The following is a 111,575-nucleotide window of genomic DNA, read 5'->3' on the forward strand; positions in this document are numbered from 1 at the left end:
CTACGCGGCCTATGAGCGTGGCATGAAGGAGGGCGATGTTCATCCCATGATGAAGGGCATGAACCTGCTCGACTACGCTTGCTCGACGCTCGGCAATCACGAGTTCAACTACGGTCTGTCCTTCCTGGACAAGGTTCTGGCCGGCGCCAATTTTCCGTTCGTCTGCGCCAATCTCATCCGCGGCACCGAACTCGGCTCCAGCCCGCGTGCCGACAAGCTCTATCTCGAACCGTATGTCATCCTCGACCGCAAGATAAAGGACGGGTCCGGCGCGGAGCATCCAATCCGCATCGGCATCATCGGCTTCGTGCCACCGCAGATCATGGTCTGGGACGCCAAGAACCTCGAAGGCAATGTCAGAACACGCGACATCGTCGAGGCGGCCAAGGCCTGGGTGCCGCAGATGAAGGAGGAGGGGGCCGATATCGTCATCGCGCTCTCCCATTCCGGCATCGACATCAAGCAAGGCGACATGATGGAGAACGCCTCCTTCTTCGTCGCCGGGGTTGAGGGCATCGACGCCGTTTTCACCGGCCATCAGCACCTTGTCTTCCCGGGCAAGAAGGATTTCCAGAAACTCGCCGGCGTCGATGCCGACAAAGGCACCTTGCAGGGCAAGCCGGCGGTGATGGCCGGGTTCTGGGGCTCGCATATGGGCCTGGTCGACCTTTTGTTGGAGCGCGACGGCAATAAATGGCGTGTCGTGTCGGCAACCTCCGAGGCGCGGCCGATCTACGAACGCGTCGACAACAAGAACAAGGCGACCGTCGGCGACGATCAGCGCATCACCGAGGCGCTGAAGGCCGACCACGAGGCGACCCTTGCCTATGTCCGCCGCCCGGTCGGCAAGACCTCGGCGCCGCTCTATTCCTATTTTTCGCTGGTCGCCGATGACCCGTCGGTGCAGATCGTCAGCCAGGCGCAGAGCTGGTATCTGAAGGACATCCTCAAGAACACGAAATGGAAGGATGTGCCGCTGCTGTCGGCGGCGGCACCGTTCAAGGCGGGCGGCCGTGGCGGCGCCGACTACTATACCGACGTGCCGGCCGGCGATATCGCCATCAGGAATGTCGCCGACCTCTACCTCTATCCGAACACGGTGCGCGCGGTGGAGATCACAGGTGCCGAGGTGAAGGAATGGCTGGAAATGTCGGCCGGCATCTTCAAAGAGGTCGAACCGGGCAAGGCCGACCAGCCGCTGATCAACACCGATTTCCCGTCATACAATTTCGACGTCATCGACGGGGTGGCCTACAGGATTGATCTGTCCAAGCCGCCGAAATACGATGCCAAGGGCAATGTCATCAATGCCGGCTCCAGCCGCATCGTCGACTTGATGTTCGGAGGAAAGCCTATTGATCCGGCCGGGAAATTCGTGGTTGCCACCAACAACTATCGGGCGGGCGGCGGCGGCAATTTCCCCGGCATCAACGAAAGCAAGATCATCTACCAGGCGCCTGATACCAACCGCGACGTGATCGTGCGCTACATTGTGGCCGAGGGCACCATTAACCCGTCCGCCGACGGCAACTGGTCGTTTGCGCCGCTGCCGGGCACCAGCGTCATCTTCGAGACGGGGCAAAAGGCCAAGGACTTCATTGCCCAGGTGAAGACCCTGAAGATCGAGCCGGCAGGTGACGGCGAAGGCGGCTTCGCCAGATACCGCATTCTGCTGTGAGGCCGGCTGTCCATCGGCCTTGAAGGGACGACCAGAGGCCGGATGGCCGCCGGTCAGGCCTTGTAGACGACCTGGCGCACGTCGATGTAGCTGGCGCGGAAACCCGCTTCGCAATAGTGGAGATAGAACTCCCAGAGCTTCTTGAAGCGGTCGTCGAAGCCCAGCGGCACGATCCGTTCCCATGAACCCCAGAAGCGCTGGCGCCATTCCGCCAGCGTGCGGGCATAGTCCTGCGCGAAGACGCGTTCGCGCAGATAAGCGAGACCGTGATCCGCACCCAGCGACTTCAGGATGGTCGGCGTCGGCAGCATGCCGCCGGGAAACACATAGCGCTGGATGAAGTCCGGCCGTTGCCGGTAGGTCGAATAAGCCGCTTCGTTGATGGTGATGATCTGGAACCCCGCCGTACCGCCGGGTTTCAGGCACTCCTTCACTTTGCCGAAGAAGGTCGCCCAGTATTTTTCGCCGACCGCCTCGAACATTTCGATCGAGGCGATGCGGTCATATTTGCCGGTCTCGTCGCGATAATCCTGCAGTTTGATATCGACCTTTTCGGCGAGGCCGGCTTTCTGGATGCGGGCCTTGGCGAAATCGTGCTGCTCGCGGCTGATCGTCAGGCCGGTGACCCGGCAGCCGATCTCGCGCGCCACGAATTCGGCGAAACCGCCCCAGCCGCAACCGATTTCGAGCACATGATCCTTGGCGCCGATACCGGTATCCTTGGCCAGCGCGCGGTACTTGGCGGCCTGCGCGCTCTCAAGATCGTTGGCGCCGGTGGAATAGAGCGCCGAGGAATAGGTCATGCTCGGGTCGAGCCATTTCTGGTAGAAGGCGTTGCCGAGATCGTAATGCGCCGAGATGTTGCGCTTGGAGCCGGTGCGTGTGTTCTCGTTCAACCAATGGCGAATGCGCTGCACGGTGTTGATGAACCAGCTGGCGCCGCCGGCGACTTTTTCGCCCGCCTCGGTGTTGACCACGAACAGTTCGAGGAAGGAGGTGACGTCCGGGCTTTCCCAGTCGCCATCCATGTAGGATTCGGCCACGCCGATGGTGCCGCCGGCGAAAGCGCGGCCGGGCAGGCGCCAGTTCTTCAGCACCAATTCCGCGTCCGGGCCGGGTGCCTTGCCGCCAACCAGCAACGCGCGGCCGTCCGGCAAGCGCACCTTGAGCGAACCGCGCGGCAAACTCATCGCGGCATTGAGCACCATGCGCGCCTTGGCCGGAAGTCCTCTGACGATATCGGCGAAATTGCGCTCGTCGAGGCGGATGGCTTCCGGCAACGCACCTCCGCTCTGTTCCTTTTGAACCATCTCATCCCCCTGGCTGTCTGCAAGCGGGCCTCTCTCCCGCTTCCGACCGGGTCCATCGGTCGTTCGGCCGCCTCTTTCATTGGGTGGCGCGGCGTATTCGCCTCGAAACGATTCGGCGGTCAGCGCAATCGCTCGCCCGCCTGCCAATGAATCCTCGGGTGATTTTCCATGCACCAGCCTTGGCTGGCAAGAGGCAAGCGATAAGCCAGACGCGACGAGCGATATGCCGGCGAAGCTTTTCGGCCAATGGAAGCTGCATGTTAGAACTGTGGTAATCCAAATATTTTAGCTTTGGCTCATGCGCCTCGTCATCGCCATAACCGCGATCGCGTTCTTCCTGATCTGGGACGGCCTCTACAATCAGGGCCGTTTCATCGATGCAGGGGTAAGAAGCGCGAAACACGCGGTCGCTTATGTGACCGGTTGAAGGGCAGCGCCCGCGCCGGTTCGCCGCGACAACCTGCCGGTTGACGCCAGTCGGCGGCTGGCCCAGAAGCTTGCTCCCAGGCATATAAGGGTATCGGCGCATCGCCGATATTTCCGCGTCGCGCCAAGGAGACTGGATTGATCCGGCACATCGTTTTCTTCAGCGCGCGGCCCGGCGAGGATGTCGAGAAGGTTCGCGACGGCCTGTTGGCGCTGAGTGGCATCCCGCATTCGAAACGGTTCGAGGTAGGGCTCAACACCAAGGTCGATCCGCTGTCGGACGAAATCGACATCGTCGTCTATGCCGAGTTCGAGGACAACGCCGCGCTTAGCGCCTTCAAGGCGCATCCGATCTACGCCGAAACGACGCGCACGGTGCGCCCGATGCGCGAATTGCGCTTCTCGGCCGATATCGTTTCGGCCGGATAATTTTCAGAACAGCTTAGAGACTCAGAGCACTTCAGAGCCTTTGCGGGGAGGAGTTGAGCCTCCGCGCCCGCCGACTGTTGACGCCGGCAGTCCGCCCCGGTGACGCATGAAATCGCCACACGCTCTGCGCTGGCGGACTACGCTACCATCTTTGGAAAAATGGCTCCCCGGGCCGGATTCGAACCAGCGACCAACCGGTTAACAGCCGGTTGCTCTACCACTGAGCTACCGGGGAACAGGGCTCTCGTGTGAACGGGGGAGGCTATAGCCGCCCTTTCCGGCTTTGCAAAGCGGCAATTCGCATTTTTTCGAAGGTTTTTGTGCGACGCTTTCTCGCAATCCCGGTCCTGCACCATCATATCAGGCGGCGACATCGGCAAAAGTGCTGCAAAACGGCCGCGAGAGGCCGGTCAGAGGAGCAAAAGTGGGTCAATCGCTGCAAAGCGTGAACGGTGCGGCCGGGACGCGCCGCAAGAAGCACAAGATATCCGCCTTCGGGCGCGAGTTCGCGCTGCCGCAATCGCGCGCGCTGCGCATCGCCATCGGTGTCGTCTTCATTGTGTTCGGCCTGTTGGGGTTCTTGCCGATTCTCGGCTTCTGGATGATCCCGGTCGGCTTGCTCGTGCTGTCTTACGAATTCGCGATGATTCGCCGCCACCGCCGCCGCTTCGTGATCTGGTGGGAACGCCGCCGTCGCCCGTCGTGAGGTAGAGAGAGAGCTCTCGCCAACGGGGAGAAGGCCCAAGGTTCAATGCGGGGTCGTTGGGTGGTTCGATGCGATTTCAGAGGAGCGTCTCGCTAATTCTCATTCAGAATGAAGCGAGGATATTATTCAGAATGGCCGTTCCACGCTTGACGCAAAATAACCCGCAACCTATTGAAGCGCCGTGGAACGCCGGGAGCGATGAGGCCTCGTGGCGGAGTGGTTACGCAGAGGACTGCAAATCCTTGCACCCCGGTTCGATTCCGGGCGAGGCCTCCAGCACCCGATAGCCGGCTGTTCGTGCCGGAGGGCGTTCCCGTTGACTGTAGGCGCTAAACTGGCGCCGGAAGCGGGACGGCTGGGACATGAGCGCTGATTTCTCCGAACGCCGCGTAAAGATGGTCGATGGCCAGATTCGCACCACCGACGTGACCAGCGCGCCGCTGCTCGAGGCTTTCCTCACCGTGCCGCGCGAGGCGTTCCTGCCCGCGAGCCAGAGCGATCTCGCTTATATTGATGGGGATATCCGCATCTCAGGCGTTTCCGGCGAGCCGCGCTACCTGATGGAAGCGTCGCCGCTGGCCAAGCTGCTGCAACTGGCCGAGATCGATGCCGGCGACACCGTGCTCGATATCGGCTGCGCCACCGGTTATTCCTCCGCCATCCTGTCGCGCGTCGCCAAATCCGTCATTGCCCTGGAAAGCGATTCGAGCCTTGCCGATGCGGCACGTTCGACGCTGGCATCGCTGGGCTACGACAATGTCACCGTCACCACGGGCGCAATGCGCGACGGTCATGCGCAGAAAGCGCCATACAATGTGATTCTTATCGGCGGCAGCGTCGACGACGTGCCCCAGGGGCTGCTCGACCAGCTTGCGGAAGGCGGGCGCCTTGTTGCCGTCCAGGGCCACGGCAATGCCGGCGTGGCGCGTCTGTTTTTGAAGACTACTGGAATTGCGACTGGGCGGCGTGCATTTAATGCGGCAATTAAGCCACTACCCGGATTCGAACGTGTGCAAGTTTTCGAATTCTAACGGTTTTGCTCTTGCGGCAGGCGTCCGGTCATGGTGGCTTGTGTTAACAGATCGTTGCCGCCAATCCTGATTTGGGGAGATGGATCAGTGGCATGGAACGTAGACACGCGATGACGGGTGCCGAATAAGGGGCAGGCGTCATGGCGTGGTTTCCGATGAAGAATGAGGATTTACCGTGCCGTCTGTAACCAAGAGTCTCCTCGCCGCATTGCTCGTCAGCGCAACCGCGCTGACCCCCTTTCAGGCGTCCGCCGAGACGATCCTGGGAGCCTTGTCCAAGGCTTATCAGAACAACTCGACCCTGAACGCCGGCCGCGCCGGCACCCGCGCCACCGACGAAGGCGTGGCCATCGCCAAGTCCGGCTATCGCCCCACCATCAACGGTTCCGCGGGCATCAACTATTCGAACACGCGCGGCGGCACCCAGCCTGGGCGCCTGACCACCGGCAATTTCGGCGTGCAGATCAACCAGACCCTGTTTGACGGTTTCCAGACCAAGAACAACGTCGCTGCCGCCGAAGCACAGGTGCGTGCCTCCGTGGCTGGCCTCAGCAACACCGAGCAGGGCATCCTGTTCACCGCTGCCCAGGCCTATATGAACGTGATTCACGATCGGCAGGTCGCCAAGCTGACCGAGCAGAACCTGAAGGCCATCACCGAGCAGTTGCGTGCCGCCCGCTCTCGCTTCGAGGTCGGCGAGGGCACCCGGACGGATGTTGCCCAGGCCGATGCGTCGCGTGCCACCGCGCAGGCTCAGGTCAGCGCCGCCAAGGCGCAGGCGCTGGCCAGCGCCGGCATCTACCATCAGATCGTGGGCGAGGAGCCCGGCAAGCTCAAGGCGCCAGGCGCCCTGGCGAAGCTGCTGCCTTCCGGGCTCGAGTCGGCGATCGCCTCGGCGAACAACGAAAATCCGGCCATCATTGCCAATCAGCATCTGGTCGACGCCGCCGGCTTTTCGGTGAAATCCGCGCAAGGCCAGTTGCTGCCGCAGCTTTCCGCTTCCGCCGGCATCTCGCAGAATTACCGAAGCGCGTCTCCGAGTTTTGCCGGCGAGGATCCTGATTCGACCTCCGCCAGTGTCGGTGCGACGCTCACCATTCCGATCTACGAGGGCGGTCGCGTCGCCGCGACGGTGCGGCAGCAGAAGGAGAAGCTCGGCCAGGCCCGGATCGAGGTCGATGTCGCACGCGATCAGGTTCGCAACAATGTGGTTGCCGCCTGGACCTCTTACACGGCCGCCCGCCAGAACGTCGATGCGAATCGCCAGTCGGTCGCGGCAGCACAGCTGGCGCTCAACGGCGTCATCGAAGAGCGCAATGTCGGCCAGCAGACGACGCTGGACGTGTTGAATGCCCAGAACGCCGTCGTCAACGCGCAGATCAACCTCGCCGGCTCGGAGCGTGACGTGGTGATCGCCAGCTACGGCATCCTTCAGGCCATGGGCCGGCTGACGGTCGAACGCCTTGGTCTCCAGGTCACCAAGTACAAGCCTGAAGAGCATTACAAGGCTGTCAAGGACAAGTGGTACGGCTTGCGTACGCCGGACGGCCGCTGAGGCTTGGCTATCGAGCGATCTGCGTCGAGAGCGCGCTCATCTTCTAATCTGTTGAAATCGCACGAGTCCCCAGTTTGGGGATTCTCCGATGGCGGCCGGTCGGTTACGCTTACGTCATGATTCGAGTCCGGCGTCATCGCCGGATGGGAACGCACTCGGTCACAAGGGCGGCGGATGTGACAATGGCCACGGCAAGCAGCGCGCAGCGCGAACCTTCGATGGAAGAGATCCTGGCTTCCATCCGCAGGATCATCGAAGACAGCGATACCGGCCGCAAGCCGGCGCAGGATCTGTCGGAAATCCAGCTGGCGAGCGAAGCGGACGTCTCTCCGGTCGCTGTTGTCGAGACGACGTCGCCGGAAGTGGCCGCGTTCCGCTCCGAGTTGCGCGCCGAGCCGCAAGCCCCGAAGCCGATTACATTGGCCGATGTACAGGCGCAGCTGGTAACGGCCGTCGCTGAACCGGAACGTCCTGCCGCGCCGGTGATTACGCTTGCCGAAGTCGGCGCGCGTACCATCACCGAACGTCCGCAAGCCGACGAATCGCCAGCGGCGGAAGCCGAGGTAGCGGAAACCGTACCGGCGTCCTGGCTGCGCGAGGTCGAGCACGAACCGGTTGGTGAGCCAGCCCGTGTCGAGACGTTTGCTGTGCGAGGCGGCGAGGATGATGTCGCGCGCGAACCTGCCCGTATTGCTGCGGCGCGGCAACATGTTGAGCATCTGTCGTCGGTCGAGACCGCGCCGCTGCGCCCGTCGTTGATTTCCGAACAGGCAAGCCGCCAGGTCGCGGCCTCCTTCGAGGAATTGTCGGAGGCTTTTGCCAGCCGCGGCAAGAAATCGTTCGACGATATGGCCGCCGAAATGCTGCAGCCCATGCTTCAGGATTGGCTCGATAACAATCTGCCGATCTTGGTCGAACGTCTGGTGCGCGAGGAAATCGAGCGCATTGCGCGCGGTGCCTGACCTTCTTGGAAATTGCAGGCGATTGGACGCTTCGCGCGGTTCATGAGTCTGAAAACACAAAAGCCGCCCCGGAAGGGCGGCTTTTGTGTGTCAGGTATCGATCCTACACCCGCCGCATCAACGCCATGGCGCCGAATGGCGCGCGCACCTTGCCTTCGGTGATGAAGTAGACAAACACGTCGCGCGGTTTGACCGGCGCATCCGTGCTGGGGTCGGCGCGCGGCAGATCCTTCGGTACGCCGCCGCCCGACCAAACCTTGGCCCGTTCGGCCCATTGGTCGAGCGCTTCGGGCGTATAACAGTCAGGGTTATCGTCCTTGCCGGTCTGCAGGCGGGCATAGACGAAATCGCCCGTGACATCGGCAATGGCCGGGTAGGTCGCATGGTCGGCATAGACGATTGCCGCCTTGTATTTGCGCGCCAGCGCGACGAATTCCGGAACGACGAAGGATGGATTGCGCACTTCGAGCGCGTGCCGCAGGACGACGCCATCCTGTTTCTCCGGCAGCAATTTCAGGAAGGCCTCGAAATCGGCGGGATCGAATTTCTTGGTCGGCGCGAACTGCCACAGGAGCGGTCCGAGTTTTTCGCCGAGCGCCGCCACGCCGGATTCGATGAACCTCATCATCGATTCGCCTGCCTCGCCCAGCACCCGTCGGTTGGTCACGAACCGGTTGCCCTTCAGGGAGAAGACGAAACCGTCCGGGGCATCTCCCGCCCATTTGAGAAAGGTCGGCTCCTTGAAGCTGGAATAGTAGGTACCGTTGACCTCGATGCTCGGCACCTGGCGCGAAGCGAAATGCAGCTGCTTCGTCTTGGCGAGCTTTTCCGGATAGAACGACACGTCCCACGGTTCGAAGGTCCAGCCGCCCATGCCCGACCGGATCTTGCCTGCTGCGCTCATCGTTCGTCCTCCGTTGTATCGTTGCGGGATGTCGGCCCGTGCAACGCCATCAAGTCAAATCACGGCGGTGCCGTCCACGCCATCCGAAATCGGCGGGCGAGGGCAGGCTCCTGCCATCAACGTCCACCGCTTGATCGTTCGCCGAGCATTATGTACCAAAGTATAAGACGCTCTGCCTGTCCGGTCGGCAGCCGTCTGATCGATATTCCGGCGCGAAACCGCGGTTTTGTGCCAGTTCCCCGGAACGCGACCCGGTTGCTTCCGGTGAAACTGGGCTCTGTACCTTGGATCACGATCCGCTAAAATAAATCAGACCGTTAAGACCGTTCTCCCGGTTCTTTGGCTCGGGGGTAGCGCGTGGTGCCAACGGCCGCGTCGCTGCCAAACGCTGGGGGTGAGCAGGCGAATTTCCTATTCGTCTGCTTTTTTTTGTCCGGCGGTTAAGAAACTCCCTGCAGTCGATCGTCGGTTTCAGGGACGCAGCAGTGCCGTGACCGTTACTCTTCGCGACCGGTTGCCAGGCCCACAACCTTGCTCATGCCACCGGCTATCGCTTGAACCGCTGCATTGCTGGCGTCGCCCAAATGATGTCGCACGGCGATCCATTCGGCGGTGTTGTAGGAGAGCCATACTTTGCCGGCTTCATCTTCCCAGGCCAGCGCCTTTACCGGCAGGTCGATACCGGCGATCTGCCTGTCCTGCATGAGCGGCGTGCCGCCCTTCGGATTGCCGAAGATGAGAAGTTCCGTTGGGCGAAGCGCCATGCCAACATCGCGCGCGCCCGCCGCATGATCGATGCGGGCAAAGACGTTGAGGCCAAGCTTGGTAACGACTTCGACCAGCCGGTCGATGGTTTCCGTTACCGTCAAGCGGCTTTCGATGGTGACGATGCCATCGCCACCCGTCATTCAGCCGCCTCGCGCTTCCCCTTCGGTCGCCGCTCCAGAAGCTCCTTGAGGTATTGGCCGGTATAGGATCGCGGCTCGGCGACGACGTCTTCCGGCGTGCCCGACGCCACGAGTTCGCCGCCGCCGTCGCCACCCTCGGGGCCAAGGTCGAGCACCCAGTCGGCGGTCTTGATGACTTCCAGATTGTGCTCGATGACGATCACGGTGTTGCCCTGGTCGACCAGTTCGTGCAGCACTTCGAGCAGTTTTGCCACGTCGTGGAAATGCAGGCCGGTAGTCGGCTCGTCGAGAATATAGAGCGTCTTGCCGGTCGCCTTGCGCGACAGTTCCTTGGCCAGCTTGATGCGCTGCGCCTCACCGCCGGACAAGGTCGTCGCCTGCTGGCCGATATGGATGTAGCCGAGGCCGACCTGGTTGAGCGTGACGAGCTTGTCGCGCACGCCCGGCACTGCGGCGAAGAAGTCGACGCCTTCCTCGACCGTCATGTCGAGAACGTCGGCGATCGATTTGCCCTTGAAGGTGACGTCCAGCGTCTCGCGGTTGTAGCGCTTGCCGTGGCAGACGTCGCAGGTCACGTAGACGTCGGGCAGGAAGTGCATCTCGATCTTGATGACGCCGTCGCCCTGGCAGGCCTCGCAACGGCCACCCTTGACGTTGAACGAGAAACGGCCCGGCTGATATCCGCGCGCCTTGGCTTCCGGCAAGCCGGCGAACCAGTCCCGGATCGGGGTGAAGGCGCCCGTATAGGTGGCCGGGTTCGATCGCGGTGTGCGGCCGATCGGCGACTGGTCGATGTCAATGACCTTGTCGAGGAATTCGAGGCCCTCGATACGGTCATGCTCGGCCGGATGCTCGCGCGAACCCATGATGCGGCGGGACGCGGCCTTGAACAGCGTCTCGATCAGGAAGGTCGACTTGCCGCCGCCCGATACGCCGGTGACGGCGGTGAAGGTACCGAGCGGAAACTCGGCGGTGACATTCTTCAGATTGTTGCCACGCGCGCCGACGACCTTGATGCGCTTGCCCTTCTTGCCGGGCCGTCGCTCGGCCGGTGTCGCGATCTCGAGCTCGCCCGACAGATATTTGCCCGTAATCGAAGCCGGGTTGGCCATCACCTCGCGCGGTGTGCCCTGGGCGATGATGTGGCCGCCATGGATGCCCGCCGCCGGGCCGATGTCGACGACATAGTCGGCGGTCAGGATGGCGTCTTCGTCATGTTCGACGACAATGACGGTGTTGCCGATGTCGCGCAGATGTTTCAGCGTCTCGATCAAGCGTGCATTGTCGCGTTGATGCAGGCCGATCGACGGCTCGTCCAGCACGTAGAGCACGCCGGTAAGACCGGAGCCGATCTGCGATGCGAGGCGGATGCGCTGGCTCTCGCCACCCGACAGCGTGCCCGAATTGCGCGACAGCGTCAGATAGTCGAGGCCGACATCGTTGAGGAAGCGCAGTCTTTCGCGGATTTCCTTCAGCACACGGACGGCGATCTCGTTCTGCTTTTCGTTGAGCTGCTCCGGCAATTCGTTGAACCAGCGGTCGGCCTTGCGGATCGACTGTTCCGTCACTTCGCCGATATGCTTGCCGGCGATCTTCACCGCCAGGGCTTCCGGTTTCAGTCGGTAGCCGTTGCAGGCCGGGCAGGGGGTGGCCGACATGAAGCGCTCGATCTCCTCGCGCATCCAGGCCGATTCCGTTTCCTTCCAGCGCCGCTCGAGATTGGGGATCACGCCCTCGAAGGTCTTGGTCGTCTTGTAGGAGCGCAGGCCGTCATCATAGTTGAAGGTGATCTCGCGTTCGCCGGTGCCGCGAAGAATGGCCTGCTGGGCCTCCTCGCTCAGATCCTTGAACTTGTCGCCGAGCTTGAAGCCGTAGACCTTTCCCAGCGCTTCCAGGGTCTGCGAATAATAGGGGGAGGTGGATTTTGCCCACGGACTGACGGCGCCGTCGCGCAGTGTCGCATTGTCGTCCGGCACCACGAGGTTTTCGTCGATCGCGCGCTGGCTGCCCAGCCCGTCGCAGGTCGGGCAGGCGCCGAACGGATTGTTGAACGAGAACAGCCGGGGCTCGATCTCTGGAATGGTGAAGCCGGACACCGGGCAGGCGAACTTTTCCGAGAACAGGATGCGCTCATGCGTCTCGTTCTTGGATTTGTAGGCGGATTCTTCGGATGTTTCGCTGGCCGGCAGCGGGCGGTCGGCGAATTCTGCGACAACCAGACCTTCAGCAAGCTTGAGCGCGGTCTCCATCGAATCCGCCAGGCGCGTGGCGAGGTCGCCGCGCACGACGACGCGATCGACCACGACGTCGATGTCGTGTTTGTATTTCTTGTCCAGCGCCGGCACGTCTCCAACTTCATAGAAGACGCCGTCGACCTTGACGCGCTGAAAACCCTTCTTCTGGAGTTCCAGCAATTCCTTCTTGTATTCGCCCTTACGGCCGCGAACCATCGGCGCCATGATGTAAAGGCGCGTGCCTTCCTCGATCGCCAGAACGCGGTCGACCATCTGGCTCACCGTCTGGCTTTCGATGGGCAGGCCGGTGGCCGGCGAATAGGGTACGCCGACGCGCGCGAACAACAGCCGCATGTAGTCGTAGATTTCGGTGACGGTTCCGACCGTCGAGCGCGGGTTCTTGGAAGTCGTCTTCTGCTCGATGGAAATGGCGGGTGACAGGCCGTCGATCTGGTCGACGTCCGGCTTCTGCATCATCTCCAGGAACTGCCGGGCGTAGGCCGACAGGCTTTCCACGTATCGACGCTGGCCCTCGGCGTAGATCGTGTCGAACGCAAGCGACGATTTGCCGGAGCCCGACAGGCCCGTCATCACGACCAGGCTGTCCCGCGGCAGGTCCAGGTCGACATTTTTGAGATTGTGCTCGCGTGCGCCGCGAATGGAAATGTACTTATGGTCGGCCATGCCGGTCCGCCGCCTCGGTTTTGCAATGTCTGGGCAGGACGGATCTGCCCGGCCGCCCGTTAATGTAGGTATTGTTGCCGCAAGATCGAGTGGACCCCGCAACGTGTCGGGTTTAACCGTCTTTCGCGCGGGCGGGCAAGCAAAAAAGAACAAAGATCGAACGCGCTCCTGACAGAGCGATGTCAGGAGAACGTGACGTTCCGGATCGTTCCGATCACATTTTCCGCAATCGACTAAGCAAAGGTTGACGCATGGGGAGGGGAGGCGCACAGTCCAAGGGTCAACCGAGCCGATCGCCAAGGGGCGATCTTCGTGCCAGCAGGTGATCCGCGAGGCGCCGCGGACGAACGAATAAGTGCTCTGGGAAGACGGCAAGAGCAACCAAGAGAAGGAGCGAGGTATGACCCCACCGGACAGTATCTTCGGGCTCCATCTGTCGTTGGAGCCGCGGCGGGCATAGGTGTCAGGGCAGGCGAACGCCTGTTCGCGCAAACCGTGACCTGCCGACCCCCTTTACAACCAGAGACCACTAGTCGGGTCGACGGCTGAATGCCGCGAAGCACCCGAAACCCAAAGCCGGTGAAACGCTCCCGGTAATATCGGGTAAACCCCCAAAAGGCCCCGTCCGCTTTGCCACAGGCAGCGGCGGGGCCAATGGTTTTTAGGGGCCATTGAATCTCCAAACCGCGGGAAACATCCACCGTCGCGAAAGCCGCGACGGCAACAGCCGTCGCGTGGACGCTACCCGGGTACTCCCGTTCCCGTCGGTCAGAAGCAGGATGGCTGGCTGGTTATCGAATAGCGCAGATTGCGCGTCGCCCAGCGTGCCTGGACGAAATGGACGATGGTGTTGTTGGTGTGCGAGGTGACGACGAAGTTCTCATTGTAGCTGAACTCGACCCGCGCCACGCCCTGGCTGTCATCATAGAGCGTGAAGGCGGCCGAGCAGTTCCAGCTTCTGTTCTCCGGATTCCAGGCGGTGATGTAGAAAGTGGTGTCCTTGGTGCCGTAGCCGAACATCGGCTGGCTGAGCGCAGGAACAGGGGTAAGGGCAGCAAGGGCCGAAGCGACGTATGGAAGAAACCGCATGGCGTCCTCTCATCGTTGTGCCCCAGTCCTTGATAACGCAGCCCGGCGCTGGTCGCGATAGCACAGATGAACTGGTCGGCCGACGGCGAGTGCCTGCGGGCAGTGCCTTTCACATCGCCGTGAAACGTGAAGACATTCACGTTCCATTCACCCAGCGGTCAATACCGTCGTGCGTGCAGGGGGGCATCGCTCGGAGGAATACGTGATGTATTCTGCAAAACTTGTCGCCGCCCTGGTGCTTCTCGGCGGTCTTTTCTCGTTCGCCGCGCCTGCCTTCTCTTATCCGATCGCGCCCGCGCAATCTTCCCAGTTCTCATCGAACGCAATCGAGCAGGTCGGCTGGCGCTGCGGGCCGGGCCGTCACATGGATCGTTGGGGCCGCTGCGTTCCAAACAGGATGCGCGCTTATTGCGGCCCGGGCCGCCATTTGAACCGCTATGGCGAATGCGTCCGCAATCGGCCCGCCTACCGCGCATGCCCGCGCGGCACCCATCTGACACCGCGCGGCTATTGCGTCCGCAACTGGTAAGACGCCCAGCGATGTCCTGACGAGCGGCCGACGCAGCCGTGTCGGTCGCTTGCCGTTTGGTCTCCAGCCGAGAGATCCGTTGGTTTGATCCGGCGGCGCAGAGCCGCGACTTTGATTTTTCGGGCTGTTGTTAGCGGCGTGGTGCCGACACCGCGCCGGCGCCGACATCGACGATCACCGAGCCGGAAATGCGCACGTCCATGTCGCCGATCTTGAATTGCCGGTTCGCACCGTTGCTAGTGTCGTCGGGCTCCGGCTGCGGGGCGGCCGGCTGGACGATGCGGTAGCCGCCATCGACACCAGGCAGGCTGCCTTTTGATGGCTTTGCCGGCTCGCCGGCAACAGCGGTCGCCGCCTGCGGCAACACTGCCAGCAAGCCCAAAAACCCGATTGCGAGGGGAGCGGAAATGCGGATCATGCCCCTAACATAGGCGCATGATGCCGCCGCGACCAGTCCCTGCCATCCGACCGCGCTGTCATCGATCGCGCTGACATACCGGTCAGGCGGCGTGTTTGCGCGTATCGTAGACGTGGTCGACCAGCCCCCAGGCCTTGGCTTCCTCGGCGGTCATGAAATGGTCGCGGTCAAGCGTGCGCTCGACTTCATCGAGCGTGCGGCCGCAATGTTCCGCATAGAGGCCAATCATGCGCTTTTTGACGCGACTGATATTCTCCGCGTGACGCTGGATGTCGGATGCCTGGCCCTGGAAGCCGCCCAGCGGCTGGTGCAGGACGATGCTGCTGTTGGGCAGCGCGATGCGTCGGCCGGGCGTGCCGGCCATCAGGAGGAATGAACCCATCGAGGCGGCAAAGCCCATGCATACCGTCGAAATCGGACAACTGACGTAACGCATGGTGTCGTAGATGGCGAAACCGGCGGTCACCACGCCGCCGGGCGAATTGATGTAGAGCGATATCTCCTTGTCGGGATTGTCGGATTCCAGGGACAGCAACTGGGCGCAGACCAGGGCCGACATGGTGTCGTTGACCTCGCCGTTGACGAAGATGATGCGCTCGCGCAGCAGCCGCGAGAAGATGTCGAATGTGCGTTCGCCGCGGCTCGACTGCTCGATGACCATGGGCACAAGATTGGCAATGGCGGACATTGTCTTGTTCCTTCGTGGGTTCAGGCGATCAACCGCCATTGCGGCGCGTTGGCCGCACGGACGGTTTTGGTTGGGGATGTCGTGGCGACGTGGAGCCTCATGCTGCACGATGCCACGCCGCTCATGACGGTCGCGCCGGCGACGGCGGCGAACCCATCATGGACAATCCGCAGATGCGTACCGCCAGTCGTGGTGCGGGCGAGCACGAAGGTCACGACGCTGTCGAAACCGGCCTCGCCGGAGACGGGCCGTTCGCGCCATGAATAGCGCAACAGCTGTTCCGGTTCGGCCTCGATAACCGCGCAGTCGATATGACCTTCCTCGCCCAGCTTGAAGCGATGGCCGGCTTCCGGCTTGATGTCGTTCGGCATCAGCCAGGCAGCGACAATTTCGGGTTGCGTGATAGCGCGCCAGACCTTTTCCGGAGGCTCCGGCAGATCGCATTCGACGACGATATCCTTATGGTCCCGCGGTTCGTCGCTGGTCATTGATCCATCTCCTTGAGCACGGCTTTCAGTTTCTCGATGCGGTCGGGCCAGAAGGCGCGGTAGCGTTCGATCCAGCCGAGCAGCGGACCCAGTCCGTCCGGCGCGGCGCGGTAATAGGCGTTGCGGCCCTCGCGGCGCTCGCTCACCAGCCCGGCGCCGCGCAGCACGGAGAGATGCTGCGAGACCGCCGGCTGCGAAATCGGCGTGCCGGTCCGCAATTCGGAAACCGTCATCTCGCCTGCGGCGAGGCGTTCGAAGAGCGCGCGCCGGGTTGGATCGGCGAGTGCCCGGAAGATTTCGGATTCGATCATGCTAAAAGCATAAGTGAGTACTTATTCATTTGGCAAGGCCTGTTCTGTTCCGTTGGCCGAAAGAGGCTTGCAAGCCCCGCATTTGCTGACATTCCTTGACAAGCGTTGGCGATAAAGACTAGAACGGAAGTAGAACAAAAACCTTGTGGGAAAGGCCTGCGGAGGCAGGCACTGAAAACCCTCAGCCTATATGGTGCGGCGAGAAATTTGGTTTCGGATGAGCGCGGAGAAGTGTGATGGCGGGCAGCGTCAATAAGGTCATTCTGGTTGGTAATTTGGGCGCGGACCCGGAAGTCCGTCGGCTGAATTCGGGTGATGCGGTCGTCAACATCCGCGTCGCCACCTCGGAATCCTGGCGCGACAAGAACTCGGGCGAACGCAAGGAAAAGACCGAGTGGCATAACGTCGTCATCTTCAACGATCAGCTCGCCAAGGTCGCCGAGCAATATCTGAAGAAGGGCATGAAGGTTTATGTCGAGGGTCAGCTGCAGACCCGCAAATGGCAGGACCAGCAGGGCCAGGATCGCTACACGACCGAGATCGTGCTGCAGAAATTCCGTGGCGAATTGCAGATGCTCGACGCGCGTGGACAGGGCGAGGGCGGCCAGGTTGGTTACTCCGGCGGCGGTCGCGACAGCTTCGGCCAGTCCGGCCCTACTGACGGCGGTGGTCGCGGCGGCTCCGGCGGTGGTTTCGGTGGCGGCCGCGACAGCGGTGGCAACCGTGGCGGCGGCGGTGGTGCGTCCCGCGAACTGGATGATGAAATCCCGTTCTGATTGCTATTGGCCGGCTTTTACCGCTCCGCCGGTCGGGTAGGGCGGTTCTTCCCGCAGGAGAACTGGTGATGCGCGCTTTCGCCCGTCTCGCGGCCCTTGGTCTGCTGCTTTTGGCCATGTTCGAGCCGGCTGCCTCGGCAGCCGAGCGCCTGGACGAAAAGCAGCGCATCGCGGTCGTTTCCGCCTTTCCGCCCGAATGGGTGGCGTTGCAAGCGGATCTGTCCGACCGCGCCGAACATGAGATCAACGGGCGCAAATTCATCACCGGCAAGCTTGCCGGCAAGGACGTCGTTCTGTTCCTGAGCGGGGTCAGCATGGTCAATGCGGCGATGACCACGCAATCCGCGCTCGATCAGTTCGTCGTCACTTCAGTGGTCTTTTCGGGCATTGCCGGTGGTGTCGATCCGGCGCTGAGCATCGGCGACGTCGTCATTGCCGACCAATGGGGCCAGTATCTCGAGGCGGTGTTTGCCCGCAAGACCGACAGCGGTTTTGAGATCCCGGCCTTCCTGCCGAAGGACAAATTCGCCGGCTATGGCATGATCGTGCCGCGCTCGGTCGGCATTGCCCGCAAGGGCGGTGCTGATGAGGAGACGAAATTCTGGTTCCCTTCCGACCCGGCGCTGCTCGATGCGGCGCGCAAGGTGGCGGCGAAACTCGACCTTCTGGCCTGCGCGTCCGACAACAGCTGTCTCGCCAAGCCGCCCAAAATCGTCGTCGGCGGCAATGGCGTGTCCGGGCAGGCTTTCGTCGACAACGCCGAATTCCGCGACTATGTGCACAAGACCTTCGATGCCAAGGTGCTTGACATGGAAAGTGCCGCGGTCGCTCACGTCACCTACAGCAACGGCGTGCCGTTCCTGGCGGTCCGCAGTCTTTCCGATCTGGCTGGCGGCGGCGAAGGCGCCAATCAGATGGCGACGTTCATGGCGCTCGCCTCGACAAACTCGGCTCATGTGGTCAAGGCGCTTCTGGCCGAGATGCCCTGAGCCGCTGGCTTTCGCTGAAAAGAGGAAATGGCATGAAGGCGCGTATCAAATGGGTTGAAGGCCGCACATTCGTGGGAGAATCCCAGAGCGGCCACAAACTGGTTCTGGGCACGGCGCATGGCGAAGGCGGCAAGTCACCCGGGCCAAGCCCGATGGAACTGCTTCTGATCGGCACGGGCGGCTGTTCGGCCATCGATGTCGTGCATATCCTCGAAAAGGGCCGCGAGGCGGTCGAGGATTGTGTCGTCGAGCTGGATTCCGATCGCGCCGAAACCGATCCGAAGGTCTTCACCCGCATCCACATGCATTTCATCGTCAAGGGCAGGGGCCTGTCGCGCGACAAGGTCGAGCGGGCGGTGCAGTTGTCGGCCGAAAAATACTGCTCGGCCTCGATCATGATGGGCAAGACCGCGAAGGTGACGCACGACTTCGAAGTGGTCGATACGGCTGCCGACGTGCTCTGATCCGTTCGGGCCTGGCAACCCGACCCTCCCCACCGCGGTCGAGCGGGAAATTTGCGCTCCAACCGCGAAGTCTTCATGCTGCGACTGGCATGGCGTCGCCTGGCGTCAGGCCATGCATTGCCGGCCGGAACGGAAGCAAAGCAGTCGTGGCTTGGCCACGGCAGGCTGCCGACACTCCTCGCTTCGGTTGAAAAAGCGGGAGCGTCCCGCATGCGGGGAGGCACACGGGACGCTCCCGAGAACGCGCAACCCTCGTTGGACAGTCATGATTGCGCGAGACGGCGACAGCGTAGCTGTCGCGTCGGTTCCCGATCTGTGATCTTCTTCACATATGCCGTTTTCCGATCGAGATCGGGCCTTCCTGGGCCGGTCCGGATGCTCGCTCATGAAGGAATGACCGGCCGTGGCCGGATCGGCGTAAGGTGGGAGTTGTCAGCTTCCGGCCAGCGCCTTGATGCCGTCGGCGACGAATTGCACGGCGAGCGCGGCCAGGATGACGCCGAGCAGCCGGGTCAGGATCGAGCGCCCGGTCTGGCCGAGGATACGGTCGATGCGTTCGGCCAGAATGAACACCACATAGGTGATCAGCAGGCAGGCCAGGATGATGGCGAGCAGCGACAGTTGGCCCGCAACGCCATGGTATGAACTGGACAGCAGCACCGTCGCGGAGATGGCGCCGGGGCCAGCAATCAGCGGTATGGCCAGCGGGAAGGCGGCGATGTTGTGGATGTGGTCCTTGGTGATTGCCACGTCCGCGCTCTTTTCCTTACGGTCCTGCCGGCGCTCGAACACCATTTCGAAGGCGATGAAGAACAGGAGGAAGCCGCCGGCGACGCGAAACGCCGGAAGGGTAATGCCGAACACCGAAAGGATCGAGGCGCCGGCCACAGCGAAGAGTGCAATCACCAGGAAGCCGATGATCGAAGCGCGCACCGACACCTGCTGGCGCTGTTCGCGGTTCATGCCGCGCGTCACCGCCAGGAAGAGCGGCGCCAGGCCTGGCGGGTCGATGGTCACGAGCAGCGTCACGAAGGCGTTGAACAGGCTTTCGTAAGTGGGCATGCCGTTCCCCTTCCGCGCGTGACCGCGTCATTGGTAGCGCGAATGCGATCACCTTGTCACCGGTCGTTCGCGCAATGGCTGCGGTCGGCAACGCTTCCAGTGTCAGCTATCGCCGGCCGTTTGGATTTGCTCGTTTTTCCGGATCCTGGCGGTGGCGTTTCATGCGATTTCCGCTGCTGCTGTGACGGTATTTTCGGGTGCAAATTCACGAGCTTGCCACATTGTGGCGGCCCGTATGGAGGCGCCTTTCGGCGGCTTCTCTTATCTCGTTGAAATAACAGGGGAAATAAGCACTGGAAAACATCGGTGCGGCGACGAAAAACCGCGCTCCGGGATTGGAGAATGGCGCCGCTTTCCTATATAAGATTTGAACGATTCCCTAAAGATTGCGATCTGTTTTGACCGACCAGAAGACACCGCGCGGGCCGGACGGCCCTTCAGGCATCGAGCCGATTTCTATTATCGAGGAGATGCAGCGCTCCTATCTCGATTACGCCATGAGCGTGATCGTCAGCCGCGCGCTCCCCGATGTGCGCGACGGCATGAAGCCGGTGCACCGGCGCATCCTCTATGCCTCGCATGAGAGCGGCTATCATTGGAACCGCAAATATGTGAAGTCGGCGCGCCCGGTCGCCGACGTGATGGGTAAATATCACCCGCACGGCGACGCCTCGATCTACGATGCCTTGGTGCGCATGGCGCAGGATTGGTCGATGCGTGTGCCGCTCATCGACGGGCAGGGCAATTTCGGTTCGATCGACGGCGATCCGCCGGCAGCGATGCGCTACACGGAATCGCGCCTGACCAAGGTCGCGCACGAGCTGCTCGAGGACATCGACAAGGATACGGTCGACTTCCAGGACACCTATGACGCGTCTGGCCAGGAGCCGAAGGTTCTGCCGGCGCGCTTCCCGGCGCTGCTGGTCAATGGCGCGGGTGGCATCGCGGTGGGCATGGCCACCAACATCCCGCCGCATAACCTTGTGGAAGTCTGTAACGGCGCCATCGCCGTCATCGACAATCCGGCCATCGATCTTGCCGCGATGATGGAGATCATTCCCGGTCCGGATTTCCCGACCGGCGGTCTGATCCTTGGGCGTTCCGGTATCTACAACGCCTATTCGACCGGCCGCGGTTCGGTCGTCATGCGCGGCAAGGTGCATGTCGAGGAGATGCGCGGCGAGCGCGAGGCCATCGTCATCACCGAGGTTCCCTATCAGGTGAACAAGGCCTCGATGATCGAGAAGATGGCCGAACTGGTGCGCGAAAAGCGCATCGAGGGCATTTCCGACATTCGCGACGAAAGCGATCGTCAGGGCTACCGCGTGGTGATCGAGCTGAAGCGCGACGCCAATGCCGAGGTGATCCTCAACCAGCTCTACCGCTTCACGCCGCTGCAGACGTCGTTCGGCGCCAATATGGTGGCTTTGAACGGCGGCAAGCCGGAAGTGCTGACCCTGCTCGACATGCTGAGGGCCTTCGTCGCTTTCCGTGAGGAAGTGATCAGCCGGCGCACCAAGTTCCTGCTGCGCAAGGCGCGTGAACGCGCTCACGTCCTGGTCGGTCTGGCGATCGCGGTCGCCAACATCGACGAGGTCATCAAGCTGATCCGCAACGCGCCGGACCCGCAGACGGCGCGCGAGCAGCTGATGACGCGCCGCTGGCCGGCCGCCGATGTTGAGGCGCTGATCCGCCTGATCGACGATCCGCGCCACCGCATCAACGAGGACGGCACCTACAATCTGTCGGAAGAGCAGGCCCGCGCCATTCTCGAATTGCGCCTGCAGCGCCTGACCGCGCTCGGTCGCGACGAAATCGCCGACGAACTGAACAAGATCGGCACCGAAATTGCTGATTTCCTTGATATTCTGGCTTCCCGTGCCCGTATCCAGCAGATCGTCAAGGACGAACTGATTGCCGTGCGCGATGAGTTCGGTACGCCGCGCCGCACCGAGATCACCGATGCTGGCGCCGACATGGAAGACGAGGACCTGATCCCGCGTGAGGACATGGTCGTCACCGTCAGCCATTCCGGCTACATCAAGCGCGTGCCGCTGTCGCTCTACCGGGCGCAGCGTCGTGGCGGCAAGGGCCGCTCGGGCATGTCGACCAAGGACGAGGATTTCGTCACCCGGCTATTCGTGGTCAACACCCATACGCCGGTGTTGTTTTTCTCCTCGCGTGGCATCGTCTACAAGGAAAAGGTCTGGCGCCTGCCAATCGGCAATCCGCAGTCGCGCGGCAAGGCGCTGATCAACATGCTGCCGCTCGAACAGGGCGAACGCATCACCACGATCATGCCGCTGCCGGAGGACGAGGCAAGCTGGGGCGAACTCGACGTGATGTTCGCGACGACGCGCGGCACCGTCCGCCGCAACAAGCTCAGCGATTTCGTCCAGGTCAATCGCAACGGCAAGATCGCCATGAAGCTGGAGGAAGAAGGCGACGAGATCCTCGGCGTCGAAACCTGCACCGACAATGACGACGTGCTTCTGACCGCCAATTCGGGCCAGTGCATCCGTTTCCGTGTCGATGACGTGCGCGTGTTCCAGAGCCGCAATTCGGTCGGCGTGCGCGGTATCTCGATGGGCGAAGGCGACCGCGTCATCTCGATGGCGATCATCGAACATGTCGACGCCGATCCGGCGGAACGCGCAGCCTATCTCAAGCGCTCGGTTGCCGAGCGGCGGCTGGCCGGCGCCGGCGAAGAGGAAGATGTCGCGCTGACCAACGAGGAGGTCTCCGAGGAAGCGCAGCTTTCCGACGAGCGCTATGAACTGCTGAGGCAGCACGAGCAGTTCGTGCTCACCGTCACCGAATATGGTTACGGCAAGCGTTCCTCGTCCTATGACTTCCGCCTGACCAACCGCGGCGGCAAGGGTATTCGCGCCACCGACGTGTCGAAGGTGGGTGAAATCGGTCCGCTGGTAGCGGCCTTCCCGATCGGCAATGACGACCAGATCATGCTCGTCTCCGACGGCGGCCAGGTCATTCGCGTGCCGGTGCACGATATCCGCTTCGCCAGCCGCGCCACCAAGGGCGTCACCATCTTCAACACCGCCGAGGGCGAAAAGGTGGTGTCCGTCGAGCGCATTTCCGAGCCGGAAGGCGACGATGCGGATGGCGAGGAGACGGCCGAAGACGGTGCCGGCGAAGGCGGCGCTGATCCGGCGCAGGCCTGACGGCCGGGACGATGCTGGACGAAACGCCGGTATTTCGCCTCGCCACCGCCTCGGATGTCGAGGCGGTCACGGCGCTGACCGAGCAGGCTTATGAGCCTTATACGCAGGCGTTTGGCGCGCCGCCGATCCCTGTCACCGAGGACTACGCTCCTCGCATCGAAGCGGGGCAGGTCTGGCTGCTGGAAGTCTCAGGCGCGCTCGCCGGGCTGATCGTGCTGGAACGGCACGCCGATCACATCCTGATCTTTTCCGTTGCGGTGGCGCCGGCCTTCCAGGGCCGGAAGCTGGGCATCCGGCTGCTTGACTGGGCCGAGCAAAAAGCGCGGGCCGCTCAGTTCGATCTGGTCAAGCTCTACACCAACGCGCGAATGGAGCGGAACATCGCGCTCTATTCGGCCTATGGCTATCGCGAAACCGGCAGGCGGGCCAATCCGAAACGGCCGGGCTGGATCGTGGTGGATATGGAGAAGCGGCTGGCCGACGAGGCGTAAGCGCCTGTCGGCAGGGGTTGGTTCGGGATTGGGCCTTAGCGGCGGCGGCCGAAACGGTTGCGGCGGTCGAAATCGTCGAGGCGCACGCGCTCGGCTTCCTGGTGTAGGCCGAAAACGGTCGCAATCAACATCGCTACGGTCATTGCAGTGGCGAGCATGAGGATCATCATGGCTGGTTCTCCTGTCACCTAAACGAGCGGCGGGTGAAAAGGTTTCACTCCGCATCATCATCTATCTGTACGTGAACAGAATTTAACCGTGTCTGACTGCGCCGTTCATCTGCTGTTCATGGTTGACGAAGGGTTCACGCGCCGCGTGGCAAGGCCATTTGCGTTCCAGCCGCGCGCCCGCTAGAAGCAGCAACATGACCGAACGCATCGCGCTCTATGCCGGCTCCTTCGACCCGTTGACCAACGGTCACCTCGACGTGCTGAAGGCGTCGCTGGCGATTGCCGATACGGTGTATGCCGCGATCGGCATCCAGGCGTCGAAGACGGCGCTCTTTTCATTCGAGGAACGGGCCGAACTGATTGAGAGGGCCGCCGCCACTGAATTCGGGGCTGAAAGCCGGCGCATCCGCGTCGTTTCCTTTACCGGGCTGGTGATCGACGCCGCCCGCAAGCAAGGTGCCTCGATCATGATCCGCGGCCTCCGCGACGGTACCGATCTCGACTATGAAATGCAGATGGCGGGCATGAACGAGACCATGGCGCCCGAACTGCAGACCGTGTTCCTGCCGGCCAGCCCCTCGGTGCGCACGATTACCGCCACATTGGTCCGCCAGATAGCCTCGATGGGGGGCGATATCCGCCCGTTCGTGCCGGTGGCGGTCGCCGGTGCGCTTAAAGCCAAATTCGCGAAATAGACTTTTCGGAGATTTTTCCAATGCAGCTCAAGAAGCTCGCCGCTTTCCTCGTCGTGCTTGCCGGCCTGTTCGGCGGCGCGTCGCAGGCTTTCGCGGCAGACCCCGAGAACACCATGGTCATCACGCTGAAGGACGGTGACGTCGTCGTCGCCCTGCGCCCCGATTTGGCGCCGAAGCATGTTGCCCAGATCAAGAAGCTGGTGCGCGAAGGCGCCTATGACAATGTCGTCTTCCATCGCGTGATCGACGGCTTCATGGCCCAGACCGGAGACGTGCAGTACGGCAACGCCAAGAAGGGTTATGATGCCAGCCTCGCCGGAACCGGCGGCTCGAAGGAGCCGGACCTGCCGGCCGAATTCTCCAAGGAGAAATATGTGCGCGGCGTCGTCGGCATGGCCCGCTCCCAGAACCCGAACTCGGCGAACTCGCAGTTCTTCATCATGTTCGCCCCGGCGCCGTCGCTGAACGGCCAGTACACCATTGTCGGCACCGTCGAGAAGGGCATGGAACTCGTCGACAAGATCAAGAAGGGCGATGCCGCCGACAACGGCGCGGTCACCGATCCCGACCGCATGGTCAAGGTCCGCATCGCCGCTGACAAGAACTGATTTTTCAAGAGGATACAGAAAATGGCTGAAATCAAGGACCGCGAAAACGCGCTCATCATGGAAACGACCAAGGGTAAGGTCGTCATCGAACTGTTCCCCGATCTGGCCCCTGGCCATGTCGGCCGCATCAAGGAACTGGCCCGCGAAGGCGCTTATGACGGCGTCGTCTTCCATCGCGTCATCGACGGCTTCATGGCCCAGACCGGCGACGTCAAGTTCGGCAAGTCGGGCGGCAAGGACTTCAACCCGGGCCGCGCCGGCATGGGCGGCTCCGACAGGCCGGACCTGAAGGCCGAATTCTCCAACATGAACCACGGCCGCGGCACCTGCTCGATGGCGCGCGCGCAGAACCCGAACTCGGCCAATTCGCAGTTCTTCATCTGCTTCGAGGATGCCGGCTTCCTCAACCGCCAGTACACGGTCTGGGGCCAGGTCATCGAAGGCATGGACAATGTCGACAAGATCAAGCGCGGCGAGCCGGTGCAGGATCCCGACAAGATCGTGTCGCTGAAGGTCGCCGCGGACGTGCAGGCCTAAGCTCGATGGTCGGCGCTCTCTGGTCGCTTCTCGGCGTCCTGGCGGGCGCCTTCATCGCGATCCAGGCTCCCATCAATGCCCAACTCGCACGCGGATTGGGCGTGCCCGTGGCTGCCGCCGCGATTTCGTTCCTGGCCGGCGCTGTCGTGCTGGGCGTTGTCACCTTCTTCACCACCAGAACGCAGGGGCTCGTCATCGACTGGCGAACCCCCGCACCATGGCTGTTCGTGGCTGGCGGTGCCCTTGGTGCCGTTTATGTGACGAGCTCGGTGCTGTTGACGCCGCGGATCGGCGCCGCGGCGCTGATGGCATTCCTGGTCGCCGGCCAGCTTCTGGCCGGCATGATGGTCGATCGCGTTGGCTTTCTTGGCGTCGCGGTTCGCGAAATCTCCACCGGCCGCATCGTGGGCGCCGTGCTCTTGCTCGCCGGCGCCCTGATGATCAGGCTTTATTGAAGCGTGTCGTCCCCACCGGGGACGGCGCTTCAACGTTTCTCCAGCACGACATGCGTGGCTAGGTCCGTTGTCTCGCGGGCCGTGACCTGATAGCCGAGAGCCGGCAGGTCAAGACCGGCGAAAAGCGCTTCGCCCTTGCCGAGCAGCACCGGCGAAATCGCCAGATGCATGTCATCGATCGCCCCGGTGCGCAGATAGTGCCGCACCGTCTCGACACCGCCACCGATCTTGACGTCGAGCTTGCCCGCCGCCGCCTTTGCCCGCTTCAACGCCTCGTCGGCGCCTTCGGTGACGAAATGGAAGGTCGTTCCGCCCTCCATCTCGATCGACGGCCGCGCGTGATGCGTAAGCACGAACACCGGCGTGTGATAGGGCGGGTTGTCGCCCCACCAGCCTTTCCAGTTCTCGTCCGGCCATTCACCACGTAGCGGACCGAACATGTTGCGGCCGATAATGAAGGCGCCGAAGCCTTGCAGCGAGGCCGCCGCATAGCGGTCGTCCACGCCGGTCGAACCGCCTTGTTCGCCGATCATCGTGTTGAATGTCTTCGTTCCCATCAGCCATTGCGGCAATTCCATGCCGCCCTTGCCGAACGGGTGTTCGAGGCTCTGTTCCGGCCCGGCGCCGTAGCCGTCGAGCGAAACCGAGAAACCCAATACTCTAACCTTACTCATGACACGCGTCCTGCTTTGGGAGTGTTTTTCCAGGGTACGCGAAGATAGGTATACTGATTGCAAAATGCAATCAGTTATGAGTAGCGACTCCATCGTCGCATTGCCCTTGTGTGACCGGCCGCGAGGCGCGGTGGCGCAAAAGCAGGTGACGGCCGGGTCCAGATCAGGCTATTGCCGCAGCCATGAAAGTGGATTTGTTCGATTTCGACCTGCCCGAGGAGCGCATTGCGCTACGCCCGGCCGAACCGCGCGACGCGGCACGACTCCTGGTGGTGAGGCCCGGCGAGGGGCTGGCCGACAAGGTCGTGCGCGACCTGCCGTCATTGCTCGAACCCGGCGATGTGCTCGTCTTCAACGACACTAAGGTCATCCCGGCGCAGCTGCGCGGCATCCGCCGGCGTGGCGACGCGACCGCTCAGGTCGAGGCGACGCTGCATATGCGCACCGGGGCCGACCGCTGGCTGGCCTTCATGCGGCCCGGCAAGCGCATCGCCACCGGCGACCGCATCCATTTCGGCCATGACGGCAATTCCTGTTTTCTCGGCCAGCTCGACGCCACCGTGCTCGAAAAGCGCGAGGGCGGCGAAGTCCTGCTCGGCTTTGACCTCTCGGGTGCATTCCTCGATGAAGCGCTGCATGCCGTCGGCCACATTCCGCTGCCGCCCTATATCGCCTCCAAGCGCGACGACGACGCGCGCGATCTTTCCGACTACCAGACGATCTATGCGCGGGAAGAGGGGGCCGTGGCGGCCCCCACCGCCGGCCTGCATTTCACGCCGGACCTGTTTGCCGCACTCGATGCCAAAGGCATTGAGCGGCGGTTCGTGACGCTGCATGTCGGCGCCGGCACCTTTCTGCCGGTCAAAGCCGACGATACGGCCGACCACAAAATGCATGCCGAGACCGGTTATGTGTCACAGGAGACCGCCGATGCGCTGAATGCCGCCAAGGCGCGCGGCAACCGCATCGTTTGCGTCGGCACCACCTCGCTCAGGCTTCTGGAGAGTGCCGCGCGCCCGGACGGCACGCTCGCCGCCTGGTCAGGCGCGACCGACATCTTCATCACGCCCGGCTATCGCTTCCGCACCGCCGATGCGCTGATGACCAATTTCCACCTGCCGCGCTCGACGCTGTTCATGCTGGTGTCGGCCTTTGCCGGATTGGAAACCATGCGCTTGGCCTATGGCCATGCCATTAAGAGCGGCTATCGTTTCTATTCCTACGGCGACGGCAGTCTGCTGTTCAGGGCGTGAGGCGCGCCGGTGCATGACAGGGAATTAGGCGAATAGCGACTTCGCTGGTATTCAGAACCAGTAGTCCGCCACGCAGCGGCCATCGCGCGGCAAGTCGGTAAAAGTGTCCAGCCCGTCGAAATGGTCGATGGGCAGGGCGGCGACGACCTCCGGCTCGGCCAGCCGTACGTTCACGGCCATGCGCCGGCGGCCTTCCTTGTTCAGCCGCGTGCCGCGCCACCAGGCCACGCAGCCGCATTTCGGGCAGAAGTTGAAGGTGAGGTGGCTTTCGCTGCCGTGGCGCGCATAGGCGTGCGCCTCGCCCGACACCTCGATCTCCTCGCCCTCATGACCATAGATCCACAGGGTTCCGTGGCGGCGGCAGACCGTGCAGTTGCACGCCGTCGCGCCTTCCGGTGTTCCGTTGAAGCGCCAGCGGACCGCGCCGCAATGGCATGCACCTTCGATCGTCGTCATCGGGTCGACCCCGGTTTGCCGTCATACAGGGTAGAAGGGCCGCCTTGATCGAACAAGGTAGGTCCGGCGATTGTCATGCAGCGCGGCGGCGGCTAAAGGCAGCGCATGACCGAGAGCTTTTCCTTTTCTGTACTCGCCACCGACGGCAAGGCGCGGCGCGGCGAAATCTCCATGCCGCGCGGCAAGATCCGCACGCCGGCCTTCATGCCGGTCGGCACGGGCGGCACCGTCAAGGCCATGTATATGGACCAGGTGCGCGGCGTCGGCGCCGACATCATCCTGGGCAACACCTATCACCTGATGCTGCGCCCGGGCGCCGAGCGTGTCGCGCGATTGGGCGGCCTGCACGAATTCGCCCGCTGGCCGCATCCGATCCTGACCGATTCCGGCGGTTTCCAGGTGATGTCGCTGTCGAAGCTCAGGAAGCTGACCGAGCAGGGCGTCACCTTCCGCTCGCATATCGACGGTTCGCCCTATGAAATGTCGCCGGAGCGCTCGATCGAAATCCAGGGCCTGCTCGATTCCGACATCCAGATGCAGCTCGACGAATGCACCGCGCTGCCGGCGGACGAGAACGAAATCGAGCGGGCGATGGAGCTGTCGCTGCGCTGGGCCGAGCGCTGCAAGACGGCTTTTGGCGACCAGCCCGGCAAGGCGATGTTCGGCATCGTGCAAGGCGGCGACAATGAAAAGCTGCGCGTGCGTTCCGCGCAGGCGCTGTCCGCCATGGGGCTCAAAGGCTACGCAGTCGGCGGTCTCGCGGTCGGCGAGCCGCAGGCTGTGATGCTGGAGATGCTCGACATCACCTGTCCGGAACTGCCGGCGGAAAAGCCGCGCTACCTGATGGGCGTCGGCACGCCCGACGACATCGTGAAGTCGGTGGCGCGCGGCATCGACATGTTCGATTGCGTGATGCCGACAAGGGCGGGGCGCCACGGGCTTGCCTATACACGGCGCGGCAAGATCAACCTGCGCAACGCCCGCCACGCCGACGATCCACGCCCGTTGGACGAAGAGAGCGACTGCCCGGCCGCGCGCGACTATTCCCGCGCCTATCTGCACCACCTTGTGCGCTCGCAGGAAGCGCTCGGTGCCATGCTGCTGACCTGGAACAACCTGTCCTACTATCAGAAGCTGATGCAGGACATTCGCAATGCGATCGAGGCCGGCCAGTTTGAGACCCGAACGGCGGCGATCTCGGAAGGCTGGGCGAGGGGCGATCTACCGGCTCTGTAGCGCTTGATCCTGCGGGTCTGGATCGATCTTCGGAAAGCTCAGGCATCGGATCAAAAGTATTACAGCGCGTTGGCGATCGCCTGGAAGGCATCGATCGTCGCGTACTCCATGGCGTTGCCGCTGTTGTTGTAGTCGACATAGGCCGAGGTTTTGGCGATGACGACCTTGCGCGCCGGGTTGACGTAGATGAACTGGCCATAGATGCCGATGGCCGAGAAGTCGCCCTGCGGCTTGCCGGGTATCCACCATTGGTAGCCATAGCCGAACGGCACGCCGGCGGCTGCGTCTTCGCGGCCCGGCATCAGATAGGGCGCGTCGGGTGTCACCGAGGCATGCACCCACACTGCCGGCACGATCTGCTCGCCCTTCCAGTTGCGCCCCTCGTTCAGATAAAGCAGCCCGAAGCGGGCATAGTCGCGCAGCACCGCATTGAGCCCGCCGGCGGCGATCGTTTCTTTCTTCTGATCGACCAGCCAGTAGGCATCGGCCTCGGGACCGAGACGCGACCACAGCCGCTCCTTGAAATAGTCGGGCAGGGGCTTTCCGGTGGCACCCTCCAGCACCATGCCCAGCACCTGCGTATCGGCCGAGACATAGCGGTTGACCGTACCTTGCGGGCGCTCGTTCTTCAGATGGGCGGTGAAATCGTCCACCGAGCCGGTCAGGATCTGGATGATGTAGCGCACGACGTCGGAGTTGAGGTCGCCATAATCCTCGTTGAATCCAACGCCGGACGCCATCTGCAGCACGTTCTTGACCTTGACGCCCTTGTAGCCGCCCTCGGCCAGCAGCGGCGCGTATTTCTCCACCGGGTCGTCCAGCTTGATGAGACCGTCGGCAACCGCGTTGCCAATCAGGAACGAGATGGTCGACTTCGAAACCGACATGGCGATCGATTGCGTTTGTGCGCTGTTGCCGCGCCGGTATTCCTCATGGACGATCACGCCGTCCTTGATGACCAGCAGGCCGGTGGTCTGGGATTGTTCGATCCAGTCGGCGATCGTACGGGTCTCGCCGCCCGACACATATGTTTCCGGAAGCGGCCGTTCGGCTTTTGGAAGGTCGCTCACCTCGGCGCCACGCTCGATGCGGACGGAAGGATAGGTCTTGTAGAACGAGCGGAAATTCTCGTCGATCACATCCGGCTTGAACAGGTTCGCATAGATATAGACCGCATGCAGTTCCTTGATCTTCTGGCGGAAGACGAAGCCACCGACGAGCGCAACGACGACAGTGAGCACAACGACGCGCAATGCCCAACGCCAGAATGTCCGCATGAAAATCCTCCCCAAAACCGCTCTGACGGCGGCTCTCATGACTATGCCGATTTTGAAGCCGTCAAAGGAAGATGTGTCAATCTCGGCGCCACTGTCGGCCCTTCCGCCTTTAAGCCGTGGTTAAGGCGCGCCAGACATGCTTTCGGCGGGAGGATTCGCGCGGATCTCGGAGTGGACGATGTTGTGTCAGCCAATCGACCGTCGTTTGTTTTTGACCGGTGCGGTCGCCGCTCTGGCGCTGCCTTGCCTGCTGGCCAATGCGGCAGCCATGCCGACCATGGATGAAGTGGCTGCCGATCCGGCCATTCCCGCGCTTGGCAACCCGCAAGGCGACGTCACCATCGCCGAATATGTCGATTTTCAATGCCCGGTCTGCAAACTGGCCTTCATCGAGCTCAAGAAACTGCTCGCGGAAGACGCAGGCATCCGTCTGGTCATGAAGGACTGGCCGATCTTTGGAGACGCGTCGCGCTACGCGGCCAAAATGGCGCTCGCCACCAGCGATAGCGGCCACTATGGGCAGGCGGTGGATGCCCTGATGACGGCCGAGGGCCGGCTGTCGGAGCGCCGCACGGATACGATCCTGGCCGATGCCGGCATCGACCTTGCCAGGACGCGTGCAAATCTGGCCGAGCGCGGTGCCGGGATCGACGCGCTGCTTGTCCGCAACGAGAGCCAGGCCAGTGCCTTCAAGCTGCGTGGCACACCGGCACTGGTGGTGGGCGGCCGCCTGTTCCGTCACGGTCTGTCGCTGGACGAACTCAGGACGGCGGTTCGTCAAGCCAGGTCCTGACCCTACCCAAGGCGGCGCTTGAAACGCCGCCGCCAGTCTGCCAGAACGACCGCATCAGCAAGGGCACCAGCGAGGCGGAGCCGTGAAGACTTTTTTCGTTCAGTTCAAATGCGAGCTCGGCAAGGCCTATGACGTGGCAAGCGCGCTGGCCGACGCCGAGATCGCTTCCGAAATCTATTCGACCGCCGGTCACTACGACCTGATGGCGAAGTTCTACATCGATGACGATCAGGATGTCGGCCATTTCGTCAACGAGAAGGTGCAGGTCATTCCCGGCATCAAGGATACGTTCACGACCGTCACCTTCCGGGCGTTCTGACGCTCGCCTTCCGGGTGACCGTTTTTTCGGCATGCGGCTGCCCATAACAGTGCTTTGCCGCCTTGCCATTGTGCAACCAGCCGACATTGTTGGCTAGGCCTGATGCAAATCACCGATTGCGCTTGATTTTCTTCCCCGACGCCAGTTCAAATGGCTTCAGAGGGGAGTACGCGATTGGCAGCTTTCGACGAGATGCTTCCGGAAACTACCGGGCTGAGAAGACCATACTCGGCTTATGATCGTTGGCTAAAAGAACAAGACCCGGCCAGACTGGCCCAGAAGATGGAGGATGCGGAGCGCGTCTTCCGGAAAACCGGCATCACCTTCGCCGTTTACGGCGAGCAGGAGGCCTCCGAGCGCCTCATCCCCTTTGACATCGTGCCCCGCATCATTGCCGGCCAGGAATGGCGCCGGCTGGCGCTCGGCATCGAGCAGCGCGTGCAGGCGTTGAACGCGTTTCTGGATGACATCTATCATCGCCAGGAAATCCTGCGCGCCGGACGCGTGCCCCGGCAGCTGATCGCCGACAACGAGGCCTTCCTGCCCGAGATGATCGGGGTTCGTCCGCCGGCAGGCGTCTACACCCACATCATCGGGGTCGACATCGTCCGCATCAGTGAGAACGAGTTCTACGTTCTGGAGGACAATGCGCGCACGCCGTCGGGCGTCTCCTACATGCTGGAGAACCGCGAGACGATGATGCAGCTCTTTCCGGAGTTGTTCCAGCAGATCAAGGTGCGGCCGGTGGAGAACTATCCGGCGCTGCTCCGGCAATCGCTGGCGGCGGTCAGGCCGAAGGGCGTCGACGGCACGCCGACCATCGCGGTGCTGACCCCGGGCATCTACAACTCCGCCTATTACGAACACGCCTTTCTTGCCGACCAGATGGGCGTGCAACTGGTGGAGGGTTCGGACCTGCGCGTCGTCGACGGCCATGTCGCGATGCGCACGACCGAAGGCTACAAGCAGATCGACGTGCTCTACCGCCGCGTCGACGATGCCTATCTGGACCCGCTGACCTTCAAGCCCGATTCAGCGCTCGGCGTGCCAGGCATCATGGACGTCTACCGCGCCGGCAACATCACCATCGCCAATGCGCCGGGCACCGGCATTTCCGACGACAAGGCGATCTATTCCTACATGCCGGAAATCGTCGAATTCTACACCGGCCGCAAGCCGATCCTCGGCAACATCCCGACCTGGCGCTGCTCGGAGCCGGACAGCCTGAAATATGTGCTGGAGCATCTGTCCGAGCTGGTCATCAAGGAGGTTCACGGGTCGGGCGGCTACGGCATGCTGGTCGGTCCGGCCGCGACCAGAAAGGAATGCGAGGAGTTCGGCAAGAAACTCGCCGCCAAGCCGTCGAACTATATCGCCCAGCCGACCCTTGCGCTCTCGACGTGCCCGATCATGACCGAAAAGGGTCTGGCGCCGAGGCACGTCGACCTCAGGCCCTATGTGCTCGTCTCCGACCGCATCCAGCTGGTGCCCGGCGGCCTGACCCGTGTCGCGCTGAAGGAAGGCTCGCTCGTGGTGAATTCGTCTCAGGGCGGCGGGACGAAGGATACGTGGGTGTTGGATGACTAGCGGCTGGTCGGCAATCGGCAGTCGGCAGTCGGTCTCAGATCACGAGCCGCCGCTCGGTTCTGAAAACAGCAAGATCGGCTCATATCGCGATCTAAGAGTGTGGAACCTGGCTATTGAATTGGCTGTCGACTGTTACGAACAGACCAGAGCTTTTCCGCAATCTGAATTGTATGGACTTACATCTCAGTTGAGACGAGCAGCCACTTCCGTGGCGGCCAATATCGCGGAAGGATATGGTCGGGAAAATACCGGTTCTTACGTCCAGTTCCTTCGCATCGCTCAAGGTTCGCTGAAGGAATTCGAGACGCACATCATAATTTCTACCCGCGTTGGCTTTCTCGAGGCGGAAGCACAACGACGCTTTTTGGCTCAGGCAAACGATATCGGTCGGATGCTTCGGGCCTTGATACGCAGTCTCCAACGGGCAAGCTGATGGCGCTGATACGCATACCCTTCCGATCTGCCGACTGCCGACTGCCGATTGCCGCCGGGAGGCCCAGCTAATGCTTCTCGGACGCACCGCCAACGGCCTTTACTGGATGAACCGCTATATCGAGCGGGCTGAGAACATGGCGCGCCTGGTCGATGCCGGTCTGCGCATGGCGCTGACACGTACGCAGGATGCTTCCGAGGAATGGCACTCCGTTGTCATCAGTGCCGGTTCCGATGTCGCCTTCGCGCAGAAATATTCCGAGTTCACCGCTGCCAATGTCGCAGATTTCCTGCTGCGCGACACGTCGAACCCGTCCAGCGTGATGTCGTCCATCGAAACCGCGCGCAACAACGCCCGCATGGTGCGCACGGCGCTGACACGCGAGACGTGGGAAAGCACCAACGAGGCCTGGATGGCCCTGAAGCGCATTCTGGCCAAGCCGATCGACCAGCGCGAACTGCCGACCGTGCTCGACGCCGTCAAACGCGAGACGGCGCTGATCCGCGGCGCCTTCTACGGCACCATGCTGCGCAACGAGATCTTCGATTTCTCGCAGCTCGGCACCTATCTCGAACGCGCCGACAACACGGCGCGCATCCTCGACGTGAAGTATTACGTGCTTCTGCCGTCGATTTCCTGGGTCGGTTCGACGCTCGACAACTACCAGTGGGAATCGATCCTGCGCTCGGTGTCGGCGCACCGCTCCTACCGCTGGGTGTATGAGGCCGAATACAAACCGACGAACATCGCCGACTATCTGATCGTCAATGCGCGCATGCCGCGCTCGCTGACGTTCTGCTACCGCTTCATCCTCGAACATCTGAATTTCCTTGGCAGCGACTATGGCGCGCGCCATGCCTGTCACACCACCGCCGAGCGTATCCACGCAATGCTGAAAGTCGGCTCGATCAAGGACGTCTTCGACGCCGGCTTGCACGAATTCCTCGGCAATTTCATCGCCGAGAACACGCGGCTCGGCGACGAGATCGCCGAGGACTACCGGTTCTACTAGGATCACCATGCGCCTCAGGATCACGCACCGGACCGAATACAGTTACGACGCGCCGGTCAGCTATGCGCTGCAGCGCATAAGGCTGGTGCCAAGCTCCGGCCCGACCCAGACGGTGCGTTCATGGGCGCTGCGGATCGAGGGCGCCAGGGAAGAAGTCCATTTCAGCGACCAGTTCGCCAACGATACGCGGCTGGTCAGCGTCGAAGGCGCGCCGCAGATGATCGCGATCGAGGCCAGCGGCGAGGTCGAGACGCTCGACAAGGCCGGTGTCTACGGCAAGCATTATGGTTTCGCGCCGCTCTGGCTGTTCCTGCGCGAAACGCCGCTGACGGCGCCGGGCGAGGGCATCCGCGCGCTGATCCGGACGCTCGGCGAGGGAACCGAGATCGAGCGGCTGCACAGATTGATGGAAACGGTGCGTGACAGGATCGACTACCGGCCGGGCTCCACCAGCGCCGAAACGGTTGCCGAGGAGGCGCTGAGCTTGGGCACCGGCGTCTGCCAGGACCACAGCCACGTCTTCATCGCGGCGTCCAGGCTGCTGGGGCTGCCGGCGCGTTATGTCAGTGGCTATCTGATGATGGACGGCGTCTCCGAGCAGGCCGCGAGCCACGCCTGGGCGGAGGCGCATGTCGCGGGCCTGGGCTGGGTGTCGTTCGACGCCGCCAACGGCATTTCCCCGGATGAGCGCTACGTGCGGGTGGCGACCGGCCGCGACTATCGCGATGCCATGCCGGTCTCCGGAATTCGTGTGGGGCAGGGGCAGGAACAGCTCGCCGTTTCCATTACCGTGACACAACAATAGGATCGCGCGGTGCGAAGGGTAGCCTGCGAGGCTTGCCTTTTGCGGTTCTGCAATATAATACACATGTTAATTAATTAAACGATTGCCGAGGGAAGAGGCGTGATGGACAGCAATGAGTTTCGCGATTGGTCGCGGCGCGCGGCGGACTGGGGCGCCGACTACCGGGACACCGTGCGCGACCGGCCGGTGCGCCCGCGGGTGACGCCGGGCTCCATCCAGCACAGCGTCGAGGCATCGCCGCCCGAACAGGCGGAGCCGATGGAGGCGATCTTCGCCGATTTCGAGGCCAAGATCATGCCCGGCATGACCCATTGGCAGCATCCGCGGTTCTTTGCCTATTTCCCCGCCAATGCCGCGCGCGTGTCGGTGATCGCCGAATATCTGGTCACTGCGGTCGCCGCCCAATGCATGCTGTGGCAGACCTCTCCGGCCGCCACTGAACTCGAAACCAAGATGATCGACTGGCTGCGCCAGGCGCTCGGCCTGCCGGAAGGTTTTTCGGGCGTGATCCAGGATTCGGCGTCCTCGGCGACCTTGGCGGCGGTGCTGACTATGCGCGAGCGCGCGCTCGGCTGGGAAGGCAACAGCAAGGGCCTGTCCGGCCAGAAGCGGCTGCGCGTCTACTGCTCGAACCAGGTCCACACCTCCATCGACCGTGCCATCTGGGTGGCCGGCATCGGCGACGAGAACCTCGTGCGCATCCCGACGGCAGGCGCGTTGCGCAGCATGGACATGGCCGCGCTCGAAGCCGCCATCCGCGCCGACAAGGAAGCGGGCATGCAGCCGGCCGGTATCATCGCCTGCGTCGGCGGCACCAGCACCGGTGGCACCGACGACATCGCCGCCGTCGCCGACATCGCGCGCCGTCACGGCCTTTACCTGCATGTCGACGCGGCCTGGGCCGGTTCGGCGATGATTTGCCCGGAGTACCGGCACTTCTGGGCCGGGATCGAAAAGGCCGATTCCATCGTCTTCAACCCGCACAAATGGCTGGGCGCCAGTTTCGACTGCTCGATCCAGTTCGTGCGCGATCCCGAGAGCCATGTGCGGACCCTGGCGATCAAGCCGGAATATCTGAAGACGCACGGCCATGACGGCATCATCAACTACTCCGAATGGACGGTGACGCTGGGCCGGCGGTTCCGGGCGCTCAAATTGTGGTTCCTGATGCGCGCGCACGGGCTCGAAGGGCTGCGCACGATGATCCGCAACCACGTTGCCTGGAGTGTTGCCCTTGCCGAGCGCCTGCGCAACGAGCCGGACTTCGAGATCGTCACCGAGCCGATGCTGTCGCTGTTTTCCTTCCGCCATCGCGCGCCGCAGGGCGTCGATGCCGACGAGCACAATCTGAGGCTGGTCAACGCCATCAACGACGATGGTTTCATCTACTTGACCCAGACGCGCGTCGAGGACCGCGTGGCGATCCGCTTCCAGGTCGGTCAGTTCGACGCCACCAGGGAAGACGTCGAGGCGGCATTCGACGCGATCGTGCAGACGGCCCGCCGCCTGGCTTAGCGCGGACATCGATAGCCGGCGAAATGCAGTGGCGCCTCCGGCGCCGCTTTCCTGTTGCATGCTGGCGGCTTTCCCGTGCTTTCGTTTTCGGCTATGGGTAAGAAAAACGAAAATGGGAAGGGCCGCCATGTATCTGTCGCCGCGTCACGCCGAGATCATCCAGATGGCGAAGGAGGCGGGGCGCGTGCTGGTCGACGACCTCGCCGCGCATTTCGAAGTGACGCCGCAGACCATCCGCAAGGATCTCAACGACTTGTGCGATCAGCGGCTGCTGACGCGCATCCACGGCGGCGCGCTGTTTCCATCCGGCATCGAAAACATGGAGTATGAGGCGCGGCGCAAGATCGCCGCTGACGAGAAGGAAGCGATCGGCCGCGCCGCCGCCCGCCTCATCCCCGACAACGCCTCCCTCTTCATCAATATCGGCACCACGACGGAATCCGTCAGCAAGGCGCTTCTGGATCACACCGGTTTGATGGTGATCACCAATAACATCAATGTTGCCAACAGGATGCGCGTCTATCCTTCGATAGAGGTGGTGATTGCCGGCGGCGTCGTGCGCGGATCGGACGGCGGTATCGTCGGCGAAGCGGCGGTCGATTTCATCAAGCAGTTCAAGGTCGACTACGCGGTGATCGGTGCCTCGGCCATCGACCATGATGGCGCGCTGCTCGATTTCGATTTTCGCGAAGTGAAAGTGGCGCAGGCCATCATCGCCAACACGCGCCACGTCATCCTGGTTTCGGATCGCACCAAATTCGAACGCACGGCACCCGTGCGCATCGGTCATCTCTCGCAGGTCAACACCTTCATTACGGACCGCTGCGATATTCCTTCTATCCGCAGGATCTGCGAGGAATCCGAGGTGCAGCTCATCGAAACATCGCGCCCCTGACGTGCGGAGGTTGTGGGCGGTAACAAGTCCGTGAATTTCGTTTGACATTCGTTCTGTTTTCGAAATAATCCTAATCTGCTTTCGGAATGTGGCTCTGCATGCTGCAACGCGAAAAGGCGGGAGGGCATTTTGGACGCAGCTCCGGTCCACGACATTTTCGTCATTGGCGGCGGCATCAATGGCTGCGGCATCGCGCGTGACGCGGTCGGTCGCGGTTATTCCGTGTTCCTGGCCGAAATGAACGATCTGGCCAGCGGCACGTCCTCCGGCTCGACCAAGCTGATCCATGGCGGCCTGCGCTACCTCGAATTCTACGAGTTTCGGCTTGTCCGCGAGGCGCTGATGGAGCGCGAGGTGCTGTGGCGCAACGCGCCCCACATCATCTGGCCGATGCGCTTCGTGCTGCCTTATTTCGCCGGCGGCCCGCGCCCGGCCTGGATGTTGCGCCTCGGCCTGTTCCTCTACGATCATATCGGCGGCCGCAAGGCGCTGCCGGCAACCCGTACGCTCGACATGAAGCGCGACGTCGCCGGCAAGCCGTTGAAGCCGATCTTCTCCAAGGCGTTCGAATATTCAGACGGCTGGGTCAACGATGCCCGTCTCGTCGTGCTCAACGCCCGCGATGCCGCCGACCGTGGCGCCGTTATCCGCACGCGCACCCGGGTGGTGGCCGCGCGGCGCGACAACGATATATGGACGATCACCATCGAGGATTTGCGCAGCCGCGCCATCGAAACCGTGCAAGCGAGGCTGCTCGTCAATGCGGCCGGCCCGTGGGTTGACCATGTCCTGTCCGAAACCGTCGGCAAGAACGATGTCCACAATGTACGTCTCGTGCAGGGCAGCCATATCGTCGTGCGCAAGAAGTTCGACGATCCGCGCGCCTATTTCTTCCAGAACAAGGATGGCCGCATCATCTTCGCCATCCCCTACGAGGACGAATTCACGCTGATCGGCACCACGGATCGCGACTTTACCGGCGATCCCCACGATGTGAAGATCAGCGACGGCGAGATCGACTATCTTTGCGATGCGGCAAGCGAATATTTTGCCCAGCCGGTGCTGCGCGACGACATCGTCTGGACCTATTCCGCCGTGCGCCCGCTCTATGACGACGGCGCCTCCAAGGCCCAGGAAGCGACGCGCGACTATGTGCTGAAGGCCGAGGGCGGTGCAGGGCTCGCGCCGCTCGTCAACGCCTTTGGCGGCAAGATCACCACCTACCGCCGGCTGGCTGAATCCATGATCGAGAAGATCGAGGAGTTCCTTGGCAAGCGCGGCCCTTCCTGGACGGTTAGTGCCCCGCTTCCCGGCGGCGATTTCCCGGCCACCGGCTACGAGGCCGAGGTGACCAGACTGAAACAGGCCTACGCCTTCCTCGATCCGCGCCTGGCGCGGCGCCTTGTGCGCCTCTACGGCACGCGGGCGCATGCCTTGCTCGGCCCAGCCAGGTCCATCGCCGATCTCGGCCAGGATTTCGGCGGCGATCTGTACGAGGCCGAGGTTCGCTATCTGGTCGAGCACGAGTGGGCTGAGACCGCGCAGGACATCCTTTGGCGCAGGACCAAGCGAGGCCTGCATTTCGACCGTAAACAGACCGCGGAACTGGAGGCATTCCTGCGCCGCATCTGCGGGCCGCACATAGCCGCGGCCGAATAAGCGCAGCAGAGGGGGGAGGAACCGGATGCTGGAACTTAGGAACGTCGCGAAGGTCGTTGGCGGCCTGTCGCACATCAACGACGTGTCGTTGACGCTGCAGCACGGCTCGCTGAACGTGCTTCTGGGGCCGACGCTGTCGGGCAAGACCAGCCTGATGCGGCTGATGGCCGGGCTCGACCGGCCGACCTCCGGTTCGATCTGGTTCGACGGCGCTGACGTCACCGGCATGCCGGTGCAGAAGCGCAACGTCGCCATGGTCTACCAGCAGTTCATCAACTATCCGGCGATGACCGTCTATGAGAACATCGCCTCGCCGCTGCGCGTCGCCGGCGTCGATCGTGCCACCATCGATCGCGAGGTGCGGCAGGCCGCCGACCTTTTGAAGCTCACGCCCTACCTGCAACGCACGCCGCTCAACCTGTCCGGTGGCCAACAGCAGCGCACCGCCTTGGCGCGCGCCATCGTCAAGAATGCCAGGCTGGTCCTGCTCGACGAGCCGCTCGCCAATCTGGATTACAAGCTGCGCGAGGAACTGCGCGCCGAACTGCCGAAGATATTCGCCGAGGCCGGCACCATCTTCGTCTATGCGACGACCGAGCCACATGAGGCGTTGCTGCTTGGCGGCAACACTGCCACCTTGTCCGAGGGCAGGGTCACCCAGTTCGGGCCGACCATCGATGTCTTCCGCAAGCCGGACGACCTGATCACTGCGCGCACCTTCGCCGATCCGCCGCTCAACGCCATCGTGCTGCGCAAGGCGGGCGCGAAGTTCCTGCTCGACGGCGGCGTCGGCATTCCCGTTCCGGCCGATCTCGCGGGCATCGCCGATGCCAGTTACACGATCGGCTTCCAGCCGCACCATCTGTCGCTGCAGCGGCCGAACGAGCAGGCCGTGCCGGTGCGCGCCAAGGTGTCGATCACCGAAATCACCGGCTCGGAAAGTTTCGTCCATCTCGATTTCGCCGACGTGCGCTGGGTGATGCTGAGCCACGGCATTCTCGACCTCAAGCCCGACGAGGAGGTCGAGGTGTTCATCGATCCGCGCCACATCATGGTGTTCGACGCTTCAGGCCGCTCGGTCGGCGCGCGCCGGCTGGCGGCATAGGAGCGCGATATGGCACGCATCGACCTCAACCACATTCGCCACTCCTATCTGCCAAACCCGCAGAAAGAGAGCGATTTCGCGCTGAAGGAGGTGCACCACACCTTCCAGGATGGCGGTGCCTACGCGCTGCTCGGACCGTCCGGCTGCGGCAAGACCACGCTGCTCAACATCATCTCCGGCCTGCTGCACCCTTCGCATGGCGAGCTTTTGTTCAACGGCCGCGATGTCACCCACCTGTCGACGCAGGAGCGCAACATCGCCCAGGTGTTCCAATTCCCGGTCATCTACGACACCATGACCGTCTACGACAATCTGGCCTTCCCGCTGCGCAACCGCGCCGTGCCGGAAGCCGATGTCGACCGCAAGGTCCGCGAGACGCTCGACATGATCGGCCTCGCCGACTGGGCCAAGCGCAAGGCGAGGGGGCTGACCGCCGACCAGAAGCAGAAGATTTCGCTCGGTCGCGGCCTGGTGCGCTCCGATGTCAACGCAATCCTGTTCGACGAGCCGCTGACCGTCATCGACCCGCACATGAAGTGGGTCCTGCGCTCGCAGCTCAAGCAACTCCATCGCCGCTTCGGCTACACCATGGTCTACGTCACCCACGACCAGACCGAGGCACTGACCTTCGCTGACCAGGTCGTCGTCATGTATGACGGCGGCATCGTCCAGATCGGCACGCCGGCGGAGTTGTTCGAACGCCCCAGCCATACCTTCGTTGGCTATTTCATCGGCTCGCCCGGCATGAACGTGCTGCCGGTGGAGATCGACGGCAAGACGGCCAAATTCGGTTCGCTGGCCGTGGTGCTGCCGGGTGCACCCGAGAAGACGGGCGGCACGATGGAACTCGGCATCCGGCCCGAACATGTGCGGCTCGGCCGCGTCGGCATCGCCGTCTCGATTACCAAGGTCGAGGATGTCGGCCGCCACAAGGTGGTGCGCGCTAGGCTCGAGGGCCACGAGATCGCGGCCATTATCGGCGAGGACGAGGAAATCCCTGCCGAGCCGAAACTGCGCTTCGACCCTGCCGGCATCAATGTCTACGCCAATTCCTGGCGCGTCGAGATGGGGGCCTGACCGTGGAAAAAACCTGGAACAACAAGGCCTGGTTCCTCGTCCTGCCGGTGCTGGTGCTGGTGGCGTTCTCTGCGGTGATCCCGCTGATGACCGTCGTCAACTATTCGGTCCAGGACACGTTCGGCAACAACCAGTTCTTCTGGGCCGGCACGGAGTGGTTCCAGGAGTTGCTCACCTCGTCGCGCTTCTGGCAGTCGATGGGCCGCAATCTGGTCTTTTCGGGCATCATCCTTGCCATCGAGGTGCCGCTCGGCATCCTGATCGCGCTCAACATGCCGAAAAAGGGCTGGGGCGTGCCGGTCTGCCTGGTGTTGATGGCGTTGCCGCTGCTCATTCCGTGGAACGTCGTTGGCACGATCTGGCAGGTGTTCGGCCGCAACGACATCGGCCTGTTCGGCTATTACCTCAACCAGATCGGCATCGACTACAACTACGTCCAGGATCCGTTCGATGCCTGGGTCACCGTCATCATCATGGATATCTGGCATTGGACGAGCCTCGTCGTTCTCCTGTGCTACGCCGGCCTCGTCTCCATCCCGGACGCCTTCTACCAGGCAGCCAAGATCGACGGCGCCTCGCGCTGGGCAGTGTTCCGCTACATCCAGCTGCCGAAGATGCAGCGCGTGCTCCTGATCGCCGTGCTGTTGCGATTCATGGACAGTTTCATGATCTACACCGAGCCCTTCGTGGTCACCGGCGGCGGCCCCGGCAATTCCACCACCTTCCTCTCCATCGACCTCGTCAAGATGGCGCTCGGCCAGTTCGACCTCGGGCCGGCGGCGGCGATGTCGCTGGTCTACTTCCTCATCATCCTGCTGCTGTCATGGGTGTTCTACACCGTCATGACCAACTACGACGCGGAGCGCTGACATGACGGGCGCCAACGAACGTTTGTCTGGCCCGCTGGATGCAGCTGTTGCCGCCGGCGCGCTGGCCAGCGGCCTGTCGCAGGAGGATCTGGCGCGGCGCATGCGCAAGCGCGGCGAGGAATCGCGCTTCTGGTGGATGGTGCCCACCCTCTACATCGTCTTCCTGCTCCTGCCGATCTACTGGCTCGTCAATATGAGCTTCAAGACCAACACGGAGATCATCTCCGGGCTGACGCTCTATCCGCACGAGCCGACGCTCAGGAACTACGCCATCATCTTCACCGATCCGTCCTGGTATCGCGGCTACATCAACTCCATCACCTATGTCGTTATGAACATGGTGATTTCCATCGCGGTCGCCTTGCCGGCTGCTTATGCCTTCTCGCGCTACCGCTTCCTCGGCGACAAGCATCTGTTCTTCTGGCTGCTCACCAACCGCATGGCGCCGCCGGCGGTGTTCGCGCTGCCCTTCTTCCAGCTCTATTCGGCCTTCGGTCTCATCGACACGCACATCGCCGTAGCGCTCGCCCACTGCCTGTTCAACGTTCCGCTGGCGGTGTGGATACTCGAAGGTTTCATGTCGGGCGTGCCGAAGGAGATCGACGAGACGGCCTATATCGACGGCTATTCGTTCCCGCGCTTCTTCTTCAAGATATTCATGCCGCTGATCGCCTCGGGCATCGGCGTCGCCGCCTTCTTCTGCTTCATGTTCTCTTGGGTGGAACTGCTGATCGCCCGCACCCTGACCACCACCGACGCCAAGCCGATCGCTGCCGTCATGACGCGCACGGTTTCGGCCGCCGGCATGGACTGGGGCCTGCTGGCGGCGGCCGGCGTGCTGACGCTGATCCCGGGCGCCGTCGTGATCTGGTTCGTGCGCAACTACATCGCCAAGGGTTTCGCGCTGGGGAGGGTGTGACATGAACATCGATTTTTCATGGATGGCATGGACCTGGCAGACCGCCACCTTCTTCGCCACCATCGCGCTTCTGCTCTTCGGCATGGCGGCGTGGGAATATGTCTCGCCGGGTGGAAACCCGCGTGTCGGCGTGCTGCGCTTCGAGACGACGCGCGGCGACCGCCTCTTCATTTCGCTGCTCGGCAGCGCCTTCATCCATCTCGCTTGGCTGGGTCTTGTCGGACCCAGCCTGTGGTGGGCTCTCGCTCTCTCCGTGGTCTACGCCATCGCGGTGTTCCGCTACGCATAGAGGGAGAAAAGGCTGGAGCGGCCGCGTGCCGGCGACCGCTCCAAATCGCACCTGTAACCTTGCAACTGGAGGAAACGAAATGCGACGGCAAATATTAGCATCGACGAGTGCGCTTGCACTTCTCTTCTGCGTGAACCAGGCCTTTGCGGGCATGGACGAGGCCAAGGCGTTCCTGGACAAGGAGATCGGCGATGTTTCGACGCTCTCTCGCGCCGACCAGGAAAAGGAAATGCAGTGGTTCATCGACGCCGCCAAGCCGTTCGCCGGCATGGAAATCAAGGTCGTGTCGGAAACCATCACCACGCACAGCTACGAATCGCAGGTGCTGGCACCCGCTTTCACCGCCATCACCGGCATCAAGCTGACGCACGACACCATCCAGGAAGGTGACGTGGTCGAGAAGATCCAGACCCAGATGCAAACCGGGCAGAACCTTTACGACGGCTGGGTCAACGATTCCGACCTGATCGGCACGCACTGGCGCTACAAGCAGGTGCGCAACCTCAGCGACTGGATGGCCAACGAAGGCAAGGACGTCACCAATCCGAACCTCGATCTGGCCGACTTCATCGGCACCTCGTTCACCTCGGCGCCCGACAAGAAGCTTTACCAGCTTCCCGACCAGCAGTTCGCGAACCTCTACTGGTTCCGCTACGACTGGTTCAACGACGAGAAGAACAAGACCGAATTCAAGGCCAAATACGGCTATGACCTCGGCGTTCCGGTCAACTGGTCGGCCTATGAGGACATCGCCGCCTTCTTCACCGGGCGCGAGATCGAAGGCAAGAAGGTCTTCGGCCACATGGACTACGGCAAGAAGGACCCGTCGCTGGGCTGGCGCTTCACCGACGCCTGGCTGTCGATGGCCGGCAATGGCGACAAGGGCATTCCGAACGGCAAGCCGGTCGACGAATGGGGCATCAGGGTCGATGTCGGCGATCGCCCGGTCGGTTCCTGCGTGGCGCGCGGCGGCGACACCAATGGTCCGGCTTCGGTCTATGCCATCCAGAAATATCTCGACTGGCTGAAGGCCTATGCACCGGCCGAGGCGCAGGGCATGACCTTCTCCGAATCCGGTCCGGTTCCGGCGCAGGGCGGCGTGGCGCAGCAGATGTTCTGGTACACCGCCTTCACCGCCGACATGGTCAAGGACGGACTGCCGGTGATGAATGCCGACGGCACGCCGAAGTGGCGCATGGCGCCGAGCCCGCATGGCGTCTACTGGAAGGACGGCATGAAGCTCGGCTACCAGGATGTCGGTTCCTGGACGCTGATGAAGTCGACGCCGGACGACCGCGCCAAGGCCGCCTGGCTCTACGCGCAGTTCGTCACGTCGAAGACGATCGACGTCAAGAAGAGCCATGTCGGACTGACCTTCATCCGCGAGAGCACGATCCACCACAAGAGCTTCACCGACCGTGCGCCGAAGCTCGGCGGCCTGATCGAGTTCTACCGCTCGCCCGCCCGCGTACAGTGGTCGCCGACCGGCACCAACGTGCCGGACTATCCGAAGCTCGCACAGCTCTGGTGGCAGAATGTCGGCGATGCATCGTCCGGCGCCAAGACGGCTCAGGAGGCGATGGATTCGCTCTGCGCCGAACAGGAAAAGGTGCTTGGCCGCCTCGAGAAGGCAGGCGTGCAGGGCGAGATCGGTCCGAAGCTCGCCGAGGAGCACGATCTCGAATATTGGAACAAGGAAGCCGTCGCCAGCGGCAACATCGCACCTCAGCTCAAGATCGAGCCCGAGAAGGACAAGCCGATCACCATCAACTATGACGAACTGGTGAAGAGCTGGCAGAAGTAAGAACGTTCCGGCGTTCTGTCTGTGAAATCGAGGGGAGGCGGTTTGCACCGGCTCCCTTCTTCATATCGCAGCCGAGGGAGGCATCATGTCCGGTTATGTTTTGGCCATCGATCAGGGCACCACGTCGTCGCGGGCCATCGTGTTCGACGGCGCGATGAAGCCGGTCGGGACCGGGCAGCAGGAATTCACCCAGCATTTTCCGGCCTCCGGCTGGGTAGAGCATGACCCCGAGGAAATCTGGGCAAGCGTTGTCGCCACGGTCAAGACGGCGCTGAAGAAGGCCGGCCGCCAGGCCGCCGAGATTGCCGCCATCGGCATCACCAACCAGCGCGAGACGGTCGTCATCTGGGACAAGGCGACGGGCAAGCCCATCCACAACGCCATCGTCTGGCAGGACCGCCGCACCGCGCCGCTCTGCGCCAGGCTGCGCAAGCGGGGGCTGGAACCCAAATTCACCAAGAAGACCGGCCTGCTGCTCGATCCCTATTTCTCGGGCACCAAGATTGCCTGGATGCTGGACAAGGTGAAGGGTGCCAGAAAACGCGCCGAACGCGGCGAACTCCTCGCCGGCACCATCGACAGTTTCCTGATCTGGCGCCTGACCGGCGGCAAGGTCCACGCGACCGACGCCACCAACGCCTCGCGCACGCTGGTCTACAACATCGCCACCAATGAATGGGACGCGGAATTGCTCGGCATCCTCGGCATCCCGGCGCGTATGCTTCCCGAGGTTAAGAACTGCGCCGATGATTTTGGAGCAACCGACAAAAACCTCTTCGGCGCCGAAATCCGCATTCTCGGCGTTGCCGGCGACCAGCAGGCCGCGACCATTGGCCAGGCCTGTTTCGAACCCGGCATGATGAAGTCGACTTATGGCACCGGCTGCTTCGCGCTGCTCAACACCGGCACCGACATGGTGCGGTCGAAGAACCGGCTGTTGACGACCATTGCCTACCGGCTTGGCGGCAAGACCACCTACGCGCTGGAGGGCTCGATCTTTGTCGCCGGTGCCGCCGTGCAGTGGCTGCGCGATGGCATCAAGGTGATCGGCAAGGCCGAGCACAGCGGCGAACTCGCCGCCCAGGCCGACGAGGCGCAAAGCGTCTATCTGGTGCCGGCCTTTGTCGGGCTTGGCGCGCCGCATTGGGACGCCGATGCGCGTGGCGCCATCTATGGGCTGACGCGCAATTCGGGGCCGGCGGAATTCGCCCGCGCGGCTTTGGAATCGGTCGCCTTCCAGACGCGCGACCTGCTCGATGCGATGAAGAAGGACTGGAAGACCAACAATGGCAAGACGGTGCTGCGCGTCGATGGCGGCATGGTGGCATCGACCTGGACGATGCAGCGCCTGGCCGACATCCTCGATGCGCCCGTCGACCGGCCCACCATCCTCGAGACGACCGCGCTCGGTGCTGCCTGGCTGGCCGGTTCGCGGGCAGGGGTATGGCCGAAGATGAAGGATTTTGCCAAGGCCTGGGCGCTCGACCGCCGCTTTGCCCCGCAGATGGACGACAAGGTCCGCGCGGCCAAGCTCAAGGGCTGGCGCGATGCGGTCAGGCGCACATTGACGACCTGACGCGCCGGACGGCCGTCTTTATGGCACTAGGTTCTGCCGCTTTCACGCCTCAGTAGGGGCCGTAGCATTGCCGGCGCGGACCGTAGTTCGGCTGGAACGTGTTGTCCCAGGCGCGATACGACCGGTAGTGGGCATAACACCACTGCGTGTGCGCATCGGCGCTGCGATAGACGCGATAGGCTGGCGGTGCGTAGTACCGGTACATGGGTGGTCCGTAGTAGTCGTAGTTGGGCGCATAATAATCGTCAGCGAACGCGCCGCCGAGCAGGGCGCCGGCCGCAAAGGCCCCGAACGGAACCCAGCCGCCATGATGGCCGCCCCAATGATGGCCGCCATGCCAGTGACCGCCGCCCCAGCGCACGAAGTGGCCGCCGCCGCCATGCCAATGACCGCCGCCGCCCCAGCGCGCAAAGTGGCCACCGCCACCGTGCCAGTGACCGCCGCCATGCGGCCATTGCCGGAAAGCAATGTCCTGCACCTTGGCGTCGGTGGCTTGCTTGATCGGAACGTAGATCGGTTGGGCGATGGCAGCCGTCGGCACTGCGAATGCCGCGGCGAGGGCGGTTGCCAGAGCGCCCGAAATGAGCTTGTTCATGGTCGTCTCCTTCGAAGGACAGACCCCTCTACAAACAAACGAATGGACGCTTGCCATTGTTCCGGCGGCCGTGTCGGTTGCGAAAATGTGATCGAAGGTTTTCGGTGGGATCCGGCCTTCCGTTACGTCGCGTGAAGGCAGCCTCGGTCGCCGGTGTCATCCCATCGCGGCGCCATCGATTCCATGGCCGAAGACTATGCTTTCAAAAGGCGTTTTTTCCGGTTGACCGGCTGGGGCACTCTCCCTATGTTCCGCCCACTTTCGGGGCGGGCCGACTTGTCGGAAACGCCTTCGCCTGTGCCGGGCACTGTCCGGCGCCATGGCCACGTCAGGATGGGCCGGTAGCTCAGCGGTAGAGCACGTGACTTTTAATCATGTGGTCGAGGGTTCGATCCCCTCCCGGCTCACCATCCTGACCGTCTGCAAGATGTGATTCCGGCAGATACCGTCGTCCCTGATCCGGCTCCGCGAAGCCGGGTCACAAACCCGCCATTGTCGACGAACTAAATTAGGCGGCGCGCAGGCTGTGCATAACATGCTTGGCCCAATTGCCTGTTTTCAAACGCTCTTCACAGATGAGACATGGCGGCGGAGTTGGATACGGTCCTGTTCGATATGGCGGTGCGCACCGCCAGTGCGCTGCCGTCCGGATTTTCGGAGAAAGTCGTCGACGTCGCCCGCCGCACCGCGGGCCAGATCGTCTTCGATGTCCGGGTCGAGGGCGACTATCGCTTTCAGCGGCTGGCCGGCATTCGCTACCCGACCGGCGAGGTCGGCATCCTGGCGCTGACCAAGAACGGCCAGTCGCTGGAGACCTGCCGGGTCAACGGCACATTGGCCAGTTTCATCGAGCCGCTGGAGACCTGGAGCTATCTGCCGCTGCAGACGCAAGCTTCCGTCGACATTCTGGGGCATACCAGCCTGCTGGTCGCCGCCCTCAGGAATGCCGGCAGTTTTTCCCGCTAGGCGGCGCGACCGAGGCCGACGCCGCCGCTTGCCTCCGCTCTGGCCCTCAAGCCGACGCCGCTGCCGCAAGCCCGGCGGTCAGGTCCGCCTTGATGTCGGCGACATCCTCGAGGCCGATCTGCAGGCGGATCAGCGGGCCTTCATAGCGGGTGGAAACGGTGCGGTCGCCAAGGAAGACCGGAACCGCCAGGCTCTCGAAGCCGCCCCAGGAATAGCCAAGGCCGAAAATCTTCAGCGCGTCGAGGAAGGCATGCGCCTGTTTCTGGCCGCCGCCGGCCAGCACGATCGAGAAGACACCGCTCGAACCGGAAAAATCCCGCTTCCACAGCGCATGGTCAGGGTGGCTGGGTAGCGCCGGGTGCAGCACGCGCGCAACGCCGGGCTGACCTTCCAGCCATCGTGCGATATCGAGCGCGCTCTTGCTGTGATGTTCCAGCCGCACGCCCATCGTACGCAGGCCGCGCAGCACCTGATAGACATCGTCTGGCGCGGCGCAGCAGCCCAGCGCGTCGAATGCTTCGCGCAAGCGCGGCCAGCAGGCCTCGTTGGCGGAAACCGTACCCAACAGCACGTCGGAATGGCCGGCCGGATATTTGGTGGCGGCATGGATCGAGATGTCGACGCCGTGGTCGAGCGGCTTGAAGTAGAGCGGGGTCGCCCAGGTGTTGTCCATCATCACGACGGCGCCGGCGGCGCGCGCCACCTTGGCGATGGCGGGAATGTCCTGCATCTCGAACGTGTTCGAGGCCGGCGATTCGGTGAAGACGATCTTGGTGTTGGGGCGCAGCAGCGCCTTGATGCCGGCGCCGACATGCGGGGCGTAATATTCGACATCGATGCCCAGTCGCTTCAGCATATTATCGGCGAAATGGCGGGTCGGGTGATAGACGCTGTCGACGATCAGCACATGGTCGCCCGCCGAGGCGAAAGCCAGCAGCGGCACGGTCACCGCGGCGAGGCCCGACGGCACCAGGATGGTGCCGGCCGATCCCTCGAGTTCGTCGATGGCGGCTTCCAGTGCGTCCGTCGTCGGCGTGCCACGCGTGCCATAGGTGTATTTCTGGCCGCGCGCCGCCATGGTGCCGGCGTCCGGGTAGAGCACGGTCGAGCCGTGCACCACGGGCGGGTTCACGAAACCGAAGAAGTCGCGCGGGTTGTTGCCGCTATGGGCAAGCCGCGTGTTGATGCCCCACTTGTCGTTCTTCTTCGTCATGATCCTGCCGCCAGTTGAAGTCCCGAAGGGATAGTTCGCCAGCGACGGCTGCGCAACTGCCTGGACACCGCCAGTTTCACGCTTCGGATGGACCAAGCACGGTCAGGTCTTTGCTATGATTTTGCACAGTTTTCGACCCGGAATTTCATCAAGCTGCCGAACTGTTCGGCGGTGCGACAGCATCTGTGCCGGACGCCCGATCTTATTTGCTTGCCGACCGCCACCTTTCGGTCATTTTCCTTGACCTCACGGGAATTATCGCCTTCGATGCCTTTCGTGAACGGGAGCAGCTCGTGCGCCGGCTTTTGAAGCCGCGTTCCTGAAGTGGGCTGGAACGGCCGGCTGTGTTCGCACAAACAATCGGGGAATGCGCCCGATCAACAGAAAAGGGTCTGTGGGTCATGAAACATATTGCAATCGGCATTCTGGCAGCAGCGACCGTCGGTCTGATGGCTTCCGCGGCTTCTGCTGCCACCACGCTGGAAGCCGTCAAGGCGAAGGGCTTTCTGCAATGCGGCGTCTCGACCGGCCTGGCCGGTTTCTCGGCGCCGGACGACAAGGGCGAATGGAAGGGGCTCGATGCCGATTTCTGCCGCGCCGTGGCGGCCGCTGTCTTCGGTGACGGCACCAAGGTCAAGTTCACGCCGCTGTCGGCCAAGGAGCGTTTCACCGCGCTGCAGTCGGGCGAAATCGACCTCCTGTCGCGCAACACCACATGGACGATCAACCGCGACACCGCGCTCGGCCTGAATTTCGTCGGCGCCACCTATTATGACGGCCAGGGCTTCATGGTGAACGCCAAGAAGCTGCCGGGCGTCAATTCCGCGCTGCAGCTGTCGGGCGCCGCGGTGTGCGTGCAGTCCGGCACCACCACGGAGCTCAACCTCGCCGACTACTTCAAGGCGAACAAGATGGAGTACAACCCGGTCGTCTTCGAGAAGCTCGAAGAGGTCAACGCCGCCTATGATGCCGGCCGCTGCGACGCTTACACGACCGACCAGTCCGGCCTCTACGGCATTCGCCTGACGCTGTCGTCGCCGGCCGACCACGTCGTGCTGCCGGAGATCATCTCCAAGGAGCCGCTCGGCCCGGCCGTTCGCCAGGGCGACGACCAGTGGTACCACATCGTCAAGTGGACCTATTTCGCCATGTTGCAGGCCGAGGAACTCGGCATCACCCAGGCCAATGTCGAGGAGATGAAGGCCTCGGGCGGTCCGGAAATCAAGCGCGTGCTCGGCCAGGAAGCCGACACCAAGCTGGGTACCGACCTTGGCGTGACCAACGACTGGGTCGTCAACATCGTCAAGGCTGTCGGCAATTACGGCGAAATGTTCGACCGCAATGTCGGCGCCGGCAGCCCGCTCAAGATCGCGCGCGGCCTGAATGCGCTGTGGACCAAGGGTGGCCTGCAATACGCACCGCCGATCCGCTGATCGTGAATCCCGTCCGGAAGGTGGCTCGTCCACCTTCCGGTAATTCACCCAGAGGATGATCCAATGGCATCGCAGGAAGTCCTTAGCGAGGCGCCCAGCCGGGGCTCCTTGATCAATGACCCGAAGGTTCGCGCCATCTTCGTCCAGGTCGTCGTCGCCCTGGCGCTGATACTTGGGGTCTGGTGGATCGTCGGCAACATGATCGACAATCTCCAGCGTCTGCGCATTGCGTCGGGCTTCGCCTTTCTCAACGGGCGCGCCGGTTTCGACATTTCCGACAGTGCCATCGCCTATACGTCGGATTCGACCTATGGCCGCGCCATCATCGTTGGCCTGATCAACACGGCCATCGTCGCCGCGGCCGGCATCGTCACCGCGACCCTCATCGGTTTCATCGTCGGCATTGGCCGGCTCTCGAAAAACTGGCTGATCGCCAAGATCTGCACGGTCTATGTCGAGCTGTTCCGCAACATCCCGCCGCTGCTGGTCATCTTCTTCTGGTATTTCGGCGTCTTGTCGGTACTGCCGCTGCCGCGCGACAGCATCGGATTGCCGTTCGGATCGTTCCTCAACAGTCGCGGCTTCTATTTCCCGCGCGCCGTATGGGGCGAGGGCTCGTGGCTGATCCTGCTCGCCTTGGTGCTGGGCATCGCCATGTCCTGGTTCGTGGCGCACCGCGCCCGCCAGCGCCAGATGGTGACCGGCCAGCAGTTCCCGGTGTTCTGGACATCCGTTGCGCTGATTGTCGGCCTGCCCTTGCTCGCCTTTGTCGCCAGCGGTTTCCCGCTGTCGTTCGACATGCCGAAGAAGTCGACCTTCAACCTGACGGGTGGCTTCCAGGTGAAGCCGGAGTTCCTGTCGCTCTATCTGGCGCTGTCCTTCTATACGGCGGCCTTCATCGCCGAGATCGTGCGCGCCGGCATCAAGGGTGTCAGCCGCGGCCAGACGGAAGCGGCCGGCGCGCTGGGATTGCGGTCGGGGCCGATCCTGCGGCTGGTCGTCGTTCCACAGGCCATGCGCATCGTCATCCCGCCGCTGACCAGCCAGTACCTCAACCTGACCAAGAATTCGTCGCTGGCCATCGCCATCGGTTATCCGGACCTGACGGCAACGACCGGCACGGTGCTCAACCAGACCGGCCAGGCGGTCGAATGCGTGCTCATCATGATGGCGGTCTATCTCGGCCTCAGCCTGATCACCTCCGCGGTGATGAACTGGGTCAACGCCAAGATGGCGCTGGTGGAGAGGTAGGCCCATGGCACAGAGCGATCTTTCCTGGGTTCGCACCGAGATGGCGCAGCCAATGCCGGCGCCGGCCGGCGAATATGGTCTCGGCGCCTGGGTGCGCAAGAACCTGTTCGCCTCGGTCGGCGATTCGATCCTGACCGTGATCGGCCTTTTTCTGGTCGCCATGATCCTGCCGCCGCTCATCAATTGGGCCTTCATCCACGCGGTCTGGTCCGGCGCCGACCGCACGGCCTGCGCCACGGTCGCGCAAGGCGGCGTGCAGCCGGACGGCTGGTCCGGCGCCTGCTGGGCGTTCGTCAACGCCAAATTCGGCCAGTTCATGTTCGGCCGCTATCCGTTCGAGGAGCGCTGGCGTCCCATCCTTGCCGCCGTTCTGTTCGTGGCGCTTTTGGTGCCGCTGCTGATCCCGCGCGTGCCACGCAAGGGCCTGAACGCGGTTCTGCTCTTCTTCGTGCTGCCGATCGTCGCCTTCGTCCTTCTGGTCGGCAACATGTTCGGCCTGCCGCATGTCGAGACGCCGCTGTGGGGCGGTCTGCTGGTCACGCTGACGCTGTCTTTCGTCGGCATCGCCGTTTCGCTGCCGATCGGCATTCTTCTGGCGCTCGGGCGGCGCTCGAAGATGCCGGTGGTCAAGATGCTGTGCGTGATCTTCATCGAGACGATCCGCGGCGTGCCGCTCATCACCGTGCTGTTCATGGCCAGCGTTATGCTGCCCCTGTTCCTGCCGGCGGGCGTCACCTTCGACAAGTTCCTGAGAGCCTTGATCGGCGTGTCGCTGTTTGCCGCCGCCTATATGGCGGAAGTGGTGCGCGGTGGCCTCCAGGCCATCCCCAAGGGACAATACGAGGGCGCCGATTCGCTCGGGCTGCGCTACTGGCAGAAGATGTACTTCATCGTCCTGCCGCAGGCGCTGAAGCTGGTCATTCCCGGCATCGTCAACACCTTCATCGGCATGTTCAAGGACACCAGCCTGGTCTACATCATCTCGATGTTCGACCTGCTCGGCGTCGTGCGCCAGAACTTCTCCGACGCCAACTGGGCCACGCCGCAGACGCCGGCTTCCGGCCTAATTTTCGCGGCGGCGGTATTCTGGCTGTTCTGCTTTGGCATGTCCCGCTATTCTATCTTCATGGAACGCCGGCTCGATACCGGTTACAAACGCTGACCGCCTGCCGGTCACCGTCAGGAATCAATCAAGGGGAACTCGGCTTATGGCCACAGAAAATACAGTCAGCGCGGAAGAGCTGAAGGTCAACACCAACAAGATGCATATCTCCGACACCGATGTCGCCATCGAGATCGTCGGCATGCACAAATGGTATGGCGAGTTCCATGTGCTGAAGGACATCAATCTAAAGGTGATGCGCGGCGAGCGCATCGTCATCTGCGGTCCGTCGGGCTCGGGCAAGTCGACCATGATCCGCTGCATCAACCGGCTGGAGGAACACCAGAAGGGCAAGATCATCGTCGACGGCAAGGAGCTGACCAACGATCTGAAGAAGATCGACGAGGTGCGCCGCGAGGTCGGCATGGTGTTCCAGCACTTCAACCTGTTCCCGCATCTGACGATTTTGGAGAACTGCACGCTGGCGCCGATCTGGGTGCGCAAGATCCCGAAGAAGCAGGCGGAAGAGACCGCCATGCATTTCTTGAAGCGCGTCAAGATCCCGGAGCAGGCGCACAAATATCCGGGCCAGCTGTCGGGCGGCCAGCAGCAGCGTGTGGCGATCGCGCGCTCGCTGTGCATGAACCCGCGCATCATGCTGTTCGACGAGCCGACCTCGGCGCTCGATCCCGAAATGATCAAGGAAGTGCTGGAGACGATGGTCGGTCTTGCCGAGGAAGGCATGACGATGCTGTGCGTGACCCACGAGATGGGTTTTGCGCGCAAGGTCGCGAACCGTGTGATCTTCATGGACCAGGGCCAGATCGTCGAACAGAACACGCCGGTCGAGTTCTTCGACCACCCGCGCCACGAGCGCACCAAGCTCTTCCTCAGCCAGATCCTGCACTGATCGCCTTGGTGCTTTTCAGATCGGGCCCCGCCGCTTGCCGGCGGGGCCTTTTTGTTGGCCGCCGGTCGGCCGAGCCGTCATGTCGGACAGGATCATGATGAAGGTGCAACGGTGAGAACGGCTGTTCGCTGGATCGTCCGGCTTCTGGCGCTGGTTGCCGTTGCAGCCGCGCTCGGCACGCTGCTCCCGCGCCCGCTTTGGCGTACCGACGACGGCGGTGGCCAGGCGACGCGCCGCATTTATGTCCTCTCAAATCCGATCCACACCGACATCGCCATCCCGGTCGATGCCGCGCTGCTGGAGCGGTTTCGGTTCTTGTCCGGGGACGGCATTCCGATAGGCGGCGAGGGCGTCCGCTATCTGGTCTTCGGCTGGGGCGGTCGTGCCTTTTATCTGGAAACGCCAACCTGGTCGCAGCTGAAACCAGCGCCGGTCCTGAAAGCTCTGACCATGGATGCCTCGGTCATGCATGTCGACGTCGCCGGCACCATTCCCGAACCGCATCCGGCCGTCGCCGGCTACGATATCTCCGAGCCGCGTTTTTCCGCTCTGCTCGATTTCATCGAGGCGAGTTTCGCGCGCGGACAGGGTGGCCCGGTTTTCATTCCGGGTGCTGGCTATGCGGCCACGGATGGGTTTTATGAAGCCAATGGCGCCTTCAACGCGCTTGTCGGCTGCAACACCTGGACCGCCAAAGCGTTGCGCATCGCCGGTCTCAGGACCGGCTGGTGGAACCCGCTGCCATGGTCGCTTGGTCTCTCGATGCAGCTCTACAACCACGATCAGGCCCGGACAGCACGCCCATAGGGCAGTTTCCGCGTGTGGATACCTGACTTACGGCGCCTGCCAGCCATAGAGCCAGTCGAGATCGGCGGCCAGGCGCTCGCCCGAGCGCAATTTGAGCACCATATTGCGCGCCAGCGCGACCGGCCCCGCCGCGTTCCAGGCCATATGGTTGAGCGCGCCGCGCCGGGTCACCTTGGCGACGCGCGGCTTGCGCTGCAGTTCCCAGCGGGCCAGCGCCTCGCCCATCGCACCTGGCGTTTCGGCAACGCTCGCGGCCAGCGTCGCTGCGTCCTCGATCGCCATGCCGGCGCCTTGCGCGGCGAAGGGCGTCATCGCATGCGCGGCGTCGCCGATCAGCGCGATCCCGGCCGGGTCGGTCCAGGCGGCGCGCTGGTCGACCGCATGGAGCGGCCAGGCGAGCCACGGCCCGGCGGCGTCGATGAGTTGCCTCAAGCCGGGCGCCGCGCCGTTCATCGCTTTCGCCAGGATCGACGGATCGCCTCGACCCGACCAGCCTTCGGCTATCCTCTCGCCTTTGGTGAAGGCGACGAGATTGATCGCCGCACCGGCGCTGACCGGATAGGCGATCAGATGGAAATGCGGATTGAGGAAGGCGTTGACGCAGCCGTCGGTGCTGAGTGTCGCAAACAACCGGCCGGCCGCGCTCTCCACCTTCACGGTGGTGCGCCAGGCAAGCTCACCGGTGAAGCGGCTGTTGCCGGCAAGGCCGTCGCGCCGGCGCATCGCCGACCAGACGCCGTCGGCACCGACCGCGAGGTCTGCCTGCGCCGTGTCCGTTTTGCCATCGCGCTCGATCCGCGCGGTCACGCCATCATTGCCGGTCTCGACCGAGGTGATGCGCGCGCCGGTCACCAGCCGGATGCCGGCGGTAGCGCCGGCTTGGGCGACTAGCGCGTCTTGCAGGTCGGCGCGATGGGCGGTCAGGTAAGGCGCCTGCCAGCGTTGTTCGGCGGAGGAGCCAAGCGGCACGCGCGCCAGTTCCTTCAACGCGGCGGCATCCCTGAGCACCACAGCCTCTGGCCGCACCGCCGACGGCAGCAGGCGCTCGAGCACGCCGAGCCTGACCAGGATGCGGGTGGCATTGGGGGAGAGCTGGAGGCCGGCGCCGACCGCCTCGATGCGTTCGGCCTGTTCGAATATGTCGACCGCGAAACCGCGCTGCGCGAAAGCCAGAGCGGCCGTCAGCCCGGCAATGCCGCCGCCGGCGATCACGATGCGGCGGCGTGCCTCCATCATCGGGCTCGGGCTGGAAGCCGCCTCAGGCGGCGCGGTCGATATAGAGGCAGCCGGCCGGAACGGTTTCGGTTGCCTTCAGCTTGGCCGAATAGCGATAGAGCGTCGAGCAGTAGGGGCAGACCTTCTCGTCGTCGCTGCCGAGGTCGAGGAAAACGTGCGGATGGTCGAAGGGCGGGTTGGCGCCGACGCACATGAATTCCCGCACGCCGATCTCGATTGCCGCGTGCCCCGCGTCGTTCTGGAAGTGGGGGATGGAACCGCCGGCCATTTTCGTCTCCTTCAGCGCGTACGACATGCGTTTGAAGCATATCCGTGCTCTTTGCAAGTTCGATGAAATGAAACTGTCGCAAAAGGATGGCACACGCTAAATTGAGCCGGTTAAGCGGCGCGCGCCTCGGGAGAGAACAAGAGACATGAACGAACTCAAGCCGGTCCAGGCCGACTTCATCAACGTCGAGACGGTAAGCGTCGAGGGTGGCAATCCCGACCGCTTCGTCAACCGGGAGTTCTCCTGGCTGCAGTTCAACCGCCGCGTTCTGGAAGAATCGTTCAATCCGCATCACCCGCTGCTGGAGCGGGTCCGCTTCCTGTCGATCTCGGCCGCCAACCTCGACGAGTTCTTCATGGTGCGCGTCGCCGGCCTCGCCGGCCAAGTGCGCGAGGGCATCGTGCTGAAAAGCCCAGACGGACGCACGCCCGAGCAGCAGCTGGAGCAATTGCTGCGCGAAGTGGAGCGGTTGCAGGAAGACCAGCAGAAGAGCCTTTCGGCGCTGATGGAGCTGCTCAACAAGCAGGGCATCGAGACGATCGCCGGCGACGCGCTGACCAAGGACGAGCGGATCTGGCTGGAAGACCATTTCCAGGAGCAGGTGTTTCCGGTGCTGACGCCGCTGTCGATCGACCCGGCGCACCCGTTCCCGTTCATTCCCAATCTCGGCTTCTCCATCGCGCTGCAGCTCAGGCACCGCAAGAACGGCGAGGCGATGAGCGCGCTTTTGCGTCTGCCGCAGGCGCTGCGGCGTTATGTTCGCCTGCCGGACCGCAAGGGCCATGTCCGCTTCATTTCGCTGGAGCAGGTGGTCGGCCTCTATATCGGCAAGCTTTTCCCGGGCTACGAGGTCAAGGGATCGGGCACCTTCCGCATCATCCGCGATAGCGATATCGAGGTCGAGGAAGAGTCCGAGGATCTGGTGCGCCTGTTCGAGACAGCGCTGAAGCGCCGGCGCCGGGGCTCCGTCATCCGCATCGAATTCGACAATTCCATGCCCGAGGAATTGCGCGATTTCGTCGCCGGCGAACTCGGCGTCTCGTCCGGCCGCATCAGCGTGCTGACCGGCCCGCTGGCGCTCAGCCAGATTTCAGAAATCGTCTCTGTGGCGCGCGACGATCTGAAATTCGTGCCCTACAATCCGCGTTTTCCCGAGCGCATTCGCGAGCATGGCGGCGATTGCTTCGCGGCGATCCGCGAGAAGGACATCGTCGTCCATCACCCTTACGAATCCTTCGACGTGGTCGTGCAGTTCCTGCGCCAGGCGACGGCCGACCCGGAAGTGGTGGCGATCAAGCAGACGCTTTACCGCACCTCCAACGACAGCCCGATCGTGCGAGCCCTGGTCGATGCCGCCGAGGCCGGCAAGTCTGTCACCGCGCTGGTCGAATTGAAGGCGCGTTTCGACGAGGAGGCCAACATCCGCTGGGCGCGCGACCTTGAGCGCGCCGGCGTGCAGGTGGTGTTCGGCTTCCTGGAACTGAAGACACACGCCAAGATGTCGCTGGTGGTGCGGCGCGAGGACGGGCGGTTGCGCAACTATGTGCATCTCGGCACCGGCAACTATCACCCGATCACCGCGCGCATCTATACGGACCTGTCCTTCTTCACCACCGATCCAGGCATCGCGCGCGACGTGGCGCAGATCTTCAATTTCATCACCGGTTATGCCGAGCCGACTGGCGAAATGCGCCTTGCCTTGTCGCCCTACACGCTGCGCAGCCGCATCCTCGGCCATATCGGCGAGGAGATCGAACATGCCCGCAACGGCCACCCGGCGCGCATCTGGATGAAGATGAACGCATTGGTCGATCCGACCATCATCGACGCGCTCTACGATGCCAGCCGTGCTGGCGTCGAGATCGACCTGGTCGTGCGCGGCATCTGCTGCCTGCGGCCACAGGTGCCGGGGCTTTCGGAGAACATCCGTGTCAAATCGATCATCGGCCGCTTCCTCGAACACAGCCGCATCTACTGCTTCGGCAACGGCCACGGGCTACCGTCCGACGACGCCATCGTCTACATTTCCTCCGCTGACCTGATGCCGCGCAATCTCGACCGGCGCGTCGAATGCATGGTGCCGATCACCAATCCAACTGTGCATGAACAGATCCTCGGCCAGATCATGCTGGGCAACATCATGGACAACCAGCAAAGTTTCGAAGTATTGGCCGATGGTACCTCGCGGCGCGTCGTGCCCGACGAGGGCGAGGAACCGTTCAACGCGCAGGAATATTTCATGACGAATCCGAGCCTGTCGGGACGCGGTGATGCCTTGAAATCGCACGCGCCCAAGCGAATCGCGCAGTTCAAGCGCCGCAAGAAGGACATGGCCGGCTGATGATGGCCGTGTCCCAGGGACGGCTGCAGGACCGCCGCCCGCTGTCGATCATCGATATCGGTTCCAACTCGATCCGCCTCGTCGTCTATGAGGGGCTGGCGCGCTCGCCGACCGTGCTGTTCAACGAGAAGATGCTGGCCGGCCTCGGTCGCGGCATCGTCTCTACCGGCAAGCTGGACCCGGAGGCGGTCACCCGCTCGATGGAGGAATTCCGCCGCTTCCGCGCGCTGTCAGAGCAGGCCGGCGCCGAGCGCATGTATGTGCTGGCAACAGCCGCCGCGCGCGAGGCCGTCAACGGGCCGGACTTCATCCACCGCGCCGAACAGGTGCTGGGCACCGAGGTCCATGTGCTGAGTGGCCGCCAGGAGGCCTATTATTCGGCGCTCGGCGTCATTTCCGGCTTCCATCCCGCCAACGGCATCGCTGGCGACCTTGGCGGCGGCAGCCTGGAACTGGTCGACATCGATGGCGAGGTGATCGGCGAGGGCATCACGCTGCCGCTCGGCGGCCTGCGCCTCCAGGACATGGCCAGGAATTCGCTCGCCCAGGCGGCCCGCATCGCCAAGATCGAACTGGCCAAGGCGAAGCTTCTGAAGGGCGGACAGGGCAGGGCTTTCTACGCCGTTGGCGGCACCTGGCGAAATCTGGCGCGCCTCCACATGGAGATGAACAACTATCCGCTCGGCGTGATGCATCACTACGAGATCGAGATCGACAGCGCCATCGCCTTCCTCAAGCAGGTCGCCCGGGGCGATGTCGAGAAGGTCAAGGGCATCGAGGGCGTGTCGAAGAACCGCCGTTCGCTGCTGCCCTATGGCGCCGTCGTGCTGCAGGAAATCCTCACCGACATGCAGCCGTCGAAGATTATCGTTTCAGCGATCGGCGTGCGCGAAGGCTATCTCTATTCGCTGCTCGACGAGACCGAGCGCAAGGCCGACCCGTTGATTTCGGCGGCCGAGGAACTGGCCAAGCTGCGCTCGCGTTCGGTCACCCACGCGCATGAACTGGTCGACTGGACCTGCAAGGCCTTCGAGACCTTTGGCATTGACGAGACGGCGGACGAGGCACGCTACCGGCGCGCGGCCTGCCTGCTTGCCGATATCGGCTGGCGTGCGCATCCCGAATATCGCGGGCGGCAATCGCTCAACATCATCGCGCATGCCTCCTTCATCGGCGTCGACCACCCCGGCCGCGCCTTCCTGGCGCTGGCCAATGCCTATCGCCATGAAGGTGTCTTCAACGAAAACATCGCGCCTGAGATCAAGGCGCTGGCGACGCCGCGCTATCTGGAGCGGGCGCGCATCCTGGCGGCGATGATGCGGGTGGTCTATCTGCTCACCGCTTCGATGCCGGGCGTCATGCCCCGGTTGTGTTGGGAAAGTCGTGGCAACGGTGCCTTGGCGCTGATCATCCCGGCCGATCTTGCCGACCTTTACGGCGAACGCCCGGCCGGGCGTCTCGCCCAACTCGCCAAGATCACCAACCGCCGCCTTATCCTCGCCGTCGAGGGCGGCCCCAGCGTGGTGGCCAAGTAGCGCTGCTTCAGCCGCGCCTGCCGTCAATCGAGAATGCACCGGCACCGACCGCCGCCAGGGCGAGGAAGCCGCCGGCAATGGCGATATCCTTCATCAGCATCTGCGTGTGCAGGAAGGTGAGCGTCGGGTCGCCGTCGCCATGGCCGTAGTGGCCGAGAAAACCGGCAACGATGCAGAACACCGAAAACAGCGCCGCAGCAAACCGCGTTTGCAGGCCGAGAAGGATGGCGAGCCCGCCAATCAGTTCGAACAGGCCGACACCCCAAGCGGCGAGCGCCGGCATCGGCAGGCCAAGCCCGGCGAAATAGCCGGTCGAACCCGGGATGTTGGTGAGCGTCTGCAGTCCGGCGGGAACGAAGAGGGCGGCCAGAAGCAGCCTGGATAACAAAAGCGGAATAGCGCTGGGCATTTCGTCCTCCCTTCGGTGCGGCCTTCCCGATGCCGGCCATGGTCCGAATGTAGCATCGGCTGCGAAGGCATGGATAAAGCGACAACGAAAAAGGGCGCGGAAATCATCCGCGCCCTTCGTCTCGTCAGGTCTGGGAGGACCGTTTGGTTCAGCCGCGACGACCGTCGATCGAGTAGGCGCCGGCGCCGAGGATGGCGAGCAGCAGGAAGCCGCCGGTGATCGCGAGGTTCTTCTGCAGCATCAGCGGGTTGAGCGCCTGCGAGAAGTCGAGATGGGCGACAGCGGTGGCGCCCAGCGTGAACAGCGCCAGCACGATCGCGGCGATGCGGGTCTTGAAGCCGACCAGGATCGACAGGCCGCCGAGCAGCTCGATGAGACCGACGATAACAGCGGTGACCGTCGGTGCCGGCAGGCCGAGGCTGCCGAAGAAGCCGGCGGTGCCGGCAATGGCGGTCAGCTTGCCGAAGCCGGCGAGGATGAACAGGATGGACAGGAGAATGCGGCCGACGAGGATGACGCCGGAAGCATTCGAGGCTACGCCGGAAGCGGCGGAAGTGTTGACGGACAAGGTACTACCCTCCATGGCAAGCGTTCGTCAGGAACGCGATGATGGAAAGATAGCGAAACTTCAGCGTTCACTGAAGAGGGCTGACCGGCAACACATCGTTCACAGATGCGCTACACCGCCCATCATCCGGGATGCGTCATGTCCTCCGGCTTCACCAGGCGGTCGAAATCGGCGTCGCTGACATAGCCGCCGCCGACGGCTTCCTGGCGCAGCGTGGTGCCGTTCTTGTGCGCGGTCTTGGCGATCTTGGCGGCGTTGTCGTAGCCGATCGTCGGCGCCAGCGCCGTCACCAGCATCAGTGAGCGATTCAGCGCGTCCTTGATGTTGTCCTCGCGGGCTTCGATGCCGACCACGCAATTGTCGGTGAAGGAGATAGCCGCATCCGACAGCAACTGCACCGATTGCAGGAAGTTATAGGCCATCAGCGGGTTGTAGACGTTGAGCTCGAAATGGCCCTGACTGCCGGCGAAGGTCAGCGCGGCATTGTTGCCGAACACCTGCACGCAAACCTGGGTCAGCGCCTCGCACTGCGTCGGATTGACCTTGCCTGGCATGATCGAGGAGCCCGGCTCGTTTTCCGGCAGCGACAGTTCACCGAGGCCCGAGCGCGGGCCGGAGCCGAGGAAGCGGATGTCGTTGGCGATCTTGAACAGGGCGGCGGCGGCGGCGTTGATGGCGCCGTGCGAGAACACCATGGAATCATGCGCGGCCAGCGCCTCGAATTTGTTCGGCGCCGAGGTGAAGGCGATGCCGGTGATCCTGGCGATGTTCTCGGCGACCTTTTCGGCGAAGCCAATCGGCGCGTTCAGCCCGGTGCCGACGGCGGTGCCGCCCTGCGCCAGTTCCTGCAGGCCCGGCAGCGTCAGTTCGATGCGCTTGATCGAGGAGGCGACCTGCGCGGCATAACCGCCGAATTCCTGGCCGAGCGTCAGCGGCGTTGCATCCTGCGTGTGGGTGCGGCCGATCTTGACGATGTGGTCGAAGGCCTTCGCCTTGGCATCGAGCGCGGCATGGAGATGCTTCAGTGCCGGCAAAAGGTCGTGCACGATGCGCTCGGCGCAGGCGATGTGCATGGCCGTCGGATAGGTGTCGTTCGAAGACTGGCTCATATTGACGTGGTCGTTCGGATGCACCGGCTTCTTGGAGCCCATGACACCGCCGAGCATTTCGATCGCCCGGTTGGAGATCACTTCGTTGGCGTTCATATTGGATTGCGTGCCCGAACCGGTCTGCCACACCACCAGCGGGAAATGTTCGTTCAGCTTGCCGTCGATGACTTCCTGGGCGGCCTCGACGATGACCTTGCCGAGCGCCGGGTCGAGGCGGCCGAGCGCCATATTGGTTTCCGCCGCCGCGCGCTTGACGATGCCGAGCGCCCGCACCACCGAAAGCGGCTGCTTTTCCCAGCCGATCTTGAAATTGCCCAGCGAACGCTGCGCCTGCGCACCCCAATAGCGATCGGCGGCAACCTCGATCGGGCCGAACGTATCGGTTTCGGTTCTGGTCTTCTGCGCGCTCACTGCTTCTCTCCGGTTTGCTGAGATGGCAAGGGCGTATCGCGTTGCACAATGGGCTTCAAGCGAAGAATGCGCGGTGCGGCAAACCAAATCGGTTGAAGCCGCAAGGGGCGTCGAAGCCCTATTCCGGGCGCCCGCCGCATGCGTCAGCGCAGAAGCGACCGAGACGTAGGCGTCAGCCGCAAATGCTCTGCCGGCTTCGTTTCGTATGGTTGAACAGAGCCAAGGAAATCCCGCCATGACGGCGCGGCTGCTGCGCGCGCGTGGGCGTCGATGCTCTCGAAGCGGCTGAGATGCACGAAGACGGTTTCGCCGATGCGCACCGGCAGGCGCGGGAAACTGTTCTCGGCCGGCTCGATGACAAAAGCGGCGAGGGGCGTTGCACCCTGTTCCGCGAGGAGGGATGCGGCCTCATTCCTGAAGCGCGCAACGAACGCGGCTACGCTTTCAGGGTTCAAATAATGAATCGTCGCCGCAACGAGCGGGGATATCTCGTTGTTTCTGTTCGATTTCAACGAAGTCTCAAGCGGATACAACGCTGCTCGTTCGCAGAAGGCCGGGGCGAAACCGGCGCCCGGCCAGGCCGGCCGCAGCAGCAGCACATTGTCGGAATCGATCATTGTCGCATTGGCGGCATCGCGGTGCGCCGCCCACACCGGGCCGTCATAGAAAGCGGCCAGCGCCTGTCTGCGCCTGTCCATCGACGCGAAACCGCGCAGCCACACGAACATGTCCGGACGGTCGAGATCACGGAACTGGCCGATGACGGTCATGCCGGCCGCGTCCTGCGGCTCGACGAAATTGCCGTCGAAAATATCGATCAGCGTTTCGCGCTGGCCGGGCACCAGCGTGTACTGCCGCAACTCGATGACAGGCAGAAGGTCGGCCGGTACGGCGCTGGTCGCTGAATGGCTGGTGTTCACGATATTCCTCCGGAATTGCAAAACAGGGCGGTTGCCCTGTTTGATAAACAAACCGGTTGCCCTGTTTTGTCAACATGGTAGTTTCCTCGCGAGGATGCCTGCTGACATTCGGCCTGAGATGGCCGCCAATGCGTCCCTGGGCCTCGACCGATTCTCGAAAGCAACGCCGACGATGCCGACAGCCCGCCAGAAACGCACCAATGACCCGGAAGGCATGCGCCGGCGCATGCTCGACATGGCCGAGGAATCCTTCCAGGCGCGCGGTTTCCACGCCACCAGCCTTGGCGACGTGATGGCAGCGGCAGGCGTGACCGGCGGTGCGCTGCACCATCATTTCCCGACCAAGAAGGCGCTTGCGCTGGCGGTGATCGAGGAGCGTGTCGCCGCGGCCGTGCGGGTCACCTGGATCGAGCCGGTCGGTTCCGCCGTCTCCGCGCGCTCGGGTGTGCAGCAGGTCTTCGTGGCAATCGCGGATGAGCTGGAACGCCAGGGTTTCGTGCGCGGTTGCCCGCTGAACAATCTCGCCCACGAATTGTCATTGGCCGATCCGGATTTCCGCGCCGCGCTGGCAACGGTGTTTGACGACTGGCGCAAGGCGATCGCCGACAAGGTTCGCGCCGATCAGCGGGCGGGCTTGGAGAGTGGGACAGACCCGGAGCGTTTCGCGGCGGCTGCGGTGGCGCTTTACTCCGGCGCCATGTCCATGGCCAAAACGGCGCAGGATTCCAGCCTGTTGCGGCTCTGCGCCAAGGAACTGGACGAGGCCGGCGGTGGTATGCAGAAGTAAGCCGGCATGACCAAGATTTTCACTTCCAAACTTTCCCGCCGTCGCCTGCTCTCCGGCATGGCAATGGCTGCCGCCGGCGCGACCCTGCCTCGACCTGCTTTCGCCCAGGCCGCCAAGGCGCCGCCCGTCGATGCCACCTTCCTGTTCATTGCCGATATCCATGCCTGCCGCATGGCCTCGGGCCTCAGCCCGAATTGCCAGGCGGAGGGCAAGACCGACATGGCATTGTTGCGTCACGTCACCGCGCTGAACGGCATAACCGACAAGGTCTGGCCAGCCGAGATCAATGGTGCCGCCACCGGCCTGCGCTCGGCCGGCAAACCGGTCGGCGCGCCGCTCGGCATCGTCGCCGGCGGCGACATCACCGACGATGGTGGCGGCCAGACGACATCGCCCAGCGAAGGCACGCAGCTTCTCCAGTTCAGCCAGCGCTACCAGCAGGGGCTCGGGCCGGACCGGGTGCATTTTCCCGTCTATGTCGGCCTCGGCAATCACGATCTCGACCAGAGCGGTCCGCCGCCCCATGCCGACTGGTACCGGCGCGAGATGCGCGACTACGTCGAACTCAACCATCGCGCCGGCGTCTTCTTCAAACCGCTTGTTCCGGCGAATGACTACGACGTCGATTCCGACTGCTATTCGTGGGATTGGGGTGGGCTGCATCTCGTCCAGACGCACCGTTTCGCCGGCGATGCCGCCTTTGGCGCCGACGGCAGCCTGGAATGGCTGAAACAAAACCTTGCCGCCAATGCTGCCGACGGCCGGCCAGTGGTCCTGTTCCAGCACTATGGCTGGGACAGCTTCTCGCTGGAACGCTGGGACCCGGCCAGATCCATCTTCGACGACGAAGGCGCCGGCGCGCCGCACTGGTGGAGCGACACCGAGCGGCAGGCGCTGCTTGCCGTGCTCAAGGGCTACAACGTCGTCGGCGTCTTCCACGGCCATCAGCACGAGACGCCGATGATCTATCATCGCGACGGGCTCGATATCATCAAGCCGAAGGCCGCCTTCATGGGCGGTTTCGCGCTGGTGCGGGTGATGGACGACGCCATGGACGTGGTGTTGGGCGAGGCTTCAGGTGACAATGGCGAAGTCGTCTTCACCAACGCGCTGGCGCGCGACTGGAAAAGCTGAGCGCGGACCTGTCAGGACAGCGGCCGGGCCTTACATTGCGTTTGGGTTGGGCAGGCGAGTTTCAGGAGAACACGACATGACGACTTCCGTTTCCCGTCCTCTCGCCGGCAAGGTGGCACTCGTCACCGGGGCGTCATCCGGCATCGGCGAGGCGACAGCCTATGCATTGGCCGAGGCCGGCGCGGAAGTGGCTGTCGTCGCCCGCCGCGCCGACAGGCTGCAGGCATTGGCGGCGCGCATCGAAAAAGCCGGCGGCAAGGTGTTTGTCATCGAGGCCGACGTCGCCCGGCCGGACGGTTCGCTGGGCCTGATCAACGAGGTGCTGGCACGCGGCAAGCGGCTGGACATTCTCGTCAACAATGCAGGCGTGATGCTTTTGTCGCCGGTTGCCGAAGCGCGCTCGGAAGACTGGCGGCAGATGGTCGAGGTCAATCTGGTGGCGCTGATGGAACTGACGCGGGCAGCGCTGCCGCATCTCAAGGCCAGCAAGGGCCATATCGTCAACGTCTCCTCGGTCGCGGGCCGGGTCGCAAATCCGGGTTCCGCCGGTTATGCGGCAACCAAATTCGGCGTCGTCGGTTTTTCCGAGGCGCTGCGGCGCGAAGTCTATGCCGACAGGATCAGGGTGACGGTGATCGAGCCCGGCATGGTCGAAACCGAGCTCGGCGACCACATCACCAATCCCGGCATGAAGGCTGGTCTCGAACAGCGCCGGGCGGCGATGGAGCCGATGCAGTCGGAGGATATCGCCGCCGCCGTGCTCTATGCGGTGACACAGCACCCGCGCGTCAACGTCAACGAGATCCTGATCCGGCCGACCGACCAGGAACGCTGATCTTTTCCTCAGCCGGCTTGCCATCCCCGCAAACCTTACCGATCCGTATGATGACGGACAGGTGGCGGTGAGTTGCCGTTGCTACTGATCCCGCGACGGTGGGCGAATGAACGCCTTGCCGCAGATGGCCAGGCCGGCCTTCGCCGGCCTCAGAAACGGGGTCTACCTGATGAAGAAGCTCGTCTTGATCGCCGCGCTTGGCGCGGCAGCGGTCGCCAGCGCCCAGTTCGCCGCTCGCGCCGCCGAAACGCCATGCGAGGACAGCCTGAAGGCGCTGCGCGCCGCCGAAGCTGCAACCAAGGTCAAGGCCGATGTGAAGCCGAAGCTGGACGAGCTGGAGACCAAGGGCATCGAACGCTGTAAGGCCGACGATGACAAGCGCGCCAACGACTTCTTCGGTCAGGCGATGAAGCTGCTCGGCAAGTAGCCGCCAGCGGCGGCGAATATCCCCACAGGCTCAGGCACAAGGATGCAGGCCATGCTTGCACTGCAGGACAGGACCAATTCGCAACAAGTCAATCGGGTTCCGGACGTCACCGTCGAGTTCTGGCTGATCAAGCTGATGGCGGTGACGATGGGAGAAACGGCGGCCGATTATCTGGCCATCAATCTCGGGCTTGGGCTCAGCGCCACCTCGGCCATCATGACCGCGGTGCTGGCCGTGGCCCTGTTCCTGCAGTTCGCGCAGAAGCGCTACGTGCCTTGGGCCTATTGGCTGGCCGTCGTCATGATCAGCGTGGTCGGCACGCTGGTCTCCGACAATCTGGTCGACAATTTCGGTGTCCGGCTGGAAACCACGACCATCCTGTTCAGCGTCTTGCTGGCCGCCACCTTCGCCGTCTGGCAGGCCAGCGAGCGTACCTTGTCGATCCACACCATCTTCACCACCAGGCGCGAGATCTTCTACTGGCTGGCGATCCTGTTCACCTTCGCGCTCGGCACCTCGGCCGGCGATCTGGTCGCCGAGAGCTTCCAGCTCGGCTATCTGACCACGGGCTTGCTGTTCGGTGCCGTCATCGCGGCGGTGGCCTTCGCCTATTACAAGCTGAAGCTGAACGGCATCCTGGCATTCTGGCTGGCCTACATCTTCACGCGGCCGCTCGGCGCCTCCTTCGGTGATCTGCTGTCGCAGCCCACCGACTATGGCGGGCTGGGTTTCGGCACCACCGTGACCAGCTTCCTGTTCCTGGCCGCGATCGTCGCCATCGTCGTCTACATGACGCTGATGAAGAGGGGCGATGACGCGCTGGCGGCGACCGAAGCCGACTAGTATCCGGCATAGGACAGCAAGGGCGCCTTCTCGGTGCCCTTGCTTTGCCATGTCTTGCTCTAGAATAATGTGGTAGCCGGCCACGGCACCGCAATCGCGCGAAGCGCAACGAGGGCCGGCGCCGCAGGCTGGTGAACTCGAACCGGATTGGACTTGATGCGCATCCTGGTCCTGGAGGACGATAAGAAGACGGCGGCTTTCGTGGTCAAGGGGTTGACCGAGGCCGGCCATGTCTGCGACCAGCTTGCCGATGGGCGCGACGCGCTGTTCCAGGCCACGCGCGAAGCCTATGACGTCTTCGTTGTCGACCGTATGACACCCGGCCTCGACGGGCTCTCCGTGGTGAAATCGCTGCGTGTCGCCGGCGTGATGACGCCGGTCATCTTCCTCACCTCCGTCGGCGGTGTCGACGACCGTGTCGAAGGCCTGGAAGCCGGCGCGGACGACTATCTGGTCAAGCCGTTTGCCTTTTCCGAACTGATGGCGCGGCTGAACGCGCTGGGGCGTCGTCCACCAGTGCAGGAACAGAAAACCCTGCTCAAGGTGGCCGACCTGGAGATGGACCTGATCAAGCGTCAGGTGGTGCGACAGGGCCAGTCGATCGAATTACAGCCGCGCGAATTCCGCCTGCTGGAAGTGCTGATGCGCAGCGAGGGAAGGGTGATCACCCGTACCATGCTTCTGGAGCGCGTCTGGGATTTCCACTTCGATCCCAAGACCAGCGTGGTCGAGACCCATGTCAGCCGCCTGCGCGCCAAGATCGATAGGCCGTTTGCGGTCCCGCTGCTGCATACCGTGCGCAACACCGGCTACAGCCTTTATGCGCCGCGTTGAAAACCTGCTGCGCTCGACGCCGTTCAGGCTGGCGCTGTCTTTCGCGGGGCTCGTCATTCTTGCCTTTTTGCTGTCGGGCGGCATCGTCTACCAGACGATGAGCGCGAACCTGAATAGGCGCCTCGACGAAGCCGTCAGGCAGACCTATTCGACCATTGCCGCGACCTATGGGGAAAGCGATGTCGAGGACCTGATCACGGCGGTGAATGCCCATGCCGGCCGCAATTCAGGCAACGACCAGCTGATCTCGCTGACCGGCGCGCAGGGTGAGAGTCTCGCCGGCAATCTTTCGGCGGTCGACCTGCCGACTGGTTTCTCCACCGTGCCGGAGGGCACGCCGGGCTTTCCCGACACGGCACCCTACCGCGCCTATTCCGCCAGGGTCGGTTCCACCAATCTGACGGTCGCCCAAAGCTATTCCGAGACCGAGGAACTGGAACACCTGCTGCTGGCAAGTTTCGCCTGGGCAGCCGTCATCGTCGCCGGTCTGGCGGTTGCCGGTGGCGCCTTCCTGGCATCGCGCGTCCAGCGGCGGCTGGACGTGATCGGCGAGACCATGGTGGCCGTTTCGCAGGGCAAGCTCGAGGCGCGTATTCCGCAGCTTGGCCGCGACGACGACATCGACGCGGTTTCCAATCGCATCAACGCGGCACTCGATCAGCTTTCCTCGTTGGTCGAAGGCATGAAGCAGGTGAGCAGCGACATCGCCCATGATTTGAAGACGCCGCTCAACCGTCTGCACATGATCCTGGACGGTGCAGCGGAGAAGGCGGGGTTACGTGAGGACGTTTCGGCCGATCTGGCCGAGGCGAGGGCCGAAAGCAGCCAGATCAACGAGACCTTCGACGCGCTGCTGCGCATCGCGCAGATCGAGGCAGGAGCGCGCAAGGCGCGTTTCGTGCGGCTGGATCTTGCCGAGATCGTCGCCTCGATCGCCGAGATTTACGCCGATGTGGCGGAGGATGACGGCAAGATGCTCGTTTTGACGGGCACCGACAGCACGGGCTGGGTCACCGGCGACAGGGAGCTGTTGACGCAGCTTTTCGCCAATCTGGTCGAAAACGCCATTCGGCACACGCCGCCCGGCACCCGCATCGAGGTTTCGCTGTCCGGCCAGGCCGGCGGAAAGCTCGCGGCGACGGTCGTCGACGATGGCCCCGGCATCCCGCCGCATGAGCATGACAAGGTGTTCCAGCGTCTCTACCGCTTGGACAAAAGCCGCTCGACCCCGGGGACCGGGGTCGGGCTCAGTCTGGTCAAGGCTATCGCCGATCTGCACGGTGCGTCCGTTTCCATGCAGGAACGCAATCCCGGTCTCGCCGCGGTGGTGACGTTCCCCGGCTGATCGCCATCAGCGCTTCCACGTGCGATTTTCGCGCTTCAACAGGCCTCGCGTCGGTAATCGTCGAGAACGGTTTCGATGATGCGTGCCGAGATCGCGATCTCCTCGGCGCTGCGCGCGATCTGGCCTGAAACGGTGATCATCGCCTTCCACAGCGCCCAGGCGCGACCGCGTGCCCAGGTGCCGGCGTCGAGGGGCAGGGCGGTGCGGAAGGCACGCCTGCTGTCGCGGTCAAATTGCGACCAGGCGATCGCCAGGTCGCAGGCCGGATCGCCGACAGTCGAACTGCCGAAGTCGATAACGGCCGCGAGCTTGCCGTCCTTGACCAGCAAATTGCCCCAGGCGATGTCGCCATGCACCCAGACGGGCGGGTGCTGCCATTGCGTCGACAGCGCTTCGTCCCACACGGCGCGCGCGGTTTTTGTGTCGATCCTGCCGTCGAGCAGGCGAATTGCCTCGCGGGTCTGGTCGTCATAGACGGCGAGCGCACCGCCTCGGAAAAAGTTCTGCGGCCCGGCAGGCGGGCCGCCGGTGGCATCGGCGCGGTGCAGAGCGCCGAGGAAACCGGCCAGGTCGACCGCGAATTCGGCGGGATCGCCGATGCGCCCGTCCGTCGCGGTCTCGCCCTCCAACCAGCCATAGATGGACCAGTGCCAGGGATAACCTTCGCCAGGCCTGCCTTCGGCCAACGGCACCGGGATCGGCAGGGGCAGTTGCGGCGCTAGTCTCGGCAGCCAGTGCTGTTCGTTGGTGACCTGCGCGGCATAACCCGCCGCACTCGGCAGCCTGGCGCTCATCGCCTCTCCGAGCAGGAAGGTGCGGTTGTCCCAGCCACCGGGTTCGACCTTGCGGATCGGCAGATGCGCCCACTGCGGAAACTGCGTGTCGATCAGCCGCCGCACCAGCGCCGTGTCGATCTCGACCGTGATTTCAGCTTTGTTCGACATGCATTTTCCCGGGCGCCTGCCGCGCTTTGGAAATGAAGAAAGGGCGGCATTTCTGCCGCCCTTTCCCATACGTTGCCTGAGATGTGAAGCCGTAGAGGGATTTCGTTAAAAATCTATCCAACGGCAGGCCTCACCGCCGCGCCAGAGTCAATTTTTTCAACCTGGCCCGTTCGCCAAGGCATCCTAAGCCTCTCAGCCGCAGAATACGAAAAAAGGGCGGCATCGCTGCCGCCCTTTTCCCAAACAGTTCAGCCGGTTGGCCGGACTTCTTAGAAGTCCATGCCGCCACTCAAGCCCGCTTGCGGGCTTGAGCATCATAAGCTCATGGGCGAGCTTTATGGACTTCTTAGAAGTCCATGCCGCCCATGCCGCCCATGCCGCCGCCAGGCATACCGCCCGGCATGCCGCCGGCGGTGTCCTTCTTCGGGGCTTCGGCGATCATGGCCTCGGTGGTGACCAGCAGGCCGGCAACCGAAGCAGCGTCCTGGAGAGCCGTGCGCACGACCTTGACCGGGTCGACGATACCCATGGCGATCATGTCGCCATATTCGCCGGTCTGGGCGTTGTAGCCGTAGGTCGCGCCCTTGTTGTCGAGGATCTTGCCCGCGACGATCGAGGCTTCAGCACCTGCGTTCGAGGCGATCTGGCGGGCCGGAGCCTGCAGAGCGCGACGGACGATGGCGATGCCGGCGGCCTGGTCGGCGTTGACGCCGGCAGCCTTGATCGCCTGGGTGGCGCGCAGCAGGGCAACGCCGCCGCCAGCCACGATGCCTTCTTCGACGGCAGCGCGGGTTGCGTTCAGCGCGTCGTCAACGCGGTCCTTCTTTTCCTTGACTTCGATCTCGGTCGCACCGCCGACGCGGATGACGGCAACGCCGCCAGCCAGCTTCGCCAGACGCTCCTGGAGCTTCTCGCGGTCGTAGTCCGAAGTGGTCTCTTCGATCTGCTGCTTGATCTGGGCAACGCGGCCCTGGATCTCGGCCTTCTTGCCGGCGCCGTCGACGATGGTGGTGTTTTCCTTCTCGATGCGGACCTTCTTGGCCCGGCCGAGCATGGCCAGCGTCACGCTTTCTAGCTTGATGCCGAGGTCTTCCGAGATGACCTGGCCACCGGTGAGGATGGCGATGTCTTCCAGCATGGCCTTGCGGCGGTCGCCGAAGCCCGGAGCCTTGACGGCGGCGATCTTCAGGCCACCACGCAGCTTGTTGACGACCAGCGTGGCCAGAGCCTCGCCTTCGACGTCTTCCGAGATGATGAGGAGCGGCTTGGAGGTCTGCACGACGGCCTCGAGGACCGGCAGCATCGCCTGCAGGTTGGACAGCTTCTTCTCGTGCAGGAGGATGTAGGCATCCTCGAGCTCGGCGATCATCTTGTCCGGGTTGGTGATGAAGTAGGGCGACAGGTAGCCGCGGTCGAACTGCATGCCTTCGACGACTTCCAGCTCGGTCTCGGCGGTCTTGGCTTCTTCAACCGTGATGACGCCTTCGTTGCCGACCTTCTGCATCGCTTCCGCGATCATCTTGCCGACCGACTCGTCGCCATTGGCCGAGATGGTGCCAACCTGGGCGACTTCGTCCGACGACTTGATCTTCTTGGCGGCCTTGCCGAGATGAGCGACGACTTCAGCAACGGCCAGATCGATGCCGCGCTTCAGATCCATCGGGTTCATGCCGGCGGCAACCGACTTGTGGCCTTCCTGGACGATCGCCTGGGCGAGAACCGTCGCGGTCGTGGTGCCGTCGCCGGCGATGTCGTTGGTCTTCGAAGCAACTTCGCGGACCAGCTGCGCGCCCATGTTCTCGAACTTGTCTTCCAGTTCGATTTCCTTGGCGACGGTGACGCCGTCCTTGGTGATGCGCGGGGCGCCGAACGACTTGTCGATGACGACGTTACGGCCCTTCGGGCCCAGCGTCACCTTCACCGCGTCGGCGAGGATGTTGACGCCGCGCAGCATGCGCTCGCGGGCATCACGGGAGAATTTTACGTCTTTAGCAGCCATTTTTTACTCCTGGGCGTTGCGCCCGAAATCAAGATTGGATGGTGCGGATGAGCCGGCCGATCAGCCGATGATGCCCATGATGTCGGATTCCTTCATGATCAGAAGGTCTTCGCCATTGAGCTTCACTTCGGTGCCCGACCACTTACCGAACAGGACGCGGTCGCCAGACTTGACATCCAGCGGGACCAGCTTGCCAGCCTCGTCGCGGGCGCCGGAGCCGACGGCGATGACTTCGCCTTCCTGCGGCTTTTCCTTGGCGGTGTCGGGGATGATGATCCCGCCAGCCGTCTTTTCTTCGGATTCAACCCGGCGAACGACCACGCGGTCATGAAGCGGGCGGAACTTCGACTTTGCCATTTGATTTCCTCGGTGCGAAAGGTGAGAAAGAATTTCCTCCGTCCGGTCTAGCCGGACCTTCGGTTAGCACTCGCCTTGAGTGAGTGCTAACGTGGCGCTGAAATAATCCTGCCCCAGGGGAGAGTCAAGAAGCGGCGCGGCATCTGGCCGCACGAAATCCGCGTTTCGCTGCCGAGGCCGGCGTTGGATCGATAATCTCCTGCATCCGGCCGCCGCCGCGAATGATTGCTCAGGCGTAGGGCGTGCCGGCCATCGCCGCCTTCAGGCCGGCGGCTCCCTTGTCGACAACGGTGAGGAAGGCGGCTTTCGCTTCCTCCGTGTCTTGCCTTAGTCGAAAGGTGCGGTGGGCTTCGAGGAAAGCCACGGTCCACGTCGCCAGGAGCAGGGCGGCTGCCAGGCGGGCACCGGCATCGGTCGCCTCCTGTCCGGTACATTCGGACAGCGCCGCCGCCACGACATGTTCGAGCTCGTCGCGGATCGCCCTGGCCCGCGCCTTGAGGGTTTCGCTGCCTTCGACCGTCTCTATGAAGCGCTGGCTCCTGGCGGAAAACTCCACATATGGAGCCCCGTCGGCGATCAGCTGGTGCGCGAGCCGGCGCAGCGTCTCGATCGGCGAAACACCCGGATCGCGCTGTCGCAAGGCTTCGCGGACGGTCTCGCGGCCCTCTTCGTCGCGATCGAAGAACATGTCTTCCTTGCGCGGGAAGTGGTTGAACACAGTCATCCGCCCGACATCGGCCGCCGCCGCGATCTCGTCCACTGTCACATTGTCAAAGCCCCGTTCCCAAAAGAGACGGTCGGCAACGAGCGAGATGGCGCGTCGCGTGGCGAGGCGCTTGCGGGATCGAAGGTCGGTTGGGGTTGACATGAAACTCCAGTCGGCATAATTGAAAGTATACTGAGTACATATTTATATCCAGTATATGAAACGCCGACTTGGCTGGCAAGTCGCTATTGCGGCGGTTGGCCCGCCGGACCCGTGGCCGTCATCCCAAACCCTCACAGCCTCCAGCACGCGGGACCCGTCGGTCCGCTCCCCTGAGACCAGTCATGAACAGATCCCTTACCGTTATCTTTGCCGCGATCGTCCTCGACGCCATCGGCATAGGCCTCATCTTCCCCATTCTACCGCGCCTTCTCGAGGAGGTGACGCACAGCCAGGACATCGCACCCTATATCGGCATCATGACCGCGCTCTATGCGCTCATGCAGTTCATCTTCGCGCCGGTGCTCGGCGCTCTGAGCGACACGCTGGGCCGGCGCCCCGTGCTGCTCATGTCGCTCGGCGGTGCGGCAATAGACTATCTCATCATGGCCTTCGCGCCGCATCTCTGGATGTTGCTTTTGGGCCGCGCCATCGCCGGCCTGACCAGCGCCAATGTCTCCGTGGCCATGGCCTACATCACCGATATTTCGCCGGAGGACGAGCGAGCCCGCCGCTTCGGCCTGTTCAACGCCATGTTCGGCATCGGCTTCATCGTCGGGCCGGTTCTCGGCGGTTTGCTTGGCGACCATTGGCTGCGACTGCCGTTCATCGCCGCCGCCGTGCTGAACGCCTGCAATCTTCTGCTGGCACTGTTCGTTCTGCCGGAGTCGCGCACGCCGACCCGTGCCAGGATCGATCTCGCCGCGCTCAACCCGCTCAAGCCGCTACGCGGCGTCTTCGCGATGACCGGGCTTGCGCCCATCGTCGCGGTGTTTTTCATCCTGAGCGCGACGGGAGAAGCCTACGGCACCTGCTGGGCGCTGTGGGGGAGCGATACGTTCGGCTGGAACGGCCTCTGGATCGGCCTGTCGCTGGGCGCATTCGGTATCTGCCAGACGTTGGCGCAGGCATTCTTGCCCGGCCCGGCAACCAGACTGCTCGGCGAGCGCTGGGCCGTCGTCGTCGGCATCGCCTGCACGTGCATCGCCCTTGTTGCCATGGCCTTCGCGGGACAGGGCTGGATCGTGTTCGCCATCATGCCGGTCTTCGCCCTCGGCGGCATCGGCGCGCCGGCGTTTCAGGCACTGGCCACCCGGCAGGTCGACCCGGCGAGCCAGGGCCAATTGCAAGGCGTGCTGGCCTCGGCCGTCAGCCTGGGCTCCGTCATCAGCCCGCTGGCATTCTCCACGCTCTATTTCGCGGTCCAGAAGACCTGGCCCGGGGCCATCTGGCTGTCGGCGGTCGTCATCTATGCAATCGCGGTCCCGCTGGTTTTTCTTGGCACCCGTTCAGCTTGTCCGGTGCAGCCCGCGCACGCATAGCTTTCGGAGGAAGACGCAAACCGGTGGCCGGTCGCGCGGAGGCAACTGTGTTTCGCCAGCCGAACCTAGTCGAAAAACCCGCGCAACTGGCAGTGGATGATCGATTTGTAGTCGTCGAGCATGCGTTGTCCCTCGGCCTTGTCCTGCGTCAGCGCCAGCCGCACCACACCGCCGGCGAGTTGGAAGAACAGGAACACCATGCGCCGGAACTCGTCCTGCCGTTCGGGTTTCAACAGCCGGATGATCTGATCGCAGAAAACGCTGGCCTGGTGATGCGTCTCGGCGATGTCGAGGTTCTTCAGCGCCTTGTCGGCCTGGATGGCGTTCTGCAGGTCCTGGATGGCGGGATCGCCGGCGACGCGCTCGAAATAGTCGTCGAGCATGCGGTCGGAAGCCGCGATCATGCTCTCCAGCCCATCGATGCCGGCGACGATCTCCTGTTGCCGCGCCCGCGTCACCTCCGAGAAGCGCTCGTAGAGCGTGGCCAGGATCGCCGACTTGTTGGGGAAGTAGTGGTAGACCGTGGCGATCGGCCCGCCGGCCAGCGCGCCGACCTCTTTCATGGTGACGGCGTCGATGCCCTTTTCGCCGATCAGCCGCATGGCGGTCGCCAGGATCGCGTCGATGCGCTCGCGGCTGCGCTCCTGCTTGGGGCGTCGCCTGAGCTGAGAACCGGTCTCTGCACGCTTGGCCTGTTTCATATGCCGGCTGTCCACATCCTGCTTGGCGAATTCGCATTGACAACAAAGATGATAAAGTATCAGTTTTCAAGATACTGATTGATTATCAGCTTTTGACGCATCCGCCTGAAAGCACGATGCGCGACGACAGAATGAGGCAACGGACGTTGGGAGGCGCCTGTGGACTCGAAGAATTCCGCGCATTCGCAAGGGGACTGGCTGGTCGGCAATCCAACGCGCGGGCAGCTTGCCGCGGCGCTCTGGATCGGTTCCGTCGGCCTGCTCATCCTCGGCCTGCAGCCGGTGCTGCTCGGTGCTCTTTTCACGCAAGGCCATGTCACCGGCGATGAACTGGCGCTGGTCGCCACCGCCGAGCTGATCACCATCGGCCTCGGCTCGGCCACGGTGGCAATGGCGCTTTCGGCGCGCAACATGCGCTGGAAAAGTGCGGTCCTTCTGCTGCTTTTGGCGCTGGCCAATCTGTGGACCGCCTATGCGGCGGGCGCCAACATGCTGATCGCCGCCCGCGCTGTCGCCGGCTTCGCCGAGGGTGGCCTTGTCGCCGTCGCAACCGAATTGATCGCGCGATCGCGCCGCGCCGAGCGCATCGGCGGCTATTTCGTCTCGCTGCAGACGCTGGCGCAATGCGTTCTGGCGCTGCTGCTCGCACTCGTCGTCATTCCCGCCTATGGCGCCGGCGGCGGTTTCGTCACGCTGGCGGTCGTTTGCCTGCTTTCGCTCGCCGTCGCCCGCAACGTGGCGGACGACTATGCGGACCTGCCCAAGGAAGAGCATTTTGCCAATGTGCTGACGCCCGGCGCGATCACCGCGCTGCTGTCGATCTTCTGTTACTTCATGTTCTTCGGTTCGGTCTGGGCGTTTCTCGAGCCGCTCGGCGCGCAATATGGCATCGACGGCCGCACGGTCGGACTGATCGTTTCGGCGAGCCTCGCCGCTCAGATCCTTGGCGCCATGACGGCCACCGTGTTCGAGGCGCGCATCGACTATCGCCTCGCCATAACCGGTGTCGGCATCGTTGCCGTGATCGCCTGCCTGGTGCTGGCCGGCGGGCCGGCACTCACCACTTTCTGGATCGCCGCTCTGGCGATGGGCTTCATCCTGCTCTTCGTCGTTCCCTACCAGATCAGGCTGGCGATCACCGCGGACGAGACACGCACGACTGCGCTCCTGGTGCCGGCAGCGCAATTGTTCGGCCTGGCGTTCGGGCCGGTCGCCGCCTCGCTGCTGATCAGGGAAGGGGATTTCCGCGGCGTGCCGCAATTCGCCGCCGCCAGCGTCGTCGCTTCGGTGGCGCTGCTTGGCCTGTTCGTCGCCCTGTCGCGCCGCCGCGTCGTCGCCTGAAACCGGGGGCCATCATGACCAACAGTTGGACGAACTGGTCGGGCTTTGTCGCGGCCTCGCCGCAGCAGATTTTGAGCCCAGACAATCTCGGTGGCATCGTCGAGGCGGTGAAGACGGCGCTCGGGCCGCTGCGTGTCGTCGGGGCAGGGCATTCCTTCACGCCGCTGGCCGCAACCGACGGCACCTTGCTGTCGCTGGAGAAGTTCGAAGGGCTGGTCTCGCACGATCCCGCCGCCAGCCTGGCGCGCATCCGCGCCGGCACCCGGCTTGGCCCGTTGATGAAGCTGTTGCAGGAGATCGGCCAGGGCCTGCCCAATATGGGCGACATCGACCGGCAGGCGATTGGCGGCGCGCTCGGCACCGCCACGCATGGTTCGGGCCGCACGCTCGGTGCCTATCACACCCAGCTTGAAGCGATGCAGTTCGTCGACGGGCAGGGCGCGGTGCGCGAACTGACGCTGGCGAAGGATCGCGACCTGATCCACGCCACCGGTGTGGCTTTGGGCGCCTTCGGCATCTTGACCGAGGTGACGCTGAAGAACGTCGCCACTTATCGCCTGCACCGGCGCAAATGGGTGCTGCCGATCAAGGATATGTTGGCGCAGTTCCAGCCGATGATGGGCGCGCACCGTTCGGCCGAATTCTACTATGTCCCGTTCTCCGGCCATGCGCAGTTCATCGCCAGCGACCTGTCCGACAAACCGGTCAGCCCAAGGCCGCCGGAGGAGGATGAGGAGGGGCTGGCGACACTGCGCAAGCTGCGCACGGTGCTCGCCTGGGCGCCATGGCTGCGCGGCCTCATCATCCGCTCGGTGATGGCCAGGCTGCCGGCCGAGGACTACGTGCAGGATTGGCTGAACGTCTACGCCAGCGACCGCCGCACTCGTTTCAACGAGATGGAATATCATCTGCCCTTCGAGGAGGGGCCGAAGGCGCTGGCCGAGATCATCGAGCTGACCGAAAAGCGCTTTCCGGAAGTCTATTTTCCGATGGAGGTGCGGTCCGTCGCCGCCGACGAGTTCTGGCTCAGCCCCTTCTACAAGCGGCCGACCTGCTCGATCGCCATCCACCACGATGCCGCCAGCAACCCGTTGCCCTTCATGCGCGCGGCCGAGCCGATCTTCCGCAAATATGGCGGGCGGCCGCATTGGGGCAAGATGCACAGCCTGACCGCGAGGGATTTCGCCGCGCTCTATCCGCGTTGGAAGGACGCGATGGAGGTTCGCCGCGACATCGACCCGCAAGGCCGCTTCGTCTCGCCCTATCTGGCGAGCCTGTTCGGGCTAGCGTGATGGAAGCGTATTTTTCGAGCATGACAGCGGCATTGCGCGAGGCCGGGCTTTTCAAGCCCTGCCTGGTGCTCGACCGCGACCGGCTGGACGCCAACATCGCTCTGACCCGGCAGAGGCTGGCGCCGGGCCTTGCACTGCGGTTGGTCGACAAGTCGCTGGCCTGCCTGCCATTGCTGTCACGCATCGCCAGCGCCCTCGGCGCCGAGCGCTTCATGACCTTTCACCTGCCGATCACCGAGGCGGTGCTGAAGGCTTTCCCGACGGCGGATTTGTTGCTCGGCAAGCCGATGCCGGTGGAGGCGGCACGGCAAGCGCTGTCGCTTCGCGACGATGACTGGAGCCGCGTCTGCTGGCTGGTCGATACCGAAGCACGGCTTGAACAATACATGGCCATGGCGGAAGCGCTGGGCTCAGACCTGCGCATCGCCTTCGAGGTCGATATCGGCCTGCATCGCGGCGGTTTTTCCGAGCCGGCGGCGCTGTCGCGGGCGTTGCAGCGCTTGCGCGCGCATCCCCTGCTCCACTGCGAAGGCATCATGGGTTACGAGGCGCACGCGCCGCATATTCCAAACCTGTTCGGCGGCCCCGAACAGGCGCTAACGAAATCGGTCGCCGCGTTCCAGGCCTTCGTCGCCTGTCTGGCGCCGAACGAGAGGCAGATCCTCAACATCGGCGGCTCCAAGACGGCGCTGCTGCACCGCACTGACACGCTGGCCAACGAGGTGTCGGTCGGCTCCGCCTTCATGCTGCCGACCGATTTCGACACACCTAGCCTTGCCGGCTTCCAGCCAGCCGCCTTCATCGCCACACCGGTTCTGAAAGTGGTCGACGCCGAATTGCCCGGCCCGGCCTTCGTCGGCCGCGCCTTGCAGGCGCTTGGCCGCTTCCCGCGCCGCGGTTGCTACATCTATGGCGGCAAGTGGATGGCAAAGCCGGTGTTTCCCGAGGGCGCTGCCGAAAACGCCATGCTCGGCCTTTCCTCCAACCAGCAGTTCATGGCGCTGCCGGACGGCGCGACGATCCAGCCGGACGATTTTTTCTACCTGCGCCCAACCCAGTCCGAGTTCGTGCTGCAGCAGTTCGGAACCATCGCAGTCTTTTCCGAGGGGCGGGTGATCGAGCACTGGCCGGCGCTGCCGTTGGGCTGATGAACATCCCCGCTCCTTTGCAATAGATCTCGACGCCGAACGTCATCGCTTGATTGTTGTTTCCGACAATCATATATTTGACTGAGTCAACAATATCGTTGGCGCCGTCCTGTGATGCTAGACTCCACCGAGGTTGCCATGCTTGCCCTTTCGAACCCGAGCCAAGACCAGATCGACTGCATGCGGGCCTTCAACCGCTTCTACACGCGCCAGATCGGCCTGCTGGAGGAAGTGCTGCTGAAAAGCCCGTTCTCGCTCACCGAGGCGCGGGTGCTGTTCGATCTTGCGCAGCGAAACGGCCAGACAGCCGCCGAACTCGGCCGCGAGCTTGGTCTCGACGCCGGCTACCTCAGCCGCATGCTGAAGAAATTCGAGGAGCGCGGGCTGGTGCTGCGCGAGGCGCAGGCCGACGACGCCCGGCAATCGGCCATCGCGCTGACCGAGGCCGGTAGGAGCGCCTTCGCCGAATTGGATAGCGCCTCGAACAAGGAAATCGGCGCCTTGCTCGAGCGCCTGCCGCCGGAACGGCGACAGACGCTGGTGACGGCGATGGCGACGATCATGCGCGTGCTGGGCGGCGGCGGCGAACCGAAGGTGCCCTACATATTGCGGCCGCTGCAGACCGGCGACCTCGGCTGGATCACGCGCCGGCAGGGTATGCTCTACGCGCAGGAATATGGCTGGGACGAAACCTACGAGGCGCTTGTCGCCGAAATCCTCGCCGCCTTCGTGAAGTCCTACGATCCGAAGACGGAACGCTCCTGGGTGGCGGAGCGCGACGGCGAGGTGGTCGGCTCGGTCTTCGTGGTGCATCAGTCCGACGAGGTGGCGAAGCTCAGGCTTCTTTACGTCGAGCCGTCGGCACGCGGCCTCGGCATCGGCAAGCGGTTGACCGACGAATGCATCGCCTTTGCCCGGTCCCGCGGCTACAAGACGCTGACCTTATGGACCAACGATATTCTCATCGCGGCGCGGCGCATCTATCAGGCCGCCGGCTTCAAGCTGGTCAAGGAAGAACGCCACACATCCTTCGGCAAGGATCTGGTCGGGCAGACCTGGGAGCTGACGCTGTAGGCGCGTAAGGGCAGGCGCACGGCTTATTGGCACTGAGGGCATGCCTATTGGCACTGAGGGCACGGCGAGACGCCTCTCGTCCGTCATTCCCGACCTCGTCAGCGACCGCAGGGAGCGGAGAGTGTCGGGAATCCATGCCGTGACCGATATGCTGTGAAAACGGTGCAGCTACTGAAAGAACACCGCGCTCTTCGACCTCCTATCGTGGAAGGCTCTATAGTTGAGATGTTCTGGCATGGATTCCCGACACTCTCCGGTCGCTTCACTCCCTCACGAGGTCGGGAATGACGGACCTTAGCTGGCTGCGCCCAAGCCCATCCATCTGGAGTTCGTTGTCAGGGTCGAACCTCCAGGTTCGGCCCTTTTCTCATGCTGCGACCGCATGTTCCCTTGTCAGGACGCTCCCGCGCCAGCGCATGGCTGTCATGCAGATTTGCCAGTTCACGTTTTTCGTGATCGGCTTGAATAGTAAGCATGCTTATTATATGTCATGCTTATGTCTTCGAACACGGAACATACGATCGGCTTCCTGGTCCACACGGTGGGCCGGCTTTTGCGCAAGCGTTTGGAACAGATGGCGATCAACACGCATCTTTCCGCCGCTCAATGGCGGTTGCTGTTCTGGGTGGCCAAGGAAGAAGGCACGACGCAGGCCCGCCTCGCTGAATATCTGGAAATCGAGCCGATCAGCGTTTCCCGCATGCTCGACCGCATGGAGCAGGGCGGCTGGGTCGAACGCCGGGCCGATGCCAATGACCGCCGCGTGCGCGCGCTGTTCCTCACCGAACAGGGCCGCGAAGCCTTCCTCTACGTGAAGAGTTTCGTCGGCACGGTCACCGAAGAGGCATTCGCTGGAATATCGAAGGCCGATCAGCAGACAATCATGCAGGGGCTCGAGAAGGTCATCGAGAACCTCAACACCACCATCACGTCCTCCCAAGACGCTGACAATGGCACTGAAGCCAAGACGTTAGAGAGTGCAGACCAATGAACGCCGTGTCCAAGATCGACGAGAGTGAAGTGACCAAGCTCGAGATCGAGCAGCCCGCGCCGCCGGCGCAGCCGGTGATCGCTGCGCCGCCGATCGAGCCGGCGCCCGTGCCGCAGAAGAAGAAGTCGCGCGGCCTGCGCTTCATCCTGATGGTGTCGGTGCCGCTCGTGCTCGTCGCCGCCGGCGGCTACTACTGGGTGACCGGCGGTCGCTACGAAGAGACCGAAAACGCCAATCTGCAGCAGGCGACGCTGTCGATCGCGGCCAATGTTCCCGGCCGCATCGTTCAGGTGAACGTCGCCGACAATATGGGCGTCAGGAAGGGCGACGTGCTGTTCGCCGTCGATCCCGAGCCGTACCGGATCGCGCTGGCCCAGGCTGATGCTGCGGTTGCCAATGCACGCCTCGGCGTCGAGCAGCTGCGCGCCGCTTACAACCAGGCACAGGCGCAGGCCAGGTCCGCCTCCAGCGAGGTCGACTACGCCCAGTCGCAATATGACCGCGCCGCCGATCTGGTGAAGAAGGGCATCAACCCGCAGTCGACGCTCGACCAGACCCGCAACGATCTGGACAAGGCCAAGCAGCAGCTTTCCGTCGCCCAGCAGGGCATCGACAGTGCCAAGGCCGCGCTGGACGGCAATCCCGACATCGCCACCGACAAGCACCCGACCGTGTTGGCGGCACTCGCCGCCCGCGACAAGGCCGCTTTCGACCTGACCCAGGCGACGGTGCGCGCGCCTGACGACGGCGTCGTCTACAAGGCTGCGTCCTTCAAGGTCGGCCAGTATGTGGGCGTCGGCACGCCGCTGTTTGCGCTGGTCGAGACCGGCGACACCTGGGTCGACGCGAACTTCAAGGAAACCCAGCTCACCCGCTTGAAGCCCGGCCAGAAGGCCGACATCGTGCTCGACACCTATCCGGACAAGACCTTCAAGGCCACCGTGCAGGCAATCGGCGCCGGCACCGGCGCGCAGTTCTCGCTGCTTCCGGCCCAGAACGCCACCGGCAACTGGGTCAAGGTCACGCAGCGCATCCCTGTGCGCCTGCAACTGGACGACAGCGACGCCAAGCTGGCTCTGCGTGCCGGCATGAGTGCCTCCGTCACCGTCGACACCGGCGCATCGCGCGGTTTCGGCAGCCTGTTTGGCCACGCCTTCGCCGGTGAGGCCAAGTAAAGCGGCTTAAGCGAGCCGCACCACAGTTTGACGAGGAGGATCGGTTTGCCGGCGGGCCGGCGCGGCGTGTGATTGTGGTGACGCTTATGCGTCCCGATCCCTCGACCGCCGGCACCACCAAGAGTTTCCGGGCGGCAGGCGCGCGAAAGCAGGCGCTGGCCGTTAAACCCCCAAAATGGCTGGCAATCCCCTGACGAGGTTGCCTTGCCGCCCGGAAAGCCCTTCAGGCGCCGACCGCTCCGGACTGGATCGAAATTGCCATGAGTGCAGATCAAGGTTATCGCGAAGTCCCGAACCGTGGGCTGGCCACCGTGGCGATCATGGCGGCGACGGTGATGCAGGTGCTGGACACCACCATTGCCAATGTCGCGCTGCCGTCGATGTCGGGCGACCTCGGCGCGTCGCCTGACACCATCAACTGGGTGCTGACGTCCTACATCGTCGCGGCCGCCATCGTCACGCCGATGACCGGCTGGCTGTCCGACAAGTTCGGCCGCAAGGAGCTGTTCCTGGGCTCGGTCGTCGGCTTCGTCTTCTTTTCGCTTTTGTGCGGGCTCGCCTGGAGCCTGGAAACGATGGTGCTGTTCCGCCTCATGCAGGGCGTGTTCGGCGCATCGATCGTGCCGCTGTCGCAGCTTTTCCTGATGGACATCAATCCCAAGGAACGCCGGGGTCAGGCCATGGCGATCTGGGGCGCCGGCATCATGGTCGGGCCCGTGGTCGGGCCGACGCTGGGCGGCTGGCTGACCGACAGCTACAACTGGCGCTGGGTGTTCCTGATCAACCTGCCGGTCGGCATCGTCGCCTTCCTCGGCATGGCCGCCTTCCTGCCCAGCATCCCCAAGCGCATCCGCGGCTTCGACTTCTTCGGCTTCGCCATGCTGTCGCTGGGCGTCGGCGCGCTGCAATTGATGCTCGACCGCGGTGCCGATGCCGACTGGTTCTCCTCGACCGAGATCTGGATCGAGACCGGCCTCGCCGTCATCGGCATCTGGGTCTTTGTTGTGCACACCATGTCCGCCGACCGCCCGTTCATCGACGCCAAGATCTTCCTCGACCGCAATTTCGCGGCGGCGCTGGTGTTCATCTTCATCATCGGCGTCATTCTCCTGGCCGGCATGGCGCTGATGCCGCCCATGCTCTCGGCGATCTTCGGCTATCCCACGGTGACGACGGGCATGGTGATGGCGCCGCGCGGTGTCGGCACGATGATCTCGATGCTGGCGGTCGGACGCCTGATGCGCATCGTCGATCCGAGGAAGCTGATCTTCGTCGGCATGCTGCTCACAGCCTATTCGTTCAACATGATGGCCGGTTTCACGCCGCAGATGGATGCCTGGCCGATCGTGTCGTCCGGCATCGTGCAGGGTCTGGGACTAGGGCTGGTCTTCGTGCCGATTTCAACGATGGCCTTCTCGACGCTAAACCCCTCGGGTCTGCCGGATGCGACGGCGCTGTTCACGCTGGTGCGCAACATCGGTTCCTCCATCGGCATCTCGGCCTTTGCGGTGATGCTGACGCAGAACACGCAGATCAACCACTCGGAGCTGTCGGCCTTCATCAACCCGTTCAACCCGAACCTATGGATCGCTAACCCGTCGGCGGCGATGGGCGACCGCACCGCGCTGTCGCAGGTGGACGGTCTCGTCAACATCCAGGCCCAGATGGTTTCTTACGTCTCCGACTTCAAACTGATGATGCTGGTGACGCTCAGCGCCATTCCGCTCATCTTCCTGCTCAAATCGCCGAAGAAGTCTGCAGGCGGCGCGGCCGCGCCGGCGGTGCATATGGATTGAGGCAATCGGCAGTCGGCAGTCGGCAGTCGGAACTTACTGGTGAGAAATTGGCTAGGCATGGTCGAAATCAGCCATTATTTTCCGACTGCCGACTGCCGACTGCCGACTGCCGACTGCCGACTGCCGACTGCCGACTGCCGACTGCCGACTGCCGACTGCCCTACTTCCCCAAAACCAACGCCCAATACCGCCAACCAGGCCGTGACGCATCGCCGACATAGGCGAGGCCGAAGCGCGTGAAACGCGGATCGAGCATGTTGCGGCGATGCGGCGGCGAGTTCATCCACATGTCGAACAGGCGCGTCAGGTCCATGCGGCCTTGGGCGATGTTTTCGGCGGCCGCGCCCTTGATGCCGTTGTCGGAGACGCGCGCGGCGAAATCCTTGCCCCAGCCGGTCGTGTGCTCCATTCGCCCCGCGCTGGCCATATAGCGCGCTTGCTGCAGCGCGGCCTGTTCAAGCTGCGCGTCGGGGCTGAGCGCCGTCAGGCCGGCACCCGAGCGGATGCCGGAAACGATGCCGCTTGCCGCCGCCGAGGAGCCGCCACTTTCGCCGGTCGGGCGCATCGTGCCGCAGCCGGCGAGCAAGGCGAGCGCGCCGAAGCCGCCAAACCTCAGCAGGGCGCGCCGGTCCATCGAGAGGAGCGGGGTGGGCGATCGGGCGGTCGAATCTGAAAGTGTCATCGTCTCTTCCATACCCGCGAAAATGGCTTTTGGCAGGCGTCTCAAGAAACTGTGATGCCGCCCGGACGACAGTCGTGGACGAAGCTGTTATGGTGAGACGTTCAGACAGTGGCAGCCACGGGCGGCCATCAAGGGTTTCGACCCTCGGCGGTGACCGCTCTCCAACCCGACAGGAGGATGGTAATGGCCGGTTTTCATGTCATGGCAGGGGCGCACGGACTTGAGTTGCCGACGGTGCGCCGGATTTCCATTTCAGACCTGTTCGACGCCCTGAAGCGCGGTGCCGAGGATTTTTGGGCGAAACCTTCGCACTACGTCTTCCTCGGGCTGATCTATCCGATCGTCGGGCTGATCCTGACGGAGTGGACGTCGGGCTCCAACGCCATCCAGCTGGTCTACCCGCTGATGACCGGTTTTGCACTCGTCGGCCCCTTTGCAGCCATTGGTCTTTACGAGATGTCGCGGCGGCGCGAGCGCGGCATGGACACGTCCTGGAAGCGTGCGCTCGATGTGCGCCATTCGCCGGCGCTGCCGTCCATCGCCGTCATCGGCATCATGCTGATGGCGTTCTTCCTCTTGTGGCTGTTCACGGCGCAATCGATCTATGCATCGTCCTTTGGCGACCAGCCTCCGGCAGCGCTTGGAACCTTCGTTCGGGACCTGTTCACCACCAACCAGGGCTGGCGGCTCATCCTCCTCGGCAATTTGACCGGTTTTGTCTTTGCGCTGATCGTGCTGGCAACGACCGTCATCGCCTTCCCGCTGCTGCTTGATCGTGACGTCGGCGTGGTGTCGGCGATCGAGACTTCGGTGCGCGCCGTCGCCATGAACCCCGTGCCGATGCTGGCCTGGGGTCTGATCGTGGCGGTGTTACTGGTGATCGGCTCGATCCCGCTGTTTGCCGGCCTTGCCATCGTCATGCCGATCCTCGGCCACGCCACCTGGCACCTCTACCGCAAGGTGGTGGTACCGGAAGGCAAGGCCGACCGGCGGCCGATGTAGGCCTGTCGGGTTACCTTGATCAGCGCTGGCTTTCGGTCGCCATCCGCACGGCCAGCGCCGCCAGCACGGTTCCCATCAGCCAACGCTGGATCAGCATCCATAGCGGTCGCCCGGCCAGGAACACCGCTATGGAACCCGCCGTGACCGCGATGACGGCGTTGACGCTCAGGCTGATGGTGATCTGCGTTACGCCCAGCACCAGAAGCTGCGACAGCACGTGGCCCTTTTCGGGCTCGATGAACTGCGGCAGCAGCGACAGATAGAGCACTGCGACCTTCGGATTGAGCAGATTGGTCATCAACCCCATCATAAACAGCTTGCGCGGCCGGTCGCGCGGCAGCTCCTTCACCTGGAAGGGCGAGCGCCCGCCGGGGCGCAGCGCCTGCCAGGCGAGGTAGAGCAGGTAGAGCGCGCCGCCGAACCGCAGCACGTCATAGGCATAGGGCACGGCAAGCAGCAGCGCCGTGATGCCGAAGGCCGCGCACAGCACATAGAACAGGAAGCCGACGGCAACGCCGCCGAGCGAGATCAGCCCGGCTTTCGGTCCTTGCGAGAGCGAGCGCGAGATCAGGTAGATCATGTTCGGGCCTGGCGTCAGCACCATGCCGAGGCAGATCAGGGCGAAGGCGATGTGATTGGCGGTATCGGGCACGGCAGTCCCCCAGATGTGGCGCATCCAAGCGCGCTGGCGCGAAACTGCATCTTTGCCGCGCAACCCGCAAGATCATGACCCGTCGGCTGATTGCGCCAGATCGGGCTTCGCCTTTTGGCCCATCGCCCGTCACGGCAAAAGCTGGTGACAGCCGCCCGGGCTTCGGCTAATCCGGGGCCGTCCCGGCATGGCCGGTAGCACTCGAACGCGGCCTGTTTTTCTGGGATGCCATGACGGATCTGCTTGAAACGATCGATACGCTGACTGCCGTCTCCGGCCGCTATGACACGCTCTTGTGCGACGTCTGGGGCGTGGTCCACAATGGCGAGACGCATTTTCCGGCTGCGGCCGCAGCCCTTGCGCAGGCTCGCAAGGCCGGGCTGGCGGTGGTGCTCATCACCAATTCGCCGCGTCGAAACGCCGACGTGATCGCCCAGTTGCGGGTGATCGGCGTGCCCGACGACGCGTTCGACCGCGTGGTGACGTCCGGCGACGTGACGCGCGATCTGATCGCCGAAGGCCCGCGCAAGGTATTCCACCTCGGGCCGGACCGCGACGTCACCATCTATGACGGGCTCGATGTCGAACTGGTCGAGGAATTCGAGGCGCAGGCCGTGGTCTGCACTGGCCTGTTCGACGACGAGGCCGAAACGCCGGAAGACTATGCCGAGATGCTGGCGCGGCTGCGGGCGCGCAACCTGCCGTTCATCTGCGCCAATCCCGATATCATCGTCGAGCGCGGCGACAGGCTGATCTGGTGCGCCGGCGCGCTTGCCCGCGACTACGCCCAGCTCGGCGGCCGCACGCTGATCGCCGGCAAGCCGCATGCGCCGATCTATGCGGCGGCGATGAAGGCGGCTTGCGAGGCTCTCGGCCGTGACCTGACGCGCAACCAGGCGCTGGCCATCGGCGACGGCATGATGACCGACGTCAAGGGCGGCGCCGACAACGGCTTCGACGTGCTCTATATTTCCGGCGGCATTCATGCCCGCGACTATGGCGACCCGTTGCGGCCCGATCCGGCGCGGTTGGCGGCTTTCCTCGAAAAGCACGGCTACCGGCCCGTTGCCGTCATGCCGCGGCTGAAATAAGGGAGCGGCATGGACAAGCCGTTCGAACGCATTTCCGGCGACACGGTGCTGCCGTCCCGTCTGCGCGGCGGCGTGGTGGCGATCGGCAATTTCGACGGCGTACATCGCGGCCATCAGGCCGTGTTGCAGCGGGCATTGGACGAGGCGCATCGGCGCGGCGTCCCGGCGCTGGTGCTGACCTTCGAACCGCATCCCCGCACCGTTTTCAGGCCGGACGTGCCGCTGTTCGTGCTCACCCCGCCGCCGGTGAAGGCGAGGCTCCTGTCCTATTTCGGCTTCGACGCCGTTATCGAGCAGGAATTCACCCGCGAATTTTCCGAGCGGTCGGCGGAATCCTTCATCACCGATATCCTGGAAAAGAACCTCGGCATTTCCTGCGCGGTCACCGGTTTCGACTTCCATTTCGGCAAGGACCGCCAGGGCGGCCCGGCCTATCTGGCGGAAGCTGGCAGGCGCCACGGTTTTGGCGTCGCCCAGGTCGAGGCTTTTTGCGACGAGGGCACGGACGTCGTCTCCTCCAGCCGCATCAGGGCGCTGCTCACCGAGGGCGAGCCGGCCGAAGCGGCAGGCCTGTTGGGCTATCGTTTCACGGTCGAAAGCGAGATCATCGGCGGCCAGCAGCTCGGCCGCACGCTGGGTTTCCCCACCGCCAATATGAGGCTTTCGCCGCAAACCACGCTGAAGGAAGGCATTTACGCCGTCCGCTTCCGGCGCCAGGACGGCACCTTGCACGATGGCGTTGCCAGTTTCGGGCGGCGCCCGACGGTGGACGACAACGGTGCGCCGCTGCTCGAGACGTTTCTCTTCGACTTCTCCGACAGCCTTTACGGCGAGGTCTGCGAGGTATCGTTCTTCGCCTATCTGCGCGGCGAGGTGAAGTTCGAGGGGCTTGACCCGCTGGTCGCCCAGATGAAGCGCGACGAGGCGGAGGCGAGGGCGGTGCTGGCCGGCGTGCGGCCACTTTCCGCCCTCGACGGGAAGATCACTTTTTAGCGTCCGCGGGCGCGCTGGCCCTCAAGCCCAGACCGAAAGCGATGTAGGTCCAGCCCTGGAAGATCAGGTCGATCGCCAGGAACAGGCCGAGCACCCACAGGCTGTTGACCGGCCAGCGCAGCGCGATGATCAGGCCCGCCAGCACGGTGATGATGCCGGCGGCAATGATCCAGCCTGAACCCTTTTCGGCGCGGTGCTGGAAGCCGACGGTGGTGCGGATCAGGCCCGACGCCACCAGCGCGATAGCCAAAAGCAGGGTGAGTACCGCCGAGGCCAGCAGCGGATTGTAGAAGGCGAAGAAGCCGGCCACCGCATAAAGCAGGCCGTTGAGCAGCCAGTAGAAGAACCGTCCCCAGGTCTTGACGCCGAAGGCATGCACGATCTCGATGGCGCCGGCGATCAGCATCAGCCATCCGACGAAATAGACCGACACGACCGTGGCGATGAACAGATTGCCGAAGGCGATGCCGCCCAGGATCAACATCAAAACGCCAAGGGCAACGAACCATCCCCATTTGGAACGGGCTTGCCCGATTACATTCTTCAATTCGTCCGTTGGCAGGGTCATGGCCATCCTCTCCAAGGTTGTGCCTGTCACAGGGCGGACGATAACGCCGTGCCAATATGGCGTCCAGTGATGGCGCCGAAACGGAATTTGTTTGGAAATCGCGGATTTAAGTCAAATTTTACCAAACGGCCGTCATAGACAACGCAACGGTGAGTTGTGCATGGTGTTGTAATGAGTCCTGCAAGGTTCCTCCCGGCGGCACTGGCTGCTCTTGTCGTTGCTGCCCCGTCCGGCGCCCGCGCCGGGGACGGCTTTTTCGACTGGATTCACGGCGACTGGTATCTGGAGGTCGGCGTCACCGGCCTGGTCGCGCCGAATTTCGAAGGCGGCAAGAAATACCTGCTCGGCGCCGAGCCGATCATTTCGCTGGGCAAGGCTGGCAACGACACCCGCTTTTCCTCGCGCAACGACAATATCTCGCTGGGCCTCTACGACACCGGCAATTTCCGCGCCGGCCTGAACGGCAAGCTGCTGTTGCGCCGCAGCAGCGACACGCAGGGCCTGGAAGGGCTGGACCCGGTGCCATGGGGTGGCGAGCTCGGCGGTTTCGCCGAATTCTATCCCGTGGACTGGGTGCGCGTGCGCGGCGAGGTGCGCCAGGGCGTCCGCGCCCATCACGGTGTCGTCGCCGATTTCGCGGCCGACGCCTTCTATGACGTCACGCCGGAAGTCCGCATCTCCGGCGGTCCACGCATGTCGCTGGCCTCGTCGCGCTATTTCGACGCCTATTACGGCGTCAACGCCGCCGAAGCGGCGACCACCGGCCTTGCCGAATATCATCCGGGCGGCGGCGTCAAATCGGTGGGTGTCGGCGGCGCCGTCACGTGGAAAGTCAGCGACCCGATCACCGCGAGCCTGTTCGGCGAATACAGCCGTCTGACCGGTCCGGCTGCTTCGTCCAGCCTGGTCAAGCAGAACGGTTCGAAGGACCAGTTCACCATCGGCATCTCGACCAGCTACCGCTTCGATTTCAAGATGTAGCCGAATGCGGCGGCGAGGCGCTTTATTCCTGCCGCCTTATCGGCTAAAAGCGCGGCCATGACGGCTTTCTCGCGCCCACGCGGCATCGCGATACGAATTATTGGCCCGGTGTTCCGGACGGCTTAAGGTCGTCGGAGCCGCCGGGACTTTTTGCGTGGGGCACCCTCGCGCTTTTTCCAGAACATGCTAGTTCAACGCCCGAGGCTCGCCGCCGCCGGGCAACGCATATGGCAGATCGATGAACGACAAAGCTGAAACCCTCGACTATTCCAAGACCCTTTATTTGCCGCAGACGGAATTCCCGATGCGCGCCGGCCTGCCGGAAAAGGAACCGGCGCTGGTCAAGCGCTGGCAGGACATGGACCTCTACAAGCGCCTGCGCGAAACCGCCGCCGGGCGTCCAAAATACGTGCTGCATGACGGCCCGCCCTACGCCAACGGCAACATCCATATCGGCCATGCGCTGAACAAGATCCTCAAGGACATCATCGTCCGTTCCTTCCAGATGCGTGGTTTCGACTCGAACTATGTGCCCGGTTGGGATTGCCACGGCCTGCCGATCGAGTGGAAGATCGAGGAAGAGAATTATCGCTCCAAGGGCAAGTCGAAGCCCGACCTTTCGCAGCCGGCCGCCATGGTGGCGTTCCGCCAGGAATGCCGCGCCTATGCCGAAAAGTGGATCAAGGTGCAGGGCGACGAGTTCCAGCGCCTCGGCGTCGTCGGCGATTTCGACAACCCCTACACCACCATGGCCTATCACGCGGAAGCGCGCATCGCCGGCGAACTGCTGAAATTCGCGGCGACCGACCAGCTTTACCGTGGCTCCAAGCCGGTGATGTGGTCGGTGGTCGAGCGCACCGCGCTGGCCGAAGCCGAGATCGAGTATCAGGACTACGAAAGCGACGCGATCTGGGTGAAGTTCCCGGTGAACGACGCGACCAGCGCGTTTGCTGGCAGCCATGTGGTCATCTGGACGACCACGCCCTGGACGATCCCCGGCAACCGCGCCGTCGCTTATTCGCCACGCGTCGCCTACGGGCTGTACGAGATAACCGCAGCTGAGAACGACTTCGGCCCGCAGCCGGGCGAGAAGCTGATCTTTGCCGACGCGCTTGCGGAAGAATCGTCCGCAAAGGCGAAGGTTGTTATGAAGCGCCTCCGCGATATCTCGGCGGAGCAGCTTGCCGGCCTGACGCTTTCGCACCCGCTGCATGGCCTCGGCGGTGGCTATGAATTCCCCGTTCCGCTTGTCGCCGGCGACCATGTCACCGACGATGCCGGCACCGGTTTCGTGCACACCGCGCCCAGCCACGGCCGCGAGGACTTCGAGGCCTGGGTGGATGCCGCGCCGGAACTGCGCAAGCGTGGCATCGACACGGCGATCCCGTTCCCGGTCGACGATGCCGGCTTCTATACCAAGGACGCGCCGGGCTTCGGGCCGGACCGCGAGGGCGGCGCCGCGCGCGTCATCGACGACAACGGCAAGAAGGGCGACGCCAACAAGGCCGTCATCGAGGCGCTGATCGCCGTCAACGCGCTGTTCGCGCGCGGCCGGCTGAAGCACCAGTATCCGCATTCGTGGCGTTCGAAGAAGCCGATCATCTTCCGCAACACGCCGCAGTGGTTCGTCTATATGGACAAGGAACTGGCCGACGGCACCACGCTGCGCGGCCGCGCGCTGAATGCCATCGACGCCACGCGTTTCGTGCCGGCCGCCGGCCAGACGCGCCTGCGCTCGATGATCGAGGAGCGCCCCGACTGGGTGCTGTCGCGCCAGCGCGCCTGGGGCGTGCCGATCGCCGTCTTCGCCGACGAGGACGGCAATGTGCTGAAGGACGATGCGGTCAACGCCCGCATCCTTGAGGCTTTCGAGAAGGAAGGGGCGGACGCTTGGTTCGCCGAGGGCGCGCGCGAGCGCTTCCTGGGTGCTAAGGCCAACGAACCGTGGAAGCAGGTCACCGACATTCTCGATGTCTGGTTCGATTCCGGCTCCACCCACACCTTTACGCTCGAAGACCGTCCCGACCTCAAATGGCCGGCCGACGTCTATCTGGAAGGTTCGGACCAGCACCGCGGCTGGTTCCACTCCTCGCTTTTGGAAAGCTGCGGCACCAGGGGCAGGGCGCCTTACGACACCGTCGTCACCCATGGTTTCACCATGGACGAGGAAGGCCGCAAGATGTCGAAGTCGCTCGGCAACACGGTGGTGCCGCAGGACGTCATCAAGCAGTCGGGCGCCGATATCCTGCGGCTCTGGGTGGCGACGACCGACTATTGGGAAGACCAGCGGCTCGGCAAAACCATCCTGCAGACCAACATCGACGCCTATCGCAAGCTGCGCAACACCATCCGCTGGATGCTGGGCACGCTGGCGCATGACGACGGCGCCGAAGTGGCGCTTGCCGAAATGCCCGAGCTGGAGCGGCTGATGCTGCACCGGCTGGCGGAACTGGACGAGGTGGTGCGTTCCGGCTTCGATGCCTTCGAGTTCAAGCGCATCACGCGAAACTTGCTCGATTTCATGGTCGTCGAATTGTCGGCCTTCTATTTCGACATCCGTAAGGACGCGCTCTATTGCGACGCGCCGTCGAGCGTGAAGCGCAAGGCCTCGGTCAAGGTGGTGCGCCATCTGTTCGACTGCCTGGTGAAATGGCTGGCGCCGCTTCTGCCCTTCACCACGGAAGAGGCGTGGCTGGATCGTAACCCGAAGGCCGAATCGCTGCATCTGGAACAGATGCCGGCGGTGCCCGCCGAATGGCGCGACGATGCGCTGGCCGAAAAATGGCGCAAGATCCGCCAGGTGCGCAGCGTCGTCACCGGTGCGCTGGAACTGGAGCGCGCCAAGAAGACCATCGGCTCTTCCCTCGAGGCGGTGCCGGTCGTCTACATGACCAATGCCGTGCTTGAGGAGGCCTTCGACGGCGTTGATCTGGCCGAGATCAGCATCACCTCCGATCTCGTTATCTCGCACGCTGCCGCCCCCGCCGACGCCTTTGCGTTGCGCGAGGTTCCGGGCGTTGCCGTGGTCGTCGGCAAGGCCGAGGACCGTGGTCTGGTCAAGTGCGCGCGCTCCTGGCGCTACACCGCCGATGTCGGCTCGGACGCCGCTTTCCCGGGCGTTTCGGCGCGCGATGCGGCCGCTCTTCACGAGCTGAAAGCACTCGGCCGGCTCTGATTGCCGGCCGGGTACGATGCCGGTGGCTTGTTGGCCGCCGGCGTTGCCCTTAACGGACCGTTGAGGTAAAGACGCGAAATTCCGGTGACAAGAAAGACAAACTATCGCCGGATTCCCGTCGGATGAGCGCATGGGTTCATTGCCGGGCCATCGGGGCTGGCCAGAGGTCGAGAGTGAAATATTTCAGCATGACCGAAAGACGCTGCGCACGCGCGCTGGTTCTCGTGCCGCTCATGGCGTCAGGTCTGGCGCTTGCCGGCTGCGTCGGATCGCCCACCTACGGTACCGACAAGCCCGCCGACCAACAATTGCTTGGCGACCTTTCCAACGCCATTTCGCTGCGTCCGCCGAAGAAGGACGCCATCGACTACAAGCCGCGCGCCGTGCTGGTGAAGCCGAAGGCCGGCACCAAGGAGGCGCTGCCAGCGCCGCAGGACTCGATCACCCAGACCGCTGGCGGCGAATGGCCGGAATCGCCGGAGCAGCGCCGTGCGCGCCTGCGCGCCGAAGCGACTGCCAACGAGAATAACCCCAACTACCAGACCCAGATCGTCGGCGACGACGTGCAGTCCGATCCGGCAGCCGTCCGGAAGGCGATGGCCGAATCGGGCTCCAGCCACCCGCCGGCTCCCGATACTGGCCAGGCCGTGTCCAAGCGCGCCGAGGTGGCACGCCGCATCGCTGCCAGCGAGAAGGGCACGCCGACCTCCAGAAAATTCCTGACCGATCCGCCCACGGCCTATCGCACCGCCGCCGACACCGCGCCGCAGAACGATGTCGGTGAGGACGAATACAAGAAGGAACGGCGCCTGAAGAAGGAAGCCCTGGCCAAGAGCGGCAAGTCGGGCTGGTTCGACTGGTGGAATTGACCGGCTGCTGACGACTGTCAGCGGCGATCCTTGAAAAAATCCTTGAGAATGGCGGCGGCCTCGGTCTCCGCGATGCCGGCATAGATATCCGGCGCATGGTGGCAGGTCGGGGTGGCGAAGAAGCGTGCCCCGTTGACGACCGCGCCGCCCTTTTCGTCGGCCGCCCCGAAATAGAGGCGCCGCAGCCGGGCGAAGGAAATCGCACCCGCGCACATCGCGCACGGTTCCAGCGTCACATAGAGGTCGTGCCCGGTCAGCCGTTCGCTGCCCAGTTTGCCGCAGGCCTCGCGGATCGCCAGCATTTCGGCATGGGCCGTCGGGTCGTTCAATTCGCGCGTGCGGTTGCCGGCCGAGGCGACGATTTCGGCGCCGCGCACGATCACCGCGCCGACCGGCACTTCGCCGCGCGCCGCGGCAGCTTCCGCCTCCTTGAGCGCGGCGGCCATGAAATCCGGTCGTTTCAAGCTGTTTCTGTCCCGAATAAGCCCTCGCCACCCGGTGGCGATCCTGTTATCTAGCGCACGACTTCGAAAACCGGTATCGGTTTTCGAACCGGATCACGCGCACAACAGAAGTGTTACAGCGTCTTGAGGCGTCCTTTCCGACGTCCGGCGCCGTGGCCGCGCCAGAGCATGATTCCGAAAAGTTGCAGACTTTTCGGGCAAGGTCATGCGACAAAATAGGAAGATAGAGCGGAAGGCCGATGGCATTCCGTTCGGGTGAGCAAGGTAATATGGACGACAGAGACAACAAGCCGCCGCGTTCGCGTGGCCCCAAAACGGGCGGACCGCGCGGCCGCGATGCCGGCGCTGGCAAGGGTGGCAAGCCCGGCTTCGGTAAGAAGCCGTTCGCCAAGCGTTTCGACGGCGACAAGCCGGCCGGCGACCGGCCCCGCGGCGATTTCAAGCCCGGCGGCGGCAAGCCCTGGCAGAAGCGCGAGGATGGCGGCAAGCGGCCTTATGAAAAGAGCGCGCGCGGCGAGGGCAAGCCCTTCGTCAAGCGCGACGGACCGCGCAAGCCCTATACGCCGCGCCAGGATAGTGCTGCCGACGGCGAGCGGCCGAGACGCGACTTCGGCGATCGTCCCCGCACACCCCGCCCGGAAGGCGAATTCCGGCAGGAGCGCAAGCCTTACGAGAAGCGGGAAGGCGGCGGCTCCTTCGGCAAGCGGCCCTACGAAAAGGGTGCACGCACCGAAGGCAAGCCCTTCGTCAAGCGCGACGGGCCGCGCAAGCCCTATACGCCGCGCGAGGATCGCGCAGCCGACGGCGAGCGGCCGAAGCGCGATTTTGGCGGCGACCGTCCGCGCGGCCCGCGGCCCGAAGGCGGCTTCCGCCCGGACCGCAAACCTTATGAGAAGCGGGACGACGCGGGCAGCCAGCGCCCCGGCCGCTACGAGCGCGGCGAACGCAGCGAACGGCGCTTCGACAGCGGTGAACGTCGTTTCGAGCGCCCGAAGCGCGAATTCGATGGCGAACGCAAGCCGTTCCGTCCGCGCGAGGATGGCGAACGCAAGCCGTTCCAGAAACGCGAGGGCGGCGCGCCGAAGCACTTTGGCGACAAAGGCCCGCGCCGCGAGGGCGGTTTCCGCCCGCAGGCTTCGGAAGAAGCCATGGAGACAGGCGAGCGTATCGCCAAGCGCCTGGCCCGTGCCGGCATCGCCTCTCGTCGTGACGCCGAGGAGCTGATCGCCGCTGGCCGCGTCAAGGTCAATGGCAAGGTGCTTCCATCGCCAGCCTTCAACGTCTTGCCAACCGACGTCATCCATCTCGACGACACCGAGATCCCGGCGATCGAACGGACACGCCTGTTCCTGTTCCACAAGCCGGCCGGCCTGGTGACCACCAACCGCGACCCCGAAGGCCGCAAGACGGTGTTCGACGTGCTGCCGGCCGAACTGCCGCGGCTGATGACGGTCGGACGGCTGGACATCAACACCGAAGGCCTGTTGCTGCTCACCAATGATGGCGGGCTGTCGCGCGTGCTGGAACTGCCGGCCACCGGCTGGTTGCGGCGTTATCGCGTCCGCGTCCATGGCAAGGTCGAGGAGCAGGCCCTGGCCGACCTCAGGGACGGCATCGCCGTCGACGGCATCTTCTACGGTGCCATCGAGGCATCGCTGGAACGCACACAGGGCAGCAATGCTTGGCTGGTCATCGGCCTGCGCGAAGGCAAGAACCGCGAGGTGAAGAACATCCTCGGCGCGCTTGGGCTCGAAGTGACGCGGCTGATCCGCATCTCCTACGGTCCGTTCCAGCTCGGCGAATTGCCGGAAGGCCATGTTCTGGAGATCAAGGGCCGCACGCTGCGCGAGCAGCTCGGCGAAACGCTGATCGAGGAATCGGGCGCCAATTTCGAGGCTGACATCGCCACTCCATTCTCCAACAAGCCGGTGCGGCGCACCGAGCCGCGCGTGGAAGATAGGCCGCGTCTGCCGCCCCAGCGCGAGGGTGATCATCGCCCGATCGGCGAGGGTGGCCTGATCAAGGCGCGCAAGCGGCGCGAGGGCAGCCGCGACGAGGCGCTCGGCAAGCTTTCGACCCGGCCGGAGCGCGGCGGGTTCAGCAAGCCTGGCGGTTCCGGCAAACCAGGTGGCTTTGGCAAACCAGGCGGCTTTGGCGAACGCGGTCCCCGCAAGGGCGAGCGCGAACAGCGGCCGATCGAGCCGCCGGGTCAGCGCCGGGCCAATGTCTGGATGGCGCCGGGCGCGCGGCCGCAGGGCGCCAAGATCGAGCGGCCGGAACGTTCCGGCACCGGTGGCGATCGCCCGCGCGGCCGTCCTAGCGAAGGCAAGGGCGGCGCGCCGCGCGGCAAGGGACCGGGCAAAGGCCCGAGGCAGCGCTGATGCGGATCGTCGGGGGCGAATTTCGCGGCAGGCCGTTGGCCACGCCGCGCGATCACTCCATCCGCCCGACCACCGACCGCACGCGCGAGGCCGTCTTCAACGTGCTCGCGCATCGTTTTCCCGACAGGCTGGAAGGCGTGCGCGTGCTCGACCTCTTCGCCGGCACCGGCGCGCTCGGCCTGGAAGCGCTGTCGCGCGGCGCCTCCTACGCCGTCTTCATCGAGGAATCGGCCGAGGGACGCGGCCTGATCCGCTCCAATGTCGAAGCCTACGGCCTCACCGGCCGCACCAAGATATTCCGCCGTGACGCCACCCAGCTTGGCGAGGCCGGCACGATCGCGCCATTTACCCTGCTGTTTGCCGATCCGCCCTATGGCAAGGGCCTTGGCGAGCGGGCGCTTCAGTCGGCGCGGGCCGGCGGCTGGCTGGCGCCCGGCGCGCTCTGCGTGGTCGAGGAGACCGCCTCCGTCCCGTTCCAGCCAGGACCGGGTTTTTCGGTCGTCGATGAGCGCAACTATGGCGAAACCGTCATCCGTTTCATCGAGACGGCCTGACTTCGGCCTTGTTTTGCGGCAAGACGGGCTGAAACGCGTATTCGGGCAAACGGCAAGACAGGTGGTGCTGCATTGAGGCGGAACGGGTCGATGAAAGCACTTGGAAACTGGCCGCGCCGCGCGCTTTTGGCCGCATCCTTCACCGTCCTTCTTGCCATGCCGACGTTTGCCGAACAGGCACCTGTGCCGACGTCCCCGGTTTCCGAGTTCACGCTTGGCAATGGCATGCAGGTCGTGGTCGTTCCCGACCACCGCTCGCCGATCGTCACCCATATGGTCTGGTACAAGGTCGGCAGCGCCGATGAGCCGCCCGGCAAATCCGGCATCGCCCATTTCTTCGAACACCTGATGTTCAAGGCGACCGGCAATCATGCCGCCGGCGAACTCGACAAGGCGGTGGCCGATATCGGCGGCAACGACAACGCCTTCACCTCCTACGACTATACAGCTTTCCACGAGACCGTGCCGCCGCAGGCGCTCAGTCAGATGATGGCCTTCGAGGCCGCCCGCATGCGCAATCTGGTGCTGAGCGACGAGGTCGTCGCCACCGAGCGCGACGTGGTGCTGGAAGAGCGCCGCATGCGCATCGACAACGACCCGCAGGCCCAGCTTGACGAAGCCGTGCTGGCCACCCTGTTCATGAACCAGCCTTACCGTATCCCGGTCATTGGCTGGATGCAGGAGATGCAGCAGCTCAACCGCGTAGATGCCAAGGCCTTCTACGACCGCTATTACGCGCCCAACAACGCCGTCCTGATCGTCGCCGGCGACGTCGAGGCCGAGGCGGTGCGCAAGCTGGCCGAGGAGAGTTTCGGCAAGATCCCGCGCGGTCCCGATCTGCCGCCGCGCATTCGCCCGAAGGAACCGCAGAAAACCACGCGGCGAACGGTGACGTTGAGCGACGCCCGCGTCAGCGTGCCGAGCTTCTCCATGCAGTGGGTGGTGCCGTCCTACAACACCGCCAAGCCCGGCGAGGCGGAGGCGATCGACCTGCTTGGCGAGATTCTCGGCGGCGGCACGCGCAGCCGGCTCTATCAGGAGCTGATCGTCAAGAAGGGCATCGCCGCCAGCGTCAATGCCGGCTTCCAGGGCCGGGCGCTCGACGATTCGGTCTTCGCCGTCTACGCCACGCCGCGCGGCGAGGCCAAGCTCGCCGACGTCGAAGCCGCTGTCGGCGCCGAGATCGAGCGGATCGCCCGCGATGGCATCAGCGCTGAGGAACTGGACCGGGCAAAAGCGCGGTATGTGCGCTCGATGATCTTCGCGCGCGATCGTCAGGATTCGATGGCCAACATCTACGGCAGCACGCTGACCACCGGCGGCACGGTTACCGACATCAACGAATGGCCGGACCGCGTCCGCAAGGTCACCGCCGAGGAAGTGAAGGCAGCCGCGGCGCGCTATCTCGTGCTCGACCGGGTGGTGACGGGTTATCTGTTGCCGAAGACGCAGGCGGAGAACTGAGCGATGCCGGCCATGAGAATTTTGCAGCAATCGTCGCACCCCGCCATTTCCGGCCTCGCGGGCGACCGCGCGTTGTCGATCAAAACCACCCCGGTCCGCGCCGCCGTCCTGACCCTGCTGCTCGGCCTGGTCTTCCTGGTTCTTCCGGTGTTCACGGCGTCCGCCATGACCATCCAGGAGGTGAAGTCCGAAAAGGGCATCACCGCGTGGCTGGTCGAAGACTACACCGTGCCCATCGTCTCACTGCGTTTCGCCTTCCAGGGCGGCTCCAGCCAGGACCCCGCCGGCAAGGAGGGCACCGCCAATCTGATGTCTGGCCTGTTCGACGAGGGCGCGGGCGATCTCGACAGCGACACCTTCCAGACCCGCCTCGACACGGCCGGCGCCGAAATGCGTTTCGAGGCGACCCGCGACGGCGTCTACGGGTCGATGCGCATGCTGGCCGAAAAGCGCGACGATGCGCTGGGCCTGCTCAAGTTGGCGATCACCAGTCCGCGCTTCGACGCTGCGCCGATCGAGCGCATCCGCGCGCAGGTCCTCTCCGGCCTGCTCGCCGGCGAGCGCGACCCGGAAACCATTGCCCAGACCAAGTGGCGCCGCTCCATCTATGGCAGCCATCCTTACGCCAATGCCGACGACGGCACCAAGGAAACGGTGCCGGCCATCACCGCCGACGATCTGCGCGCCTTCCACAAGGCGACCTTCGCGCGCGACGGCCTGCGTGTCGCGGTCGTCGGCGCGATCGATGCCGAAACGCTGAAGCGCAAGCTGGACGAGTTGTTCGGCGACCTGCCTGAAAAGCAGGCGCTGAAACCGGTGGCCGACGTCGATCTCAAATTCGGGCAGAAGGTGGAGGTCAATTACGACCTGCCGCAGACATCGCTGCAACTGGCCTTCCCGGGCGTGCGCCGCGACGCGCCGGATTTTTATGCCGCGGCCGTCATGAACGACATGCTCGGCGGCTCGGCATACACTTCGCGCCTCTATCAGGAAGTGCGCGAAAAGCGCGGCCTGGCCTATGGCGTGTCGTCGTCGCTGGTCAACCGGCGCTACGCCGCCTTGCTCACGGTCGGTACCGCGACGCGCTCCGACCGCGCCGCCGAGACGCTTGGCGTCGTGCGCGACGTCATCCGGCGCATGGCGACGGAAGGGCCGACCGAGCAGGAACTGGCGGCGACCAAAAAATACCTGATCGGCGCCTATGCCATCAACAATCTCGACTCTTCCGACGCAATCGCCAACACTCTGGTCGAACTGCAGGTCGGCGAGCTGGGCATCGACTACATCCAGCGCCGTGCGTCCTATATCAACGCCGTGACACTGGACGAGGTGAAGGCCGTGGCCAGGAAGTTGCTCTCCGTCGAACCTTCCGTGCTGATTGTCGGCCCGCCGCTGGCCGGGGACGGCAAGGGTTGAGCCCGACCTTCGGCATCGCCTTTGGCGGCGGCGGCGCGCGCGGCCTCGCGCACATCCACGTCGTCGAGGCGCTTGACGAACTGGGCATCAAGCCGGTGGCTTTGGCCGGCTCGTCGATCGGCTCGCTGATCGGGGCCGGTGTTGCCTCCGGCATGAGCGGCCGCGACATCCACGCCTATGCGCGCTCCATCCTCGGCACCCGCGCCCAGGTGGCCAGCCGCATGTGGCGTGCCCGGCCGGGCACTTTTGCCGAAGCCATGGAGGGCGGCCTGCGTGTCGGCCAGTTCAATGTCGAGCGCATCCTCAAAGCCTTCCTGCCGGAGATCGTGCCGGCCAGCTTCGAGGAGTTGAAAATCCCGCTGAAGGTCACGGCGACCGACTATTTCGGCCACAAGCTCGCGGTCTTCGACGCAGGCGACCTGCATTCGGCGCTGGCCGCGTCGGCGGCGATCCCGGCGGTATTCCGGCCGGTGGTGCGCGACGGCGTCACCCTGATCGACGGCGGCATCTACAACCCGGTGCCCTTCGACCTGATCGCCAACGAGGCCGACATCACCATCGCCGTCGACGTCGTTGGCGGTCCCGAGACCGGCAGCCGCAAGCGGCCGACCTCGATCGACTTGATGTTCGGTGCCACCCAGCTGATGATGCAGTCCATCATCGCCAACAAGCTGACGCAGGGCCGTCCCGACATCCTCATCCGTCCGCCGGTCTCGCGTTTTCGCGTGCTCGACTTCATGAAGATCGACGCCGTGATGGCCGAGACGGTGGCGGTGAAGGACGAGGTCAAGCGCGCCGTCGAGGCCGCGCTTGAGGCGCGGCGGGTCAAACTCCTGCGATAATTCGGGTTGAGAAGCGGGGTCGTGACCTCGTTCTCCACCGTTCCGGCATGGATTCCCGACACTCTCCGGTCGCTTCGCTCCCTCACGAGGTCGGGAATGACGGACTGGATTTGCGGTCTGCGCCAACTGTCAAAGTGGACGTTACCATGCTCCTCGCGGGGCGGACCGTGGCCCACCGCAACCCAGGTGGGTTTCCACTGTCGGAGCAAGCGCTGGAGACTAGCGAAGACGGAAAGGAAACTCCGTCATTCCCGACCTCGTGAGGGAGCGAAGCGACTGGAGAGTGTCGGGAATCCATGCCGGAACGTGGACGAAGGTAACGCGGTTCAATCCCGAAGAAGTGCCCGTATCGCGCCCATCAATGCGCGAACACCTGTTCCAGCGAACGAAATCCCTTGAACTCCAGCGCGTTGCCGGACGGGTCGCGGATGAACAGCGTTGCCTGTTCGCCGGGCTGGCCCTTGAAGCGCACCATCGGCCGCTCCAGCCAGTCGATGTCCTGGCGCGCTTCCAGCCGGGCGGCGAGCTTTTCCCACTCGTCCATCAAAAGCACCGCGCCGAAATGCGGGATCGGCACGGCAATTCCGTCGACGGCGCCGTCGCGTTGGGCAGCGGCCGCGTTGGGCCGCAGATGCGCCGACATCTGGTGGCCGTAGAGGTCGAAATCGACCCAGCTGTCGGACGAGCGGCCGATGCGGCAGCCCAGCACCTCGCCATAGAAGGCACGCGTCTCGTCGAGGTCGCGCACGGGGAAGGCGAGGTGGAAGGGTGTCATGACGGGCCTTTCGTCGTTCGAAGTCGGGTTTGCGGACACAACCGCACTACTCGCGAGAGTGCCGCAAACATCGACCTCTTGGCAATTTCGAAAACGCTCGAAACGCCGGTGCCACCTAGGTTCAGGACGGGGCTGCGGCCTGGCGTACTTCTGGCCTGGCCAATGGTCCGAAAAAGCCGATGATGCGTGTTATGCGCGTCTGGTCGGCGTTGAGGAACGCAATGTCCAGGCCCTCGGGAAAGGACGAACCGTCCGCAAGCACGAATGTCCAGGCGAAGCGCGCAATGCCGTGGTGAACGTCCACGTCGCTCGTTCGAGCAATGCGGGCACCGGGATATCGCGCCTGGATACCCTTGATGTGGGCTAGCAATGCTTCCGCGCCGTCCGCATGGGCGGTGGGGTCCGTATAGGTCGCGCCATCGCCCCACACCGACAACAGCAAGGCCCGTCGCCGTTCCGCATCCTGGTCCGACCAGGATGCGCAATATGTGTCGATCAGCTGTGTCAGGGACATTCTATTTGCCGGCCCTTCCCATAAATTGCGACAGCGCCGCGAAATCGTCGTGCAGATGGCCGGCGGCGATCGCTTGCTGAAAGATTCCATCATAGCCGTCGACCACCGTGCGGTCGATCTTGCTCACGTCCATCAGTTCGACGAGGTGCTGGAATGCGCTGTAATGCGGCGAGATCGACGACAGCGTCTCGTCGTCCGCCGCGAACCGTTCCGCTTCGGTGCGTTTGATCAGGTCCGTCACCAGCCCCTCGATTACCGGGGCGGTCGCGGTCCATTGCTTGGCCAGTTCGCCAAGCTCGATCTTTTCGGCCTTGCTCACGGCAATGGAATGGAGCGCGCCGAATAAGGCTCCCCACATCAGCGCAAGCAGGGCGCTGTCCAGCGCATTGGCCCGCCCCAGATCCTCGCCGACATGCTGAACATTGCCGCCCAGCGCCGCGAACATGTCCGTGCCCGCGTCGAAAGCCTGTTTTGATCCCGAAACCAGGATCGTGCCGTGCTCGGTACCGATGTAGTCCGGCGTCGCCATGATCGCGCCGTCGAGATAGGTGACGCCGTGGCGCGCGGCCCATTCCCCGGCCTCGCGCGCGCCATGCGGCGTGCCCGATGCGAGTTCCACGATCACCTTGCCGCGAAGAGCGGCGAGGTCGTCGCCATGCAGCAGCGCCGCCGTTGCCGCATAGTCGGTCAGGTTGGCGATAACGATATCCGCGGCCTCGATTGCCTTCCGCACCGATGGCGCCACGATGGCGCCGACTGCAGCCAGCGGCGCGGTCTTTTCGATCGTTCTGTTCCACACAGTTGTCCGGTGCCCCGCCGTCAAAAGCGCGCGGGCGAGCGCCGATCCCATCCGTCCGGTTCCCAAAACAGTGATTGCAGGCTTCATTGCGACACTCCATATCGGCTGAACACACGGCTTGCTTGCCGTGAGCCGGGAGCTAAGACGCCGAAGGGGCGGGGCCAATACGCACGCAAACGTAAGTGGTTACCTCACGGTAAGGGAAATGGGCCGGTAAGGAGAACGGGATGAACAAGCCTATGGAAAACGGCTTTTCGGTCGCGATGAAACTGGTCGCGGGCAAGTGGAAGATCGATATCCTGTGCGCGCTTTCCGGCGCGCCGCGTAGGTTCGGCCGGCTCAGGCACTCCATTCCCGACATCAGCGAAAAGATGCTGGCGCAGCAATTGCGCGAGATGGAGACCGACGGGTTGGTGAAAAGGCAGGCCTATCCCGGATTGCCGGCCAAGGTTGTCTATTCGCTGACGGAAGCAGGTGCAGCACTCTGCGCCGGGGCAGAAGGGCTGTGCCGGTGGAGCGAACGGTTCCAGGTCCGCGCCGAGGCTTGAGAGATATTCCTTCTCCGGCAAGGGGAGAAGGCAACACCAGACTGCGGCGGATTGGCTTTCAGCCATTGCATAGGCTGGTTGAGGACAATAGATGGAGCGGCGACCCGCGTTCAAACACGCGCCCCGCTATCAGCAGGACAGCAGACATGGCCGACACGCTCGACACGACAAGACTGACCGATCGCGTTGCCGCGCTGGTCGATGCCGCTAAAAAGGCCGGCGCCGACGCCGCCGACGCGGTTGTGGTGCGTGGCCGCTCGACCAGCGTGTCGGTGCGCCTCGGCAAGGTGGAGAACACCAACGCGTCGGAGAGCGAGGATGTCTCGCTGCGCGTCTTCATCGGCAATCGTGTCGCCAGCGTTTCGGCGACCGCCGCCTCCGAACCGAAGATGCTGGCAGAACGTGCCGTGGCCATGGCGAAAGTCTCGCCGGAAGATCCCTATCAGGGCCTCGCCGACCCGGCGCTGCTGGCCAGCGGCGCCAACGATCTCGACCTGTTCGACGCAACCGAAGTTTCCGCCGACCGTCTGCGCGAGGATGCGCTTGCGGCGGAAGAGGCCGCGCTTGCCGTCAAGGGTGTGACCAATTCCGGCGGCGCCGGCGCAGGCGCCGGCATGGGCGGCCTGGTACTCGCCACCTCGCACGGCTTCCTAGGCCAGTATGTCGGCACCCGCTTCTCGCTCTCGGCCAGCGTCATCGCCGGCGAGGGCACCGGCATGGAGCGTGACTACGACTATTCCTCGCGCCTGCATTTCGCCGACCTCGACGGGCCGGAAACAATCGGCCGCAGCGCCGGCGAACGTGCGGTGAAGCGTTTGGGCGCACGCAAGATGCCGACCGGCACGGTCGACGTCATCTTCGATCCGCGTGTCGCGCGCGGCATTGCCGGCCATCTTGCCGGTGCCATCAACGGTGCCTCGGTTGCGCGGAAGACGTCGTTCCTGCGCGACATGATGGGCAAGCAGGTGGCTTCCGCCGCCATCACCGTCACCGATGAGCCGCTGCGCCGGCGCGGGCAGGCGTCCCGGCCGTTCGACGGCGAAGGCGTTGGCGCCAGCAAGCTCTTGATGATCGAGAAGGGCGTGCTCAATCACTGGTTCCTGTCGACTTCGGCGGCGCGCGAACTCGGCCTCACCACCAATGGGCGCGGCGCGCGCGGCGGCTCGCAGGTGTCGCCATCCTCCACCAATCTCGCCATCGAGCCCGGCGAACGGTCGCCAGAAGAGTTGATAGGTTCGCTGAAGAGCGGCTTCTACGTCACCGAAGTGTTCGGCCAGGGCGTCAACATGATCACCGGCGAATACAGCCGCGGCGCTTCCGGTTTCTGGATCGAGAACGGCGAACTGACCTTCCCCGTCTCCGAGGTGACGATCGCCTCGAACCTGAAGACCATGTTCCTCGGCCTGGTCCCCGCCAACGATCTCGACCGCGACTATGGCACCGCGGCGCCGACGCTTTTGATCGAAGGGATGACCCTTGCCGGAAGTTGACGCAGCCACGGATGCGGGCGGATCGGCCGGGTTCGACGAAGACCTGGCCCTGCTGCGCGCCGCCGCGCGCGAGGCGGGCGCCATTGCCCTGCGCTATTTCGGCAAGAACCCGGAAGTCTGGATGAAGGGCGGCACTTCGCCGGTCAGCGAGGCCGACTACGCCGCCGACGCCTATCTGCGCGAGACATTGATGGCGGCGCGGCCCGATTATGGCTGGCTGTCCGAGGAGACGGCCGACGGCCCCGAGAGGCTGAAGGCACGCCGCGTCTTCGTTGTCGATCCCATCGACGGCACGCGCGGCTTCCTCGATGGCCAGAAGAGCTGGTGTGTCAGCGTCGCGGTGGTCGAACAGGGCAGGGCGATTGCTGGCGTGCTCGAATGTCCGGCGGCGCACGAGACCTATTGGGCGGTGCCCGGTGGCGGCGCGTTCCTGAACGGAGCCCCGATCCGCGCGCGCGAAACGCCGCCCATCGCCGAAATGGCCGGACCGAAGCCGATGCTCGATCTGGTGCCGCAGGCCTGGCAGGGCCGCATGCACCGCGCGGCCTACATCCCCTCGCTGGCCTACCGCCTTGCGATGATCGCCGCCGGCAGGCTGGACGCCACCTTCGTCAAGCCGAACGCGCATGACTGGGACATCGCCGCCGCCGAACTCATCCTGCGCGAGGCGGGTGGCCGGTTGATCGACAGCCACGGGCAGACGCCTGCCTTCGGCAAGGAAAAGGTCAGCCACGGCGCCTTGGCCGCCGGCAGCGGCGAACTCCTGGCCATGATGGCCGTCGTCATCGGCAGCCAGCACGGCTAACGGCGTATCAAAGGTTTCAAAATAGGCGGCTTTGGTCTAGACCAAGCACCAAATCACGCGATGTGAAGGACGGACATGACCGGGGAAGACGGAAAGAAGCAGCTTTTGCACCTGGTGTTCGGCGGCGAATTGAAGAGCGTCGGCAGCACTGAGTTCCGCAATCTCGACGCGCTGGACATTGTCGGCGTTTATCCCGACTACCAGTCGGCTCTGACGGCCTGGAAGTCCAAGGCCCAGGGCAGCGTTGACAATGCGCATATGCGCTATTTCGTCGTGCATCTGCACCGCCTGCTCGATCCGGAAGGCAAGGCCGGCGCGTGACGATGGAAGAACGAGTGGCGAAACCGCGGGCCGACGAGCCGGCGGCCGGCAGGCAACGCAGCGGCAGCGCGTTGAAGCCGCTGTGGAAGAAGGTGCGTGAGCCGCTGGCGCAGTCGCGTTTCGTCAAGAGCCTGATCGTCAGCCTGTTCACGCTCACCATGCGGTTCATTCGCCTGACCAATCCCCGGGTTGCCGCTTCGGCGACCTTCGGCGACAGGGAATTTGAGGGCATCGAGCCGGGCATCATCGCGCTCTGGCACGGCCAGCACATCCTGATGCCCGCCTTCTACCCTTCCAAGCGCGGTCTCGTCGCCATGGTGTCGCGCAGCGCCGACGCCGAGATCAACGCGCAGGTGATCGAGCGTTTCGGTATCGAGACCGTACGCGGTTCCGGCGGCCGCGCCGATGCGCGCCACATCGACAAGGGCGGTGCCAAGGCACTGATCGCACTGAAGAAATCCCTCATGGCAGGCAAGAATGTCTGCATGATCGCCGATATCCCGCATGGCACGCCGCGTGACGCGGGTCTCGGCGTCATCCTTCTGGCCAAGCTTTCGGGCCGTCCCATCGTGCCGGCGGCGCTCGCCACCAGCCGCCGCAAGGTGCTGGAAAAGAGCTGGGACAAGACGACGATCAATCTGCCTTTCGGTCGTTCGGCAATCGCCGCCGGCGAACCGATCTTCGTGGCGTCGGATGCCAACGAGGAGGAGATGGAGCGCGTGCGTCTCCAGCTCACCGAGGCGCTGAACCTCACCACGGCGAAGGCCTACAGCCTGGTGGACCAGCCACGATGAGCGAGCGGCTGGCCCGCATGATGCTGTCCATGTATCGGGTCGCCGGTTCGGCGGCCTATCCGCTGGCTGGCCCCTATGTCGCCTGGCGTGCCTCCAAGGGTAAGGAAGACCGCACCCGCAGCCGCGAGCGCTACGGCATCGCCAGCCAGGAGCGGCCGGACGGGCCGCTGATCTGGGTGCATGCCGCCAGCGTCGGCGAAACCAATGCCGTCGTGCCCCTGGTCCGCTGCATCCTCGAATATGGCGTCACCGTCGTGCTCACCACCGGCACGGTCACCTCGGCCAAGCTGGTCGCGGAACGGCTTGGCGACCACGTCATCCACCAATATGTGCCGCTCGACCTGAAGCCGGCGGTCAGCCGCTTCCTCAATCACTGGCATCCCGATCTCGCCATCATCGCCGAATCGGAAATCTGGCCGAACACCATCCTGGAACTCGGCGCGCGCAGCGTGCCGCAGGTTCTGGTCAATGGCCGCATGTCCGACCGTTCCTTCGCCTCCTGGAAGAAACGGTCCAACATCGCCGAGGCTTTGTTCGAGAATCTCGCCCATGTGGTGGCGCAGTCCGAGGTCGACGGAGAGCGTTTCCGGGTGCTCGGCGCCCGTCCGGTCACTGTATCCGGCAATCTCAAGGTGGACACGCCGCCGCCGCCGGTCGACGAGACCGAACTTCTCACGCTGCGCCGGCAGATCGGCCAGCGGCCGACCTGGGCCGCCATCTCGACCCATGACGGCGAGGAGGCGATTGCCGCCGAGGTGCACAAGACGCTGCAGGCCCGCCATGCCGGACTGTTCACCGTCGTGGTGCCACGCCATCCCGAGCGCGCCGACCTCCTTGTCAATGAAATCGAGGCCATGGGCCTCAAGGTGGCGCGGCGTTCGATCGGCGACCAGATCACGCCGGACACCGACATCCTGCTTGGCGACACGATCGGCGAGATGGGACTTTACCTGCGCTTGACCGAGATCGCCTTCGTCGGCCGTTCGCTGACCGCCGAGGGCGGCCAGAACCCGCTCGAGCCGGCGATGCTGGACACCGCCGTTCTTGCCGGCCGCAATGTGCAGAACTTCCGCGAATCCTATCAACGCCTGCTCGATGCCGGCGGCGCCAAGCTGGTGCGGGACCGCTCGATGCTGGCCGGCGCGGTGAATTTCCTGCTCACCAACGAACCGGCGCGCCGCCAGATGATGGCTGCTGGCGCCACCACCGTCGACGAGATGCGCGGTGCGCTCGCCCGCACGCTCAAGGCGCTTGAGCCCTATATCCAGCCGCTTGTGGTCAAGGCTCGCCTGAGGGCGGCGGGAGGCCGCTGAGATGGCGAGCGAAGCGCCGCCCTTCTGGTGGGAAAAACCGGACTGGCGCGCTTATGCGCTCTCACCGCTCTCCTGGGCCTACGGGCAGATCGCCGCCCGGCGCATGCGCCAGGCACGGCGCGAAAAGGTCGAGGCACCGGTGCTTTGCGTCGGCAATTTCACGGTCGGCGGTTCCGGCAAGACGCCGGTTGCGATCGCGCTCGCCGAACAGGCCAAGGCCATGCAGCTGAAGCCGGGCTTCCTGTCGCGCGGGCATGGCGGCTCTTTCGCCGAGCCGCATATCGTCGATCCGGGTCATGACGTCGCCAAGCATGTCGGCGACGAACCCTTGCTTCTGGCCGAACACGCGCCGGTGGCGGTGTCGCCGAACCGGGCGGCGGGCGCCCGGCTGCTGATCGAAAAATATGGCTGCGATTTCCTGATCATGGACGACGGCTTCCAGAGCGCGCGTGTCCATATCGATTACGCGCTGGTGGTGGTCGATGCCCGCTATGGCCTTGGCAACGGCCGGGTCATCCCGGGCGGACCGCTGCGCGCGCCGGTTCTGGACCAGCTTCTTTACGCCGACGCGCTGTTGAAGATGGGCGACGGACTGGCGGCGGACGCCGTCGTGCGCCAGGCCGCGCGCGCCGGCAAGCCGATCTTCGAGGCGCGCGCGCGACCGCGTGAGGCCAAGGCGCTGGCTGGTCAGCGCCTGCTGGCCTTCGCCGGCATCGGCCATCCCGAAAAATTCTACGACACGGTGGCCGAGGCCGGCGGCGTCGTTGCACTCAGCCGCTCGTTTCCCGACCACCATGTCTACGCCGAGGACGAGCTGGCCGAACTGGCATCGACCGCGAAAGCGGCGGATCTCGGGCTGGTCACCACCGCCAAGGACGCCGCGCGGCTGCGTCACGGCCCGATGCCCGAAGGTCTGCTCGAACGGCTGAACGTGCTTGAAATCGAGACCGTGTTCGAGCCGCGCCACTCGCCGCAGCGTATCGTGGAAGAGACGATCGAAGCGTCGAGACGCCGGAGGATTGCGCGGTAGGTGGCACCATTCCCTTCTCCCCTTGTGGGAGAAGGCAAGGGCCTCACCGCTTGCGCAAATCCGGATTCGCCTCGATCTCGCGGCGCAGCGAGGCGGCGGCGTTGATATAGGGCTCCTGGCGCGCCACGCTCCAGTATTTCAGCTCGTCCAGGGTGATGTTCTCGCCCGTGACCGCGCAGCGCACGAAAGCGCCCGGGCTGGTGACCTGGAAGTCGCCGTCGAGATAGCGGATGCGGGCTTCCCGGCCGCCGGGACCTTCGAAACGGTTCATGATTGTGAGAGACCTGCCGTCATGCAGCGTTTCCGCCATAAATCGCGAGCGAGGTCAAGCGTATCGCCAGTTTCAGGCAACGCAACCGCGTTATCTTGCCTGGAA

General features: G+C 63.7%; 111 protein-coding genes and 3 tRNA genes (1 of these 114 cut by a window edge). 78 read left to right on the plus strand and 36 right to left on the minus strand.

Translation table 11 applies throughout. The features are described 5' to 3' along the window. Positions 1-1,678, plus strand: partial view of a bifunctional 2',3'-cyclic-nucleotide 2'-phosphodiesterase/3'-nucleotidase gene (locus tag QFZ88_RS25135; RefSeq protein WP_024924818.1) — the 3' portion only. It extends 302 nt beyond the left edge of the window; 1,678 of the gene's 1,980 nt are visible here — the last part of the coding sequence; the start codon falls outside the window, past its left edge; it ends in the stop codon at positions 1,676-1,678. A gap of 53 nt (positions 1,679-1,731) precedes the next feature. On the opposite strand, the gene QFZ88_RS25140 is transcribed toward QFZ88_RS25135, so the two are convergent. Next, positions 1,732-2,988, minus strand: a complete 1,257-nt coding sequence (locus tag QFZ88_RS25140; RefSeq protein ID WP_024924819.1) for an SAM-dependent methyltransferase — start codon at positions 2,986-2,988, stop codon at positions 1,732-1,734. A gap of 298 nt (positions 2,989-3,286) precedes the next feature. Here QFZ88_RS25140 and QFZ88_RS25145 point away from each other — a divergent pair, with 298 nt between their 5' ends. Together QFZ88_RS25145 and QFZ88_RS25150 are read left to right on the plus strand one after the other, a co-directional pair. Continuing rightward, positions 3,287-3,415: a hypothetical protein gene (locus tag QFZ88_RS25145; protein ID WP_275040853.1), complete on the plus strand. Its 129-nt coding sequence runs from the start codon at positions 3,287-3,289 to the stop codon at positions 3,413-3,415. Positions 3,416-3,552: 137 nt separating this feature from the next. Beyond that, entirely contained in the window at positions 3,553-3,843 is a 291-nt protein-coding gene (locus QFZ88_RS25150) for a Dabb family protein (protein ID WP_024924820.1), read from the plus strand. A 160-nt stretch (positions 3,844-4,003) separates the two neighbouring features. Here QFZ88_RS25150 and QFZ88_RS25155 read toward each other — a convergent pair. Further along, positions 4,004-4,078: transfer RNA gene (locus tag QFZ88_RS25155), tRNA-Asn, on the minus strand. Between the two features lie 189 nt (positions 4,079-4,267). Between QFZ88_RS25155 and QFZ88_RS25160 the strand changes: the two genes are divergently transcribed. The 5 genes from QFZ88_RS25160 to QFZ88_RS25180 all read left to right on the plus strand — a co-directional run bounded on the left by QFZ88_RS25160 (position 4,268) and on the right by QFZ88_RS25180 (position 8,097). Then, positions 4,268-4,549 carry a hypothetical protein gene (locus tag QFZ88_RS25160; protein WP_244431175.1) on the plus strand — a complete coding sequence of 94 codons (282 nt, stop codon included), beginning with the start codon at positions 4,268-4,270 and terminating at the stop codon, positions 4,547-4,549. Between the two features lie 202 nt (positions 4,550-4,751). Further along, positions 4,752-4,825, plus strand: a tRNA-Cys gene (locus QFZ88_RS25165). Between the two features lie 86 nt (positions 4,826-4,911). Beyond that, positions 4,912-5,580: a protein-L-isoaspartate O-methyltransferase family protein gene (locus QFZ88_RS25170; protein ID WP_024924822.1), complete on the plus strand. Its 669-nt coding sequence runs from the start codon at positions 4,912-4,914 to the stop codon at positions 5,578-5,580. A gap of 175 nt (positions 5,581-5,755) precedes the next feature. Then, entirely contained in the window at positions 5,756-7,135 is a 1,380-nt protein-coding gene (locus tag QFZ88_RS25175) for a TolC family outer membrane protein (RefSeq protein ID WP_024924823.1), read from the plus strand. A gap of 182 nt (positions 7,136-7,317) precedes the next feature. Beyond that, positions 7,318-8,097, plus strand: coding sequence for a PopZ family protein (locus tag QFZ88_RS25180; RefSeq protein ID WP_024924824.1), 780 nt, complete (start codon positions 7,318-7,320; stop codon positions 8,095-8,097). 103 nt (positions 8,098-8,200) lie between these two features. On the opposite strand, the gene QFZ88_RS25185 is transcribed toward QFZ88_RS25180, so the two are convergent. From QFZ88_RS25185 to QFZ88_RS25200, 4 genes are all read right to left on the minus strand, one after another. Beyond that, positions 8,201-9,001, minus strand: a complete 801-nt coding sequence (locus QFZ88_RS25185; protein ID WP_024924825.1) for a DUF72 domain-containing protein — start codon at positions 8,999-9,001, stop codon at positions 8,201-8,203. 497 nt (positions 9,002-9,498) lie between these two features. After that, positions 9,499-9,909 (minus strand): DUF302 domain-containing protein, encoded by a 411-nt coding sequence (locus QFZ88_RS25190; protein ID WP_024924826.1) that lies wholly within the window; start codon positions 9,907-9,909, stop codon positions 9,499-9,501. Beyond that, positions 9,906-12,827 carry an excinuclease ABC subunit UvrA gene (gene uvrA, locus QFZ88_RS25195; protein ID WP_024924827.1) on the minus strand — a complete coding sequence of 974 codons (2,922 nt, stop codon included), beginning with the start codon at positions 12,825-12,827 and terminating at the stop codon, positions 9,906-9,908. Before uvrA ends, QFZ88_RS25190 begins: the two co-directional genes overlap by 4 nt. A gap of 768 nt (positions 12,828-13,595) precedes the next feature. Beyond that, positions 13,596-13,916 carry a hypothetical protein gene (locus QFZ88_RS25200; RefSeq protein ID WP_024927657.1) on the minus strand — a complete coding sequence of 107 codons (321 nt, stop codon included), beginning with the start codon at positions 13,914-13,916 and terminating at the stop codon, positions 13,596-13,598. A gap of 205 nt (positions 13,917-14,121) precedes the next feature. Between QFZ88_RS25200 and QFZ88_RS25205 the strand changes: the two genes are divergently transcribed. Then, positions 14,122-14,445: a GCG_CRPN prefix-to-repeats domain-containing protein gene (locus QFZ88_RS25205; RefSeq protein ID WP_024924829.1), complete on the plus strand. Its 324-nt coding sequence runs from the start codon at positions 14,122-14,124 to the stop codon at positions 14,443-14,445. Positions 14,446-14,575: 130 nt separating this feature from the next. Here QFZ88_RS25205 and QFZ88_RS25210 read toward each other — a convergent pair whose 3' ends face one another. The 4 genes from QFZ88_RS25210 to QFZ88_RS25225 form a co-directional block, all read right to left on the minus strand. Further along, positions 14,576-14,863, minus strand: a complete 288-nt coding sequence (locus QFZ88_RS25210) for a hypothetical protein (RefSeq protein ID WP_024924830.1) — start codon at positions 14,861-14,863, stop codon at positions 14,576-14,578. A gap of 82 nt (positions 14,864-14,945) precedes the next feature. Further along, complete coding sequence (locus tag QFZ88_RS25215; RefSeq protein WP_024924831.1) at positions 14,946-15,551, minus strand: ATP-dependent Clp protease proteolytic subunit; 606 nt, start codon at positions 15,549-15,551, stop codon at positions 14,946-14,948. Positions 15,552-15,571: 20 nt separating this feature from the next. Then, positions 15,572-16,039: an SRPBCC family protein gene (locus QFZ88_RS25220; protein ID WP_024924832.1), complete on the minus strand. Its 468-nt coding sequence runs from the start codon at positions 16,037-16,039 to the stop codon at positions 15,572-15,574. After that, positions 16,036-16,350, minus strand: a complete 315-nt coding sequence (locus QFZ88_RS25225) for an ArsR/SmtB family transcription factor (RefSeq protein WP_024924833.1) — start codon at positions 16,348-16,350, stop codon at positions 16,036-16,038. Before QFZ88_RS25225 ends, QFZ88_RS25220 begins: the two co-directional genes overlap by 4 nt. Positions 16,351-16,586: 236 nt before the next feature. Between QFZ88_RS25225 and ssb the strand changes: the two genes are divergently transcribed. From ssb to QFZ88_RS25240, 3 genes are all read left to right on the plus strand, one after another. Beyond that, on the plus strand, positions 16,587-17,126 hold the full coding sequence (gene ssb / locus QFZ88_RS25230; RefSeq protein ID WP_024924834.1) for a single-stranded DNA-binding protein: 540 nt from the start codon (positions 16,587-16,589) through the stop codon (positions 17,124-17,126). Between the two features lie 68 nt (positions 17,127-17,194). Next, on the plus strand, positions 17,195-18,115 hold the full coding sequence (locus tag QFZ88_RS25235; protein ID WP_024924835.1) for a 5'-methylthioadenosine/S-adenosylhomocysteine nucleosidase: 921 nt from the start codon (positions 17,195-17,197) through the stop codon (positions 18,113-18,115). Positions 18,116-18,147: 32 nt separating this feature from the next. After that, complete coding sequence (locus tag QFZ88_RS25240) at positions 18,148-18,579, plus strand: OsmC family protein (RefSeq protein WP_024924836.1); 432 nt, start codon at positions 18,148-18,150, stop codon at positions 18,577-18,579. Between the two features lie 432 nt (positions 18,580-19,011). On the opposite strand, the gene QFZ88_RS25245 is transcribed toward QFZ88_RS25240, so the two are convergent. Next, on the minus strand, positions 19,012-19,641 hold the full coding sequence (locus tag QFZ88_RS25245; protein WP_024924837.1) for a MarC family protein: 630 nt from the start codon (positions 19,639-19,641) through the stop codon (positions 19,012-19,014). Positions 19,642-20,039: 398 nt separating this feature from the next. Between QFZ88_RS25245 and gyrA the strand changes: the two genes are divergently transcribed. Further along, positions 20,040-22,823, plus strand: coding sequence for a DNA gyrase subunit A (gene gyrA, locus QFZ88_RS25250; protein ID WP_024924838.1), 2,784 nt, complete (start codon positions 20,040-20,042; stop codon positions 22,821-22,823). A gap of 11 nt (positions 22,824-22,834) precedes the next feature. Further along, positions 22,835-23,314: a GNAT family N-acetyltransferase gene (locus QFZ88_RS25255; RefSeq protein ID WP_024924839.1), complete on the plus strand. Its 480-nt coding sequence runs from the start codon at positions 22,835-22,837 to the stop codon at positions 23,312-23,314. A 35-nt stretch (positions 23,315-23,349) separates the two neighbouring features. Here QFZ88_RS25255 and QFZ88_RS25260 read toward each other — a convergent pair whose 3' ends face one another. After that, positions 23,350-23,484, minus strand: coding sequence for a hypothetical protein (locus QFZ88_RS25260; RefSeq protein WP_275040854.1), 135 nt, complete (start codon positions 23,482-23,484; stop codon positions 23,350-23,352). Positions 23,485-23,678: 194 nt separating this feature from the next. On the opposite strand from QFZ88_RS25260, the gene coaD reads away from it, so the two are divergent. Genes coaD through QFZ88_RS25280 form a run of 4 tightly spaced genes read left to right on the plus strand, consistent with a single transcriptional unit; the run spans position 23,679 to position 25,779 of the window. Continuing rightward, a complete protein-coding gene (gene coaD, locus QFZ88_RS25265; RefSeq protein ID WP_024924840.1) occupies positions 23,679-24,179 on the plus strand; it encodes a pantetheine-phosphate adenylyltransferase in 501 nt (166 codons plus the stop codon). A 20-nt stretch (positions 24,180-24,199) separates the two neighbouring features. Then, positions 24,200-24,787 (plus strand): peptidylprolyl isomerase, encoded by a 588-nt coding sequence (locus QFZ88_RS25270; RefSeq protein WP_024924841.1) that lies wholly within the window; start codon positions 24,200-24,202, stop codon positions 24,785-24,787. A 21-nt stretch (positions 24,788-24,808) separates the two neighbouring features. Continuing rightward, on the plus strand, positions 24,809-25,324 hold the full coding sequence (locus tag QFZ88_RS25275; RefSeq protein ID WP_024924842.1) for a peptidylprolyl isomerase: 516 nt from the start codon (positions 24,809-24,811) through the stop codon (positions 25,322-25,324). A gap of 5 nt (positions 25,325-25,329) precedes the next feature. Beyond that, a complete protein-coding gene (locus tag QFZ88_RS25280) occupies positions 25,330-25,779 on the plus strand; it encodes a DMT family transporter (RefSeq protein ID WP_024924843.1) in 450 nt (149 codons plus the stop codon). Positions 25,780-25,808: 29 nt separating this feature from the next. On the opposite strand, the gene QFZ88_RS25285 is transcribed toward QFZ88_RS25280, so the two are convergent. Further along, on the minus strand, positions 25,809-26,453 hold the full coding sequence (locus QFZ88_RS25285) for a dihydrofolate reductase family protein (protein WP_024924844.1): 645 nt from the start codon (positions 26,451-26,453) through the stop codon (positions 25,809-25,811). Between the two features lie 182 nt (positions 26,454-26,635). On the opposite strand from QFZ88_RS25285, the gene queA reads away from it, so the two are divergent. Continuing rightward, positions 26,636-27,706: a tRNA preQ1(34) S-adenosylmethionine ribosyltransferase-isomerase QueA gene (gene queA, locus QFZ88_RS25290; RefSeq protein WP_024924845.1), complete on the plus strand. Its 1,071-nt coding sequence runs from the start codon at positions 26,636-26,638 to the stop codon at positions 27,704-27,706. 51 nt (positions 27,707-27,757) lie between these two features. On the opposite strand, the gene QFZ88_RS25295 is transcribed toward queA, so the two are convergent. Next, entirely contained in the window at positions 27,758-28,162 is a 405-nt protein-coding gene (locus QFZ88_RS25295; RefSeq protein WP_036253633.1) for a GFA family protein, read from the minus strand. Positions 28,163-28,267: 105 nt separating this feature from the next. Here QFZ88_RS25295 and tgt point away from each other — a divergent pair, with 105 nt between their 5' ends. Then, entirely contained in the window at positions 28,268-29,398 is a 1,131-nt protein-coding gene (gene tgt / locus QFZ88_RS25300; protein ID WP_024924847.1) for a tRNA guanosine(34) transglycosylase Tgt, read from the plus strand. A 59-nt stretch (positions 29,399-29,457) separates the two neighbouring features. Here tgt and QFZ88_RS25305 read toward each other — a convergent pair whose 3' ends face one another. After that, positions 29,458-30,675, minus strand: coding sequence for a serine hydrolase domain-containing protein (locus QFZ88_RS25305; RefSeq protein WP_024924848.1), 1,218 nt, complete (start codon positions 30,673-30,675; stop codon positions 29,458-29,460). Positions 30,676-30,853: 178 nt separating this feature from the next. Here QFZ88_RS25305 and QFZ88_RS25310 point away from each other — a divergent pair, with 178 nt between their 5' ends. The 16 genes from QFZ88_RS25310 to glpK all read left to right on the plus strand — a co-directional run bounded on the left by QFZ88_RS25310 (position 30,854) and on the right by glpK (position 47,332). After that, the gene (locus QFZ88_RS25310) at positions 30,854-31,468 is read left to right on the plus strand and encodes a DsbA family protein (RefSeq protein ID WP_024924849.1); all 615 of its coding nucleotides are present in this window, start codon (positions 30,854-30,856) and stop codon (positions 31,466-31,468) included. Positions 31,469-31,550: 82 nt separating this feature from the next. After that, complete coding sequence (locus QFZ88_RS25315; RefSeq protein WP_024924850.1) at positions 31,551-31,787, plus strand: Lrp/AsnC ligand binding domain-containing protein; 237 nt, start codon at positions 31,551-31,553, stop codon at positions 31,785-31,787. 174 nt (positions 31,788-31,961) lie between these two features. Continuing rightward, entirely contained in the window at positions 31,962-33,374 is a 1,413-nt protein-coding gene (locus QFZ88_RS25320; protein ID WP_024924851.1) for a circularly permuted type 2 ATP-grasp protein, read from the plus strand. Then, positions 33,367-33,807 carry a four helix bundle protein gene (locus QFZ88_RS25325; protein WP_081766908.1) on the plus strand — a complete coding sequence of 147 codons (441 nt, stop codon included), beginning with the start codon at positions 33,367-33,369 and terminating at the stop codon, positions 33,805-33,807. Before QFZ88_RS25320 ends, QFZ88_RS25325 begins: the two co-directional genes overlap by 8 nt. 70 nt (positions 33,808-33,877) lie before the next feature. After that, positions 33,878-34,819 (plus strand): alpha-E domain-containing protein, encoded by a 942-nt coding sequence (locus tag QFZ88_RS25330; protein WP_024924852.1) that lies wholly within the window; start codon positions 33,878-33,880, stop codon positions 34,817-34,819. A 7-nt stretch (positions 34,820-34,826) separates the two neighbouring features. Beyond that, positions 34,827-35,624 carry a transglutaminase family protein gene (locus tag QFZ88_RS25335; RefSeq protein WP_024924853.1) on the plus strand — a complete coding sequence of 266 codons (798 nt, stop codon included), beginning with the start codon at positions 34,827-34,829 and terminating at the stop codon, positions 35,622-35,624. Positions 35,625-35,726: 102 nt separating this feature from the next. Beyond that, positions 35,727-37,139, plus strand: a complete 1,413-nt coding sequence (locus QFZ88_RS25340) for a pyridoxal phosphate-dependent decarboxylase family protein (protein ID WP_024924854.1) — start codon at positions 35,727-35,729, stop codon at positions 37,137-37,139. Between the two features lie 127 nt (positions 37,140-37,266). Then, positions 37,267-38,034, plus strand: a complete 768-nt coding sequence (locus QFZ88_RS25345) for a DeoR/GlpR family DNA-binding transcription regulator (RefSeq protein ID WP_024924855.1) — start codon at positions 37,267-37,269, stop codon at positions 38,032-38,034. Between the two features lie 129 nt (positions 38,035-38,163). Further along, positions 38,164-39,693 (plus strand): glycerol-3-phosphate dehydrogenase, encoded by a 1,530-nt coding sequence (gene glpD, locus QFZ88_RS25350; protein ID WP_024924856.1) that lies wholly within the window; start codon positions 38,164-38,166, stop codon positions 39,691-39,693. Between the two features lie 25 nt (positions 39,694-39,718). After that, complete coding sequence (locus tag QFZ88_RS25355; protein ID WP_024924857.1) at positions 39,719-40,798, plus strand: ABC transporter ATP-binding protein; 1,080 nt, start codon at positions 39,719-39,721, stop codon at positions 40,796-40,798. 9 nt (positions 40,799-40,807) lie between these two features. Beyond that, positions 40,808-41,875, plus strand: coding sequence for an ABC transporter ATP-binding protein (locus QFZ88_RS25360; protein WP_024924858.1), 1,068 nt, complete (start codon positions 40,808-40,810; stop codon positions 41,873-41,875). 2 nt (positions 41,876-41,877) lie between these two features. Then, on the plus strand, positions 41,878-42,744 hold the full coding sequence (locus QFZ88_RS25365; protein ID WP_024924859.1) for a carbohydrate ABC transporter permease: 867 nt from the start codon (positions 41,878-41,880) through the stop codon (positions 42,742-42,744). Position 42,745: 1 nt separating this feature from the next. Then, positions 42,746-43,663 (plus strand): carbohydrate ABC transporter permease, encoded by a 918-nt coding sequence (locus tag QFZ88_RS25370; protein WP_024924860.1) that lies wholly within the window; start codon positions 42,746-42,748, stop codon positions 43,661-43,663. A gap of 1 nt (position 43,664) precedes the next feature. Next, the gene (locus tag QFZ88_RS25375; RefSeq protein WP_024924861.1) at positions 43,665-43,952 is read left to right on the plus strand and encodes a DUF2160 domain-containing protein; all 288 of its coding nucleotides are present in this window, start codon (positions 43,665-43,667) and stop codon (positions 43,950-43,952) included. 79 nt (positions 43,953-44,031) lie between these two features. Beyond that, complete coding sequence (locus QFZ88_RS25380) at positions 44,032-45,756, plus strand: ABC transporter substrate-binding protein (protein WP_024924862.1); 1,725 nt, start codon at positions 44,032-44,034, stop codon at positions 45,754-45,756. Between the two features lie 85 nt (positions 45,757-45,841). Further along, positions 45,842-47,332 (plus strand): glycerol kinase GlpK, encoded by a 1,491-nt coding sequence (gene glpK / locus QFZ88_RS25385; RefSeq protein WP_024924863.1) that lies wholly within the window; start codon positions 45,842-45,844, stop codon positions 47,330-47,332. A gap of 49 nt (positions 47,333-47,381) precedes the next feature. Here the strand turns inward: glpK and QFZ88_RS25390 are convergent, their stop codons facing one another. Further along, the gene (locus QFZ88_RS25390) at positions 47,382-47,927 is read right to left on the minus strand and encodes a BA14K family protein (protein ID WP_024924864.1); all 546 of its coding nucleotides are present in this window, start codon (positions 47,925-47,927) and stop codon (positions 47,382-47,384) included. 335 nt (positions 47,928-48,262) lie between these two features. On the opposite strand from QFZ88_RS25390, the gene QFZ88_RS25395 reads away from it, so the two are divergent. Both QFZ88_RS25395 and QFZ88_RS25400 read left to right on the plus strand, forming a co-directional pair. Further along, positions 48,263-48,337, plus strand: a tRNA-Lys gene (locus QFZ88_RS25395). Positions 48,338-48,509: 172 nt separating this feature from the next. After that, a complete protein-coding gene (locus tag QFZ88_RS25400; RefSeq protein WP_024924865.1) occupies positions 48,510-48,893 on the plus strand; it encodes a hypothetical protein in 384 nt (127 codons plus the stop codon). 46 nt (positions 48,894-48,939) lie between these two features. Here QFZ88_RS25400 and QFZ88_RS25405 read toward each other — a convergent pair whose 3' ends face one another. Continuing rightward, entirely contained in the window at positions 48,940-50,106 is a 1,167-nt protein-coding gene (locus QFZ88_RS25405) for a cystathionine beta-lyase (RefSeq protein ID WP_024924866.1), read from the minus strand. A 401-nt stretch (positions 50,107-50,507) separates the two neighbouring features. Between QFZ88_RS25405 and QFZ88_RS25410 the strand changes: the two genes are divergently transcribed. The 5 genes from QFZ88_RS25410 (at position 50,508) to QFZ88_RS25430 (ending at position 55,609) form a co-directional block, all read left to right on the plus strand. Next, positions 50,508-51,539 carry an amino acid ABC transporter substrate-binding protein gene (locus QFZ88_RS25410; protein ID WP_024924867.1) on the plus strand — a complete coding sequence of 344 codons (1,032 nt, stop codon included), beginning with the start codon at positions 50,508-50,510 and terminating at the stop codon, positions 51,537-51,539. Between the two features lie 63 nt (positions 51,540-51,602). Next, on the plus strand, positions 51,603-52,790 hold the full coding sequence (locus tag QFZ88_RS25415; protein ID WP_024924868.1) for an amino acid ABC transporter permease: 1,188 nt from the start codon (positions 51,603-51,605) through the stop codon (positions 52,788-52,790). A 4-nt stretch (positions 52,791-52,794) separates the two neighbouring features. After that, complete coding sequence (locus QFZ88_RS25420; RefSeq protein WP_024924869.1) at positions 52,795-53,952, plus strand: amino acid ABC transporter permease; 1,158 nt, start codon at positions 52,795-52,797, stop codon at positions 53,950-53,952. A 46-nt stretch (positions 53,953-53,998) separates the two neighbouring features. Further along, complete coding sequence (locus QFZ88_RS25425; RefSeq protein WP_024924870.1) at positions 53,999-54,802, plus strand: amino acid ABC transporter ATP-binding protein; 804 nt, start codon at positions 53,999-54,001, stop codon at positions 54,800-54,802. A gap of 111 nt (positions 54,803-54,913) precedes the next feature. Then, the gene (locus QFZ88_RS25430) at positions 54,914-55,609 is read left to right on the plus strand and encodes a TIGR02117 family protein (protein WP_036254813.1); all 696 of its coding nucleotides are present in this window, start codon (positions 54,914-54,916) and stop codon (positions 55,607-55,609) included. 27 nt (positions 55,610-55,636) lie between these two features. On the opposite strand, the gene QFZ88_RS25435 is transcribed toward QFZ88_RS25430, so the two are convergent. Continuing rightward, positions 55,637-56,845: an FAD-dependent monooxygenase gene (locus QFZ88_RS25435; protein ID WP_036254816.1), complete on the minus strand. Its 1,209-nt coding sequence runs from the start codon at positions 56,843-56,845 to the stop codon at positions 55,637-55,639. A 22-nt stretch (positions 56,846-56,867) separates the two neighbouring features. Next, positions 56,868-57,113, minus strand: coding sequence for a zinc-finger domain-containing protein (locus QFZ88_RS25440; RefSeq protein ID WP_024924871.1), 246 nt, complete (start codon positions 57,111-57,113; stop codon positions 56,868-56,870). A gap of 145 nt (positions 57,114-57,258) precedes the next feature. On the opposite strand from QFZ88_RS25440, the gene QFZ88_RS25445 reads away from it, so the two are divergent. Beyond that, entirely contained in the window at positions 57,259-59,454 is a 2,196-nt protein-coding gene (locus QFZ88_RS25445; RefSeq protein ID WP_024924872.1) for an RNA degradosome polyphosphate kinase, read from the plus strand. After that, on the plus strand, positions 59,454-60,989 hold the full coding sequence (gene ppx, locus QFZ88_RS25450; protein WP_024924873.1) for an exopolyphosphatase: 1,536 nt from the start codon (positions 59,454-59,456) through the stop codon (positions 60,987-60,989). The genes QFZ88_RS25445 and ppx overlap by 1 nt, the downstream gene beginning before the upstream one ends. 7 nt (positions 60,990-60,996) lie before the next feature. Here the strand turns inward: ppx and QFZ88_RS25455 are convergent, their stop codons facing one another. From QFZ88_RS25455 to QFZ88_RS25470, 4 genes are all read right to left on the minus strand, one after another. Further along, entirely contained in the window at positions 60,997-61,398 is a 402-nt protein-coding gene (locus QFZ88_RS25455; RefSeq protein WP_024924874.1) for a DoxX family protein, read from the minus strand. A 148-nt stretch (positions 61,399-61,546) separates the two neighbouring features. After that, a complete protein-coding gene (locus tag QFZ88_RS25460; protein ID WP_024924875.1) occupies positions 61,547-61,966 on the minus strand; it encodes a DoxX family protein in 420 nt (139 codons plus the stop codon). Positions 61,967-62,088: 122 nt separating this feature from the next. Further along, positions 62,089-63,486, minus strand: a complete 1,398-nt coding sequence (gene fumC, locus QFZ88_RS25465; protein WP_024924876.1) for a class II fumarate hydratase — start codon at positions 63,484-63,486, stop codon at positions 62,089-62,091. 143 nt (positions 63,487-63,629) lie between these two features. Continuing rightward, positions 63,630-64,406 (minus strand): NIPSNAP family protein, encoded by a 777-nt coding sequence (locus tag QFZ88_RS25470; RefSeq protein WP_024924877.1) that lies wholly within the window; start codon positions 64,404-64,406, stop codon positions 63,630-63,632. Between the two features lie 172 nt (positions 64,407-64,578). Between QFZ88_RS25470 and QFZ88_RS25475 the strand changes: the two genes are divergently transcribed. The 7 genes from QFZ88_RS25475 (at position 64,579) to QFZ88_RS25505 (ending at position 70,611) form a co-directional block, all read left to right on the plus strand. Continuing rightward, positions 64,579-65,193: a TetR/AcrR family transcriptional regulator gene (locus QFZ88_RS25475; RefSeq protein ID WP_024924878.1), complete on the plus strand. Its 615-nt coding sequence runs from the start codon at positions 64,579-64,581 to the stop codon at positions 65,191-65,193. A 6-nt stretch (positions 65,194-65,199) separates the two neighbouring features. Further along, positions 65,200-66,327: a metallophosphoesterase gene (locus QFZ88_RS25480; RefSeq protein WP_024924879.1), complete on the plus strand. Its 1,128-nt coding sequence runs from the start codon at positions 65,200-65,202 to the stop codon at positions 66,325-66,327. 76 nt (positions 66,328-66,403) lie between these two features. Continuing rightward, entirely contained in the window at positions 66,404-67,162 is a 759-nt protein-coding gene (locus QFZ88_RS25485) for an SDR family NAD(P)-dependent oxidoreductase (RefSeq protein WP_024924880.1), read from the plus strand. A 106-nt stretch (positions 67,163-67,268) separates the two neighbouring features. Then, on the plus strand, positions 67,269-67,589 hold the full coding sequence (locus QFZ88_RS25490; protein ID WP_244431177.1) for a hypothetical protein: 321 nt from the start codon (positions 67,269-67,271) through the stop codon (positions 67,587-67,589). A gap of 51 nt (positions 67,590-67,640) precedes the next feature. After that, on the plus strand, positions 67,641-68,432 hold the full coding sequence (locus tag QFZ88_RS25495) for a membrane protein (protein WP_024924882.1): 792 nt from the start codon (positions 67,641-67,643) through the stop codon (positions 68,430-68,432). A 156-nt stretch (positions 68,433-68,588) separates the two neighbouring features. Beyond that, positions 68,589-69,266 carry a winged helix-turn-helix domain-containing protein gene (locus QFZ88_RS25500; protein ID WP_024924883.1) on the plus strand — a complete coding sequence of 226 codons (678 nt, stop codon included), beginning with the start codon at positions 68,589-68,591 and terminating at the stop codon, positions 69,264-69,266. Beyond that, entirely contained in the window at positions 69,253-70,611 is a 1,359-nt protein-coding gene (locus tag QFZ88_RS25505) for a sensor histidine kinase (RefSeq protein WP_024924884.1), read from the plus strand. Before QFZ88_RS25500 ends, QFZ88_RS25505 begins: the two co-directional genes overlap by 14 nt. Positions 70,612-70,646: 35 nt before the next feature. On the opposite strand, the gene QFZ88_RS25510 is transcribed toward QFZ88_RS25505, so the two are convergent. From QFZ88_RS25510 to QFZ88_RS25525, 4 genes are all read right to left on the minus strand, one after another. After that, the gene (locus tag QFZ88_RS25510) at positions 70,647-71,555 is read right to left on the minus strand and encodes an aminoglycoside phosphotransferase family protein (protein WP_024924885.1); all 909 of its coding nucleotides are present in this window, start codon (positions 71,553-71,555) and stop codon (positions 70,647-70,649) included. Positions 71,556-71,901: 346 nt separating this feature from the next. After that, positions 71,902-73,554, minus strand: coding sequence for a chaperonin GroEL (groL, locus tag QFZ88_RS25515; protein ID WP_024924886.1), 1,653 nt, complete (start codon positions 73,552-73,554; stop codon positions 71,902-71,904). Between the two features lie 60 nt (positions 73,555-73,614). Further along, positions 73,615-73,911, minus strand: coding sequence for a co-chaperone GroES (gene groES / locus QFZ88_RS25520; protein WP_024924887.1), 297 nt, complete (start codon positions 73,909-73,911; stop codon positions 73,615-73,617). A 229-nt stretch (positions 73,912-74,140) separates the two neighbouring features. Continuing rightward, the gene (locus QFZ88_RS25525) at positions 74,141-74,779 is read right to left on the minus strand and encodes a TetR/AcrR family transcriptional regulator (protein WP_024924888.1); all 639 of its coding nucleotides are present in this window, start codon (positions 74,777-74,779) and stop codon (positions 74,141-74,143) included. A gap of 182 nt (positions 74,780-74,961) precedes the next feature. Here QFZ88_RS25525 and QFZ88_RS25530 point away from each other — a divergent pair, with 182 nt between their 5' ends. Beyond that, positions 74,962-76,158: a TCR/Tet family MFS transporter gene (locus tag QFZ88_RS25530; protein WP_024924889.1), complete on the plus strand. Its 1,197-nt coding sequence runs from the start codon at positions 74,962-74,964 to the stop codon at positions 76,156-76,158. A gap of 65 nt (positions 76,159-76,223) precedes the next feature. Here the strand turns inward: QFZ88_RS25530 and QFZ88_RS25535 are convergent, their stop codons facing one another. Beyond that, a complete protein-coding gene (locus QFZ88_RS25535; protein ID WP_024924890.1) occupies positions 76,224-76,859 on the minus strand; it encodes a TetR/AcrR family transcriptional regulator in 636 nt (211 codons plus the stop codon). A 159-nt stretch (positions 76,860-77,018) separates the two neighbouring features. Here QFZ88_RS25535 and QFZ88_RS25540 point away from each other — a divergent pair, with 159 nt between their 5' ends. The 7 genes from QFZ88_RS25540 to QFZ88_RS25570 all read left to right on the plus strand — a co-directional run bounded on the left by QFZ88_RS25540 (position 77,019) and on the right by QFZ88_RS25570 (position 85,676). Next, on the plus strand, positions 77,019-78,200 hold the full coding sequence (locus QFZ88_RS25540) for an MFS transporter (RefSeq protein ID WP_024924891.1): 1,182 nt from the start codon (positions 77,019-77,021) through the stop codon (positions 78,198-78,200). A gap of 14 nt (positions 78,201-78,214) precedes the next feature. Beyond that, the gene (locus tag QFZ88_RS25545) at positions 78,215-79,492 is read left to right on the plus strand and encodes a D-arabinono-1,4-lactone oxidase (RefSeq protein ID WP_024924892.1); all 1,278 of its coding nucleotides are present in this window, start codon (positions 78,215-78,217) and stop codon (positions 79,490-79,492) included. Further along, positions 79,492-80,640 (plus strand): alanine racemase, encoded by a 1,149-nt coding sequence (locus QFZ88_RS25550; protein ID WP_024924893.1) that lies wholly within the window; start codon positions 79,492-79,494, stop codon positions 80,638-80,640. The genes QFZ88_RS25545 and QFZ88_RS25550 overlap by 1 nt, the downstream gene beginning before the upstream one ends. 138 nt (positions 80,641-80,778) lie before the next feature. Then, positions 80,779-81,714 carry a bifunctional helix-turn-helix transcriptional regulator/GNAT family N-acetyltransferase gene (locus QFZ88_RS25555; protein WP_024924894.1) on the plus strand — a complete coding sequence of 312 codons (936 nt, stop codon included), beginning with the start codon at positions 80,779-80,781 and terminating at the stop codon, positions 81,712-81,714. A 496-nt stretch (positions 81,715-82,210) separates the two neighbouring features. Continuing rightward, complete coding sequence (locus tag QFZ88_RS25560; RefSeq protein WP_024925257.1) at positions 82,211-82,705, plus strand: MarR family winged helix-turn-helix transcriptional regulator; 495 nt, start codon at positions 82,211-82,213, stop codon at positions 82,703-82,705. Beyond that, positions 82,702-83,880: an HlyD family secretion protein gene (locus tag QFZ88_RS25565; protein WP_024925258.1), complete on the plus strand. Its 1,179-nt coding sequence runs from the start codon at positions 82,702-82,704 to the stop codon at positions 83,878-83,880. Before QFZ88_RS25560 ends, QFZ88_RS25565 begins: the two co-directional genes overlap by 4 nt. Positions 83,881-84,140: 260 nt before the next feature. Next, the gene (locus tag QFZ88_RS25570; protein WP_024925259.1) at positions 84,141-85,676 is read left to right on the plus strand and encodes a DHA2 family efflux MFS transporter permease subunit; all 1,536 of its coding nucleotides are present in this window, start codon (positions 84,141-84,143) and stop codon (positions 85,674-85,676) included. 160 nt (positions 85,677-85,836) lie between these two features. Here the strand turns inward: QFZ88_RS25570 and QFZ88_RS25575 are convergent, their stop codons facing one another. Continuing rightward, positions 85,837-86,358 (minus strand): CAP domain-containing protein, encoded by a 522-nt coding sequence (locus tag QFZ88_RS25575; RefSeq protein WP_024927180.1) that lies wholly within the window; start codon positions 86,356-86,358, stop codon positions 85,837-85,839. Positions 86,359-86,541: 183 nt separating this feature from the next. On the opposite strand from QFZ88_RS25575, the gene QFZ88_RS25580 reads away from it, so the two are divergent. After that, positions 86,542-87,360, plus strand: coding sequence for a DUF2189 domain-containing protein (locus tag QFZ88_RS25580; protein WP_024927179.1), 819 nt, complete (start codon positions 86,542-86,544; stop codon positions 87,358-87,360). 19 nt (positions 87,361-87,379) lie between these two features. On the opposite strand, the gene QFZ88_RS25585 is transcribed toward QFZ88_RS25580, so the two are convergent. Then, a complete protein-coding gene (locus tag QFZ88_RS25585; protein ID WP_373426411.1) occupies positions 87,380-87,964 on the minus strand; it encodes a LysE family translocator in 585 nt (194 codons plus the stop codon). A gap of 278 nt (positions 87,965-88,242) precedes the next feature. Between QFZ88_RS25585 and QFZ88_RS25590 the strand changes: the two genes are divergently transcribed. Both QFZ88_RS25590 and QFZ88_RS25595 read left to right on the plus strand, forming a co-directional pair. Further along, a complete protein-coding gene (locus tag QFZ88_RS25590) occupies positions 88,243-89,103 on the plus strand; it encodes a TIGR01459 family HAD-type hydrolase (protein ID WP_024927177.1) in 861 nt (286 codons plus the stop codon). 9 nt (positions 89,104-89,112) lie between these two features. Continuing rightward, positions 89,113-90,096: a bifunctional riboflavin kinase/FAD synthetase gene (locus QFZ88_RS25595; protein ID WP_024927176.1), complete on the plus strand. Its 984-nt coding sequence runs from the start codon at positions 89,113-89,115 to the stop codon at positions 90,094-90,096. On the opposite strand, the gene QFZ88_RS25600 is transcribed toward QFZ88_RS25595, so the two are convergent. Then, the gene (locus tag QFZ88_RS25600; RefSeq protein ID WP_036255415.1) at positions 90,086-90,664 is read right to left on the minus strand and encodes an HdeD family acid-resistance protein; all 579 of its coding nucleotides are present in this window, start codon (positions 90,662-90,664) and stop codon (positions 90,086-90,088) included. The two genes, QFZ88_RS25595 and QFZ88_RS25600, sit on opposite strands and share 11 nt — an antisense overlap. 171 nt (positions 90,665-90,835) lie before the next feature. Between QFZ88_RS25600 and QFZ88_RS25605 the strand changes: the two genes are divergently transcribed. The 3 genes from QFZ88_RS25605 to QFZ88_RS25615 all read left to right on the plus strand — a co-directional run bounded on the left by QFZ88_RS25605 (position 90,836) and on the right by QFZ88_RS25615 (position 95,689). Continuing rightward, entirely contained in the window at positions 90,836-91,645 is an 810-nt protein-coding gene (locus tag QFZ88_RS25605) for a MipA/OmpV family protein (RefSeq protein WP_024927174.1), read from the plus strand. Positions 91,646-91,883: 238 nt separating this feature from the next. Then, positions 91,884-94,820, plus strand: coding sequence for an isoleucine--tRNA ligase (gene ileS, locus QFZ88_RS25610; RefSeq protein WP_024927173.1), 2,937 nt, complete (start codon positions 91,884-91,886; stop codon positions 94,818-94,820). A gap of 188 nt (positions 94,821-95,008) precedes the next feature. Continuing rightward, a complete protein-coding gene (locus QFZ88_RS25615) occupies positions 95,009-95,689 on the plus strand; it encodes a hypothetical protein (protein WP_024927172.1) in 681 nt (226 codons plus the stop codon). A gap of 17 nt (positions 95,690-95,706) precedes the next feature. On the opposite strand, the gene QFZ88_RS25620 is transcribed toward QFZ88_RS25615, so the two are convergent. Further along, positions 95,707-96,153, minus strand: coding sequence for a nucleoside deaminase (locus QFZ88_RS25620; RefSeq protein WP_024927171.1), 447 nt, complete (start codon positions 96,151-96,153; stop codon positions 95,707-95,709). A gap of 269 nt (positions 96,154-96,422) precedes the next feature. On the opposite strand from QFZ88_RS25620, the gene QFZ88_RS25625 reads away from it, so the two are divergent. From QFZ88_RS25625 to QFZ88_RS25645, 5 genes are all read left to right on the plus strand, one after another. Further along, complete coding sequence (locus QFZ88_RS25625) at positions 96,423-98,534, plus strand: pseudouridine synthase (protein WP_024927170.1); 2,112 nt, start codon at positions 96,423-96,425, stop codon at positions 98,532-98,534. Beyond that, on the plus strand, positions 98,534-99,088 hold the full coding sequence (rsmD, locus tag QFZ88_RS25630; protein ID WP_024927169.1) for a 16S rRNA (guanine(966)-N(2))-methyltransferase RsmD: 555 nt from the start codon (positions 98,534-98,536) through the stop codon (positions 99,086-99,088). Before QFZ88_RS25625 ends, rsmD begins: the two co-directional genes overlap by 1 nt. Before the next feature lie 156 nt (positions 99,089-99,244). Continuing rightward, positions 99,245-100,552 (plus strand): M16 family metallopeptidase, encoded by a 1,308-nt coding sequence (locus tag QFZ88_RS25635; RefSeq protein WP_244431287.1) that lies wholly within the window; start codon positions 99,245-99,247, stop codon positions 100,550-100,552. A gap of 12 nt (positions 100,553-100,564) precedes the next feature. Then, positions 100,565-101,968: a M16 family metallopeptidase gene (locus QFZ88_RS25640; protein WP_244431282.1), complete on the plus strand. Its 1,404-nt coding sequence runs from the start codon at positions 100,565-100,567 to the stop codon at positions 101,966-101,968. Further along, a complete protein-coding gene (locus QFZ88_RS25645; protein ID WP_024927166.1) occupies positions 101,965-102,810 on the plus strand; it encodes a patatin-like phospholipase family protein in 846 nt (281 codons plus the stop codon). The genes QFZ88_RS25640 and QFZ88_RS25645 overlap by 4 nt, the downstream gene beginning before the upstream one ends. Before the next feature lie 358 nt (positions 102,811-103,168). On the opposite strand, the gene QFZ88_RS25650 is transcribed toward QFZ88_RS25645, so the two are convergent. From QFZ88_RS25650 to QFZ88_RS25660, 3 genes are all read right to left on the minus strand, one after another. Beyond that, positions 103,169-103,585, minus strand: a complete 417-nt coding sequence (locus QFZ88_RS25650) for a VOC family protein (protein WP_024926105.1) — start codon at positions 103,583-103,585, stop codon at positions 103,169-103,171. Positions 103,586-103,706: 121 nt separating this feature from the next. After that, the gene (locus QFZ88_RS25655; RefSeq protein WP_024926106.1) at positions 103,707-104,099 is read right to left on the minus strand and encodes a hypothetical protein; all 393 of its coding nucleotides are present in this window, start codon (positions 104,097-104,099) and stop codon (positions 103,707-103,709) included. A 1-nt stretch (position 104,100) separates the two neighbouring features. Continuing rightward, entirely contained in the window at positions 104,101-104,985 is an 885-nt protein-coding gene (locus QFZ88_RS25660) for an NAD(P)-dependent oxidoreductase (protein WP_036254014.1), read from the minus strand. A 140-nt stretch (positions 104,986-105,125) separates the two neighbouring features. On the opposite strand from QFZ88_RS25660, the gene QFZ88_RS25665 reads away from it, so the two are divergent. The 7 genes from QFZ88_RS25665 (at position 105,126) to lpxK (ending at position 111,199) form a co-directional block, all read left to right on the plus strand. Beyond that, positions 105,126-105,446 carry a winged helix-turn-helix transcriptional regulator gene (locus QFZ88_RS25665; RefSeq protein ID WP_024926108.1) on the plus strand — a complete coding sequence of 107 codons (321 nt, stop codon included), beginning with the start codon at positions 105,126-105,128 and terminating at the stop codon, positions 105,444-105,446. A gap of 146 nt (positions 105,447-105,592) precedes the next feature. After that, positions 105,593-106,936 carry a TldD/PmbA family protein gene (locus QFZ88_RS25670; protein WP_024926109.1) on the plus strand — a complete coding sequence of 448 codons (1,344 nt, stop codon included), beginning with the start codon at positions 105,593-105,595 and terminating at the stop codon, positions 106,934-106,936. Continuing rightward, entirely contained in the window at positions 106,923-107,741 is an 819-nt protein-coding gene (locus QFZ88_RS25675; RefSeq protein ID WP_024926110.1) for a 3'(2'),5'-bisphosphate nucleotidase CysQ, read from the plus strand. The genes QFZ88_RS25670 and QFZ88_RS25675 overlap by 14 nt, the downstream gene beginning before the upstream one ends. 75 nt (positions 107,742-107,816) lie before the next feature. Next, positions 107,817-108,062, plus strand: a complete 246-nt coding sequence (locus QFZ88_RS25680) for a DUF4170 domain-containing protein (protein WP_024926111.1) — start codon at positions 107,817-107,819, stop codon at positions 108,060-108,062. A gap of 2 nt (positions 108,063-108,064) precedes the next feature. Then, on the plus strand, positions 108,065-108,856 hold the full coding sequence (locus tag QFZ88_RS25685) for a lysophospholipid acyltransferase family protein (protein ID WP_024926112.1): 792 nt from the start codon (positions 108,065-108,067) through the stop codon (positions 108,854-108,856). After that, positions 108,853-110,169 carry a lipid IV(A) 3-deoxy-D-manno-octulosonic acid transferase gene (gene waaA / locus QFZ88_RS25690; protein ID WP_024926113.1) on the plus strand — a complete coding sequence of 439 codons (1,317 nt, stop codon included), beginning with the start codon at positions 108,853-108,855 and terminating at the stop codon, positions 110,167-110,169. Before QFZ88_RS25685 ends, waaA begins: the two co-directional genes overlap by 4 nt. Before the next feature lies 1 nt (position 110,170). Next, positions 110,171-111,199 (plus strand): tetraacyldisaccharide 4'-kinase, encoded by a 1,029-nt coding sequence (gene lpxK, locus QFZ88_RS25695; protein ID WP_024926114.1) that lies wholly within the window; start codon positions 110,171-110,173, stop codon positions 111,197-111,199. A 43-nt stretch (positions 111,200-111,242) separates the two neighbouring features. Here lpxK and QFZ88_RS25700 read toward each other — a convergent pair whose 3' ends face one another. Beyond that, positions 111,243-111,473 (minus strand): DUF2093 domain-containing protein, encoded by a 231-nt coding sequence (locus tag QFZ88_RS25700; RefSeq protein WP_024926115.1) that lies wholly within the window; start codon positions 111,471-111,473, stop codon positions 111,243-111,245. Positions 111,474-111,575 lie beyond the last annotated feature (102 nt).

This window comes from Mesorhizobium sp. YL-MeA3-2017 (genome assembly GCF_030814575.1).
In the GTDB taxonomy this organism is placed as follows: domain Bacteria; phylum Pseudomonadota; class Alphaproteobacteria; order Rhizobiales; family Rhizobiaceae; genus Mesorhizobium; species Mesorhizobium terrae.

Coding starts and splice junctions, on each gene's coding strand:
- QFZ88_RS25140 (WP_024924819.1), bottom strand. CDS start 2,988: ATGGTTCAAAAGGAACAGAGCGGAGGTGCGTTGCCGGAAGCCATCCGC.
- QFZ88_RS25145 (WP_275040853.1), top strand. CDS start 3,287: ATGCGCCTCGTCATCGCCATAACCGCGATCGCGTTCTTCCTGATCTGG.
- QFZ88_RS25170 (WP_024924822.1), top strand. CDS start 4,912: ATGAGCGCTGATTTCTCCGAACGCCGCGTAAAGATGGTCGATGGCCAG.
- QFZ88_RS25180 (WP_024924824.1), top strand. CDS start 7,318: ATGGCCACGGCAAGCAGCGCGCAGCGCGAACCTTCGATGGAAGAGATC.
- QFZ88_RS25185 (WP_024924825.1), bottom strand. CDS start 9,001: ATGAGCGCAGCAGGCAAGATCCGGTCGGGCATGGGCGGCTGGACCTTC.
- QFZ88_RS25190 (WP_024924826.1), bottom strand. CDS start 9,909: ATGACGGGTGGCGATGGCATCGTCACCATCGAAAGCCGCTTGACGGTA.
- uvrA (WP_024924827.1), bottom strand. CDS start 12,827: ATGGCCGACCATAAGTACATTTCCATTCGCGGCGCACGCGAGCACAAT.
- QFZ88_RS25200 (WP_024927657.1), bottom strand. CDS start 13,916: ATGCGGTTTCTTCCATACGTCGCTTCGGCCCTTGCTGCCCTTACCCCT.
- QFZ88_RS25205 (WP_024924829.1), top strand. CDS start 14,122: ATGTATTCTGCAAAACTTGTCGCCGCCCTGGTGCTTCTCGGCGGTCTT.
- QFZ88_RS25210 (WP_024924830.1), bottom strand. CDS start 14,863: ATGATCCGCATTTCCGCTCCCCTCGCAATCGGGTTTTTGGGCTTGCTG.
- QFZ88_RS25215 (WP_024924831.1), bottom strand. CDS start 15,551: ATGTCCGCCATTGCCAATCTTGTGCCCATGGTCATCGAGCAGTCGAGC.
- QFZ88_RS25220 (WP_024924832.1), bottom strand. CDS start 16,039: ATGACCAGCGACGAACCGCGGGACCATAAGGATATCGTCGTCGAATGC.
- QFZ88_RS25225 (WP_024924833.1), bottom strand. CDS start 16,350: ATGATCGAATCCGAAATCTTCCGGGCACTCGCCGATCCAACCCGGCGC.
- ssb (WP_024924834.1), top strand. CDS start 16,587: ATGGCGGGCAGCGTCAATAAGGTCATTCTGGTTGGTAATTTGGGCGCG.
- QFZ88_RS25235 (WP_024924835.1), top strand. CDS start 17,195: ATGCGCGCTTTCGCCCGTCTCGCGGCCCTTGGTCTGCTGCTTTTGGCC.
- QFZ88_RS25240 (WP_024924836.1), top strand. CDS start 18,148: ATGAAGGCGCGTATCAAATGGGTTGAAGGCCGCACATTCGTGGGAGAA.
- QFZ88_RS25245 (WP_024924837.1), bottom strand. CDS start 19,641: ATGCCCACTTACGAAAGCCTGTTCAACGCCTTCGTGACGCTGCTCGTG.
- QFZ88_RS25255 (WP_024924839.1), top strand. CDS start 22,835: ATGCTGGACGAAACGCCGGTATTTCGCCTCGCCACCGCCTCGGATGTC.
- QFZ88_RS25260 (WP_275040854.1), bottom strand. CDS start 23,484: ATGATGATCCTCATGCTCGCCACTGCAATGACCGTAGCGATGTTGATT.
- coaD (WP_024924840.1), top strand. CDS start 23,679: ATGACCGAACGCATCGCGCTCTATGCCGGCTCCTTCGACCCGTTGACC.
- QFZ88_RS25270 (WP_024924841.1), top strand. CDS start 24,200: ATGCAGCTCAAGAAGCTCGCCGCTTTCCTCGTCGTGCTTGCCGGCCTG.
- QFZ88_RS25275 (WP_024924842.1), top strand. CDS start 24,809: ATGGCTGAAATCAAGGACCGCGAAAACGCGCTCATCATGGAAACGACC.
- QFZ88_RS25280 (WP_024924843.1), top strand. CDS start 25,330: ATGGTCGGCGCTCTCTGGTCGCTTCTCGGCGTCCTGGCGGGCGCCTTC.
- QFZ88_RS25285 (WP_024924844.1), bottom strand. CDS start 26,453: ATGAGTAAGGTTAGAGTATTGGGTTTCTCGGTTTCGCTCGACGGCTAC.
- queA (WP_024924845.1), top strand. CDS start 26,636: ATGAAAGTGGATTTGTTCGATTTCGACCTGCCCGAGGAGCGCATTGCG.
- QFZ88_RS25295 (WP_036253633.1), bottom strand. CDS start 28,162: ATGACGACGATCGAAGGTGCATGCCATTGCGGCGCGGTCCGCTGGCGC.
- tgt (WP_024924847.1), top strand. CDS start 28,268: ATGACCGAGAGCTTTTCCTTTTCTGTACTCGCCACCGACGGCAAGGCG.
- QFZ88_RS25305 (WP_024924848.1), bottom strand. CDS start 30,675: ATGCGGACATTCTGGCGTTGGGCATTGCGCGTCGTTGTGCTCACTGTC.
- QFZ88_RS25310 (WP_024924849.1), top strand. CDS start 30,854: ATGTTGTGTCAGCCAATCGACCGTCGTTTGTTTTTGACCGGTGCGGTC.
- QFZ88_RS25325 (WP_081766908.1), top strand. CDS start 33,367: ATGACTAGCGGCTGGTCGGCAATCGGCAGTCGGCAGTCGGTCTCAGAT.
- QFZ88_RS25330 (WP_024924852.1), top strand. CDS start 33,878: ATGCTTCTCGGACGCACCGCCAACGGCCTTTACTGGATGAACCGCTAT.
- QFZ88_RS25335 (WP_024924853.1), top strand. CDS start 34,827: ATGCGCCTCAGGATCACGCACCGGACCGAATACAGTTACGACGCGCCG.
- QFZ88_RS25340 (WP_024924854.1), top strand. CDS start 35,727: ATGGACAGCAATGAGTTTCGCGATTGGTCGCGGCGCGCGGCGGACTGG.
- QFZ88_RS25345 (WP_024924855.1), top strand. CDS start 37,267: ATGTATCTGTCGCCGCGTCACGCCGAGATCATCCAGATGGCGAAGGAG.
- QFZ88_RS25355 (WP_024924857.1), top strand. CDS start 39,719: ATGCTGGAACTTAGGAACGTCGCGAAGGTCGTTGGCGGCCTGTCGCAC.
- QFZ88_RS25360 (WP_024924858.1), top strand. CDS start 40,808: ATGGCACGCATCGACCTCAACCACATTCGCCACTCCTATCTGCCAAAC.
- QFZ88_RS25370 (WP_024924860.1), top strand. CDS start 42,746: ATGACGGGCGCCAACGAACGTTTGTCTGGCCCGCTGGATGCAGCTGTT.
- QFZ88_RS25375 (WP_024924861.1), top strand. CDS start 43,665: ATGAACATCGATTTTTCATGGATGGCATGGACCTGGCAGACCGCCACC.
- QFZ88_RS25380 (WP_024924862.1), top strand. CDS start 44,032: ATGCGACGGCAAATATTAGCATCGACGAGTGCGCTTGCACTTCTCTTC.
- glpK (WP_024924863.1), top strand. CDS start 45,842: ATGTCCGGTTATGTTTTGGCCATCGATCAGGGCACCACGTCGTCGCGG.
- QFZ88_RS25390 (WP_024924864.1), bottom strand. CDS start 47,927: ATGAACAAGCTCATTTCGGGCGCTCTGGCAACCGCCCTCGCCGCGGCA.
- QFZ88_RS25400 (WP_024924865.1), top strand. CDS start 48,510: ATGGCGGCGGAGTTGGATACGGTCCTGTTCGATATGGCGGTGCGCACC.
- QFZ88_RS25405 (WP_024924866.1), bottom strand. CDS start 50,106: ATGACGAAGAAGAACGACAAGTGGGGCATCAACACGCGGCTTGCCCAT.
- QFZ88_RS25410 (WP_024924867.1), top strand. CDS start 50,508: ATGAAACATATTGCAATCGGCATTCTGGCAGCAGCGACCGTCGGTCTG.
- QFZ88_RS25415 (WP_024924868.1), top strand. CDS start 51,603: ATGGCATCGCAGGAAGTCCTTAGCGAGGCGCCCAGCCGGGGCTCCTTG.
- QFZ88_RS25420 (WP_024924869.1), top strand. CDS start 52,795: ATGGCACAGAGCGATCTTTCCTGGGTTCGCACCGAGATGGCGCAGCCA.
- QFZ88_RS25425 (WP_024924870.1), top strand. CDS start 53,999: ATGGCCACAGAAAATACAGTCAGCGCGGAAGAGCTGAAGGTCAACACC.
- QFZ88_RS25435 (WP_036254816.1), bottom strand. CDS start 56,845: ATGATGGAGGCACGCCGCCGCATCGTGATCGCCGGCGGCGGCATTGCC.
- QFZ88_RS25440 (WP_024924871.1), bottom strand. CDS start 57,113: ATGGCCGGCGGTTCCATCCCCCACTTCCAGAACGACGCGGGGCACGCG.
- QFZ88_RS25445 (WP_024924872.1), top strand. CDS start 57,259: ATGAACGAACTCAAGCCGGTCCAGGCCGACTTCATCAACGTCGAGACG.
- ppx (WP_024924873.1), top strand. CDS start 59,454: ATGATGGCCGTGTCCCAGGGACGGCTGCAGGACCGCCGCCCGCTGTCG.
- QFZ88_RS25455 (WP_024924874.1), bottom strand. CDS start 61,398: ATGCCCAGCGCTATTCCGCTTTTGTTATCCAGGCTGCTTCTGGCCGCC.
- QFZ88_RS25475 (WP_024924878.1), top strand. CDS start 64,579: ATGCCGACAGCCCGCCAGAAACGCACCAATGACCCGGAAGGCATGCGC.
- QFZ88_RS25480 (WP_024924879.1), top strand. CDS start 65,200: ATGACCAAGATTTTCACTTCCAAACTTTCCCGCCGTCGCCTGCTCTCC.
- QFZ88_RS25485 (WP_024924880.1), top strand. CDS start 66,404: ATGACGACTTCCGTTTCCCGTCCTCTCGCCGGCAAGGTGGCACTCGTC.
- QFZ88_RS25490 (WP_244431177.1), top strand. CDS start 67,269: ATGAACGCCTTGCCGCAGATGGCCAGGCCGGCCTTCGCCGGCCTCAGA.
- QFZ88_RS25495 (WP_024924882.1), top strand. CDS start 67,641: ATGCTTGCACTGCAGGACAGGACCAATTCGCAACAAGTCAATCGGGTT.
- QFZ88_RS25500 (WP_024924883.1), top strand. CDS start 68,589: ATGCGCATCCTGGTCCTGGAGGACGATAAGAAGACGGCGGCTTTCGTG.
- QFZ88_RS25505 (WP_024924884.1), top strand. CDS start 69,253: ATGCGCCGCGTTGAAAACCTGCTGCGCTCGACGCCGTTCAGGCTGGCG.
- QFZ88_RS25510 (WP_024924885.1), bottom strand. CDS start 71,555: ATGTCGAACAAAGCTGAAATCACGGTCGAGATCGACACGGCGCTGGTG.
- groL (WP_024924886.1), bottom strand. CDS start 73,554: ATGGCTGCTAAAGACGTAAAATTCTCCCGTGATGCCCGCGAGCGCATG.
- groES (WP_024924887.1), bottom strand. CDS start 73,911: ATGGCAAAGTCGAAGTTCCGCCCGCTTCATGACCGCGTGGTCGTTCGC.
- QFZ88_RS25525 (WP_024924888.1), bottom strand. CDS start 74,779: ATGTCAACCCCAACCGACCTTCGATCCCGCAAGCGCCTCGCCACGCGA.
- QFZ88_RS25530 (WP_024924889.1), top strand. CDS start 74,962: ATGAACAGATCCCTTACCGTTATCTTTGCCGCGATCGTCCTCGACGCC.
- QFZ88_RS25535 (WP_024924890.1), bottom strand. CDS start 76,859: ATGAAACAGGCCAAGCGTGCAGAGACCGGTTCTCAGCTCAGGCGACGC.
- QFZ88_RS25545 (WP_024924892.1), top strand. CDS start 78,215: ATGACCAACAGTTGGACGAACTGGTCGGGCTTTGTCGCGGCCTCGCCG.
- QFZ88_RS25550 (WP_024924893.1), top strand. CDS start 79,492: ATGGAAGCGTATTTTTCGAGCATGACAGCGGCATTGCGCGAGGCCGGG.
- QFZ88_RS25555 (WP_024924894.1), top strand. CDS start 80,779: ATGCTTGCCCTTTCGAACCCGAGCCAAGACCAGATCGACTGCATGCGG.
- QFZ88_RS25560 (WP_024925257.1), top strand. CDS start 82,211: ATGTCTTCGAACACGGAACATACGATCGGCTTCCTGGTCCACACGGTG.
- QFZ88_RS25565 (WP_024925258.1), top strand. CDS start 82,702: ATGAACGCCGTGTCCAAGATCGACGAGAGTGAAGTGACCAAGCTCGAG.
- QFZ88_RS25570 (WP_024925259.1), top strand. CDS start 84,141: ATGAGTGCAGATCAAGGTTATCGCGAAGTCCCGAACCGTGGGCTGGCC.
- QFZ88_RS25575 (WP_024927180.1), bottom strand. CDS start 86,358: ATGACACTTTCAGATTCGACCGCCCGATCGCCCACCCCGCTCCTCTCG.
- QFZ88_RS25580 (WP_024927179.1), top strand. CDS start 86,542: ATGGCCGGTTTTCATGTCATGGCAGGGGCGCACGGACTTGAGTTGCCG.
- QFZ88_RS25585 (WP_373426411.1), bottom strand. CDS start 87,964: ATGGTGCTGACGCCAGGCCCGAACATGATCTACCTGATCTCGCGCTCG.
- QFZ88_RS25590 (WP_024927177.1), top strand. CDS start 88,243: ATGACGGATCTGCTTGAAACGATCGATACGCTGACTGCCGTCTCCGGC.
- QFZ88_RS25595 (WP_024927176.1), top strand. CDS start 89,113: ATGGACAAGCCGTTCGAACGCATTTCCGGCGACACGGTGCTGCCGTCC.
- QFZ88_RS25600 (WP_036255415.1), bottom strand. CDS start 90,664: ATGACCCTGCCAACGGACGAATTGAAGAATGTAATCGGGCAAGCCCGT.
- QFZ88_RS25605 (WP_024927174.1), top strand. CDS start 90,836: ATGAGTCCTGCAAGGTTCCTCCCGGCGGCACTGGCTGCTCTTGTCGTT.
- ileS (WP_024927173.1), top strand. CDS start 91,884: ATGAACGACAAAGCTGAAACCCTCGACTATTCCAAGACCCTTTATTTG.
- QFZ88_RS25615 (WP_024927172.1), top strand. CDS start 95,009: ATGACCGAAAGACGCTGCGCACGCGCGCTGGTTCTCGTGCCGCTCATG.
- QFZ88_RS25625 (WP_024927170.1), top strand. CDS start 96,423: ATGGACGACAGAGACAACAAGCCGCCGCGTTCGCGTGGCCCCAAAACG.
- rsmD (WP_024927169.1), top strand. CDS start 98,534: ATGCGGATCGTCGGGGGCGAATTTCGCGGCAGGCCGTTGGCCACGCCG.
- QFZ88_RS25635 (WP_244431287.1), top strand. CDS start 99,245: ATGCCGACGTTTGCCGAACAGGCACCTGTGCCGACGTCCCCGGTTTCC.
- QFZ88_RS25640 (WP_244431282.1), top strand. CDS start 100,565: ATGAGAATTTTGCAGCAATCGTCGCACCCCGCCATTTCCGGCCTCGCG.
- QFZ88_RS25650 (WP_024926105.1), bottom strand. CDS start 103,585: ATGACACCCTTCCACCTCGCCTTCCCCGTGCGCGACCTCGACGAGACG.
- QFZ88_RS25655 (WP_024926106.1), bottom strand. CDS start 104,099: ATGTCCCTGACACAGCTGATCGACACATATTGCGCATCCTGGTCGGAC.
- QFZ88_RS25660 (WP_036254014.1), bottom strand. CDS start 104,985: ATGAAGCCTGCAATCACTGTTTTGGGAACCGGACGGATGGGATCGGCG.
- QFZ88_RS25665 (WP_024926108.1), top strand. CDS start 105,126: ATGAACAAGCCTATGGAAAACGGCTTTTCGGTCGCGATGAAACTGGTC.
- QFZ88_RS25670 (WP_024926109.1), top strand. CDS start 105,593: ATGGCCGACACGCTCGACACGACAAGACTGACCGATCGCGTTGCCGCG.
- QFZ88_RS25680 (WP_024926111.1), top strand. CDS start 107,817: ATGACCGGGGAAGACGGAAAGAAGCAGCTTTTGCACCTGGTGTTCGGC.
- QFZ88_RS25685 (WP_024926112.1), top strand. CDS start 108,065: ATGGAAGAACGAGTGGCGAAACCGCGGGCCGACGAGCCGGCGGCCGGC.
- waaA (WP_024926113.1), top strand. CDS start 108,853: ATGAGCGAGCGGCTGGCCCGCATGATGCTGTCCATGTATCGGGTCGCC.
- lpxK (WP_024926114.1), top strand. CDS start 110,171: ATGGCGAGCGAAGCGCCGCCCTTCTGGTGGGAAAAACCGGACTGGCGC.